Source organism: Shewanella sp. CAL98-MNA-CIBAN-0140 (genome assembly GCF_040309905.1).
Lineage (GTDB): Bacteria > Pseudomonadota > Gammaproteobacteria > Enterobacterales > Shewanellaceae > Shewanella > Shewanella psychromarinicola.
This window is the reverse complement of record NZ_JBEOPI010000004.1, coordinates 57,672-173,014: the sequence shown is the minus strand read 5'-3', so window position 1 is coordinate 173,014 and position 115,343 is coordinate 57,672. Positions and strand designations below refer to the sequence as shown.

Here is a 115,343-nt window from a genome sequence, read left to right as displayed (position 1 = left end):
CTGCGTTCACCTTTATGCAACGCAAAGGCATTCCATCTGAGTTATTGGTTTTCCCAGATGAAAACCATTGGATCTTAAATCAAGATAACTTACAGCTATGGTACAAGAATGTTCTCGGTTGGATGGATCGTTGGACAGCCAAATAGTTCACCCAAGCGTTCAGGATCGTTTTTCTATTGATGAGCTAAGGCTCGCCTTGTGATAAACGTCTCCACCTTGATCCAATAAAGAGTTCGGTTAAAAAAAGAGATGTTGCCATTGGCAACATCTCTTTTTTTGTCTCTCACCTAATCAATTGCATCTTGAGTCATAACCCACGCGATGATGTTCACTTAATTGATGATATTAATGAGCAGATTTAAGCCGGTTTTGATGATTGAGTCGGCAGTGATGTTGACAACGAGATAGATGCCAATATGGATGTTATTTTTGGTAACGATAATGGCAACAATATCGGCGATAATAATGATGATGAGGCCGGCAATGATTTTGGCTTAAATTATTGGGGTCTTTATTGAGATGTATTATCAGCTTGATGTTAGTATTTTTCATCAAAAGAGGCCTTTTAACATTTGGTTTTTATGTGTGTTAAGCACATTTAATGCTATTTATAATTGATTAAAGCGGATTAAGTAATCGCTTTGCGGTAAAATTGCGCGTTATTATGGAATAAAATGACGGTTTGGCCATTGAGGTCGTTAATTAGAAGGACCGGGGTAAAATGAAGGTGCTAATATTCACATTAGTTTTTGTATAGGAAAACACGTCTTTAATGATAAAAAATTTCATTTGGGAAACCTCTGGGTTTCAGCTACATTAGCGCCCTCATAACCGAGCTTTAAATCAGGTAATAACAAGAGGGTGTAGTTAGTGGATTTTATGCTTTATATTAAGTTCTTTTTAGGACTGTTAGCCATCATTAACCCTGTTGGGTTATTGCCTGTATTTGTTAGCTTAACCAGCCATCAAACTGAAGTTGAGCGCCGACATACTAATCGGGTTGCCAACTTTGCAGTGGTAGTGATTTTATTAATCACTATGATAGCGGGTCAGCATATTCTTAGTATGTTCAGTATTTCATTGTCTGCATTTCGTATTGCAGGTGGTAGCTTGATTTGTATTATTGCGATGTCGATGTTGCAAGGTAAGATCAGTGAAGTGAAACGCAACCAAGAAGAAGACCGTGAGTCTTCGGGCATGGAGTCTGTTGCTGTCGTGCCATTAGCCTTGCCACTAATGGCCGGACCCGGTGCCATTAGTGCGGTGATTGTGTTTGCGGCAGAGCACAACAATACGATGAACTTCGTTGGCATGTTTTGCACCATTATTACCTTAGGGATTTTAAGCTGGGGTTTATTTCGCATGGCGCCAGTACTGTTTAAATTACTGGGCAAAACCGGAATTAACGTCATTACCCGTTTAATGGGCCTGCTAATGCTCTCTTTAGGCATTGAAGTCATCGCGGCTGGCGTTAAAGGACTTTTCCCTACCTTAGTGGGGTAGATAAGACATAATTTGCTGAGCATTTGTGCAAACACTTGATAGTGGGGTTTTTTAGCTTGACCCGCTATCAGCATTTGCGTAAAGTACGCCTCGATTAGCAACACAGCGGGTATTGTTGTTCAATACGAATTGAACCCAAACGTGCAAACAAGTGTGTTTATGTTGTAGAGTGCAGGCTATACGCACTCAACACGAAAAAAATTAATAACTGGCTTTTACCTGATCTTTTATGGTGTGGTTAAAAGTCAGTCAAAAATTGGTGAGCTGGCTGAGTGGCTGAAGGCGCACGCCTGGAAAGTGTGTTTAGGTTTATCCCTAACGAGAGTTCGAATCTCTCGCTCACCGCCATATTATGAAAAAAGACGTCTTCGGACGTCTTTTTTCATTTGTGTTTTGAGCTAATATGCAGATATCCATAATGGCGCCTCATTTCATCGTTGTCTGCCATGCCTTTATCTAGCCTATCTTTATATCACTAGGTGTTAGCGCTTGTTAGGCGCAGCCTCTATAATGCTTTATTCTTGTTCTACTACTGAGACCCACTTTCATGCCTTTTTCGACACTTGGATTACGCGACGCGATTGTCAATGCCCTACATGAAGTGGGATACAGTCAACCAACACCTATTCAACAACAAACTATTCCGGTTATTTTAACCGGTAAAAACCTACTTGCCGCTGCGCAAACGGGTACCGGTAAAACCGCAAGTTTTGTGTTGCCAATATTAGAGCGCTTAGCCGACAGTGAAATGCAGCGTAAAAAACGTATTCGGGCGTTAATTTTAACCCCAACCCGTGAACTCGCTGTGCAAATACAAGCCAATATTGTGCAGTACGCTAAGAATTTACCATTAACATCATTTGCCATTTACGGTGGTGTTGATGAAAAGCCGCAAAAACAAGCATTAATAGATGGCGTGGATATTTTGGTGGCAACACCTGGGCGTTTGCTCGACTTATATACACAACGAGCAGTGCACTTTGATGAAGTAGAAGTGTTGGTACTGGATGAAGCCGACAGAATGCTCGACATGGGTTTCATTGAAGACATTAATAAAGTCATTGATAAACTACCTTCTGAACGCCAGAGTTTATTATTTTCCGCTACCTTATCAAACCAAGTCCGTGCACTAGCTAAAACGGCGATTAAGCGTCCGGTAGAAATTTCGGTGATTGCCGATCGTGATTCAGCGCCTAAAATTGAACAATGGCTGACCACCGTTGATAAAGACAAAAAGTCAGCTTTATTGAGCCATTTAATTAACACCGAAGCGTGGAACCAAGCGCTGATATTTATTGAAACTAAGCAAGGTGCGGCTAAATTGGTCAGCCAACTTGAAAAGCGTGATATTAGCGCTGAATGTATTCACGGTGGTCGAAGCCAACCCGTCCGGGAGCAAATTTTAGCCGATTTTAAAACCGGTAAAATTAAATACCTTGTGGCTACCGGCATTGCGGCGCGTGGTATTGATATTGATGATTTATCGCGTGTAGTTAATTATGACTTACCTTATCCAGCAGACGATTATATTCATCGTATTGGTCGTACCGGTCGTGCGGGGGCAGCGGGTGAAGCGATTTCCTTTGTGTCTAATGATGATTTTAAAAACCTGTGCATGATTGAAAGTCGGTTAGGTCATTTAATTGAACGTAAAGAAATAGCCGGCTTTGCACCCTCTAAACCCATTCCTATTTCGGTATTGAATTTTGTGCCAAAGAGTCGTCAACATAAATCGACATCAGATACCGACAGACCCACACTCAGTTTAGGCAAGTCGAAAACGGCTTCATCGGACTTAAGAAAGACTAAAACCGCTAAAGCACCGATAACGCCTAAAGGTAACAAATCCAATCCATGGAATGTGTAAGTTGATCTGGTGATAGGTTAACTCAGTTATTATTTGATTTTTGATTAAAGCGGAATGTATATTCCGCTTTTTTGGGTGCATGCTTGAGACCTTTTTAGTTTGTTGTGGACACTGCCATGTGACGAATTCCGCTTTTTAGTCTGCACTTTTTGGGTAAATGCGCTAGATTATATGTCACAAAAGATGTCAAGTTGATGCAAAAAAGTGATGGACATGATTAACTATTTCACATCGTAATAGGATAAAATTTACCTGCCCATACGCACTTAAAATAATAACAATTTAAGGATAAAAAATGAACAAAGCCTTACTTCCTTTGGTGGTTTCTTTCGCCTTAGCCGGACTGATTGGCTGTACTGATAGCCAAACTCAACAAAGTGCTACACCCAATGCGGTTACTGCTGAGGCGAGCACAACAACCGTTGCGGAAAAGTTAACTTTTAATCAATATTCACAACAGTTTATCGATGAGTTGTGGGTATTATCACCTACATGGGCGCTATACAGAGGTAAGCATGTTAACGACGGCTACTTAGAGATCCCTAATAAAGCTGGCCGCGATAAAACCTTGGCTTTCGTTAAACACCAGCAAACGGCATTGGCTCAATTTGACCCACAATCATTATCAGCTAATGAGTTAATCGATTATAGGTTACTGACCAATTTAATGGAGTCGATGCAGTGGGACATTATTCGATTTAAAGGTTGGCAGTGGGATCCGTCTAATTACAATGTTGCAGGTGGGTTTGCGCAAATCATCAATGAGGATTTTGCGCCGTTAGATGAGCGCCTAATCTCTGTGATTGCCCGTCTTGAAAATGTTCCAGCCTATTATGACGCTGCACGAAACAATATTAACGACCCAACACTTGAACATACCCAATTAGCGATTATGCAAAACCAAGGGGCATTTTCGGTATTGTCAGACGCGTTAGTTCTGCAGGTCGCTGATTCGGGTTTAAGCACAGATCAAAAAGCCTTATTTAGCCAACGTTTTGATGCGGCAATCGTAGCCATTAAACAACATATTGAGTGGTTAACAGCACTTGAAGCTAAATTAGCAGAAAATGGCGCCCGAGATTTCCGCATTGGTGAAACCTTATACGAAGAAAAATTTGCTTTCGACATTCAGTCTGGAATGACAGCGAAACAGTTGTACAACAAAGCCGTGGCTGATAAAAATCATGTTCAACAAGAAATGGCGATAATCACCGATACCATTTGGTCAAAGTACATCGATACCCCTAAACCTGCCGATGAGAGACAAGCCATTCGTCAGTTAATTGATGTGTTATCCAGCAAACATGTTAAGCGTGAAAACTTTGTTGCCGAAGTTCGTAAGCAAATTCCACAACTTATTCAATTTGTGAATGATAAACAACTGGTGACACTCGACCCAAACAAGCCGTTAATTGTCCGTGAAACGCCTGAATATATGCGCGGCTTTGCTGGTGCTTCCATCAGTGCGCCTGGACCTTATGATCAAGGCGGTAATACGTATTACAATGTGTCACCCCTTGATGATATGAGCGATGAGTCTGCAGAAAGCTATTTACGCGAATATAATCATTGGATCCTTCAAGTACTCAATATCCATGAAGCGATCCCAGGACATTACACCCAACTGGTGTTTTCAAATCAGTCTCCTAGTTTAGTGAAAAGCCTATTCGGTAATGGTGCCATGATTGAAGGATGGGCTGTGTATACCGAACGCATGATGCTGGAAGAGGGCTATGGAAACTTTGAACCTGAAATGTGGTTGATGTATTACAAGTGGAATCTACGGGTTATTTGTAACACTATTTTAGATTATAATATTCAAGTCAACGGTATGGGTGAGCAAGAGGTGCTTGACTTGCTTGAGAATGAAGCTTTCCAACAACGTGCCGAAGCTGAAGGGAAATGGCGCCGTGCCACCTTAAGCCAAGTGCAATTGACGAGCTATTACGCGGGTTATCGAGAGATTTATGATTTCCGTGAGCAACGTAAAGCGAAGCAAGGTGAAGATTTTGATTTAAAGCAGTTTCATGAACAGTTTTTAAGTTACGGTAGTGCACCCGTTAAATTCATTAAGCAGTTGATGACAGATAAATAGAGCAATGATGTTTCGCTCATTATGGTGATAAATGTCTTAAGGCCTGAAGATTCAGGCCTTTTTTGTTAATGAAAAGAATTAGAAGGCAGATTAAATCTGGTTTAGAATAAACCGATATGCTAATCTTAATAATAATCGTTATCATTAAGTGGTTAAGCATGCACAATATTCTATTCATAGAACATACCCTTTGCGGTAAAAGTGACCTAGGTCGACAACTGAGTGAACAGGGTTATAGTGTTTACTGGGTTAATAATGCCTTTGATGCATTGATCCAAATGGAGACGCTTCAGCTTGAAGCCATACTAGTCGATTTTTCGGTCCCCAAAATGAATTCCTTTTGGCTGTTAGTTGCAAGACAAACCCAACCCCCCATTATTGCATTAGCAGACAGTAGCAGCGAACTGGAGCGTATTAAAGCGTTTGAGTTAGGCGCTGATGATTACCTTGCTAAACCGATTAACATCCGCGAATTACAACTACGTCTCAATGTGCTCCATCGACGGTCCCACCCGCAGATTAATGAGCCTGTTAATGATTATATTGGCTTTGATGATACGTGCTATACCATTAATTTTGCTGAAAAGTCGTTAGTGTTAACGCAAACGGAATACCGACTGTTCAAATATTTGTTTGAGCGCCAAGGTGATGTCATCAGCAAAGCAGAATTACAGCGAAGGGTGTTGCATAAGGAACTAGGACGATTTGACCGTAATGTAGATATGCATATCAGTAATACACGGCGCAAATTAGGCAAACGGAATTTACCCCGTGAACTGATTAATACTGTTCGCGGTCAAGGGTACTGCCTTAACTTTTAAAGGTTCCCACCAATTGCCGCATTTGATAAGCTAGGGCCTATAAAATCAGGCATTATTAAGCCGATAAAATAAGTGCAAGCACATAAAGGATAACCTAATGCGGATCACAGCAAACTTTGACGGCGGCAACATTGACGTCATTAACCTCGACCAACATGACGATATACAAGTCGCCATTCGTCCCGATTTCGGTGGTGAGTTTTATCAATGGTTTAACTTTCGTTTAGAAGGCGAAGTCGGCCAGACTTATACCGTGAATATTGTTAATGCAGGTAACGCATCTTACCCAAAAGGTTGGGAAGATTATCAAGCAGTTGCTAGCTATGATCGTCAGACTTGGTTCCGATTGCCGACTCAATATGCCGATGGCAAGTTAACCATCCAAGCTGAGCTAGATTGTGAAGCGATTCAAATTGCCTACTTTGCACCTTACAGCTACGAACGTCATTTAGATTTAATCAGTGAAGTCCAATTACATCCTGCAGTCAGTCTTGAGCACCTCGGCTTAACCCTCGATGGCCGCGACATGACCTTGCTTAAAATTGGTGATGCAAACCCAGAAAAAAAGAATATTTGGATTACCGCGCGTCAACACCCAGGTGAAACCATGGCTGAGTGGTTAGTCGAAGGATTGTTAAATCAACTACTCGATAGCGATTGTCCAACCTCGAAAGCTTTATTAGACCAAGCCAATTTCTATATTGTGCCGAATATGAACCCAGATGGGAGTGCTCGCGGTCATTTACGCACCAATGCGGTTGGCACCAACCTAAATCGTGAATGGCAAACACCCAGCTTAGAGAAAAGTCCTGAGGTGTATTATGTGGTCAATAAGATGCACCAAACAGGTGTTGATTTATTTTACGATGTTCACGGTGATGAAGGTCTACCTTTTGTGTTCCTTGCCGGTTGCGAAGGCGTACCAAACTACAATGATAAAATGGCCGCATTACAGCAGCAATTTCTCAGTGCATTGACCATTGCCAGTGCTGATTTCCAAACAGAGTTTGGTTACGATAAAGATGAGCCAGGTAAAGCGAATTTAACTGTGGGTTCTAACTGGGTAGCCAATACGTTCAGTTGTTTATCCAATACGTTAGAGATGCCATTTAAAGACAATGCCAATTTAGCCGATCCTTTTGTGGGCTGGTCTCCTGAGCGCTGCGTATATTTAGGTGAAGCGTCTTTAGTGGCTATGTTAGCAGTGGTTGATCAATTATAATCTCCACAGCAGCGGTTAATATTAGCTGTAAATGATCGAACAGGTAAAGTGAATTATGGCGTTAATTGCATGCCCCAAATGTCAAAAACGTATTTCGAGTAAGGCTAAGCAATGCCAGCATTGCAAAACTGACTTGAGTGGTAATACTGAGTCTTTAACCGTTATCAGTCACATTGAGCGGTCAAACAGCTTAATGACCCACAGTTTTATTTTTTTGACATTATTTATTGCGGGGGTTGTCGTGTGGTTTTGGGGAGGAGAGCCCGCACAAGGGGTAACTTCTTATATCGCGATTGCAAGCTTTGTAGTTGGCTTTTCGGGGTATCTTGTTACCCGGGTCAGAATTGTATTACATAAACGGAAATCAGTATGAATGATATCAATAAAGTCATTGATGAAATGCCTGAAGAAGTCTACCTGCGCATGTTGTCTGCAACCGAGCTAGGTAAGTGGGATGATGGCACGGTATTAACTGAGCAACAGCGTGAGTCGACTTTACAAGTGGTGATGTTATACCAAGCGCGTAAGCTTCAGCAAACTGAACATTTTACTATCGCAGCTGGTGGTAATATTAATGAGTTATCCAAATCAGAGCTGAAAAGACAGTTTAAAGGTGATCCCATTGCCGAGTTTAAAGCCGCTGATTTATAATCCCATGCTGATTAATCGATATTAATCAAATTAAAGCATAAAAAATGCGAGCTAATTAGCCCGCATTTTTATCTTTTGTTTAGCGATTACATCGTTTCGCAATTCACAACGTTAGCTATAAAAACGTTAACTAGTCAATCGTCAGTTCACCAATTAAATTTTGCTGCATACGTTGTTTGATTTGCGCTGAGGTTAATCCAATGGACAACAAATAATGCAGTTTTGCCAATGCCGCTTCAACCGTCATATCGGCACCGCCGATCACCCCTGCTTGCGCTAACGCATTGCCAGTAGCATAGCCGGCCATATTGACTTTGCCTTGGAAACACTGGGTTAAATTCACCAATACAATCCCGCGTTCGTCAGCTTGTTTAAGGGTTTCAAGTAATTTTTTATCTTGTGGTGCATTACCGACACCAAAAGTTAATAAGATCAGTGCTTTTACTGGTTGCTGTAAAATATTATTAAAAATATCAGTTGAGATACCAGGGTAAAGCGTGACCACACCCACGGGTTGAGGGCTGATAGTGACAACCTCTAAAGGAGCGCCCGTTGGCTTAGTGATTTTACCTGCTTTAAGATTAATTTTAATTCCCGCTTCAAGTAGCATCGGGAAGTTAGGTGATGCAAATGCATCAAAGCCATCGGCATGAGCCTTAGTTGAGCGATTACCGCGAAACAACTTGTTATTAAAGAACAAACATACTTCAGCTACAGGGTAATTCGCTGCTATATACAACGAATTGAGCAGATTGGTTTGACCGTCAGATCGTAATTGTGCAAGGGGGATCTGTGAACCCGTTACGATCACCGGTTTTGATAGACCTTGCAACATAAATGATAGCGCAGAAGCGGTATAAGCCATGGTGTCTGTACCATGTAAAATCACAAAACCATCGTACTTGTCATAGTTGGCTTGAATGTCGTTCGCAATCAATTGCCAATCAGGTGGTGCCATGTTGGACGAGTCAATCAAAGGGCTGTATTCATGAATGACAAAGTGGGGCATTTCATCATGATAAAACTCGGGCATTGACTGAACGCAATCAGTCAAGAATCCTGCCACTGGCGCAAATCCATTGGCTGTTTTTTGCATCCCAATAGTACCGCCTGTATAGGCTACGTAAATCGAACGATTTGTCATAAATATAGGACTCTTATTAAACAACTATTGTAGATTATGTAAATTATACGAGTTTATTTACCGATCCCCAATAAAAAAGCCTGCTAAGCAGGCTTTTTTTGAATAATCTTCATATTGCGTTCATATAATTGATTACTAATTGATTGCTAATTGATTAGTAATTACAGTTTTCGCAATACATATAGACATGATTAGGGTCATCAAACATTGATAATGTTTCAAATGCGCCGGCCCAATGTTTAATAAATTGCTCGACGACACTGGTTTGACGGACACTATCAGGCACGTAAGCGGCACTCGCCCCCATAATTTGCTGCATAATTTGCTGTTCAGCGCTAAGCTCTTGCTCGATCACTTTAACGTCGAACTTGTCCATTTTAGCTAAATCAGCCGCTTTAGCTAACGCCAGCTCCATGTCTCCGAGCTCATCAACTAGTCCTAGCGTTAATGCACGTTTTCCCGTCCATACTCGGCCTTGAGCAATGTTGTCTACTTGCTCTAGCGTCATATGACGCTCTTTAGCCACCAGAGAAATAAACTCATGATAACCCCGTTCGATATGACGTTGTATTACGGTAGCCACTTTTGGGCTTAATTCACGAACCGGCGATAATCCAGCCCAATCAGATGTTGCAACACCATCAGAGGTGACACCAATATGATTAAGTGCTTGCTCAAATGTGGCAAACATACCAAAAATACCAATTGAACCTGTAAGGGTTGTCGGTGTTGCGACAATATAGTCGGCACTGGCTGATATCCAATACCCGCCTGATGCAGCAAGGCTACCCATGCTAACCACAACAGGTTTACCTGCCGCTTTTAGCGCTAACACTTCTTGACGGATTTGCTCTGATGCAAATGCACTACCACCAGGGCTATCAACCCTAAGTACCACAGCTTTTACTTTATCGTCAAAGCGTGCTCGCATAAGGAGTTTGGAGGTGCTTTCGCCACCAATTTGTCCAGCAGGTTGTTTACCGTTAAGGATAGTGCCTTTTGCAACAATAATGGCAATGGAATCATTTTTAACAAACTTAGGTGTCGGTGCGGTTAACGAACGGTAATTATTATAACTAATTTGTTTAAAGTTTTTACCTTCCTTATCACTGCCAACCCGTTCTATCATGGCAACACGGAACGCATCAGCAGAAACAAGCTCGTCAACCCATTTCATGTTTACCGCCATTTGGGCACTATCACCTTGCGCTTTATCCAGCTCAGCGAGGTACTCATCTGTGCCTAACACTAATTGATCTGGGCCTATTTGACGGTTGCTGGCAACAATAGTTGAGTAGCTTTGCCAAATATCGTTTAACAATACTTTACTGGCTACTTTATCTGCATCGGACATATCGTCACGAATAAAAGGTTCTACGGCAGATTTAAACGTACCCACTCGAAATACGTGAGTGGTGATTTTCAGTTTTTCCAGTGCAGATTTGTAATATAAGCGGTAACGACTCAAGCCATCTAGCGACACCATACCTTGGTTATTAAGGTAAATTTTATCTGCAAAACTGGCTAAAAAATATTGGTTTTGATCATAACCATTAGCCATGGCAATAACCGATTTATTGGCGGCTTTAAATTGCTTTAATGCGTTACCAATGGCGGTCATTTTACTGATCCCGGCATCTTGAAGATTTCCTAAATCTAATACGATACTGTTGATTCGGGCATCTTCAGTGGCGTTATTAATAGTATAAAGTAGATCCGCTAATAAAATTTCACCTTCTGGATCATTAGCTTGCCCTTGGCTAAATGCCATTTCAATGGGATCTACATAATGTTTTTGATCCACTATGCTCCCAGACAAATTCAACACTAAGGCTGATTGATCTTCGATGATAATGTCATCTTCACTGTTGAGTATCGCGACGGCTATTACGGCCAACAAACCAAAAAATATAACGTTGATGATTAACTTACGGATACCATTTACTGTATTCCATAACAGTAAAAACATCCTTTTTAAAAACGAGGGTTTAGCGGACATTTGCCACTCCTTTATCAGTCTAATGTCATCATCCTAACTGAAAATCAATATAAATGTGAAATTGAATTGTAAAGGTTTTTATCAAACAATCGTTTAAATGATTGAGCAAAATTTACTGTCGGGGTATGCTGGATTAAATCACTTGTTTAAAAAGGATGTTTGAATGTCGTTTCCACACTTATTAGAACCTTTAGATCTCGGCTTTACACAGCTGAAAAACCGCGTGTTGATGGGCTCAATGCACACGGGGTTAGAAGAAGAAAAAGGCGGATTTGAGAAACTGGCAGCGTTTTATAAAGAACGTGCTCAAGGTGGCGTAGGCTTAATTGTCACTGGTGGTATTGCGCCTAATTTACGTGGACGTTTAGCACCACACGCCTGTCAATTAAGCTTTTCTTGGCAAGTGGGTAAACATAAAATTGTTACCGATGCTGTGCATGAGGCTGGCGGGAAAATTTGTATGCAAATATTGCATGCTGGCCGTTATAGCTATCATCCTTTTAGCTTAGCACCGAGCAAAGTAAAATCGCCGATCACGCCGTTTACCCCTTCAGCTATGTCTGCTCGTCAAGTACGTTCTACTGTTAAAGATTATGCAACCAGCGCCGCTTTAGCTAAAAAAGCTGGCTATGATGGCGTTGAAGTGATGGGGTCAGAAGGGTATTTGATCAACCAATTTATCAGTTCTCGCACCAATAAACGCACCGATGAATGGGGCGGAAGTTATGAGAACCGGGTTAAATTCCCAATTGAAATAGTTAACGCTATTCGTCAGAAGGTCGGCAGTGATTTTATTATTGTGTTCCGCTTATCGATGCTCGACTTAGTCGACAATGGCTCAACGTGGGACGAAGTGGTTCAGCTAGCCAAATCGCTTGAACAAGCGGGTGTTAGTATTATTAATACCGGTATTGGTTGGCATGAAGCGCGTGTACCAACGATTTCGACTAATGTGCCCCGTGGTGCATTTTCTTGGGTGACTGAAAAACTCAAAGCTGAAGTAAAGGTACCATTAATTGCCACAAACCGGATTAATACTCCAGAAATAGGCGAGGCGATTATTGCATCTGGTCAAGCTGATATGGTGTCGATGGCGCGTCCATTTTTAGCTGATGCTGACTTTGTCAATAAAGCGGCAGCTAATACGCCAGAATTGATTAACACTTGCATTGGGTGTAACCAGGCGTGTTTGGACCATACTTTTTCGATGAAACGGGCAACCTGCTTAGTGAATCCTCGAGCCTGCTATGAAACCGAAATTAATTTTACCCCCACAGCCAATAAGAAACGAATCGCTGTGATGGGTGCGGGCCCTGCAGGGATGGCTTTCTCTGTCTATGCAGCATCTCGTGGTCATGAAGTGGTACTGTTTGAAGCCAAATCTGAAGTCGGCGGTCAGTTTAACTTAGCGCGTAAAATCCCGGGTAAAGAAGAGTTTAACGAAACCATTCGTTATTTTGTCAATCAAATTAAGCTGCATAATGTTGAGTTACGCTTAAACACCAAATTAGATGCAGCGGTATTAGCGACTGAAAAATTTGATGAAATTGTCATTGCCTCTGGTGTGGTGCCACGAGCTTTGACATTACCGGGTTTCGATAACCCTAAAGTGGTCGATTATCAACAAGTATTAACTGGCCAAGTTGAAATTGGTAAAAAAGTGGCGTTAATTGGTGCTGGCGGCATAGGTTTTGATATAGCGCATTTTTTATGTGAATTAGAATCGAGTACCTTGCAACCTGATAAATGGTTAAAACAATGGGGCATTGATAAAACCTATCAGCATGCTGGCGGATTAACTGAAAAAGCCGATCATGTCCCTGGCCGTGAAGTGTATTTATTGCAACGTAAAACAACTAAAATGGGTAAAGGATTAGGTAAAACAACCGGTTGGATCCATCGCAATGTGTTAAAACAGCATCAAGTTCATATGAAAACAGGCGTCAACTACGAAAAATTCGACGAGCAAGGGCTACACATTACCATCGGCGAACAATCTGAAATTCTGGCTGTCGATAATGTGGTGTTGTGTGCAGGACAAATGTCTAACCTCAGTCTGGTTGATGAAATGAAAGCCAGTGGGTTACCTGTTCATTTAATTGGTGGGGTAGATGTTGCTGCTGAATTAGATGCTAAACGCGCAATACGCCAAGGCGCAGAGCTTGCGATGAGTATTTAAACCAGATTGGATGTGCCGTTAGAATGGCGTAATCCATTTCAGAATACGATAGCATAAACTAAAAAGCCTTCTGTTATTCAGAAGGCTTTTTTAATGTTTACATTGGCAAAGTCTAATGGCGACTAGCCTACTGACAATGACAATGACAATGACAATACTAATCTGAGCAACTGATGAGTGATCTTGTTACATCATTTGACTATCGACATGATTGAAATATTGATCACTATTTTGATAAATCCGCAGTCGCTTAGTCGCATCAATGCTTAAGGTTTTAAGGCCAATACTGCATCAATGTCTGCTGCACTGTGGCGTTCAGGTAACATTTCCCATGGTTCGCCCCATGTTGTGTTAACCATTTTGCCACGTTGCACTGCTGGGCGCGCTAATATCTCACTGGCCCAGCGCATGACATTCTTGTAGCTGGCGACGTCTAAAAACTCGGCGGCGCTGTATAAATTACCCAAGACTAAATTGCCGTACCACGGCCAAATAGCGATATCTGCAATGCTATATTCTTCACCAGCAATAAAGGTGTTTTTTGCCAGTTGCTTATCCAACACATCTAATTGGCGCTTAACTTCCATGGCAAAACGGTTTATAGGGTATTCCTGTTTTTCATCGGCATAAGCGTAAAAGTGACCAAACCCGCCACCGAGGAAAGGGGCCGAGCCTTGCGCCCAGAATAACCAGTTAAATGTTTGGGTTCTTGCTTTGCCATCTTTAGGCAGGAACTGGTCAAATTTCTCTGCTAAATGAACCAGAATTGAAGCAGATTCAAATACGTTAAGGTCTTCATCAGCTGATTTATCTAATAAGGCAGGAATTTTTGAGTTTGGATTTACATCAACAAACCCAGACGAAAACTGATCACTTTCGCCGATATTAATGAGATAAGCATCGTATTCCGCTTCTTTAATACCTAAAGCAAGCAGTTCTTCTAAAAGAATCGTCACTTTTTGTCCGTTTGGTGTGCCAAGGGAATAAAGCTGTAAAGAATGCTTACCTATTGGTAGTACTTTATTCGATCTTGCACCCGATTCTGGGCTATTGATGTTTGCCCACTTGTTACCACCATTGGTATTATTTACCCAAACGTTAGGTGGGGTGTATTCATTACTCATAAAATTTCCTCGTGGCAACCTGTCTAAGGTTACTGATACAAAGTTAAAATGCGCTTAGCACAAGATTGTTAGTGTAGCGTGTCTAGATTGATTGTATTAGCATCAACTCTTATGAGTTATGCTTTTATTTTTTAATGCAGCATCTCAGTTATTTATTGCATCGAGCTGTTCACTTAATTCAATTAAATTGGTTACGGTTAAGTCAGGTTCGATGCCCCAGGGATCAAATACTTTTTTACTGTCGCGTTGGATCCAAGCCGTTTTTAGTCCTGCCGCTTTTGCACCGATAACATCCCATGGATTACTGGACACCATCCAACAATGATGTGGTTCGGATTGTGTGCGAGTCATTAAATAATGGTAAACGGCAGGGTCAGGTTTAAAGGTGTGTATGTCGTCAACGCTGATGACGTCATGTAATTGAGGTAATACACCTGAATTTTGCATTAACGTACGAACCGCGACTTCAGGGCCATTTGAAAATGCGGCCAGGGTATGGCCTTGATTACGCAGTAGTGCGAGTCCAGGAATAACGTCTTCAAAGGCGGTTAGTTGACTAAATTTTGCCAGTAATTCCTGTTGCGCACGGGCAGATAGTGTGACATTGAAAACCGACAAGCAATATTGCAATGCCTGATGGGTACAGACACCGAAATCTTCATATTGCTGCATTAAGCCGCGGCGAAATGCATATTCGACTTTTTTATCGTGCCAGAGTTGACCAAATTCTTGTGCCTTATCGCCAATCAATTCCTGCAGATGTTGACCCATATCCACCGGATCCACTAATGTGCCATAAACATCAAATCCAATCATTTTATGCATATTCAGTGCTCCATTTGTGTGTTGAGTTAAGCGATCAAGCTCAGTGAATTTGATATACTAGTCGATAATATACACATCTCAGGCGGGTTAGCCCGCTCACAATGTGCTGCATTCCCTAAACTATAAACTAACTATATCATTCGTTCAATGGCTATCTTGAACGAACGTTCCAAATAGTTGAATTGTTAATGACCTTTGCTTTACTTTGCTGTACAGGCGTGGAATGAGAAACTTTAATGTTGAGTTAATACATTGTATTATATTGATTAAAAATTATGAAAGGTGATGTAGAATGGAATGTCCTAGTTGTCAGGCTGTATTTGCTCGAAAAGCACTTAAACAAGTACGAAAAGGCAAGCATGGTGTTGAAACACAATGCCCTAAATGTGAACAATGGCTAATGTTTGAACCTAAAATGATGATGACCAAAAATGTTGGCTTAGCCATTTTGTTGATCTTCAGTGTGGCTAACTTCTTTCTCGACAACAGTGACTATCGCTTAGTATGCTCATTTTTAGGTCTTGCGGGTGCCTGTATTGCCTTTTATGGGGTGTTTAAAAGTAAGCTAGTACCAGCGAAAGAGTGATCAATATATTTCACTATGGCCGTTATTATTCGAATGTCATCATTTATCCCATCGCTATCCCGAGTTAAGATTAAATAATGACTGACCTTGGGATAACGTTGGCCTTGATATGGTGTTTCAAACGGGTAATAAAAAGCCTGAGCTTTAGTTAAGTCAGGCTTGGTATTGTTAACGAGCCACCAGCATTATCTGATGAGACTATCGTGAGTAAACGCTTAGGTTAATACTCGTCGCTTTGTGCTTCGTTCAAGCGCTCGCGCCTTTCTTGGGCTTCTTCAAATGCGGCGTTAATTTCTTCTAAAACAGAGTCAACATCGGCTGCGGTTGTATCATCTTCAAACTCACCGGTTAATGGCGTCTCAGGTGTTAATTCACCTTGTTCATACAAAGCCCACATTTCTTTAGCATATTTGGTTATGGCTAATTCTGGAGCAAATTGTGAATAGTAGTCGGTCATATTATTCACATCACGGAATAACATAGCTTTGGCATTATTGTTTGCCGATGCATCAACTGCTTGGGGCAGATCAATGATCACCGGCCCATTCTTGTCGACCAGCACATTGAATTCGGATAAATCCCCATGGACAATGCCTGCACATAACATCCGCACAACATAGCCCATCATGATGCGATGTTGGGTTTGTGCTTGCTCTGCACTCATCTGGGTAATGTCATTTAATCGAGGGGCAACATCACCGTGGACGTTGGTGATCAACTCCATCAATAACACCCCATCAAAGCAACCATAAGGCACTGGTACTCTAATTTTAGCGGCGGCGCATTTGTATAACGCGTCCACTTCGGCATTTTGCCATGCTTTTTCTTGCTCTTCACGGCCGTATTTAGAGCCTTTTTCCATGGCTCGTCCACGACGACTATTTTTAGTTTTTCGACCTTCTTGATATTGTGCTGCTTTTTTAAAACTGCGTTTAGTGGCTTCCTTATACACTTTGGCGCAGCGGATCTCATCGCCACATAGGATCATATAGACGGTAGCTTCTTTGCCACTCATGAGTTGGCTTATCACTTCATCGACGAGACCATCGTCAACCAGTGGTTGTAATCTTATAGGCGTTTTCATAACGACTTTATACCTTAGTTGCGCGCTGGATGATATATCTAAGGGCATAATTTTTACTTGCTGATAGGTCACAGATTAAATGAGGCTTATTTGCACTAAATTTGAGCCTATACACTCTTGTCTAATGGATTAAAATGTTGTAACAAGTCACCTAAATATAGATAATTTTGATTTTTTTACCAAGTGAGACGGATCTGTTGGATATTGATCTATCGTCAATATTGGGTGCTAAATGTGGTATATTCTTTCGCATTCTTTAGCATAGTGGTATCAACGGATAAAGAAGGTTGCTGTAGATTGCATGTCCAGGCTAACGCTAGGTGTGGCGGTCAGCGTTAAATTCAATATCTGATAACCTTGTTCTTCAGTAAGGGTTAAGTTTTTATTCAGTAAGTATTCAGTGGTGGATAGGATAATCTTTGATGAATTGATTGTTATTAAAAATGTGTTTTTTGAAATTATTTTCATCGGCAACAACCCTTTATACTCAACGCTGTGGGCTTAACTGACAGCACAATAATTCAAAAGTTTGCCATAGAAATCATCGTGCGAGCTTAATTCTTCAATATTTTAATAGAGTTTTTATGAAACGGACCTTACTTCTAGCACTATTTGTTTTTTCTAATACCGCCCTTGCAGTTGAACCTTTATTTGACACCCCCCAAGACATGGAACCAACATGGATTGATAACATTTTGTCAGTTTTTGGGGCAGATGGTGAGTTCGATGACACTAAAGTCATTGATATGAGCTATTTACCAACGGCTTATTACACCCCAGAGAAAAAGTTTGGCGTGGGGTTATTAATGGTGGGGTTATATAAAACCGATAATGCGACGAGTGCAGAACAACCCTCATCACTGGTATTGAATTCATTTGCTTCTATAAATCAATCCTATGGCGTTCAAGTTGAAAATATGACTTTTTTAAACCAAGGCAAGCAGCGGTTGTTGCTTGACTTAGAACTGCATAATGAAGCGGCAGTTTATTATGGAGTAGGGATTGAACAAGGCGATCAAGATCTCAATCATCATGAGTTTAATGAACAATTGTATAGCTTTAAGCCTCGCTGGATGACCGAAATTGCCAGCCACTATTTTATTGGCGTGGGTGCTGACTTTATTTACACAAGTGCAGACAGTTTAGAATTAGTCGCAACAGAGGCACCTGTGGATTCAAATACCATTCTGCCCGATAATTTTAGTTCTGGCATTGTCGTCACCAGTATTTATGATTCAAGAGATTACCGTTTAAACGCGACAGAAGGGTGGTTATTTCAGGTTGATGCGGGATTATATCAAAATGATCAATTCGATTCGTTTTCTACTTATAATATTGAATTAGCGAACTATATAGACTTAGGTTCAACACCGGGTTTAGTCGCTTGGCAAGTTCAAGGGCATCTTACCAGTGGTGACGTACCTTGGAACTTATTACCCGATTTGGGTGGCTCTAATGCGATGCGGGGTTACATTAGAGGTCGCTACCGAGATGAGCAAATGATGATGGGGCAAGTTGAATATCGCTTACCAGTGTTCCAACGTTATGGCATGGTATTTTGGGGCGCTGTTGGTAGTGTCGCACCTAAAGTCAGTGAGCTAACCGATATGTTATTAACGGCCTACGGCACTGGATTTCGATTTAGAATTAAAGATAATATTAATTTACGTTTTGATGTCGGGGTGGGTGAAAATGAAACTAACTTCTACTTAAATGTGAATGAAGTTTTTTAAGCTAACACTATTTTTAAGGTAAGAGCAAAAAGTGAAAAGCTTTCTCTGATGATGACATTAATGGCGCAAATAAAACTTATGCTGACAAGATATTGCAATCTCAGCATGTCGACCAAAGCTTGTGTAATGGCCACTAGAATACTGATAATAGTCGGTCTTTCAAGTGGTTTACTGCACAGTAATAGCGTATTGGCGAGTGACGTTGAGCAAAAATGTCAGCGCAGCTTTGATTATTCTATTTATCTCAGTGGATTACATATGGGAGAAATGACTCGGACTGAGCACTGGCAGGGTAAATCTGCCGTTATCACCTCAAAAAGTAAAGCCAGCATTTTAGGTATTGGCACTCAATATCAACAGCGTACCGAGTTATCGTGGTCAACTGATCGCAACGAATGGTTAACCGATAATTTTCATCAACAGGTAACTGGTTTTCGCTCTCGAGACATGCGAGTGACTTTTGACAACCATGGCCTTAAATCTCGTGTTGATATTGATGGGGACATCGATAATTATGCATCAAAGACCATACCATTAAGAGATGTGGACACTTTGGCGATCCAAATACGTGAAAACGTGCTTCGAGGTCGACAGCAATTTGCGCTAATAAGGCAAGCCTCTGATGCGATTGAACCCTATCAGTTCTACGTTAAAGACAAATTAACCGCTACCATAGCGCCCTGGGGAGAAATACAGCTTATACCGGTTGAGCAAACAGGGGCTGAAGAGGTGACTTATTTTTTTGCGCCGAGCATGAATTATCAACTGGTAAAAGCCCATTATCACGGCATGATCCTGCAAGGTATTATTGAGCTGGATAGTTATGACGATTCTTGCGATACAATGACAAACAGTTAATCTTGAACTCGGGATATAAACGGTTATCAAATAGGTTAAATAGGTCAAATATTGTCATATTGGCTTATTTATCCCATCGTTTATCCCATCGTTTATCGCGAGTTGAGATTAGTTAACAAGCGTTAGATTGTCGTTGATGACGGGAGAGTCAATTTGATTAATTCGTTAGGATTGATCCGTTAGCGATTAATGCGTCAGGGATTAAGAGTGGTTCATGGTCGCTATGGATTGATAGTGTGAATTAGGAATTAGGTATTAGGTATTAGTCATTTAACCCATTCAATAATGGTCTTCTTTTCTGCACTATCCCTCTGACGCTAACCGTGTTCCTTTTCCCCTATGATGGATGGCATTTCTGTCACTAAGCATCCAGAAGCGCCTCGTCTATCTTAGACGATTTTAGCTGGTGAATATGGCCCCAATTTTTTATTGAGTCGATATAATCTGTTGCAAATATTTTCATTGGAGTGAATATGGCAAACGTGATTAACAAAGCCATTTTAAGCAGCCGTATGTTGTCGATAAATTGGGTGACCTATCATACTCATCATCAAGTGATGACCCATACCGATCCGGTGCAACAAGGTCGTTATTACAAACTGAACCTCGTAATAGTCCAACCTAAAGTGGGTGGGGTGTTTAGCTGTGCTAAATGCATAGTGAATTTATGGGGGCGGGTGTATTTATTTCGTCCTGATAAGTATGAGCATAACGTCACTAAGATTGAGTCTGGTAAACGGGTGTTGTTAAGCTTTGCCCTGAATATATAACGGGTGTTGAAGGGCTGATAGATTAACGGTCAAGAGCCCGTTTGGGATTAATCTGTAATTGTTGGGTTAATGCTGTTGTGAGTGTATGGCTGTCATTTACCGAAGCGTATTGTCGCTTAGCAACGACTTCGACTCCCTCAGTAGAGAGTTTGAGGTTTAAATCGCCATTAGGCACACAACAGCAGGGTAGGCACTCGTCGGATTTGAGTTCTGCAAGAGGCTCTGATAGGTAGTTTACTTCACCAGATATTACGGTGGTTTTACATGCGCCACAAAATCCGTTACGACATTCTGAAAACACGTTTACTTTTTTCGACTCAAGCGCTTCTAGTAAGCTTGAATGTTGGCCGTCAAATAAAATAATCGGCTGTCCTTTCAAGCTTACAATTGGCGATTTTTTGAAAAGTTTTTTATAGGTCAAAATCTAAAAACTCATCGCTATTTACAGAAGAATCGATTTGGCCAACAAGATAAGATGACACCTCTACTTCCTGTGGGGCCACTTGTACTGCATCACTTTCTAACCAATTTTTCATCCAGGGTAGTGGGTTAGACCGTTCTTCATAAGGCTGAGGCAAATGTACTGATTTCATTCTTTGGTTAGTAATAAATTCAACGTACTGACATAGGATCGGTTCATTTAGGCCAATCATTGATCCGTCTTTAAATAAGTATTTAGCCCACTCTTTTTCTTGTTCTGCTGCTTTGACGAACAAGTCATAAGCTTGTTGCTTACACTCAATAGCAATCTCTGCCATTTCTGGGTCGTCTTTGCCACCTTGCATCAAGGCGATAATATGTTGTGTCCCATTGAGATGTAACGCTTCATCACGGGCAATTAAGCGGATGATTTTGGCATTACCTTCCATAACACGACGTTCAGCAAAGGCAAATGAACAGGCAAAGCTGACATAGAAGCGGATAGCTTCTAAGGCGTTAACCGACATCATGCATAAATACAGTGATTTTTTCAGGATACGTGAATTAACGGTGATTTCTTCGCCGTCGATAACATGAGTACCTTCACCTAACAGGTTATTAATCTGGGTCAGTTTAATCAGATCATCGTAATAAGCGGCAATGTCACCGGCACGTTTCAATATTTCGTCATTTTGCACGATATCGTCAAACACCACGGATGGGTCATTGACAATATTACGAATAATATGAGTGTAAGAGCGTGAGTGAATCGTTTCAGAAAACGACCATGTTTCAATCCACGTCTCTAATTCTGGTAGCGATACCAATGGCAAAAATGCCACATTTGGTGAGCGGCCTTGAATAGAGTCAAGTAAGGTTTGATATTTCAGGTTTGACAGGAAAATGTGCTTTTCGTGTTCAGGTAAATCACCGAAATCAATTTTGTCACGGCTGACATCAACTTCTTCTGGACGCCAGAAAAAACTTAATTGCTTTTCAATCAGTTTTTCAAAGACTTCATATTTTTGTTGATCGTAGCGTGCCACATTAACTGATTGCCCGAAAAACATAGGTTCTTTGGTTGCATCGTTAGGTGTTTGACAAAATGTAGAGTAAGCCATTATTTAGGTGTCCTGAAAACGCATTTTTCACAAAGCGGGGATTATCCCCCGCTAAATAGAGATAAAGTGATGATTAGATTTTACACGCACCGCCGGCGCAGTCATCGTCTTCTTCTTCGACAGCAATAATGTCGTCAAACTGATCCGAAGCACCATCGCGTGTATTATGATAATACAATGTTTTAATGCCCAGTTTGTACACACTTAACAAGTCTTTTAGCAAGGTCTGCATTGGCACACGACCGCCTTCAAAACGGCTTGGGTCATAATTAGTGTTGGCAGAAATAGCTTGGTCAATAAACTTCTGCATTAAACCAACAAGTTGGATGTAACCATCGTTGTTTGGCATATTCCACAGCAGTTCGTACTTGTCTTTAAGCAGCTCAAAGTCTGGAACGACTTGCTTTAACTGGCCATCTTTACTGGCTTTCACGCTGATTAAGCCACGTGGTGGTTCGATACCATTGGTCGCGTTTGAAATTTGCGATGAGGTTTCTGACGGCATTAATGCTGACAAGGTTGAGTTACGTAAACCGTACTGTTTTATGTCGCTACGTAAACCTTCCCAATCCATGTGTAATGGTTCGTCACAAATCTTGTCTAAATCACGTTTATAGGTATCGATGGGTAAAATACCCTTCGAGTAGGTGGTCTCGTGAAATAACGGACAGGCACCTTTTTCTTTAGCTAAGTTCATTGACGCTTTCAGTAAATAGAACTGGATAGCTTCAAAGGTCTTATGGGTCAGGTTGTTTGCTGAACCGTCGGAATACTTTTTACCGTTTTTAGCTAAGTAGTTAGCAAAGTTAATCACACCAATACCAAGCGTACGGCGATTCATCGAGCTCGTTTGAGCCGCTTTTATTGGGTAATCTTGGTAATCAAGTAAGTTATCTAACGCACGTACCGCTAAATCAGCTAACGGCTCAAGTTCAGATAAGTCGGTAATCGCGCCTAAGTTAAGCGCTGACAAGGTACATAAGGCGATTTCACCGTCTGGATCGTCAATGTTAGTTAACGGCTTAGTCGGTAAGGCAATTTCTAAACACAAATTAGATTGCTTAATCGGCGCCACTTTAGAGTCAAATGGGCTGTGGGTATTACAGTGATCGACGTTTTGAATATAGATACGACCTGTAGAGGCTCGTTCCTGCATCATCAATGAAAACAGCTCAACGGCTTTAATCTGTTTTTTACGGATACTGCTGTCTTGTTCGTACTGCAAGTATAAACGTTCAAATTCTACTTGGTCTTCAAAGAAGGCATCATAAAGACCCGGCACATCTGATGGGCTGAACAAGCTAATGTTTTCGCCTTTGATTAAGCGTTGGTACATTAATTTGTTTAACTGTACGCCGTAGTCAAGATGACGTACACGGTTGTCGTCAACACCCCGGTTGTTTTTCAGCACTAATAGCGATTCAACTTCGAGATGCCATAACGGATAGAACAGCGTTGCTGCACCACCGCGTACGCCGCCTTGAGAACAAGACTTCACCGCTGTTTGGAAATACTTATAAAATGGTAAACAACCCGTGTGGAATGCTTCACCGCCGCGTATAGGGCTGCCTAATGCACGAATACGACCGGCATTAATACCAATACCAGCACGTTGGCTGACATATTTAACGATTGACGATGCCGTAGCATTGATTGAATCCAAGCTGTCATCACACTCAATCAATACACATGAGCTGAACTGACGAGTAGGCGTTCGTACACCGGCCATGATTGGCGTTGGCAGAGAAATCTTAAACAAAGACGTCGCGTCATAGAAATCTTTAATGTACTTCAAGCGGATTTCTTTTGGGTAACGCGCAAACAAACATGCGGCCACTAAAATATATAAAAACTGCGCGCTTTCATACATCTCATGGGTCACACGGTTTTGAACCAGGTATTTACCTTCAAGTTGCTTTACCGCGGCATAAGAGAAGTTCATGTCACGCCAGTGATCAATATAGCTATCAAGAATGTCTAATTCTTCACGGCTATAGTCAGCCATGATATGCATATCATATTTACCCATTTCGACTAACTTGGTGACATGGTCATATAATTTAGGCGGCTCAAATTGACCAAAAGCCTTTTTACGTAAATGGAATACGGCTAAACGCGCGGCCAAAAATTGGTAATCTGGGGACTCCGGAGAGATCAAATCAGCTGCGGCTTTTATAATCGTTTCATGAATGGCTTCTGTTGGAATGCCGTCGAAAAACTGCAGGTGAGATCGAAGTTCTACTTCAGATACTGAGACGTTTTTTAATCCATTGGCTGCCCAAGTGATCACGCGATGAATTTTATCTAAATCGATCGATTCACGTTCGCCGCTGCGCTTGGTGACTGTCATATTGCTATTCATTGAAGAGAGGCCTTGGTTCTATATCTAATCATGTGATCTGTTGTTGGATACCATGTAACTTGATTCGATCTGAATCAGTTACAAAACAATTCCATGTTAAACAATCAAGCTGAAAGTACTCACAACATGGTAGTAAAATACCAGTACATTCACTTATCGACTACGTCCTTGTAATGCAGGTGCGTAGTGTTTTGATTGCCAGTCACACACAAGATATGGTGTTATTTAAAATCTTAGATACAAGATAGTGAGGTTTGGGGATTTTTGCAAGCCACAATTTAATTAACTTCTTGTGGATAACTTGAGGATAAACGGTAGGGTTAGTGACAACTAACCCTAGAGCCCAAATTTATAAAGTGTTTTTGATAAATGATATTTTTTAAACCATCAAATAAGAAAGATTTGATCGCTAAAATAAACAGCGATCAAAAAATATTGCTGGTTTATAGGTTGATCTTTGGTTGATTTTGATCGTGTGACCAGAGATGATCAGCATACTAATCATTTATTCAAAAATATTGATTATTTACCCCAAAATGGTGCCAATTAACCGGTGACTCAAATACAACAAAATCGCCTTATTCAGTGAAAAATTGTTTCAGTGATGCACCGTGTTCAAATTGTCTGCCAGCAGGCCATGTGTCAGGTTTGTCAGTAGCGGACAAATATCCCCACAAGGCAACGCCACCCAACATACTCGCATTGTGGGCCGCAACTAAATCTCGTTCGGCATCTCCGAGGTATAAAATACTTTGAGGGGCAATGGCGATTTGTTGTGCGGCTAAAAACATCGGTGCGGTATGAGGTTTTGAATAACGGGTACTATCACCACTGATCATGGTTTTAAGTTTATCGGTTAAGCCCAGCTTTGCAACTAATGGCCGGGCAAATCGAGCCGGCTTATTGGTGACCACACCGTAAGGAATGGCTTGTGAATCTAACAGCGATAAGAGTTCGGGTAAGTCGTCGAACAAGCGGCTGTGATCGCCATTTATCTGGGCATAATAGCGAAGTAGTGCTTGCTGAATAGCAATTTGTACTCGTTCCTCGGCGTGCGGAATAGCCGTTTTAACTAAATATAAACTGCCGTGTGACGCCGCATGGCGCATCGTTTCAAGCGTTTGGACATTAAAACCGGCTTCGTCCAAACTGAGATTTAATGCTTGGACTAAATCAGGGGCTGTGTCGGCTAAAGTACCGTCTAAATCAAATAGTACCCCTTTTATATCTTGCTTATGCAAAGGCTAGCTCCTAACAAGAGTCAATAATAATAGAATCATGTATGCACCTTTATAGCGTTATTGGCAGGAAGTAACGCTACTCTGGTTCACATACATTAAAACGTTGAAAAGAGTCACCAGGATGATTAATCAATTTTTTGGGTGGCTATCATATAATTAACATCAACACTGTTAGTGTACTTAAACACTCCTGACAACGGGTTGTACGTAATCCCTAATGCATCCTTGCACAATAAGTCGGTATTATCGACTAATGCCATTAGTTCAGATGGACGAATAAACTTACTGTGGTCGTGGGTGCCAACCGGGAGCATTTTCAATAAATATTCAGCACCGATAATGGTCTGCAGGTATGACATCATATTGCGGTTAATGGTGGAGATAAACACAAAGCCATTGGGTTTAACCATGTCACAACATGCTTGGATAACCGATTGTGGATCGGGTACATGTTCGAGCATTTCCATGCAAGTCACCACATCGTAATACTCGCGGTGGCTATCGCTGTGTGCTTCGGCAGTTGTTTTAAGATAATTAACTGACACGCCAGACTCTAATGCGTGCAGTTTTGCCACTTCAAGCGGCTCAGTACCCATATCAATACCATCAACGTGGGCACCTAGGCGCGCCATGCTTTCGGATAAAATGCCGCCACCACAACCGACATCTAAGACTTTCTTATCGAAAATGCCGTCAGCGGTTTGGTCAATGTAGTTTAAACGCAGTGGATTAAGTAAGTGTAATGGCTTGAACTCACCATTGAGATCCCACCATGTTTGCGCCATGGCTTCAAATTTTGCGATCTCTAGCGGATCTACATTGGGTGTCGATTGTTCAGCATGTGACATAACTTAACCTAAGTGTTTAATGAAAGTATGGTCGCTATTATAGCGATAACCTTGGTGAATAGTAGTCAACAATGGCTTTCTCCGGTCACGCTTGCTCATAAAACATCCATTTAAGTGCGGTGGATTATCATTTTGTGCGCTTAAGTGCTTAAAGCATCAGCAAGTGGCGTTTTATTCTTGCTAAAATTTAGCCATATATTAGCCAACGAATAAACTAAATTATCTGAAAATGTTAGCTTTTTTGTAATTATTAATAGTGATAGAGCATTTGGCAGGTCTTAGTTCTGGCGACATTAAATATCTGTGTTAGAATGCCAAATCACGTTTTTAAGCTAGATAATAATATCTAAGTTTTATTGTCAGCTCACTTTAGGGGAACGCGCAGTTTATGACTGATCTGGCATCATCTATTTCGCCAATTAACATCGAAGACGAACTTAAGAATTCTTACCTTGATTACGCAATGAGCGTAATTGTAGGTCGTGCATTACCTGACGTCCGTGACGGTTTAAAACCCGTTCACCGTCGGGTATTGTTCGCCATGAGCGAATTAAAAAACGATTGGAACAAACCATATAAAAAATCCGCTCGTGTCGTTGGTGACGTAATTGGTAAGTATCACCCCCATGGTGATACCGCTGTATACGATACAATTGTACGTATGGCGCAACCGTTCTCGCTACGCTACACATTAGTAGACGGACAAGGAAACTTTGGTTCGGTCGATGGTGACTCTGCTGCGGCGATGCGTTATACCGAAATTCGTATGCAAAAGTTGGCGCATTCATTATTAGCGGACCTTGAAAAAGAAACCGTTGATTTTGTGCCTAACTATGACGGCACAGAGATGATCCCTGCGGTATTACCAACACGCGTACCGAACCTATTAATCAATGGTTCATCTGGTATTGCAGTCGGTATGGCCACTAACATTCCACCTCACAACTTAACAGAAGTAGTGAAAGGCTGTTTGGCGTTAATCGACGATCCAAGTTTATCGATTGAACAGTTAATGGAATACATTCCAGGTCCAGATTTTCCAACGGCAGCATCAATTAACGGTCGCAAAGGCATTATTGATGCTTACAACACCGGTCGTGGCCGCGCTATCATGCGCTCTAAAGCTGACATTGAAACGGAAGAGAATGGTCGTGAACGTATTATTGTTCATGAAATTCCATATCAAGTTAACAAAGCCCGTTTGATTGAAAAAATTGCCGAGCTTGTAAAAGATAAGAAATTAGAAGGTATCAGTGGCCTACGCGATGAGTCTGATAAAGACGGTATGCGTATTGTTATTGAAATCAAACGCGGTGAAGTGGGTGAGGTTGTACTAAACAACTTATATTCTCAAACACAAATGCAGTGTTCTTTTGGTATCAACATGGTGGCATTGACGAACGGTCAGCCTAAGCTGTTTAACCTTAAAGAAATGCTTGAGTGTTTTATTCTTCACCGTCGTGAAGTGGTTACGCGCCGTACCGTATTTGAACTGCGTAAAGCCCGCGACCGTGCTCATATTCTTGAAGCACTCGCCATTGCACTGGCTAACATCGATCCGATTATTGCGTTAATTAAAGCCTCTCCTACACCTGCTGAAGCCAAAGCTAAATTAGTGGCACAAGGTTGGGTGTTAGGTAATGTACAAGGCATGCTTGAAAAAGCGGGCGATGATGCTGCGCGTCCAGAATGGTTAGAACCACAGTATGGCATCCGTGATGGTCAGTACTATTTAACCGAGCATCAAGCACAAGCGATTCTTGAATTACGTCTGCACCGTTTAACCGGTCTAGAACATGACAAGATTCTAGCTGAATATGAAGAGCTTTTAGTTCTGATTGCGGGTTTGTTATTCATTCTTCGTACTCCATCGCGTTTGATGGAAGTGATTAAAGAAGAACTAGAAGAAATTCTTGAGCAATACGGTGATGAACGTCGCACGATTATCAACGCTAATGAAATTGATATGAGTCTTGAAGACTTAATCAATGAAGAAGACGTTGTCGTGACCTTATCTCACTTAGGTTATGCAAAATACCAAGTCTTGTCTGACTACCAAGCACAGCGTCGTGGTGGTAAAGGCAAAGCGGCAACTAAAGTAAAAGATGAAGACTTTGTTGAAAAGTTATTGGTGGCAAACACCCATGACACGATTCTCTGCTTCTCTGACTTTGGTAAAATGTATTGGTTAAAAGTGTATCAATTACCATTAGCGAGTCGTACTGCTCGTGGACGTCCTATTGTTAACTTATTACCACTTTCTGACGGTGAGCACATTACGGCAATTCTGCCGGTACGTGAATATGCTGATGATAAATTTATCATCATGGCAACAGCGCATGGCACGGTTAAGAAAACAGCATTAACAGCTTACAGCAACCCACGTTCAAACGGGATTATTGCTGTAAACCTAAAAGACGGTGATCAATTAATTGGCGTCGATATTACTGACGGCAGTAACGACATTATGTTGTTCTCTAATGTAGGTAAAGTGGTTCGCTTTAATGAGAAAGCGCGTGATTCTGAAACCGGTGAAGTGAAGATTGATGCTGAAACGGGCGAAGAAATCATTGCGCTACGCCCAATGGGCCGTACTGCAACCGGTGTTCGTGGTATTAAGCTTGATGCGGGCCAAAAAGTGGTATCGTTAATAGTGCCTAAAGTTGACGGTGCGATTTTAACCATAACTGAAAACGGTTACGGTAAACGTACCGAGTTGGATGAATACCCAGCGAAGAGTCGCGGCACTAAAGGTGTGGTATCGATTAAGGTAAGCGAGCGTAATGGTGAAGTAGTCGGTGCCGTTCAAGTTGGCACTTTTGACGAAATCATGTTGATCAGTAATAAAGGCACCTTAGTGCGAACGCCTGCTGAAGGCGTATCAATTATTGGTCGTAACACTCAAGGTGTGACTATCATCCGTACAGCTGAAGACGAGAAAGTTGTTGGTTTACAGCGTATTGAAGAGATTCAAACTGAAGAGTTGTTAGACGAAGAAGGCAATGTTATTCCAGTAAGCGATGTTATCGATGCTGAAGTGACCGATGCTGAATCAACTGATGATGTTGAATCAACTGATCCAGACGATGCCAAAACCGGAGCAAACGAACAAGAGTAATTTATTACCCTTGTTGTCAATTTCTCCTCGAACGGGCGCCTTAATGGCGCCCGTTTTATATTACGGAATAAATTTCATCAAAATAGGTAAATAAAGGCCTATTCATCACCCCGTAAAATCCTTATTATTACGGTTAACTTGTTATTGTCTATATTGATTATTTGTCAAAGGAGTTGTTTGTGAGCGCAATTTATAATTTCTGTGCTGGACCGGCCATGTTACCTCAAGCTGTGATGCAAAAAGCACAACAGGAATTAATTGATTGGAATGGCCTAGGCGTCTCCGTGATGGAAATCAGTCATCGCAGTAAAGAGTTTATTGCACTGACCGAGCAAGCAGAGGTCACACTACGCAAGTTGATGAACATCCCTAAAAACTATCATGTGTTATTTATGCATGGTGGTGGCCGCGGCCAATTTTCTAACGTAGTGAATAACTTCTTGGGTGATAACGGTCGGGCGCTTTATTTAGTCAGTGGTCAATGGTCGTCGTCAGCGGTGACAGAAGCGCAAAAACTGGTGGGTGAGCAACATATTGACAGCATCAATATTGTTGAACAGATCAATGGTCTTAACCAGGTAACATTACCCGACTTAAGCACAATCAAGAAAGACTATCGTTATGTGCATTATTGCTCAAACGAAACCGTTGATGGCATCGAAATTTTTGAAGAGTTAACGAGCCCTTGGCCCATCGTTGCTGATTTATCATCAACCATCATGTCCCATGAAATTGATGTCAGCAAATACGGACTCATTTATGCTGGCGCGCAAAAGAACATTGGCCCATCTGGCTTGTCGATTGTGATCGTGCGTGACGATATGCTTAAACTTCCAAGCCTACCGCAGTCATCAATAATGGATTATCGCGTGGCGGTTGAATATGGCTCAATGTTTAATACCCCACCAACGTTTGCTTGGTATTTAGCCTCTGAAGTGTTTGCCTGGTTAGCGGCTAATGGTGGTGTGAGTGCGATGGCTCAATTGAACCAACAAAAAGCGGCGTTACTGTATCATTGTATCGACAATAATCCGTTTTATAAAAACGGCGTCGCACTTAATAACCGCTCACGTATGAACGTGACCTTCCAATTAGTGAATGATGCGTTAAACAGTGAGTTTTTAGTTCAAGCAGAGCAGGTAGGATTAATGGCATTAAAAGGTCATCGTAACGTAGGCGGTATGCGTGCCAGTATTTATAACGCCATGCCGCTAGCCGGCGTGCAAGCCCTGGTTGACTTTATGAATAACTTTGCTGTAAAGCACCATCAAGCCTAACTAACCTTAACCTTGGTTCAGCAATAAAAAAGCGAATGCCGACCAGCATTCGCTTTTTTATGTGGAGAATAAATGACGTGTTGATTAGATGTATAGCAACTTCAGTTAAACACTATTGATAAGTAGGCTTGAGTTTGCAGCGCAGTAAAGTATGACCCAGGCCGATGTTGTCGATGTCTTGATCAACATACAGTCCAGCTTCAATGATCATGTTAAGCATATCTTTACTGTGGTACATCCGACTATTTCCATTGGCAATAGCAGTAAAATACAAAGACGTTGCGTTAACACAATAGGCACCAGCTTCATGGGGTTGCCTGTCCCAATATGTCTCTAAAATACAAAGTTCACTATCAGGTTTCATCGCTGCCACAGTGCGCTTAAGAATAATCCTTATTTGTTGTTTAGAAAAACAATCTAAAAATTGACTCATCCAATATAAATCACCCTCTTGGCAAAAAGGCTTTTCGCTATCGAGTAAATCTGTTTCAAAGGGATGAACGCGATCTGCAACCAACTGTGTTTGTGCATTTTTCATTGCCACAACAAGTTGCCCCGGTAAATCCATAATAGTGACGTGGACGTTTTTATTATAATGGGTGCAGGCAAATGCCCATTTACCGGTATTGCCACCCACATCAACAATATGCGCCGGCTGTGACTTAAATATTAATGGTAATAGGCTGTCAAAAGCATGATCTGAATAGTAATGATCAAACTCAAACCAGCTTTTTTTAGTTTGTTCTGGTAGTTGGCTTAAGCCCGGGTAAATAGTGTCCCAATCGCCAAAGTGTTTAAGCCCTATTGCTTTGCCTTGCTTAAGTGAATCTTCAAGCTCAAACAAGCCTTGATAACAAACATCATGGATGAAGTTTAGGTTTTTTGCGGCCATATCATCATGGAGTAAAAAATAGCCAGTTTTATCGAGGCGGTAATGATTATCTTTACACCAAAAAATGCCCATGCTTAATCCCATATCAAGCAAGACATGAATGGCATATTCAGACAACTCGGAATCTTGGGTAAGCTGAACTAGGCTAATACCTTTCTCACCAACCTCATCAACTTTGGTGAGTAAATCAAATTGACTTAAGCAACGTGCGACTTGAAAACTGACCGGTGCAAACGCTATTTTTTGTGCTTCAAACTTAGCATCAAAAGCAGATATTTTTTTGGGAGATTGATAAAAAGACATTAGTGGTGTTAACTCAACGAAGGCGGTGATATTAATTCAATTCTATCAAAGTAATGTGAATAAGGTTTTGAGCTACTTCTAGTTTTTGTTTTGTGACAAGTTCACAACCGTAATAATGATTTATCGAGCCCCCTCAAGGTTAAAGGTTAACATTGAGAGTTCCGCAAAACAGACTTCATCTATGCTAAACGTTTCCACTGGATAGGTTTTTTTTGCATTCACAACATCAAACGTTATAGACCTTTTCTACTGCTGACTCGGTACTTTTATGGGTAAAACCTTCCCTTATGAAAAAAACAGCGGTGGTTAATTCGCTCAAATAAAAGGGAAGGTATGATGGACTTAGCCCACTTAGCTCATTTATCTCACCATTCTCATTTAGCTCAGTAAGCCGAACACAATGGCGGTCATTGACAATAAACCCGTAATGACGACGAAGATGTTGCTCACTCGTCCTCGGTAGGCTTTCAGAGCCGGCACCTTATGTATTGCATACATTGGCATAATATACAAAATAGCAGCAATAACGGGGCCACCAAGCGCCTCGATCATGCCAAGTATACTTGGGTTGATAATCGCCACGGCCCAAGTAGTAATAAACATAAATCCTAAGATAAATTTATCCAATTTGTGACTGTTTTCTGGCTTGCCGCTATTGGGTAATTGCTTAGTAATAATGCCTTTTAAGCCTTCGGTAGCCCCCATATAGTGGCCGAAGAAAGATGAAATAATGGCGATGAAAGCAATCACAGGTGCAACATAGCTGATAAAACCACTTTCATGAACGTTGGCAAGATAAGACAGGATCGGTAGGTTATCGGCTTTTGCTTCTAACAATTGCACCGGTGTTAAGGACAATACACAGGAGAATACGAACAACATCACGAATCCCACTAGCATGATGGTAGTATTGCGTAGTATGACATCGGCCTTGTGGGAGGCATTGGCGCCGTGTTCTTTTTTGAGCGAAACCGAGAACTGGGAGATAGCAGGCGAGTGGTTAAAGGCAAACACAAGCACTGGAATAGTTAACCAGACGGTACCAAGAAAATTAGTGGCCGAAGGCACAACCATAAGAGCATCAAACTTCCAGTCTGGTATTAAATACAATGACATGAAAGCGAGGATCGCGACTAGGGGATAGACTAATATCCGCGTTACAGAGAGCATAAACTTTTCACCTGCGACCATCACAGACATCATGCATAAGATCAGCATGCCCGAAAGTAGCCAGCGCGGAATAGCACTTATTTTATCGATAATTTGCACCCCAGCATCTGTTAATGCTGGCGCACCGTTCTGCAACATTCTTGGGACTTCGGTAAACACGCCTAATTGATTAATAATGAAACTGTCGACGGTATTAGTGATCCCAACGCCGTAGATTAACACAATGGGATAAATGGCTAAAAAATACAGTAAGGTAATGGCTTTACCCGCCCCAATACCAAAATGTTCTTCTACTACCTGAGTGATGTCACTGTCAGCAATGGCGGATGAACATAGAAAACGGGATAGACCACGGTGAGCAAGATAGGTCATAGGGCCAATCATTAGCACCATTAAGACCAATGGCCAAAAGCCACCCATTCCCGCATTGATAGGTAAAAATAAAATTCCGGCACCGACGGCCGTGCCAAACAAGCTCAACATCCAGGTTGTATCCTGACGTGACCAGCGTGTATCTGAAACAACGACAGACTCGGGGATCTCTTGTGCACTTATGGCTTCATTTTGCATAGCTGATTCACCTTGACAACATGTTAAATTCTGCGTCAGGGTACATATTCCTATGGGATATTAGGTATTTACACAGGCATAATATAATAATGTTTAAATATTGGGAGCTATATCCCGATGAGGGAACATTAAATACGACAAGCAGCTTCAATTCATCTACAACCATCACCTACAGATTTAACCGTGCCGTCACCTAAGCACTGCATCGAAAAATATTCATAGTGATTATGATCGGCATTTGGAAGTCATTCATCTCAACTCGGGATAATAAACGTTTATCAAAAAGCCCTTTATTTGGCGATTGAAGTTATCTTGATTTACTATAGGCCAGCGATTGACGCCGCTATGAATACGAGAATACGCCTTGTGAGCAACATAATTGGCAAGCTTGATATTGATGATTTGAAAAGCTATTGATACCTATCAGTTAATCCTATCTCTTATGCCAAGTTGAGATTAACTAATGGATGATGAGTTAACTATAACGAAAGGTTTGTAAACGCTGCCTACGCTGCCTACATTCGATAACATAAATTGCCTATGTTTGGATTTATTTGTCATCAGCTGAACGGGTTAACATCTAGGTCAGTAAGCGATCCTTGGCAAGTCTATTTGAGTAAACTGAGCAACAAAAAGGTCGCAATAAGCGACCTTTTTATTGATTTTTTCTACTTATACTAACGCTTATCAAAATGGGTTTTTGTTATAATACTGCCGCAATAGATTTAGCTAAATAATCAACATTGGTTTGGCTAATACCGGCAATACTGATCCGGCTTGAGCCGACCATGTACACACTGTATTGCTGTTTAAGTATGGCCACTTGTTCAGGGTTAACCCCTAAGAATGAAAACATGCCTTTTTGACGGGCGATAAAACTAAAGTCGCGGTCAACACCATTGGCGGCTAATTGTTCAACCAACATAGTTCGGTTGCCGTTAATACGGTCGCGCATCACTTTGAGCTCAGCTAACCATTGCTGTTTAAGCGCTGGCGAGCCTAAGATGGTTTCAACAATCGCCGCGCCATGGGCAGGGGGCATTGAGTAAATACAGCGAATAACATATAACATTACCGACAGTGCTACGTTAGCCGTTGTACTGTCTTTAGCGACAATGGAACAGGCGCCAATACGCTCACGGTACAAACCAAAGTTTTTTGAGCAAGAGCTGCATAAAATCATGCTTTCTACTGCCGCAGCCATTTGGCGCACGCCGTAGGCATCTTCATCTACGCCGTCACCAAAGCCCTGGTAAGCCATGTCAATTAATGGCGTAAAACCTTGCTTAACCGTAACCTTAACCACTTCATCCCATTGATCGGTGCTTAAATCCATGCCGCTTGGGTTATGACAACATGCATGAAATAACACCACGTCATCTTTATCTATGGTGTTTAACTTCGCTAGCATTTGATCAAATTTAAGTGTTTTGTTGTCGTAGTCATAGTATGGATAGGTTTTAACTGTAATGCCTGCGGCTTCAAATAAACCCGTGTGGTTGGCCCATGTTGGGTCGCTTACCCATAACACTGCGTTAGGATTACAACGCTTAATAAAGTCAGCTGCCACGCGCAGGGCACCAGTTCCGCCTGGCGTTGATACCGTGCGAACGCGATCGGCCAGTAATACACTGTGGCTGGCACCAAAGGCTAATTCGCCCATGAGTTGATTAAATGGTGCTGAGCCTGTTGGTCCTATGTACACTTTTGTTGTTTCGGTGTCTAAACGGATTTTTTCGGCAACTTTTACGCAATCTAAAATAGGTGTGTGGCCAACAGGGTCTTTATAAACACCCACACCTAAATCGACTTTATTGGGATGCTTGTCTGCGCGATATTGTGTCAATAGGCCTAAAATCGGATCGGCTGGCATCGCGGTTAATGAATTAAACATGGATTGACCTTCTTATTTTAAAGTTACACGCATTAGAGCGAAACAAGATACAGGAACTTGGCTTTAGCATAACGTGAATTATACCAATAAAGAACTGCTAAATCAGCCTTATTAGGTCTTACATTGCTAAGCCCTAATTAATCTGGGCAACTAAATCAGACCGTCATTAATGGTCTGAACTGTGCAGATTTGTCGAGAAAAACCTAACTAAAGTTAAAAAATTTCAACTTGAGCATAAAAGTCACCTAAAACATAAAATAACGGTTGAATCCTTGGCGACAATCAGTAACGTAAGCACTATGAAACATTATGAAGTCGATTACTGAGGTTGTTGAGCTGTCGAAGCACCTTTACTCCAATAGATGTTGCAGCGTTTGAGGCCATTTTCTATAAGGCGGAGTTTATGACGTGTTGTTCTAGAGGTGTAACGCTAACGCAGTAAAAAGAAGCCACTGACACAGCCCAAGTTCGGCTAAACGGGCTTGCTTATTTGTAAGCGAGAAGTTTGTAAGCGAGAAGTTTGTTGCAAGGTATTAGCGTAGAATGACTAAGCATCACACCTTACGCCGCATTCTTATATACGCGCTAACCCGTTTATCCCGAACGAATTGGACTGCCAAAGATTAAATTGATCCTACCAAACTGTATCGAAACATTGCCTTTTACATCAGCCTAAGTTCACGAGGTGATGTAAGGCTTATTTTATCCGGTGAAGCCTTTTACTCATCTGTCGGTCTGTAGACGTTCAATGAGTGCAACACAAAGAAGAGTATTAATGAAACAACTGCGTCTTGACCATATTACCCGCATGAATGGCGAAATTAACATTCCTGGCTCAAAAAGTATTTCAAATCGTGCCTTGCTATTAGCCACGTTGGCCAAAGGCACGACTACGCTAACGAACTTACTCGATTCTGATGATATCCGTTATATGTTGGCGTCGTTAAAACAACTTGGGGTAAATTATCGTCTATCGAATAACAATACCGTTTGTGAGCTCGAGGGAATGGGATCGCCACTGAATAGTGAACAAGCTCAAAGCCTGTTTCTTGGTAATGCAGGCACTGCCATGCGTCCGTTGTGTGCGGCATTAACCTTAGGTCATGGCGAATTTACCTTAACCGGTGAGCCTCGAATGGAAGAACGTCCTATTGGTGATTTAGTTGATGCGTTACGTCAACTTGGCGCCGATGTGACTTATCTTAAAAACGATGGTTTTCCGCCATTAACCATCAAGGCTAAAGGATTAAACGGCGGTGATGTTGAGATTGCGGGTAACTTATCAAGTCAATTCTTAACTGCGCTACTGATGGTGGCACCACTGACCAAAGACAGTGTGAACATTACTATTAAAGGTGAGCTTGTTTCTAAGCCTTATATTGATATTACTATTTCGTTGATGGCCAAGTTTGGTGTCAAGGTGATTAATCATGATTACGCCCGTTTTGAAATTCCATCAGGACAACAATACGTGTCGCCTGGCAAAGTCTTAGTTGAAGGCGATGCCTCATCGGCGTCTTACTTTTTAGCTGCTGGCGCGATCCAAGGTGGTGAAGTTAAAGTAACTGGCGTTGGCCGTTTAAGTATTCAGGGTGATGTTAAGTTTGCCGATGTATTAGCTGAAATGGGCGCAGACATAGAGTGGGGCGATGATTACATTATTGTCCGTCAATCGACCTTAACGGGTATCGACATGGACATGAACCACATTCCTGATGCGGCGATGACCATTGCAACCGCAGCCTTGTTTGCTAAAGGCGTTACCTCTATTCGCAACATTTATAACTGGCGCATTAAAGAAACTGATCGTTTAGCCGCCATGGCAACTGAGTTACGTAAAGTGGGTGCAACGGTTGATGAAGGTCATGATTATATTACCATTACGCCGCCAGCTGTATTAAATACCGCTGCGATTGATACCTATAACGATCATCGTATGGCGATGTGTTTTTCAATATTGGCCTTTGCCGATTGTGGTATCACCATTAACGATCCAGACTGCACATCAAAAACATTCCCGGATTATTTTGCACAATTTGCACAACTGGCAAAATAACACCACATCGACAGATTAAAACACGGCCTTTAACACCATTAAAGGTCGATCTTGGTTTTAATAACCGAAAATTCATCAGTAATTAACATTTATTTGTTATACAATTCGCGCGCTTATTTTGATGAACCCTCGTATGTTTTCAGGGAAGATAGATTATTTTCGGAGCAAATTATGTCAGAACGATCTCCAGTGATCACAGTTGATGGCCCTAGCGGTGCAGGGAAAGGGACAATATGTCAATTATTGGCACAGCATTTAGGATGGCATTTATTAGACAGTGGTGCGATTTATCGTGTTTTAGCCTTAGCCGCTATTCATCATGATGTTGAGCTAGAAAACGAAGAAGCACTGACCTTATTGGCTGCACACCTTGATGTCCAATTTTTAACGGGCAGCCAGACTGATGCCATTAAAGTGGTCCTCGAAGGCGAAGACGTTACCACGACCATTCGCTCACCAGAATGCTCAAATGCTGCCTCTAAAGTGGCGGCATTACCGCGTGTACGTGAGGCATTATTACGTCGCCAACGGGCATTTTGTGCCGCTCCAGGCTTAGTTGCCGACGGACGCGACATGGGTACCGTGGTCTTTTCTAAAGCACCAGTAAAAATATTTTTAACTGCGTCTGCTGAAGAACGGGCGCAAAGACGCTATAATCAGTTGCAGGACAAAGGCTTCGATGTTAAAATCGACCGCCTTTTAGCTGAAATTATCGAGCGAGACGACCGTGATACCAATCGCGCCGCTGCGCCTTTAGTCCCAGCTAATGATGCACTTGTTATTGATACAAGCGGCATAGGCATAGAAGATGTATTGAAGCAAGTGCTTGAATACGTTAGACAAAAAATTACTGTCACGTAACCGAATCCTCGTTTATTGTGCAGTAGGTGTTTGTGTTAAGGATGACACGAATAATATTACTAGACTCCACATCTAGGATGGATGGTGGTTTTATATAATGAAGTAACCTAAAACATGACTGAATCTTTTGCTGATCTATTTGAACAATCCCTTGAAACTTTAGAGTTCCGTCCAGGTTCTATCGTTCGTGGTACAGTTGTTGCCATTGAAAACGGTATGGTACTTGTTGACGCCGGCCTTAAGTCTGAAAGTCCAATCAATGCTGACGAATTCAAAAACGCACAAGGCGTTTTAGAAATTCAAGTTGGTGATGAAGTTGACGTAGCCCTTGACTCTGTTGAAGATGGCTTTGGTGAGACTCAATTGTCTCGCGAAAAAGCTAAGCGTCATGAAGCTTGGATCGTTCTAGAAAAAGCGTACGAAGATGCTGAAACTGTAATCGGTATCATCAATGGTAAAGTTAAAGGTGGTTTCACTGTTGAATTAAACGGTATCCGTGCCTTCTTACCAGGTTCTCTAGTTGACGTGCGCCCAGTTCGCGACACCGCTCACTTAGAGTACAAAGAATTAGAATTCAAAGTTATCAAGCTTGATCAGAAGCGCAACAACGTTGTTGTTTCTCGTCGTGCAGTTATCGAATCTGAAAGCAGTGCTGAACGTGATACTCTTCTTGAGAATCTACAAGAAGGTCAAGCTGTTAAAGGTATCGTTAAAAACCTTACTGACTACGGTGCATTCGTAGACTTGGGTGGTGTTGACGGTCTTTTACATATCACAGATATGGCTTGGAAACGTGTTAAGCACCCATCTGAAATCGTTAATGTTGGTGACGAAATCAACGTTAAAGTACTTAAATATGACCGTGAGCGTACTCGCGTATCATTAGGTCTTAAGCAACTTGGCGAAGATCCATGGTTAGAAATCAGCAAGCGCTACCCAGAAAGCACACGTCTTACTGGTCGCGTAACTAACTTAACTGACTACGGTTGCTTCGTAGAAATCGAAGAAGGCGTTGAAGGTTTAGTTCACGTTTCTGAAATGGATTGGACTAACAAGAACATTCACCCATCTAAAGTTGTTAACTTAGGTGATGAAGTTGAAGTGTTAGTACTAGACATTGACGAAGAGCGTCGTCGTATTTCTCTAGGCCTGAAACAGTGTAAAGTTAACCCATGGGATGACTTCGCAACTCGTTACAACAAAGGCGACAAAGTATCTGGTAAGATCAAGTCAATCACTGACTTCGGTATCTTTATCGGTCTTGACGGTGGAATCGATGGTCTTGTTCACTTATCTGATATTTCTTGGAACGGTACTGGCGAAGATGCAGTATCTGAATACAAGAAAGGCGACGAAATCCATGCAGTGGTTCTTTCAGTAGACCCAGAGCGTGAGCGCATCAGCTTAGGTGTTAAGCAAACTGAAGATGATCCATTCAACGCATACTTAGCTGACAAGAAGAAAGGCACCGTAGTTCACGGTACTGTTTCTGCTGTTGACGCAAAAGGTGTTACAGTTGAATTGGCTGAAACAGTTGAAGGTTATATCCGTGTAGCTGACATCTCTTCAGAACGCATCGAAGATGCATCTACTGTATACTCAGTAGGTAATGCAATCGAAGCTAAGTTCATGGGTGTAGATCGTAAGAACCGTTCTATCAGCTTATCTATCAAAGCGAAAGATGAAGCTGAACAGAAAGAAGCGATTGCTACTTTGAACAAGCAAGATGAAGTTGTAATGAGCAGCGCAATGGCTGAAGCTTTCAAAGCGGCTCGTAAGTAATCGAAAATCGTCTGTTGTATGGGGAATTCCTCCCCATTAGGCGACTGTGTTTGGCTTGATAATATGGGATAGCTAAGATGACAAAATCTGAACTTATCGAAAAACTCGCCACTAGGCAGTCGCAACTGTCGGCGAAGGAAGTGGAAAGTGCAATCAAAGAAATGTTGGAGCAAATGGCAACAACATTAGAAACCGGTGATCGTATAGAAATCCGCGGATTTGGTAGTTTTTCACTTCACTATCGTGCACCACGTATGGGTCGTAATCCAAAAACAGGCACCTCTGTTGATTTGGAAGGCAAGTATGTACCGCACTTTAAGCCGGGTAAAGAACTGCGCGAACGTGTCGATGTTGTTAATACTTGATTAATGACTGAATAAAAAGCCTCCTTTTGGAGGCTTTTTTATATCTAATGACAGTCAATGCTGGTCAGCCCAGTAAATTTCTTGGATAATCATTATATTGATACACCTTCATGGAGAATAGCGTGAGATCATTTATTGTTGTTGTACTCGTTGGATTGTTGTTTGTTTTAGCTTTATTATTTGGTGCTAAAAATGAACAAGTCGTCACTTTAAGTTACTTTATTGCTGAAGGGCAATATCGTTTGCCTATAGTACTTGCCGTGGTCTTTTTCTGCGGGTTTATTCTCAGCTGGATATTTGCAAGCTACCACATCATTAAGCTAAAACTTGCGTTGCGTAAAAGTAACAAAGCCCTTAAAAAGTTTACCGCTGTAGAGGCAACCAGTGTTGCTTTAACGCCTAAGGATCAAGTCGTCTAGTATGCTAGAAATCTTGTTCTTGTTATTGCCTATCGCTGCCGGTTACGGATGGTACATGGGACGACGCAGTATTCGTCATAGCGATAGCCAGCAGAGTAAAAAATTAAGCCGAGATTATTTTACTGGGTTTAACTTTTTACTGTCTAACGAGTCTGATAAAGCGGTTGATTTATTTATCAGCATGCTTGATGTTGACGATGAAACCATCGACACCCATTTATCGTTAGGTTCGTTATTTCGTAAACGGGGTGAAGTAGACCGTTCAATACGTATCCATCAGAACTTGATTGCCAGGCCCAGCTTGACCAACGAGCAACGTGACATCGCGATGATGGAGTTAGGTAAAGATTATATGGCCGCTGGGTTTTATGACCGCGCCGAAGAAATCTTTAGCAACTTAGTCAGTCAAGATGACCACAGTGAAGAATCAGAAACACAACTTCTGTTAATCTACCAAGTGACTAAAGAGTGGCAAAAGGCCATCGATATCACTAAGCGTCTACCTCGAAAACGCCAACAAGTGCTTAAACACACCACGGCACATTTTTATTGTCAATTAGCTGATGAAGCCAATAACGACGCTGACAAAATCAAAAAATTGCACCAAGCGATTAAACAAGACGCTCAATGCGGTCGGGCTTGGTTAACCTTAGCTAAAATTTATCTTGATGCTGGTCAGTTTGAGTTATGCAAGCAGGCGATCCAACAGCTGAAATTGGCCGATATTGATTTATTTGCTGATGCCGTTTCAATTGCAAAGCAAGTGTATCGAGACACCCAAGATCCAGAAGGTTTTAACGAACTGCTTGCAGAGGCCATTGCCGACGGCGCAGGTGCCAGTGTGGTTATCGCACTTGCCGAGCACAAAATAAGCCTTAATCAACATCAAAGTGCTGAAACCATGATGCTCGATAACTTATATCATCATCCGACCATGAAAGGGTTTCAGCATTTAATGCAATTGCACATTAAACAAGCTGAAGATGGCCAAGCGAAACAAAGTTTATCTATGCTCGAACAGCTTGTTGAACAACAAATTAAATTCCGTCCTAGTTACCGCTGTATTGCCTGCGGTTTCCCCTCTCACGGTTTATATTGGCATTGTCCATCATGTAAACAGTGGGGCAGCATCAAACGGATCAAAGGGCTCGACGGTGAATAATTTTATCATTACCATTTAGATACCCTATAATAAAGGCATTAAAATAAGCTATGGCCGCTGGAGTTCCAATGACGAAGAAATCAATTGTAGTCGCCCTCGATTATCATAATAAAAATGACGCATTGACCTTTATTGATAAACTTGACCCAGATATGTGTCGTCTAAAAATCGGCAAAGAGATGTTTACGTTATTCGGGCCAGATCTGGTTAACGATATCCATAATCGTAACTTCGATTTATTCCTAGATTTGAAATTCCATGATATTCCCAATACGGTGGCAAAAGCCGTTACCGCCGCCGCTGATCTAGGCGTGTGGATGACTAACGTGCACGCCAGCGGAGGGCTTGCCATGATGCAGGCCGCTAAACAAGCTTTGGTGCCATTTGGTCAAGATGCACCATTGTTGATAGCCGTTACCGTATTAACATCAATGTCAGATGAAGACTTAGTCTTACTTGGCATCAATGTCCCTGTATTTGAACATGTATTGCGCTTAGCAAAACTGACTCATCAAGCTGAGTTAGATGGGGTTGTGTGCTCCGCTCAAGAAGCTAAATTGCTTAAATCATCATTTGGACAAGACTTTACCTTAGTGACACCGGGTATTCGTCCCGCAGGCAGTGATACTGGTGATCAACAGCGTGTCATGACGCCACAACAAGCTATTACAGCGGGGTCAGATTATTTGGTGATTGGTCGACCAATTACTCAAGCTGTGGATCCATTAGCAGCGCTTAAGGCTATTTATCAATCACTGCATGTTTGAGCCGTTCTTGTTGTAAAAGCATCATTGAAAAAGTTATATTTTCTGTCTATGTCGTCAGCAAAATAGACTTATCTACATCAACAAAAACACACAGAAATAAGGGATGACTATGTCTGATAACACAAGGTTTGATAACACAAGGTTTGATTACACAGGTAAAAATGTGGTGGTGGTGGGTGGCACCTCTGGCATTAATCTGCAAGTTGCCATTCAATTTGCAAAAGCCGGCGCGAATGTTGCCGTTGCGAGTCGCAGTCTTGATAAAGTAAACGCTGCGGTTGCGTTACTCAATCAAGCTAATCCCAGAGCGAATCATTTAGGCGTGAGTTTTGATGTACGTGACAACGATGCGTTAACCATTGGCTTTGATAAAATCGCCGCTACATATGGGCACATTGATGTACTGGTAAGTGGCGCGGCGGGTAATTTCCCAGCCAGTGCAGCAAAGTTATCTAATAATGGTTTTAAATCAGTTATTGATATTGATTTAATTGGCAGTTTTCAAGTATTAAAACAAGCCTATCCACTGTTATCACGTCCCAACGGCAGCATTATTCAAATTTCAGCCCCGCAAGCGTATATCGCGATGCCGTTGCAAGTGCATGTTTGCGCCGCCAAAGCCGGAGTCGATATGCTAACCCGCACATTAGCGCTAGAGTGGGGAGTTGAAGGGATCAGGATTAATTCTATTGTACCTGGCCCCATTGAAGATACCGAAGGCTTTAACCGTTTAGCGCCCAGTGATGAATTACAACAACGGGTCGCTAATAGTGTGCCGTTAAAACGCAATGGCAAAGGCCAAGATATTGCCAATGCGGCCTTATTCCTGGCATCTGACATGGCATCATACATCACAGGTGTCGTGTTGCCTGTTGATGGTGGTTGGTCACTAGGTGGCGCCAGCACTGCTATGACTGAGTTAGGTGACATGGCCGCAAAGCAAGGTTTATAAAACTCAACAAAATTAAAGGTAAATAACATGGCCAATGCATTACAAGATCAATTGCTTAAAGCAGGTCTTGCCAGTAAACAAAAAGTTCGTGACGTAAAAACTCAAAAAAAGCGTAATAAAAAATCAAAGATAGATGATGGTAGCGATGCATTAAAGCAACAAATCGCCGAGCAAAAAAATGCTCAAAACCTCAAAGACAAAGCCTTAAATGAGCAGCGTTTTGCTGAGGCATCTGAAAAAGGTCAAGTACGAGGATTGATCACTGAGTTTTCTAAATTCGCTATTACTGTGGGCAAAGATGCCGAGATTAAGTTTAACTTCACCTTAGAAAACAAGATCTATTCCGTTTATATTACCGATAAAATTCAAGCTGATTTACTTAACGGCACCTTGGGCATTGTCCGTCATGAAGAAAAAAGCTACATAGTGCCGCATAAACTGGCAGAACGAGTCAAGTTACTGGTACCACAATGGTGTGGCTATTTATGGGATAAAGCCGCTAAAGATTCAGTAGAGCAGGTGAGTGATGCCGACGATCCTTATGCTAACTACGCCATCCCTGATGATTTAATGTGGTAAGCATTATCCCCAAGACTCCTTAACATGCTCGTTTCAGAGCTCCCATAGGGTAACTTAACAAGGCAGTGATTAAAGAGAATGGTTACTGCCTTTTTATTATCACTATTGCTAAATCCCAAGTCCAAGAACTTAGGTTATACAGCTTAGGCTATAGAACTTAGGCTATAGAACTTGGGTGATAGAAGTGAAGCATCCTCGAAAGACGAAATCCGCCTAAAACCTAGCAGATCGCAGGTTGCTCTAGCTACCGAAAGTGGCCTATTCCTAGAATCTTGAACACTGTCACTTCTCGACATGCTGGTTCCTGTATATCGAGGTTGTTAGGTATAGACTGACAGGGTGTTTATTGCTGCCGACTTTCACTTTAATAATATTAAAATAGTTGTAGCAAAGGCTAGGCAAGTAAACGATGTCTCATTTATAGATTACCCTTTTTTTATCTTCCCTATTGGCATTTCTGCCTATATTAATTTTTACTGCCATTGGCTTTGCACCAATACTCATTCAGCTACACTCATAAGCTGATAATGACAGTCCATACTGAATGGCACTTCGGAGTTGAATTCGGGAGGGTTAACCACTTGATACCAAGAAAGACTTCAATCTGTTCCTAGTGACCATTGATGATGGTTTCTTGCTTAGCTTCAGCCCTAGGGACCACTCATATCTTATAGGTTTTGGTTCATTGTTTGACGTATTTTGGCGCCATTCGCCTAGGTCCATTGCTTATTATCCGTTTTACTATCACAGCAAACATCGGATAATACAGCGTTTTTTTGCAAAGAATACGCATTCCACAACGAATATCGTCATAGCAGGATCCTGTTTGTTACACCGAGCCAGCGCCATGATGGCCTTGACGTTGAAATACTAAGCAAACCAAAAGTGTTGTATCAGAAAAAAGAAAAGAGCATGGTGAACGATGAACAAAAAAAGAGTGGAACTGGCAGGCAATTGGTGAACTTGAGTTAAATCCAGAGCGGCACAAAGAAGCTACTTAACAATATAGCCAACAACTGTCTTAAAAAACACCGCTAGTTCGGATCATTTTTGTTTTTTCTAAAGTGGCTATTATTTCATCTTTTAACCCTTCTTTGAATTCTACCATTTTCGTTAACCGAAGATCTCTTTAATATTCAATTTGGTCAATGGGTTACGTATCAAATGAATATGATGTCTTATCATCTTCTATAATTATCGTTCGTTTGTAGAAATCAAGGTGAATTCTTAACTCAAATATTACATTTGAGTTTTTTCGCTTACATCACAAACTACGATCGCCTCCTGTGTCAGAATAGGGTACTTATTTTTCAAAAAATCATAGAATTATAGAATAATATGAGATGAAAAATATGACGATTTAATAATGGATAGAGAATTTTAAAATTACATAATATTATTTAGGAGGGGGAACAAAATGACAATACTATATTACGATTGCTTTTCAGGAATAAGCGGCGACATGAATCTAGGAGCAATGGTAGATGTAGGAGTCGATTTTGAATATCTAACTGAAATGCTAAATAAATTATCAGTCAAAAATGAATTTTATTTACATAGATCCAGAAAACAAAAAATGGGAATAGAAGGAACAAAGATTGATGTGATTTTAAATAAAGAAAATCATGAACATACCAATCATTCACATGAAGCTAAACATACCCATCATCATTCACATGAAGCTAAACATACCCATCATCATTCACATGAAGCTGAACATACTCATCATCATTCACATGAAGCTGAACATACTCATAATAATAATAACGCCGATGATCACCATCATAAACACCAACATAGAAATCTAGAAAGTATCAAGAAAATAATTAATGATGCTCCATATAATAAAAATATAAAGACGTTAAGTATCAATATGTTTATGGAGGTGGCTAAAGCAGAGGCCAAAGTTCATGGTAAAACAATTGAGGAGATTCATTTTCACGAAGTTGGAGCCGTCGACTCAATAGTTGATATTATAGGTGCCGCAATATGTTTTGATTATTTGAATGTTGATAAAATTATTTCATCCTCTGTAGAACTAGGTGGCGGTTTTGTAAAGTGTGCTCATGGGGTTATACCTGTACCGGCACCTGCAACTGTAGAGATTTTAAAAAATACTCCTGTAACATTGGGGAAAGTTAATTTTGAAACAACGACGCCTACAGGAGCTGCAATATTAAAAGCTAATGTAAATGAATTCACAAGCAAATTGAATTTTAATATTATAAAAACAGGATACGGATTAGGGACAAAAGATTTTGATATTCCAAATATGCTCAGAGTCTATATTGCAACGGAAATTGAAGAAGAAATTGGTAAATCAAGTACTGTCAAAGAAGAAAATAACGATTTTGATATAGAAGAACAAATCATTATCGAAGTTAATATAGATGATATGAATCCTGAGCTGTATGAAGCTATTGAAGAAAAGTTATTTGATAACGGTGCCCTAGATGTATATAAAACAAATATATTAATGAAAAAAAACAGACCTGCTATAAAACTTACCGTGTTAACTACAGTCGAACTTCTAAACAAAATTGAAAATATTTTATTTATGGAAACAACTACTCTAGGAATTAGAGAGTATCCTGTAAAAAAGAAGATGTTAAAAAGAACTTTCGAAAAAATCCAAACTAAATTTGGAGAGGTGGATATTAAAAAAGGTCTTTTGAATGGCAAGGTTGTTAAAATAAAGCCTGAATATGAAACTTGTAAAAAATTAGCAAAAATAAATAACGTTTCTATTTTGGATATATATTCAGAGGTGTCAACGTTAATTAAGTAAGAGACGATTATGAATAAAGGTAGAATATATCAAGACGTGTCAGATTCAATTTGTATGGAGAAGGTTATGAGTGAAAAATATATAGAATTAGTTAGTTATTTAAAAGGGTTGAAAAGAGTATTAGTAGCATTTTCAGGTGGTGTAGACAGTACTTTTTTGCTAAAAGCAGCTAAAGATGCGTTAGGCGATAATGCAGCCGCCGTCACAGTAAATTCACCATATATCCCAAGCTGGGAAATAGAAGAAGCAAAAGAATTTACAGAAAAAATGGGAATAAAACATGACTTTATTAAAGTTGGGATTATAGATGAAATAAAAAATAATCCTAGCGATAGATGTTATCTATGTAAAAAAGCTTTATTTTCTATGATTAAAGAAAAAGCTATAAATGAAGGTTTTGATTATGTAATCGATGGAACTAATCTTGATGATATAAAAGATTACCGCCCTGGAATTAAAGCCTTAAATGAATTGAAAATTGTAAGTCCTCTACTGGAATGTAAAATCACAAAATCTGATGTTAGGGAAATGTCAAAGGATCTCAACCTTTTGACTTGGAATAAGCCGGCCGGTGCATGTTTATTGACAAGAATTCCTTTCGATACGAGGCTAGAAATTGATGATATTAATAGGATAGAGAAAGCTGAAAAGTATTTAAGAGATAAAGGTATTGCTGCTGTAAGAGTCCGTTCTCATGGAGATCTGGCAAGAATTGAAATAGACCCAACAATAAGAGATCAATTATTTAATACAGATTTTCTAGATGAGATATCAAGAAAGTTAAAAGAATATGGGTTTAAGTACGTAACTATAGATGCAGCAGGTTATAAAATGGGAAGTTTAAATAGCTAAGGGGTATTTTAAAATGACTGAAGTTGAAATTAAAAAAATATTAAACGCAATTAAAGATAGTGATTTAAGTGTTGATGATGCTTTTGATAATCTAAAAGAACTTCCATTCAAAGATCTAGGTTTTGCTATGATCGATAATCATAGAGAGATCAGAGTAGGTTGTCCTGAGGTGATCTACGGTGGTGGTAAGACTACTGAGCAAATAAGAGAAATTATTAAATTTATGCTTACCAAAAAAAATAATATCTTAGCAACGAGAGTAGGCGATGAAGTATATGAAGCTGTAAAAGATCTCGATCCTAGATTAATGTATAACAAATTAGGACGAACTATTACCCTCGAATTAAATGCCATTAAAAAGACAGAAGATTATATTGCTATTATATCAGCAGGAACATCCGACATTCCTGTGGTTGAAGAAGCAAAAGAAACAGCTCTTATTCTTGGAAATAAAGTAAAAATTATAAATGATGTTGGTGTAGCCGGAATACATAGGCTTTTTTCAAAATTAGATGTGATTAGGAAGGCAAAAGTTATTATAGTTGTTGCAGGCATGGAAGGAGCTCTTGCTAGTGTTATAGGTGGACTGGTAGAGAAACCAATCATTGCTGTTCCGACAAGTGTAGGATATGGAGCCTCACTAAATGGAATCGCTGCACTACTATCAATGCTCAACAGTTGTGCTAGTGGCGTCAGTGTTGTGAATATAGATAATGGATTTGGTGCTGCATATAATGCAAGTATCATCAATAAATTGTAATGTAATGTTAAAATATGTGACGGTGTACTTAACAATACTTACTGCTATAGTTTACAATTCGTTAGTTTAAAAATATTACTTTTTATTTATTAGGAGGATTTACTTATGTTTCAGAAAATAAAAATGCCTTATGCTAAGAAAACTGTAGAGATTTCAATAGAAAAAAAATATCTTCAAGCAGTATTAATACCACAAACTGACGAATTTGATCCAAAAATGACTCAAGAAGAAATTGTTCTAAAATCTTTAGAGAATCCGATTGGCACAAAAAAATTATCAGAATTAGCCGTCGGAAAGAATAAAATTGTATTTGTTACCAGCGATCACACAAGACCACTTCCTAGTAGAGTAACTGTTCCATTGATATTAAAAGAGATAAGGAAAGGTAATCCAGATGCTGAGATAACTATTCTTATTGCTACAGGATTTCATCGACCTACTACTAGAGAAGAATTGATTTATAAAATGGGAGAAGAAGTAGTTGATAATGAAATAATTTGTAATCACATATCAACTAACGATGAAGATCAAGTATTTATGGGTACTCTGCCTTCTGGAGGTGACCTTTATTTAAATAAATTAGCTATGGAAGCTGATTTATTAATAGCTGAAGGATTTATCGAAGCCCATTTCTTCGCAGGATTTTCAGGTGGAAGAAAAAGTATATTACCAGGCATAGCTTCAGCTAAAACAATAATGTATAACCACAACTCAGAATTTATAAGCAATCCTAAATCTAGAACTGGGAACCTTGAAGATAATCCTATCCATAAAGATATGATATACGCAGCTAAACAATCTAAATGTGCATTTATCCTAAACACTGTAATCAATGGTGAAAAAGATATAATTGGATGTTTTACCGGAGATATAAGTGAAGCACATCTCGTAGGGTGTAAATTTGTTGATGATTTAGCTGCTGTAAAGAAAAATATTGCAGACATTGGCGTAACAACAAATGGCGGCTATCCTCTAGATCAAAATATATATCAAACTGTCAAAGGGCTAACTGCTGCTGAAGCCACTACAAGAGAAGGTGGAGTATTAATCGCACTCTCATCTTGTGTTGATGGACATGGAGGAGAAGGATTCTATAATAGTGTCGCATCAGCAAAAAATGCTAATGAAATTTTGGAAAAAGTAGCTAACATCAAAAAAGAAGATACTCTTCCTGACCAATGGGAATTTCAAATTTTAGCAAGATTATTATCTAAATATACAGTTATAATTGTAACTGATGAATGTGACCCTAAAATAATAACAGATATGCATATGGAGCATGCCTTTACTTTTGATGAAGCATTAGAAAAAGCGAGATCAATTGTTGGTAAAGAAGCAACAATTACAGTGGTTCCAGATGGCGTGGCTACAATTGTAAAATAAATAGCACTGCTTTATATTTTATATAAACCTCAACATTAATGTTGAGGTTTTTTTATGAGAAAAACAATAAAAAATATATCTACTATCGCAACAGGTTTAATTTTTTCCAAACCCAAAGCATTAAGAGGTAGGTAGATGATATCACCAACTAACCGCTTATTTTTATTCCAGGATATCAATTTTCTTTTTGAATATAATGATTTAAAAGATTAAAAGATGCGGATGTCGTGCCTTGTATGACTGAGTACATAGGGTAACAGGCATTCCTAGCGGAACAGGTCGTCAAGGATTTAACCAGAAAATCTGCAGACGCAGCACGGGAACCATCATGATTAACTGCAAGATAGCATTCCACTTACCCTGAAGCTGCGTCCGACGTCACGTCAACTACACCTTGTCTTGTCATCAGCGACCAGAATTCAACTAACGACGGCAGGCCTAGGTTGGATTATTTATTGTGGTCCCACATTACATTGGATTCCCCCTTGACTGCAGCCCTGAGCAATTCGAGTAAAGGCATGGCCCGATGCGACAGACTGACGGTCGGTGCGCCGTTATCGTCTTCCTCGTCTTTCATAGATGCTTTTGGCTCTGGCAACTGCTCGAGCGCAGCCTCCAGACTCACCAGCGCTGTCTGAACATCTTCTGCATAAAGAGCACTGGGAACCGTACCGCTATGCCCCATCATTTTAAGCAGCCGAATCGCCACGTCACCAAACATCTTTATGTCCCCGTAGGCAGGACTGGAAAAAGTTACTAGCATAATGGCTTCCTCTCTATTGAGTCGTTCATTTATTGGGATAGCTTCAGCCCTCCAATACTACAATTGGATTACATCGTCTTTGCGCACCTATTATCCTCTCAAGTTTGACTGTCTTTAATGGACTTGCGACTTAGACAGGTTTTAATAGGTTGCTCTTACCGTTTATGCTGCATCATTGTTGTAAATAGGTAAAGCTATTCATTTCTTTGGTGTCACGAGTTAACTTGGTAAATTCAATTTTTAAATTGAGGTGTTGTACCCAAAGCTGATACAAGGTTGTGATTAAGCATGGAGGAATTAAACAAATTAAGATAGAGGAATAATAAGGAAATATAATGAAAAACAGATCGGTACCGCTGTGATCGCCAGCGCTATTTGCATGCCAAGCATGGCCACGCTAGAGGTCGATGTATACATGGGTATCGATTAACACACCACGACACTAGCCAATACTAATTCAATCACAACAAGTGCGGATGGGCCGAATATCGAGCCACGATATAGAGGTTTACACAACATTGTTCATTACTACTATCAAGACGGTAGCCGCGCGGGCACCTGCGTGAGCCGTTTTCTTGCCACCATGCGGCACTTATGTCGTTGCCACTGAACATCAAGATCGAGTACTTGTGTTCGCGCACCGCGCCGTTGTTTCAAGTCTTTTAGTTTTATGCCTACGCTAAAGATCCTGTCTATGAAGCAAGGCGCAGTTCAACGGACGCTTACACATATTTCGGTGGTGAACGTTCATCAACATGACCGTTAGGTGTTATTCGGTAGGATCATAATTAATCTTGTTCTAATTCGGGATGTACTTGCTTTGCCGTTAACGCAATCACTTGTTGGCAATATGCTAAGTGATGACGAATCGTATCGAGGTATTGTGATGCTTGATAGTCAATTAAATACCAATTACTGGCTTGAGTTTCTGGGTCTTGGTTATAAAACAACGACTCGGCCATGATTAAGTCGCTTTGGTTGGCGTAAGTTAACCATTGCACGCTGGGTAAATTACTCAGTGCGGCTAACAATGCATATTGCACATCAAGATTGTCTGGTTGCTCAGTGGTCACTTGCAGGGCTAAACGCTGGGCGACGACAAACTTCGGATCGGTGTTATCGGGCGTTAATACTTGATTTTGACGGCGGCGGACTGCATCACTTAATAACACTTCAAATGGGTTAATTTCAACGGGCTCTGTCGTATTATCGTAAGTAAATGCAGTCGTTGCATCATCTACAAACAATTCTGGCCACTGAATATTATTGCTGGTGAGTTGCAAACCTAAAGCAATACGACGCTCACCTAACCAATTATGCACCATACAAGGTAAATACTCAGAAGAAGGCATTTCTGCGGGTCTTGCTAATGAAGGTAATAAAGACATACGTTGTACATTGACCTGTTTTGCTATCAGCGCCATTAATAAAATAGTCACCAATCCAGAAGAAGGCCAACACTTAAGTTGCGGGTCGAGTGTTTCACTCACTTCGGTTAACAATGACACTAATTGATTGTTATCTGGGCTGTTACTGACAACGAAGGCTTGACGTGAGCCTAGATAAGGGCCGTTACAAATATTAATCACCTTATCGGCCTCATGTTGAGTCCCGTTAAAAATGAAAGTATGTCCAATTTGGGCTGGCTGCCAATCACCCATTGAATTGCCTATGACAGTGACCTGCTGATAGTGCTCAGATAAAGCTGATGATGGGCCGTGTTCTTCATTAGGTGTATGCATAAAAGTGCGGTTCACTATTGTTAAATATCAGGGCTGTTTATCTCTCGTGATCGATGCGGTGAGTAAGGTCAACAGATCTTAATCAAATAAGGTGCTAATTCTGTGAGCTAAGTGGTAATTGTAACTCATTGGAACCTTATTGGGTTGAGAAACATAAACTATCGGCATTAAGGTTTGGCACGAGTCGACATGGGTCAAATTATGGTTAGATAATTGCTAAAAAGCTTTTCCTTTTGTGACACTTTAGTATAAATTAAAACAACTGTTTTAATTATTCGTTTAAGAGACTCTTATGAACCCATACCAAGCCCCGTTAAAGGACATGCAATTTTTATTGGAACAGGTATTTGATGCACAAGCTACGTGGGAACAGCTTCCTGCTATGGCAGATGCTGTCGACATGGATACCGCACTCGCCATTCTAGATGAAGCCAATAAGATCAGCCGTGATCTGCTTCACCCTTTAAATCGCAGCGGTGATGAGCAAGGAGTGGTTCATAAAGGCAACGACATTATTACCCCTGATGGTTTTAAGGAAGTGTACCAGCAGTTTTCTGAAGGCGGTTGGGTCGGTCTATGTGGTGAGCCTGACTTTGGTGGCATGGGTATGCCCAAAATGCTCGGTGTATTAGTTGATGAAATGGGCTATAGCGCCTGTAACTCATTTACTTTGTACAGTTCACTTACTGCAGGTGCTGCATTGTGTATTAATGCTCATGCAAATGATGAGTTAAAACAAACTTATTTACCCCATTTATATACTGGCCAATGGGCTGGTGCAATGGACATGACCGAGTCTCACGCAGGTTCAGATTTACGCGGTATCCGCACCAAAGCAGAACCTCTTGATGATGGCAGCTATTCGATTACCGGCAATAAGATTTTTATTACCGGAGGCGATCAAGATTTAACAGAAAACGTGATCCATTTAGTTTTAGCCAAACTGCCTAATTCAAAAGGTATTTCATTATTTTTAGTGCCTAAAATCAGCGTTAATAGTGACGGTAGTTTAGGTGAAGCAAATGGGGTGACGGTTGGGTCTATCGAACATAAGATGGGTCTTAAAGCGTCTGCTACTTGTGTGATGAACTACGAGAACGCCAAAGGCTTCTTAGTGGGTGAGCCCAATCGCGGTTTAGTGTGTATGTTTACTATGATGAACTACGAGCGTTTAGCGATTGGTTTACAAGGTTTAGGTAACTCGCAAGCGGCTTATCAAATGGCCAGCGATTATGCCAAAGATAGGTTACAAGGCATTGCAGCTGAAGGTTCCGCAACCGGTGCAACGTCAGATGCGATTATCGTCCATGGCGACGTGCGTCGTATGTTACTCACTATTCGTGCGCTGACAGAAGCGGGCCGTGCGTTATCGGTTTATACCGGTAAGCAGTTAGATTTAGCCAAATATGCTAGCGGCGATGTGCAAGCTAAAGCAGCAAAATATGTTGGCTTACTCACTCCGGTATCAAAAGCATTTTTAACAGATCGCGGACTAGATGCCACCATAATGGGCCAGCAAGTATTTGGTGGTCATGGCTATATTCGCGAAACGGGTATCGAGCAGTTTGTACGTGATACCCGCATTGCGCAGATTTATGAAGGCACTAACGGTATTCAAGCGATTGATTTCTTAGGGCGTAAAGTTACCGGTGATAACGTGGCAACCTTGACGCAATTTGCGGCTGAGGTGAATGCCAGTCTTGCAGGCTTAACTCACCCAAGTGTTGAGCATAAAGCCATGGTAAACCAAGTGTTTGATGAGTTACTGACCACAGCTAACTACATTAACGCTAACAAAAAATCACAACCAGCATTAGTTAATGCTTGTGCCGTAGACTTCTTAGATGCCTTTGGTTACGCGGTATACGGTTATTTTTGGTTATTGATGGCTGATAGAGCTTCAAACCATGAAGACCCGTCTTTTGCTGCTCAGAAGCAGTTTGTGGCTGATTTCTATATGGATAAGTTGTTATCAAAAGCTCAATATCATTTATCACAAGTTAATCAGGGTGATAAATCGATTATGGCCATGCCAGCAGAAATGTTCTAACGGTTTTATTTGGATTGTTCAGCTACAAAAAAAGCCTTCATTTGAAGGCTTTTTTTATCAGTGGCGTTATCTCATGGTTCATCATTGTTACAAGCTATGTTGACGCAATCCATCCTGACGCCAACTATGTCAACGTCGGATTGTGTAAATGATGTCGATAAAAATGATGGCTGTGCCGCAATAACTGCTTAGTCATAACGACCTAGCATGACCATCCCGTCATGATTATTAATCTAACCCGAGACTGATTATTCTCTCAAGTTGTGGTTACTTAGTTCGTTTCCAATAAACAAATGCCACGATAGCCACTAACATAATTGCTGGGCTGAGCTGAGCGAAATGATGAAACAAGCCCATGCCACCATGTCCCTCATGTGCCATCGCAATAGTTGGCATAGTGGCAAGGATAAAGGCAATTGATAAATATTTCATGGTGTAGTCCTTCTTTTTTTAAAGTTACTCGGGTTATTAGGTTAGGGTATTTTAATATTACTATTAGCTAAAAACTTACGTGTCCATAACGAGTTGCATTAACATCATGTCCTCACCGTCAATCACTTTGGTGTGATTTGACTGGCAAACGGGGCAAATAATAGTTCGTTCATCGACTTGCGATTGCTGTTGGCATTGATTGCACTGCAAAACTAATGCTTGGATATTGATGATTAATTTTGCCTGGTGACAAATACTGTCTAATTTAAACGTTTCAAACGCTTGAGACAGTAGGGCTGGCTCAACGCCACTTAACACACCAATTTTCAGTTCAACTTGCTCAATCCGTGTGGCTTTATGTTCCAAAGCCAGTGCTTCGCATTGTTCCATTAGTGACATCACAATCGAGTATTCGTGCATTAACAGATCCTTGGCAGTAATTCACCTTGCGGTAAATCTAAATAGCGACTGCTACCCCAAGGCGTCTGCAACACCACTTTGCCAGGATGACTCTCAGTCACTTGGCCGATAATAGCGGCGTGTTCGCAGTGGCCATATCGCTGCATAACTTCAATTGCGCCTTGGGCTATATCCATTGGCAGCGCCATAATAAAGGTGCCCTCATTGGCTAAGTCAAAAGGTTCAAAGCCAAATAACTCACATAAGCCTTTCACTTCGTCACAAATAGGAATGCTGGCTTCCTCGACGTTAATGCCAATCTGCGACGCTTTAGCCCACTCATTTAACACTGCAGATAATCCACCTCGTGTGGCATCACGCATTGCATGCATTTTGATATTGGCAATCAACAGTTGTTCAACAATGGGCCATAAGGTATCGCAGTCACTGCATAAGTCAGACTCAAGCGTTAAGCCATCACGGGCCATTAAAATTGCCGCGCCGTGGCGGCCAATATCCCGAGAAACAATAATGGCGTCGCCCACTTGCAAATTACGTGCTGAAATATCGGGATTTAAAATACGGCCTACGCCAGAGGTGTTAATAAATAGTCCGTCGGCACAGCCTTTAGGCACCACTTTAGTGTCGCCACAGACAATTCGTGCGCCAGACTTATGTAATTCAGCGGCCATGCTATTGACTATGGTGTTGAGGTCATCCAGCGGAAAGCCTTCTTCAATGATAAAACTACAACTTAAGTATTCTGGTTGCGCCGCCATCATGGCTAAATCGTTTACGGTGCCAGCAATCGCTAATTTGCCGATATCGCCACCGGCAAAAAATAACGGTGACACGGTAAACGAGTCGGTAGTAAAAGCAATTTGACCACACATGTTCAATTTGGCCGCGTCTTCTTGCGAGGTCAAAATAGGATTATCAAAGGCTTTAAAAAACAGATCGTGAATGAGTTGATCCATTTCTTTACCGCCACCACCGTGGCTTAGTTGAATTGTTTTTTTAGTTGGCATGACTCACTTCTCCATAGCGGTAATAGGCATTACACGCGCCTTCCGAGCTCACCATACAGCTGCCAAGCGGTGTTTGCGGTGAACAGCCTCTACCAAACACTTTGCAGTCTTTAGGGTTAGCCAATCCACGTAAAATATCGCCACACATACAGGCTTTATGGTCATCGATTTCGGTTGTGGGTAAAATTTTGACATAAATGCGCTCGGCATCGCGATGATGATATTCAGGGCGCAGTGTCAGTGCCGAATTAGCAATAGGACCTAGTCCGCGCCAACGAAAGCTATCACGAACCATAAAATATTTGTCGACGAGTTGTTGAGCGGCTAGGTTGCCCTCATAACTCACGGAGCGACTATATTGATTATCAAGTTCAGCTTTGCCGGCGACTTTTTGGGTCACAATTCGTAAAATAGACTCCATAACATCCACGGGCTCAAACCCTGATACCACCACAGGTGTTTGATATTGATCAACCGTAGATTGATAGATTTTGGCTCCGCTAATCACGCTCACATGCGCCGGACCAATAAACGCGTTCACTTTACTGCGACTATCAGACATCACTGCATCAATGGCAGGTGGCACTAGCACATGGTTAATATGAAATAACAGATTATCAATTTTCAACGCTTCAGCTTGTGCCAATAAGGCGGCGGTCATTGGTGCAGAGGTTTCAAAACCAATGGCAAAGAAAATGACCGTTTTGTCAGGGTTATCTCGGGCAATCGTTAAGGTATCCAATGGATCGTATATTGGCCTAATATCGCAGCCTTTAGCGCGAAACTGCGCCAAGCTGCCCATTGAACCCGGTACTCTGATCATGTCGCCTAAGGTCACTAAAATGGTATCGGCTTGAGAGGCAAGGGTGGCCGCATGGTCAATTCGCTCTTTGGGCATAACGCAAACAGGACAACCAGGACCATGAATAAATTTGATGTTGTCTGGTAATAGTTGTAATAAACCGTACTTCATAATGGTATGGGTATGACCACCACAGACTTCCATAATGTTAATTTGATCGTCGGTTTTGTCGGCTTCTTGAGCAATCAATTGCGCTAAATGACGAATAGTCTGTGGATCACGAAACCCTTGGTAAAAGTCATTAAGCGTAATCATTATTCTGACTCCAATTGCATTTCAGTAATAATTTGTCGATACAACTCCAGGCTTTCCTGGGCATCATTGTGGTCAATTTTATTCATCACAAAGCCAATGTGGATTAATACAAAGTCGCCTAGTTCTAGTGGGTCGCTTATTAAATGGCAACTCACTCGACGTTTAACGCCAAGAGTATCAACTGTCACTGTTGCATCGTCATGAATTTCAACTACTTTTGATGGTACGGATAAACACATAACTAATATTCCTTATGTTCATCAAACCATGTGGCCAAGGTGTTCATTGAGTCAGAATCTTTCACTGACACAACTAATAACTCAACATTAGGGTTTAATTTACTTAACTGTGCTTTGGCCTCATCAATACTAAAATCAAAGTAAGGTAGCAGGTCAGACTTAGTGATAACGACTAAATCTGCTCGGCGGAACATTACCGGATACTTCTCAATTTTGTCATCACCTTCCGGCACTGATAACAAAACAATATTTTTATGAGTGCCGACATCGTAACTGGCTGGGCACACAAGATTACCCACATTTTCAACGAAACAAATATCAACATCATCTAAATTGATGTGATGCAGTGCGCCGTGAACCATAAAAGCATCAAGATGACAGGCTGATCCGGTTTGAATTTGATAGGCGTTAATGCCTTTGGCAATTAAGCGGTCGGCGTCGCGTGAGGTTTCAAGATCGCCTTCAATTACGGCATAGCGTGCATCAAGGTATTCATGTAAACATTCTAAAAGACTGGTTTTACCGCTGCCTGGGCTACTCATTAAATTAAAGGCGCTGACCTGATGAGCCGCAAAGTGATCACGATTGTGCTGCGCTTCTATATCATTTTTATCCAATATTTTATGGATAACAGCTAAGGTCTTTTTATCATTAAGCTGAGGATTACTATGAATAGTATGCTCATGATCATGAGTAATTGAACAGCCGCAGTCTTTACACATAATATATTCCTTAACCTTATTTGTTATGATTATTAACTAGTGTCGGTGAAGTGGTTAAAGGATTCTTTGATACACATCAGCTTTTGCAACAAAGACAGAGAACAACACGGTTGTTGAGTAAATAATGTGAGCGGCGCCGCAATTTATTGTTAGTGAACACTCGTAATGTATTCTTCAAGGTGCTTAAGCAGCCGATATGCCTAAGCCATATGATGAATGGCATACCACAATTGACCTAAAGCAATCCCGCCGTCATTAATAGGTATATGACCACTGGCTAAAAATTGCCGTTCACCGCGTCGACAATCATCAATGCACTGGGAGAGTAATGTTTTGTTTTGAAATACACCGCCACAAAACACCTGCGGTAACTGCGGATATTGTTGACCGATGTGATCAAGTTGCTGGCTGATAGCATCAATAAAATGCCAGCATACTTGCTGTTTAATGTAGGGTGTCTGTGAGTGGTTTATCACCAGGTTCACCAATTGAGTAATAAAGTCACTGCTGTGCCATTGAATGGGCTCAGGATCATTGTGGCTGACGGTGTTGAGCCTTATTGATAAAGGCTGCCGTTTTGGATGATTGCTATAGTCATTGGCTGCCGTTTCAATCATCATGCCTGCTTGGCCTTCATACTGCGAACTGCCAATAAAGTCTAATGCGACAGCAAGGGCATCAAATAAGCGCCCAACTGAGCGGCATTCAATGCAATGGCTGTTGTTATGCCATAACTTGTATAAATTAGTGACGGTTTTCTTGCCCACATTTTGTATTGCGGCAATGGGAAGCTCTAGCACCTGTTGCAGTGTCATTTGTTCAAATAATAATGCCAGCAGGATCCTAACAGGCTGCTTAATGGCTTGTTCACCGCCAATGAGCTTAAATGAACTAAAGTGCGCCACCGTGGTAAAACCGTTAACATCAGCCAGCATCACTTCGCTGCCCCATAAAACGCCGTCATCTCCCAAGCCTGTGCCATCAAAACTGAATCCTAATACTTGATCCGTACGCTGGTGCATTGCCATAACCGACAACACGTGGGCGAAATGATGTTGTATGCCAATACAGTGCGATTGCGGCAAATTATGCTCAGATTGGTAGTTTACAGCCCATTGGGTTGGCGCATATTGTGGATGATTATCATGCACAATATGGCTAGGGTTGAAGTCATACAAACGCTTAAAAGTGGCTAAGCTTTGAGTGAAATAGTGCTGAGCTTCAAGACTGAATAAATCACCAATGTGTGGCGACACAATCAAATTATCGGCAAAACCAAAGGCAACGGTGTTTTTTTGTTGTGCACCGACTGCCAATACACTGTTTTGACTGTCTGATAGCATGGGGGAGTGAAGATTAATGGTTAGCGGCGCATAGCCGCGGGCCAATCGAATAACTTGAACTTGCTCGTCAATCACTTGCACCACGCTGTCATCACAGGCATTAATAATGGGTCGGTTATGGTCGAGGATCCCATTGATCACATGGCCTAAATGCTGCTCTATCTCAGCGATATTACCGATAATGGGTTCACCACTGCGATTAGCACTGGTTGCCACAATGGGTTTGTTCAAGCGTTGCATTAATAAATGGTGTAATGGTGTGTAGGGCAAAAACACCCCAAGTCGATCAATACCAGGCGCGAGCAATGGACTCAATTCGATATCACTATGCTGACGTTTTTGCATCAAGGTAATCGGTTTCTCTGGGCTGGTTAATACCAACCATTCTGCTTCAGTGCCACTGACACATAATTGTGCTTGGGCTAAGTTTCTCACCATAATGGCCAATGGTTTGGCCGGACGTTGCTTACGTTGGCGTAGCGCCATAACGGCATCATTATTCGTGGCATCGCACACCAAATGGAAGCCGCCTAAGCCTTTAATGGCCACAATTCCGCCACGGTTTATCATCTCAACGGCCTGTTCTAAAGGCATTAACATAGATGAATCATAAAGAAATTCGGCGCTAGCATTGATGACGCTAAATGATAATTGTGGGCCACAATGTGGACAACTAACCGGTTGGGCATGATAGCGTCGATTGAGCGGGTCGGTATAAGCATCGCGGCAATTATCGCACATGACAAAGTCAGCCATGGCGGTGTTGCATCTGTCATAAGGCAGGGCATTGATAATAGTATAGCGCGGACCGCAATTGGTACAATTAGTAAACGGGTACTGATAGTGGCGATTATGAGGGTCGTTAATGTCATCGAGACAATCTTGGCAAATACTCTTGTCTGCCGAGATGGCCACTTTTGCATGCTCACCTGCAGAAATATGACTATCGATAATACTAAAACGGTGAAATATGCTTAATTGAGGTTGATGAGTCAGTTCAATAGCATCAATCCGCGCTAATGGCGGTGGCGAATGAGTTAAGGTTTCAATAAACTGCTCAATGATCTCACTGCGTCCCTGCAGCAAAATCGTCACCCCAAGATGATTATTCAGTACGCTACCGACTAAATTTAATTGGTGTGCGAGACGGAACACAAAGGGCCTGAATCCGACCCCTTGTACAATACCTTTAACAATAATGGTAACTTGTTGTGCTGGTTTCATAACAACCCTATCTCATACAAGGATAAGCAACAGCTGATATACTTAAGATAGCTCTTATCCACGACGTTGTTTGAGATATAACCCACCTATTGCGATATTGACACCATCAAAATCCAATAATGGATTGACCACCAGCGGAAAGTTTTTACCAATCCGTAATTGCACTCGATCAGTTAACACTGGGTTGGCAAATTCACTGCCTGCAATAATCAACTGTTTTATGCCAATATTTTGATCTAAATGTTCTATCCAATGGCTTAAGTAGTCAGCGAACGAGTCATGAAATGCAAAGGCTAACTTGGCTAAGTTAGTTTCCCCAGCTAACTTGAAGCTCATTAATGTGCCAAGGGTTTTACACCAATTAAGGCTGCGATGTGCAGCACCTTTGGTGAGTGGGAAATCAATTCGTGGTGCATTGTTGCCATGATGCGACATCGCCAACGCGATAAATTTATCTGCAAGTTCTGTTACCGTGACTCGCTGAGCTGTTTCTACCGGATAGGCGCCAATGATTAGGGTGGCCACCGCCATTAATTGTGACAGTGCCCCATCGTCTGCCTGAATGTGCAGATCCAATAATTGGTTATACTCGGCTGGAAATAACTGTTTAAATTTATCCAACAGACTTTTTTGCGGTGACTCAGACAAAGACTGACAGATCTCATAGCCCGATAACGGTAGCTCAGGCATTTCAAAAAATAAATCGGCCTCACTTTGGCTGTCTAGAGTGACAATTTGGCAAGCGTTTCGTTGGCTTAAATACAATACCGCAGCATGTTTTACAAATTGTGGTTTATTATTTTTTTTAGTGGAATGACATCGTAATAGCGCCGCATTTAACGCACACAAGCTAGTGGATATAGGTGCACTCTCCTCACTTGAATTCTTTGCAGTTGCACTGACTAACCTTGATGATGCCGGCTCGATGGGACTAACTTGCCATGCTATTGATGTTTTGGTGGTGTTAGCCGTAAACGTATGTTGGTCATCTTGGTAATGATTTTTATCGTGTAAGCAGGTCACGTTAGTGGGTAAAGGTATCGCGCCATTGCCTAGGGTGGTAATGGGTAACCAATGTTGATTAATACTCGCCAAACGCAATGGTTTATCGACAAGGGCATCTTGGCTGGTATGTGGATCAATATCGGTAGTGACATGCACCCAATTGATGCCTTTTTGGCGTAACACTTCCGTTAATATCACTAACAAACGATTTTCGGCAAATTGAATTTCATACAGCGGCGCCAATAAACTGGGATGATCGCTACTTGGTCGTACTCTAAGTAATGGTTTTTCGATACTAGATAAGGCCAATACTTGGCTGTCATTAACGATAAAATGGCTATTGAGCGAATTAGGATTACAGATCAATATTCGTGGCCGATGGTATTGAGCCGCTTGGTTTGCTGGCAATACAGCCTGTGATGATGCTGTGCCTTGAACGTCTGCATTTGGTTGAATTGCAGGCGTTAATATTTTTGCTGGTGGCGTTAACCACAAGGTTAGCCCAAGAATAGGCAAAGGGAGAGATTTATCCGCGAGTAAGCGGTTTGTCATTGTGGTAATGTCAGTCTGAGTTAATGATTTTTCATCACGGCTCAGCTTTTCATGACCCATACAGTGAGAACACTGCAGATTAATATCACCAAAAGAAGACTGTTGATTATCGCCAAATTTAGGTTGGCAATGCTGGCAAAAATACAGCGGCAACCCTGAATAGTTCGATTTAATATCAAACGGCTTATGCAGCCCACTGTGCTGTTCAATGCGTTGAATATGGGTGTCGAGTAGCCAAACGGATAATAAAAAATCATTGGCGATATCATCGGCAAACGCTTCTAATTCGGCTTGTGTGGCAAAGGCTTCAATAAAGTAACGTATATGATCCGTTTTAGGATCGAATACTTTACCAATGCTTATATTAAGCTCACTGCGATCGAGATATTGATTACACAAGTGCTCATACAAGGGCACAGGGCGTTGACATACAAAATCAAATCGAATGTTATGCATCGACATAGCAACCTCGCTTATAGGCATCAGGAATAACTTGATCAATGGTAATATCATTCACAATCTGCAGGCTAAACCCTAAGCTGGTCAAATGAGCTAACAGAGCGCGTTCCATCACCGGAATGGCGGCATGTAAATCTGGAGTGAGTCCCAAAATCATTGGTTCTATGACGGTTGGGGTCACGCCTAATACAAACGTTTGCGGCCTATCACCGACAATGTCCATCATGTTGAGTGTTTGCAGCATTTCCACTTCATGAGCACTGCCTTGCCAATCGATTTCTGCAGGGGCGTGATCAAAATCGAAAAAGTACACTTCACCCGGGGCAACACCGACACTATTGACCGTATCGACCACAATTAACTGGTCGTACTGGCTTATCATCGGAATAAGACCTTGGGCTAAGGTGCCACCATCAACAATATCAACATTGTCTGTTGGGTGGCTTAATTGGTATTTATCTTTGATATAATTGACAAAATGTACGCCGACTCCTTCATCGGCGTACAATACATTGCCTATACCTAACAGCAATATTTTTTTCACAATGATTAACTCACCTTATTTATGATCTTTGTGATAATCATAGCCAGAAACAATTGAATCGACTGAATTATGTTTAAAGCGAATACCTGCCCACACCGCCATATACACATGGATCACTACAAAAATAATGAAGGCCCACGTTAAATAATGATGATAAATCCGCAGTGGCGCTAAACCACCACAAAGAGCCGTTATCCATGCCGATACATCGCCAAGCATTCCGCCTACACCTAAGTGGTACACATTAGCGTAAAGCACTAAGCCTGTGATGCAAATAATCAACGCAACAAACGAAATGGCTACATAGGTCATAAACTGTAATGGCCCGTAAACCCCAGCTTTGTCTAATTTACCCATCCAAAGATAAGATTTTAATTGCGCAATCCAGCTTTTTATACTCAACACATCTTTAAACGAACGTCTTTCGATGTTATTTCGACTAAAGAAAAACAAGTAAAAACGCACAAAGGTAATGCTGGTCAGCAAAAATCCGAAAATGATATGAGCAAACCGGATCCAACCTTGCACCAATACATCTGAGCTAGCAGGCGCCACTAAAAATGGCCACGAGATATAAAACCCAGTGATCACTAATACCAAAATCGACAGCGCACGCAGCCAGTGAAATATTCGAATCGCTGGAGTAAATATCAACTGCCTATTATGGGTTGCAATATGTTCCATACTTTTATCCCTCCTACTCTATTACCTCTGATTAAAACCCATTTGGATCAATTTTAAATTGACCTAAAGTGTGTTTCTTGTAATCCATCACGTGTACTGAACACGCCATACAAGGATCAAAGGAATGAATAATGCGAATGACTTCTAATGGCTTGGTTGGATCTTCAAGTTTCAAACCAATCAACGAGGCTTCATAGGGACCCATTTTACCGTTAGCATCCACAGGGCCTGCATTCCAGGTAGTGGGAACCACAGCTTGGTAGTTTTCAACTTTGCCATCTTTAATGCGGATCCAATGACTTAACGTACCGCGAGGTGCTTCAATCATCGAATAACCTTCATAAACGCGATCTGAATCAATCTCAGGTTTAACGTAAGTTGATTCATCCGACTGCATATTAATCAGTAAGGCATCAAAGGTTTGTAAACTGGCTTGACCGACTAACACGGTTTGTAACATGCGTGCAGCAGTACGACCTAAGGTGGTAAATAGCGCTTCAAGCGGCAAACCAGTGCGAGCTAATAAACCATCTACCGCATTGACCACAGGTTGATTACCGCGCGCATAGTTAACTAATAAGCACGCTAATGGACCCACTTCAATCGGTTCGTCTTGATAACGCGGTGATTTAACCCAGGTGTATTTACCATCACCATCAATAGTCGGCAACTTGCCATACACAGTGTCGCGTTCAATAAAGCCAGTGTAATCAGGAATGGTGGTTCCTTCATACGGATGTTGAGGGCCATCAGCTTTATACCAAGCGTGGGTAACATCTTCTTTAATTAAGCTTGGGTCAATGTCCAATACATTGGCTAAATCGCCGTTTAAAATGACGCCCTGGTTAAATAAATATTCACCATCGGAGGTAATAAAATCTTCACCACTCATGAAGCTGTTAACATTCACGCCACCAAGCACGCTCGGTTCAGTGCCAAACGCTTCCGCCGCCATCACAATATCAGCTTGATAAGCTCGCTCAATAAAGTCTTGAACGATAGCGTGTTTTTGTTTCCACTCTTGTAAACGCGCTGGGCTTAACATGTCACGTACTGAGGTCACGCCGCCCACAACAATAGACTGTGGATGTGGTGATTTACCGCCAAAAATAGCCAACATTTCAGCAGCCACACGTTGTACTTCAAGTGCTTTTAAGTAATGGGATAGTGCAATCAAGTTTTGTTCAGGGCTAAAACGATAAGTACCATTGCCCCAATATGCATTGGCAAAGGGCCCCAGTTTTCCGGTTTCAACTAAGCCTTTAACCCGTGCTTGTACGGCTTTGAGTTCACCTTCACCGGCAGCAATCGGCGCATCAGAATATTTCATCGCCACTTGAGCGGCTAGTGCTGGGTCAGCACTCAATGCCGATACCACATCCACCCAATCCAAGCCGTGTAAATGGTAAAAATGCACGATATGGTCATGCATGTATAGCGATGACTGCATAATGCTGCGCAGGTATTTAGCATTAAGAGGGATCTTAACTCCGAGGGCATTTTCTACCGCTTCAGTACCGCAACGATAGTGCGAATAGGTACATACGCCACAAATACGCTGCACAATTAAGCCCACATCCATTGGAGTACGGCCTTTTAAAATAACCTCAATACCACGCCATAAGGTCGACGAAGACCAAGCTTTAGTAATGACATTATTATCATCAACTTCAACTTCGACACGTAAATGGCCTTCGATGCGGGTGATAGGGTCAATAACGACACGTTTACTCATGATTACTCCTCCAAAGGCTTAACAAAGACGCTAGCAACTGCATGAGCGCCAATACCGACAACGGTCGCGCCTAAAATGACCGCACCAATGGTGTCAGCTGTGGCATCAACGCCATGTAAAAGTTGGCGTCCGAGTGGTTTTTCAAAATCAGCCATATCATCCCAGAAATTCGGTTCAGAACACCCCATACAGCCATGGCCAGCTAACACAGGCCAACTAGTGTGATGGTTAAATCGTTCAGTAGGGCAGTTGTTATAGGTATAAGGGCCTTTACAGCCTACTTTGTATAAACAGTAGCCGTCTTTTGCGCCTTGGTCGCCAAATTCTTCCACAAACTCGCCCGCATCAAAGCGGCCACGACGTTCACAGTTATCATGTACACGAGCGCCATAAGCCCATTTAGGACGATTAAACATGTCCAGAGCCGGTAACTTACCGAACATAATGTAATACATTAATGTACCGACAATGTTCTTTTCACTCGGAGGACAACCGCCTAAGTTAATCACCGGCTTATCGACGACTTCGTAAACACCTTTTGCACCAGTGGGATTAGGCGCAGCGGCTTGTATACCACCAAAGGCTGCGCAAGTACCTACTGAGATAATGGCCGCGGCGTTTTCAGCCGCTTCTTTAACAATGTGCAAGCCAGTGTGGCCTTTACAACCTACGGTTAAAAAAGTGCCGTTATTGGCAGTGGGGACTGCACCTTCAACCGCCAGTAAATAGCGACCTTTATAGGTTTCCAGTGCGTGTTCTAAGTTTTCTTCTGCTTGCCAACCGGCGGCTGCCATTAACGTTTCGTGATATTCGAGCGAGATATGATCGAAAATCAAGGTGTCTAGGTTGGGCGAGTCGCTACGAATTAACGACTCGGAGCAGCCTGTACATTCTGCCAAATGTAACCAAATTAGCGGCACTCTGTCGGCTAATTCAGCTGCTTCGGCAACCAAGGTACTAAAGGGTAGGGGCAAGGCAAACATTGCGGTGACCGAGGCGGTCCATTTAATGAAGTCTCTACGAGTTATCCCGCTATTGGTCATTTTTTGTTCTAATGACACGGGCTGACGTTGGGCAAATTGGCGCAAATAATCAAGGCGTTCTTGGCCTTGTTTATAAAGGGCTGCATGTGTGTCCATGTTGATACCTTATGCTTAAGTTAGCTCAATAGCTAAAAAATAGTTGCAATCTATCGGTATCAATATTAAAACGCGGTTAAAAAACGGCTTTGATGTAAATCAACTTGGGGATATTTACTCACTATAAGTAGGGTCTTAAAGTCAGATTTTTGATGTTGATCATGTTATTTAAGAGAATTCGTGACAAATAGTCTCGGATTTTCATTATATAGAGCCTGTCATCGGGTACTTCTGCGGGTGATAGTGTCGAAACTTGATTGTGTAGATACCATCAAGGTTGGCCAAAAAACGATCTTGCTGCTACGGGGGAACACAACAAATGGGGAAACACCACAAGCGGGGGAATTAGAAACAATGAGAGTAAAGATAGAGAGTGCAAATAGACATTCAACGACTCAGACATCACTTAAGCATTTATCCAAAGGAGGCATTTGGATGAACAGGCTAAGGATGAGTTAACGGCTAAGCCTCTGTAATAGAAGTGTTAATTGTGAGGGTGCTAACTTTTAGAATATTTGATGTAAATAAACAGTGACAACAGAATAACCCCGCCACCAATGAGCTTTTGCATTTCAACCACTTCATCAAGCACGCTGATCGATAATATTAATGTCCAAATGGGTTCTAAAATCATGATCAGCGAAGCGGTTTCAATTTTAACGCTAAACTGGCCGACAGTTTGGAGCAAATAACGCACACTGGTTGCGATAACCGTTGATACCGCAAACCAAAATAGTACATGACCATTAATCTCAAAACGTTCAGGTGAAACCGCAGCCATAAACACACTGCCTACAATACCAACCATGAATAATTGTACGCAGATGGATGTTAACGGTTTTATATTGGTCAAGACCCGCTTATTCAACACAAAATGCAATGACAGCAGTGCCGATGATAATAAGAAAAACCACTGGCTATTATCAACTTGCCAGCCAGTTGTGATGGTCAATAACATAATGCCTATACAAGTAATAGGCAGCGATATCCAAAACATGCGGTTAGGTTTTACTTTGAATAATAGCCAAGAAATAAACGGGGCAATAATCATCGCCAAACTCATGATAAAAGCTCCCTCAGAGAGGGTATTAGAAATGGTAATGGCGTGAACCCAAACTTCAATCGAAGCGGCTAGCACTATGCCAACGCCACCAAGCGCTGCAATTTGCTTAGGCCTGAGTGCAAAAATCTGCTGATAACAAAATGGCCATAAAATCAGACTCGCCATTAAGAAGCGGGCAGCAATAAACATCTCTCCAGGCATCTCTAAAATAACAAGTTTGGAGGCTATCCAACCCACAGCAGCAAGCATTGTGGCCAGTAATAAGAATATTTTCCCGCGCAATGCTTCTGTTTTCATTAAACGGTTAGTTCCAGCTGAGGGATGGGAAAAGGGGCAAGGCTCTTGGTCAGTCGCAATGATACGAGAAAACCAAAAGAGATGTCGTGAGTGATAGACTGCAAATAGGCACGAAGCGATACCAACCTAAGGTTAGAATCGCTCACCTGTTAACCTTAACTTGAGCTGAGGTTATATTAGCTTGGGCTGTATTTGGGGTAATCAGTATACCCGCGTTCACCACCACCAAATAATGTCTCTGGGTTGTGAGACGCTAATGGATAGTTATGCTTAATACGGTTTACCAGATCTGGATTGGAGACAAATGGTCGGCCAAAACCAATCATATCTGCTACACCAGCATCAATGGCCTGAGATCCATTTTCGCCGTTGTAACGTCCCGCATAAATAAGCACACCTTTATAAACGTCGCGAACCGTATCTTTAAATACTGTTGGCGTCTCTGGGGCATCATCCCAATCTACTTCAGCCACATGGATATAGACTACATTGAGGCTATTAAGTAATACAGCCGCGGCAATGTAGGTGTCTATCGGTGTTGCATCAACAGTACCATTTAGCGATGTGAATGGCGCAAGACGAACACCAACACGATCAGCGCCAATGGCCTGCGTCATTGCGGCAACCACTTCGCCAAGAAAACGCAAACGGTTTTCAATACTGCCGCCATATTCATCGGTACGATTATTCGCTTCAGAATCGATAAACTGGTTAATCAAGTAACCGTTAGCGGCGTGCAGTTCTATGCCATCAAAACCGGCTTCAATCGCATTTAACGCTGCTTGACGATACTCGCCAATCACATGCTCAATGTCAGCTTTGCTCATTTCTCGTGGTATGACAACATCAACAAAACCGGGTTCGTTACCGTTATCAACAAACACTTTTACATTTTCTGCCTTTAGTGCGGAAGACGAAATAGGTTGTTGACCACCGATATTATCAGGGTGAGACACTCGACCAACATGCCAAAGCTGGGCGAAGATAATGCCATTTTGTGCATGAACCGCTTCAGTGACCTTCTGCCATCCGGCAATTTGTTCTGCAGAATAAATACCTGGCGTCCATGCGTAGCCTTGGCCCATTACTGATATTTGGGTGCCTTCTGTAACAATAAGACCTGCTGATGCTCGTTGAGCATAATATTCAGCCATCATCTCATTGGGGACATTACCCGGTTGGGTTGAGCGCGAGCGCGTCATTGGCGGCATAACAATACGATTGTTTAAAGAGAGTTTACCGAGCTGTATTGGTTGAAATAGTGCATTGTTCATTCTGTATTCCTCTTTACTTGCTAATTTGGATAAGTTCAATTTGGTATCCATCAGGATCGACGATAAAGGCGATGTGGGTTGAGCCACCTTTTACCGGTCCTGGTTCACGGGTTACTTTGCCACCGCGTGCTTTAATGTCATTACAGGCACTATAAATATCCTCTACACCCAGCGCAATATGACCAAAAGCATTACCATGGTCATACTCATTGGTATCCCAGTTATAGGTTAATTCAATTGTGGTGCTGTCTGCTTGAGTGCCATAACCCACAAAAACTAAGGTGTAGCGGTAGTCTTTGTTTTCGGTTCTTTCTAGCACTTTCATACCCAGCACATTGATATAAAACTCAATTGATTTTTCTAGGTCAATGACCCTTAACATAGTGTGTAAAAATTTCATAAATCTCTCTTTAGACCGTCTATTTTGACCGTCACGTTAAAACGCATCACTGAACTCGAAAGGAACAGTATACGTTGTGCGTATTGATGATGAGTTATTGCCGATGGGAACAATATACGCTAAAACAATGAGAACATTAAATTATGATAGTTTATCATTTTAATAAAATTTTGTTATTAATTGGCTTCGAACAATGAAATATCAAATGCTTTGCTACAAAAATTTCAAAAATAGTTTTGCCTCAAAAATGATATAAAAACAGAAAACCAACAATGTGATCACCCTCATAGTACAAGTGCAAACTGCCTTTAACATCACTAATAACCTCAAAAAAACGCTCATTTTTGCGCATTTCCCCACGATAATACACAGTCCCATTAATTAGTTTTTATTAATTAAAACAAGATAGTAGCTTGTTTTTTATTTCTGCAAAAGAGTATTGCGCCAGTTGCGTTGAAGCATCAATGAAGCCGTGATGAAATATTTTGGTCAAATAAACATTGGGAAGCATTATGAAAACCAGATTAACCATTGCTGCGATATTACTTGCAGCTATTTCGATGCCCGTCTTATCGGAGACGGTAAAACAAGAAGTACCGCAAGCCATTCTACCTATGCACGAAACATCCAAGCCGATTACGTTTGATCACTTGCGTCACGCACAAGTGGAATGTACTCAATGCCATCACCAAAACGAACAACGCGCAATGAGCTTTACCTCCTACAAATGTGCAAGCTGTCACTCTACCGCGAAGAAAGACAAGTCTGAAGATAACGCTTACTTCAACATCATTCATGGTCGTAAAGCACTGCCAGGTGATCTTGGAACTCGCTGTATGTCTTGTCATATCAAAGAGCAAAAGACCAGAAGTAAAGACAAGCCTAGCTTAACTGGATGCACAAATTCCGGCTGCCATAAATAATAATTTGAATTGAGGTAATTATGAGTATCGACCGTCGTACATTAATAAAATTTATGGGCATTGCTGCTGCAAGCGCATCAACCACAGTCGCATTTGGTAGTAATGCAAGCAGTGCAGCTCCCGTGTCTACACGCAAACTATTTGAAGAAGTTAAACTAGGCACATTAACCCTAAAAAACAGACTTATCCGTTCTGCTACGTCTCAGTATCGCGCCACTGTCGATGGTGATCCTACTGAAGATTTGATGCGCGTCCATCGCGAACTCGCTCAAGGTGGAGTTAGTCTTATCATCACCGGTCTGACTTACATAATGAAGGACGATCAATATGGCCAAGCGGGTACGGGCTTATATGAAGACTCTCAGATCGATTTATATCAAAAAGTGGTCAAAAATGCCCACGATCATGGCGCTAAAATAGCCGTACAGTTAGCAATGGTTGGCCCACAGAGTGACTATCGTATTGACCACCGCGTAGTCTATGGCGCATCTAAAGTGCCACACCCTATTTATGGCACAGTGCCAAATAAAGTCATGACTAAAGATGACATTAAATTTGCCATTCAATCATTTATCGATGCCGCTCTCAGAGCTAAAAAAGCGGGTTTCGATGCCATTGAATTGCATTTCGCTCACAATTATCTAGTGAGTCAATTCTTATTCCCTTACTACAACGATCGAACCGATGAATACGGCGGCCCAATAGAAAACCGTGCTCGGTTTGCGTTTGAAATTTTAGAAGCCGTTCGTGGCGCTGTCGGTGCTGACTACCCAATTATTGCCAAGGTTCATGGCCGTGATTACTTGGGCAGTCAAGCGGGTGGTAATACTCAAGATGAAAACCTATTTGTCATTAAAGGCTTAGTTAAGCGTGGTATTACGGCATTGGATATCAGTGGCGGTAATAAAGTGCGCGGAATGGGGGAGTTTCATCCTGAGCTTCAGGACGAGAAAGACCAATCCTATTTTGCCGATGATGCTAAATACATCAGCGAACATGTTGATGTTCCAATGATGGTGACTGGGGGCAATCGCTCACCACATCTAATGGAAAAAATTCTCGCAGAAGTTAGCAATATTGAAGCATTTGGTTTTGGTCGAACCATGTTATCTGAACCAAATTTAGCCAACAACTGGAAACAAGATCCAAACCACAAGCCACGCTGTTTGTCGTGTAACTGGTGTATCGCCAACTATGGCACTCAAAAATCGCAATGTGTTCTCAATGTATCGCGCGCCTATATCCCTGCCGGGCATTAACTATTTAACCAATTTATTGAGTTGGTTTACCTAATTGACCGCATAAAAACTAATAACTCAGTGCGGTCATCAACATTATTGATGGAAATATTAACGATGAACAAAACAAAAATATTTACCCTACTTGCTACCGCAACAATGTTAAGCAGTCCAGCCATAGCCGCAGATAATTATGATATTGGCGGCATGGTACGCGCAAATTATGCCTATGTGGACTATGACGATGCATCTCAAGATAAACTCGGTGATATGAAATTTGAGGTTGCGGCAATTTCGTTTAACGGCGAAAAAGACGATTTTGGTGTCTCTATGGAATATCGCTTGAGAGCTGATTTTGATGCCATTAAACATGGTTTTGCTTACTACAAGCCTAATGACAACACCACGATTAGAGCGGGTATCGCCAAGGTTCCATTTGGTAATATAGGATATATTTCTAATAGTTATTGGTTAAGTTTACAGTATTACGTAGGCTTTGAGGATGACTACGACGCAGGTTTTTCTGTTCAGTACGATGGCGATGGTTACCGCACCGATGTGGCTTTCTTCAAAGGTGCTGAAAACTCTGCATCATTAACCAATCGGTTCGCAGCCGATCTTTACACTGGTAATATTAATGGCACCGAGTACACCGCAGAGGAGTCAAATCAAGTTAACTTGCGTCAATCCTTCTTTGTTGACACTTTTGGTATAAAATCTACTATTGGTGCATCGGTTGAGTATGGGCAAATGTACGACAATGCTACCGGTAATAATGACAATCGTTATGCATATGCCGTCCATTATGACGGTACAATGGATGCGTGGAATGTGCAGGCTCAGTACCTGAAATACCAATTTGATACCGCCACATCGGATCAAAATGCCGTGGCAATGAGCGTATGCGGTGGTGCTTATGAGATTGCATCAGAAGCCTCTGCAGTCACCGTCAATGTATCCAGAAAGCTTACCTCTGCTTGGGGTGATTTAAAAATCTACAACGACTTTAACGTATTGATGCCTGAGCAAGACGAATTCGATAATAGCTATCAGAACGTTACCGGTATCAGTGTTGCAAACGGGCCACTCTTTGCCTGGTTCGATTTTATTGTGGGCAAGAACATGCTTTGGTCTTCACGTAGTAATCATGTTGGCTTGCAAGATGCCTTTGGCGATTGGGACAAAAAAGTAAACATCAATCTTGGCTACTACTTCTAAGATAACAGACATAGGCCAGTCCATGCGATTGGCCTAATTACTTGATAGGGTAGACATACTCGATAGGTTACACCGATGACAAAAGAAAAGATGTTGAATGAGTACGTAACCTTAGACGAGCTGCGGATTTTATTAGCTGTCTATAATTCAGGTTCTATAAGTTGTGCCTCTGTTGATATTGGTGTCATGCCGTCAACAATCAGCCGCAGCCTGTCGAGATTAGAAACTAAGCTCGGTACATCATTAATAATGCGTAACACCAGAAAGATTGAATTTACTGCGGATGGACTGAAGTTACTCGCCCATGCCAAAGAGATCACCGCATCAGTGAACAACATTGAGGATGAATTTAGATCTAATGGTGCGACGCCATCGGGTACCTTACGGATTAATGGTGCATCACCGGTATTAGTTCACCTCATCAGCCCCATTCTAAAGAAGTATTTAACCCAATATCCACAGGTCAATATTGAGTTACAAAACAACGAAGAGATAATTGATATTATTGAGAAGAAAGTAGATATTGCGCTGCGCGTCGCGCCACTGACTGAAAATAGCTATCAAGTTACTCACATAGGCTCGAGTAAACGACGTTTATTGGCCAGCTCAGAGTATCTTCGTCAGTATGGCTTTCCTAACTCAATAGAAGATTTAAACAATCACATATTACTCGGTCTTGAAGGCCCCTCGATCCTTAACACATGGCCGATTGAAGATGGTAAAAGTCAGAACCTTCGGGTTTCTCCCCGTGTTGTAGCTTCTAGTGGTGAAGTGTTAAGAAAAATGACCCTGTCTGGCACAGGTATAGCGTGTATCACTGACTTTATGACCAAAGCAGATCGTAATAGCGGCAAGTTAATTGAGGTATTAAAAGATCAAACAATTGATGAAAAAAGAGAAATCAGTGCGGTGTGCTATCGCGGAACGAGCTCCTCTATCAAGGTGTTATCCTTTATTGAATTTTTGAAAAAGGAGTTACCCAGCCTGCTATAAGCTTTAATATTGATTTGCTGTCAAAGCATTACCAATACAGCGCGTTACCAGTCAACATTAAGGGTTTGTTGAATTAAGCCGCTATGCGGCAGGGAAAGATAAACAACATCTTAATTGTGTTAATGTCAATATAATGAACTGTCGATTTAATTAATGTTACCAATCTATGCTGGTTAACATACAGACATCATAACAATATCAAGGATAAACAAGTTAAAACAATATCTTCTCTATTTAAACCTTTAATGCATGTCGCGGGCAAACATCAATGCGCATTATCTAATGTTTAGGTGTATATCGGTCAATTTGTTAGTTATTTGCGTAACACAAACATCATCAGCACCATATTTGCGCACTAACAGACGCCCAAATTTCGACCCAAGGTATAAACGAATTACCAACATAAAGATTAGTGATTTGTTGTACGGATTGACGGGTTGATTAGAACGGCAGTTGCTCACCGCTAACATCATAAAACTGACCGGTATTGTGAATAGATAAATTGTTAATCACTTTGATAATCCTAAGCGCGGAATCATTAACCTTTACCTGTGCAGAGCTGCCGCCCATTTCAGTTTGCACCCAGCCAGGATGAACAGAGACCACCGCGACATTATCATCAACAAGTTCAGTCGATAAATTGATGGCTAGCATATTGGCTGCGGCTTTAGACATTCGGTAACCATACCAATCGACACCTTGTGGTTGTGATAGCGATCCCTTAGAAGACGAGATAATCGCTATTTTGCACAAACGTGTTTTATTCAATAGAGTTAGTAAACAATGGGTTAAAAATAATGGCCCGAGCGCATTCACTTTAAAACACATTTCAGCGTCAGCATAATCGATAGCATGGATACTGTGATTATCTCGATCTAAAAAGCCCGCATTATTAACAATTAAATCGAGACTAATATTTTGCTGACGGAGCTTATTCGCTAAGCGATTGATTGTTTCAGGACTCGTGATATCCATCGATTCAATGAATAATTTGTCAGTAAACTGAGCCTTTAAAGACATAAGATCAGTCTTTGTCGCGTCATCTCTACAGGTCGCTATGACGCTGCAACCGTTGACAAGATATTGCTCTGTTAACGCTAGACCAATGCCTCTATTCGCACCGGTGATTAATACCACTTCACTATTCATTAAAAACCTCTAAATCGATTGTTTTATCTAATTATTCTGATAACTTCTTCTGATAAATATAGATGCAAAATATAGATGTAAAACATTGATAAATATTATCTTGTCGTTGTGCCATTGTGGATGTAAATCGAAATGTTTATTCTGTGCTGCGATAGGAAGAGTAATACCAACAATGCGGCAGTATTACGATCAACCACAATGGCTGAGTGATCATTGTCATGCTCTGCTTGTTCCTCGTATACTTGCTCTGAATTCATAAGCTGGTGGCTGTAAATGAGCGTTCAACATACTCGCGCGAACTACCTTGCTCAAATGACCAGCTGCGAAGTAACTATTTGGACGTTGCAGCAATGCTTAATGTATTGAGAGCAGCCGATATTTTGTTAATAACCTTATCGCAGCCGGCAATATTATGACGCAGTTTAATGTACTTCGGGTTGTTATACGACAGCCAAACCTTGTTATCAGCATCCTCGCTAATCAATACCTTTTGTGGCAAGTCAATTGCGACAAGCTGGTTACACTGCATCAATTGGGTGCCGATGTTAGGATTTCCGAAAATTATCACTTCAGTTGGCTTCAGTGCTAAGTTCACTGCGGCGGCATTTTTTTGATGATCAATTCGGGAAAAAACCGTAAACCCTTTATCTTTTATGATTGTCTCAAACCTATCTGCCGTTTCTTTGGCCGAGTAATGGCTTGCAACAGTGATAAGGCTCTCTAACGCGTAAGCATGAGTCGAAGCGAATAAGACGGCAACGGCTAAGCAAATATTTCTAATCATAAAGTCACCTATTAGGTATGTTTGATGAATAGTGGCACTTCGGCATAAAACGCGGGCACAAGCAGCGTTATAAAAATAGTGATAAATTCTTAGCTAAGCATTTGTTCTACGCGAGCGCTAATATGAATTAAGTTATGAATTAAGTTTCAGGGCACTTTATCAGCGCGTCCCTAATTTAACTGCAGTACCCAAAGTCATTATTTTGGACGAACCATCCATAACGTCCCGGCTAGGAATGGTTTCAGTCGCGGTATAAATCATAAATCCGCCATGAAAAATTAAATTTAAACCATCGTACTGCGAACAGGCTTAAATAGGAATTCAATTAGTGATACTTAAGTGATCCCCCCAATACTGCTGTTTACTCCTTAGGCGCATATCGTAATGAAGAGACGTAATGAAGAGACGTAATAAAGAATCGTAATGTATACGATCCATCAAGTGCTGGTGGACGTAATATGCACCAATAAATTAACCTACTAATTATATATTGGTTTTTATTTGAACAGTTGCACGGAACAATGCGTAAATATGCAGTTAAATGAATGGAAGATAAAAATCCTTGCAGGGTAAGCCTTTTGTTTTTGCATAAATAAGAATATTTATTCGATTATTATGTGAGGCTAATCCGCGAGTATAGTGCCGTTATTTGGACTGCTCTTTAGACCGCTTTTCGGCATGTTTACGCTATAGACATGGTATGCACATGTTGTAAACTCAGCATGCTTTTTTTGTTTTACTTCGAGGTATGTTTGGCTTCACATCATTCTTTGCTTAATCATCAACGTCATTTTGAACGTATAGGGCCTGACTATCGTAATGGCGATTCGGTCAGTTTTCTCGACATCAAGCATACCTTTGGTTTGCAGCATATCCGTGTCGGTAAATGGGTTAATCGAGAAGAGTCTGCGCTTGCGGCAAATCTAATATTTGATTCGCTAGCCGACTTAGCCAATATTCTAGGCGTGCCGCCTGAGCTCATTGGCTTACGTGGTAGTTTGCGCTTTGCCTTTGGGCATGGCGGCCAAAAGGGGGTTCAGGCACATTATTCACCAGCATATCGTGAGCTAGCCTTAGCTAAAAATGCCGGAGCAGGGGCGTTAGCCCATGAGTTTTGGCATGCATTCGATCACTATATCGCTGACAAAATGTTTATTGATGACAGTCTGTTGAGCCCAGATGCCTACATGAGCGGTGCTAACCGATATGCTTGTGCCACCGACCATTGGCTTGCCGACAAATCGTTAATTGCTCATCCACTTAACCAGCAATTATCCAAATTATTCGAAATCACCTTTTTGAATGCCAGCAGCCAAGAGCCACACGGTTCTTTACTCGATGCTGCTTTACCAGGTGTAACCTCATCACATGCTTCCTTACCACATGAGTACGTGCGGCGCTCAATTGCATTAGATAAACTGCAACGCAGCCAATATTTTGCTAAACCTACTGAAATGATGGCTCGCGCCTTTGAAGCCAGTATTGAAATGTATTCACAAGCCAATGCCGATATAACTAACCCTTACTTAGTCAACAGCACTATCAACTCCCCCTTAGCCAAACACGGCGCTTATCCAGACGCACAACATTGCGCTGAGATTTACCAAGCCCTATTGGCATATTTTGAACCTTTGGGAATCGCGTTTGATAAGCAGAACGGGTAAAGCAGCCCAGAGTAGAATGCACAGTCTTGAACGAGATAAATGACCTTGAACGAGATAAATAGCCTTGATATGAATGTACAGTCTCGAATGAGATAAATGATCTTGTACGAGATAAATGGCCTTGAACGAGATAATCGCCCTTGAGCAGAATAAGCAGTCTTGAATCCAATAGCCTTGAGCTAGATAAGCACTAAACTAAATGTTCACTGTCATGAGATCGTGCAACTACATGTTAAGTTTAGATAATAAAAAAGGCCCAGCTTAATAGCTAGGCCTTGGCGTTTTAGATTGGTAAAGGTATTGAAGCTTATTGCTAACGACCCATAATGAATAGCTTATATCTACCTTGAACAATACCGTTAATGGCTTGCTTATAACCCATTACTCAAAACCAATTACTCAACACAAATTATTCAAAACTCATTGCTCAAAATAATTGTTTATAAAGAATGGCCCTTTAGTAATGGTTTACTGTTTTTTATAAACCACGCCGTCTTTCATCACAAAGGTGACGTTTTCCATTAGGCTGATGTTATCCAGCGGATTGCCGTCTACGGCGATAATGTCGGCCAAGAAACCCGCTTTGATCTGGCCTAAATTATCTTGTTTTAGCAGTGCGGCACTATTTACCGTCGCGGCCTGCAGGGCTTGAGACGGTGTCATACCAAAGGTCACCATGCGTGAAAACTGTTTACCATTGTCTCCATGGGGATAAATAGCCGCATCTGAACCAAACACCATCTTGGCGCCGGCCTTAACGGCTTTTCTAAAGCTGTCACGCTGGGCTTGTGACACTTGCTTTTCTTTATTGATATTGGCTTCTGGTACGCCATTCGCCGCGCCGAAGGCTAGGGTGTATTCAGTGTTGTAAATATCGCAAGACAAATAAGTGCCCGCTTTCAATGCCATTTTAATGGCTTCATCATCCATAAAACTACAATGTTCAATGCTGTCGATACCCGCGCGTATCGCATCTTTAATGCCGCTAGTACCATGGGCGTGGGCGGCGATAACAAGGCCTCGCAGATGGGCTTCATCCACGGCAGATTTGAGCTCTTCATAAGTCATCTGCTGGGCGCCAACTTGGGTGCCTTTAGAAAATACCCCGCCAGTGGCACAGACTTTAATCGCATTGGCACCGTATTTAATGTTTTCACGTACTTTAGTGCGCACTTCCCAAGGGCCGTCGGCAACACCCTGGGCTTGGGCGTGGGCTTCTGGTGCGGGGAAGTTGTCGTCACAATGACCACCAGTGATCCCTATTGCATTACCCACGGCCCATATGCGTGGTCCTGGGATATCACCTTCGTTAATTCCATCGCGAGTAGCAATGACGGAATAACCCGATGCGCCTAAGTCTCGCACTGTAGTAAAGCCTGCAAGTAAGGTTTTCTGGGCATTTTTAACCGCTTTAACGGTTTGTCTTGGCACTGAATAATTCATCGACTCTAAAAAGTTATCTTCAGCATCGCCAGATAAATGCACGTGCATATCCATCACCCCAGGCACCAGCGTTTTACCCTTGAGATCGACCAAGTTGTAATCGGCTTTATTGGTGATGTTTGCAGCGGTGGTAACCTTAATTATTTGATTGTCTGATACGATAATCGCAGCATCATTAACACTTTTACCTTTAGCAACGTCGATATAAGCATCGGCTAAAATCAGCGTGTCTTGGGCAAAAGCAGGGCAAAGAACCGAGGCTCCTAAGCTTAGGCTAAGGGCGATCTTAATCGCATTAATTTTATTATTTTTTAAAGGCGAGGCCATTTGTAAAAATCCTTGGTTGTTATTGTTAGGAGCCGACATTGTTTATTTTGCATCGTACTAGGAATAGCACTAGGAATAGCACTAGGTATAGCCAGCCCTTTCTCTGCTTAAACGTCTGTTTGCACATAGCTTAAAAAGCATACGAGCGATAAAGACTCGATTTTACAAAGCATATTAACAACTTGTTAACGTTACACGTAATAATTTGTGTATCAATTTGTATTAGCAGAAAGTAATAAAGGGCAGTTTAATGGGTGTAACGCGTTCTAATAACAATAAATCACCATCTCTAATTCGATTCTTACCGCCATTCATAGAGTTGCCACTGCAAAGAACCGCACGACTATGTGCGTCGCTCCATCTCACTCGATAAACATAAACGCTGCCATTACTTTGGCAAACCTACCTAAATGATGGCACGCGTATTTTGGTTGAAGCCTGCATTGAAATGTATTCGCAGGATTATGCCAGTATCTCCAATCCATACTTAGTCAAAAGCACCATTGACTCGGCACTTGTTAAACATGACGCTTATTCTGGCGCGCAGCGCTGCCATGAAATATATCAAGCGATGATGGAATATTTTGAACCTTTAGGTATATAGTTTTATAAGCAAAGCGGATGATGGTTTTTCAATATAATAAACACCAAAATTATGCTGGTAGATTGGTATGTTTTATTAAATTTTTCATAATCCTAGAGTTCAACATGTGATAATATTTAAACAAATAATTTACCGATAAATACTCTTATGATCTACTTTGATACCGCAGCCTCATATCCTCTATTGCCTGAAGTTAAAATTTCTCTGATGAATGCGTTTGAGACATTTTATGCAAATTCAGCATCCAGTCATTTGATGGGGTCTATTGTCCAGAAGGAAATTGATCAAGTAAGAGAAAAACTAGCGGATTCAATCGGTGCTTACCCAAGTGAAATTGTGTTTACCAGTGGCGCAACAGAATCAAATAACATCGCTTTTAAAAGCTTACTGTTAAGTGGTGACATCCCTGCAGGCAAAAACCATATAATCACCTCCACAATTGAGCACAAGTGTGTATTAGCGATATGTGATTATTTTAAATCGATTGGTTTTGAAGTCACTTATATTAAACCTAATGTGGATGGCATTATTTGTCCAAATGATGTCAAGGATGCTATTAACGAAAAAACGGCTCTAGTGTCAATCATGCACGTTAATAATGAATTAGGAACAATTAATCCGATTGGTGAAATTGGTAAATTGTGTTCTGAAAACAAAGTTATATTCCACTCAGATGCAGCGCAGAGTTATGGCAAAACAGAGATCGATGTCGATGATCTTAATATAGATGTCATGTCATTTTCCGCTCACAAAGTCGGTGGTCCAAAAGGCATTGGTGCGATCTACATACGAGATTTACGCCATAGAAAGCTTTTGCCGGTTATTCATGGCGCTGGTCAAGAGCAAGGCTTAAGAGGAGGAACAATTGCTGCGCCGTTGATTATCGGTTATGGCACCGCTATTGATTTTTTCCCGAAATATTACCAATTGTTTTCTGAAATGTGCACAAAAGAGTACTTAATTGAAGGGCTCACTAATGAAGGGATTGGCTTTAAAATAAATGGTCGAACTAAAATCTTACCTCATTGTTTATCCTTAACATTATTGAATACCAACGTAGCGTTAATGATCCGCGATAATGATCAAAAACTTAGCCTAGCACAAGGCTCAGCTTGTTCTTCAAAAGAAATCGAAGCTTCACATGTATTAACATCTTTAGGTTTAACGCGTGAACAAGCTGAAGATACTATTAGACTTAGTTTTCCACTTGATGTGACGTTTGAACAAATAGATACATTTATTAAAGCTGTAAAAAAAGCGACTAGATAGTCGCTTTTTATTTATTTGTAGCAGGTGACACAAGCTCCACCACCTTCGGCTTCATCGTATATGTCGTCTAGTTCCCCAAAATCACATACACCACCAAAATCACCTAACAAAGCATTGCTACGTTTCTTTTTATTAAAACGAGCAACTTTTTTCTCATGGTTTTCAATGATGCGTTTTTGTACTTCTGGATCTTCTAAAGTTTCAAGAGGTTGACCTTGGCCCATCCAATAAAAGCGCTCACCGGTAGTACTATTACTATCATCACCTTTCTCAAAAGCTTTCGCTTCTTCAAATAAAGTAGGGTGCTTTTCCATCAGCTTTACCCATTCAATTTTTCGCTGATAGAAGCAAAAAGTACAACCCGAACGTGAACGCCACTTGTAATATTCAGGAAGATCTAACCCATTACGTTGAAGGATATTTTCAATATCACTTCTAACAATGCCATGTTTTCTGAAAGGGAATACAGACTCAATAGGTTTCTCTATGGTCATGTATCCCGTTCTTTCAGGCTCGTCAGCTCGAATTCCGACGTAGTTTTTAATCTTATAACCGTCTTTAATAAAACTATCTAACCATTGCTCAAATGGTTTTAGTTTCATTTGCACGGTACACCAGCGATCACGTTGTGAGGGCAGGTAGTTACCGTGCTCTTTTAGCAAGTGTGCAAAGTCTTTTTCGCCACGACCTTCAATATTGTTTAATGATCGTGCATTTAAACGGTGAATATAACCCAGTTTTTCTTCAAGTTTATCAATAAACTCGTTGGTTTCTGGTAGCTCGTAGCCGGTATCAGTAAAGAAGTATTCAACTTCTAATTCGGGATACGTTTCTTTGACAAATAATGCTAAGGCGCTACTGTCTTTGCCGCCAGACAACCCTAGAACATGTTTAACTTTTTCAGTCATTAACAACCTCTGTTACGCTTTCACTTTGTTCCATCAAATTTGTTAGCATGTTAGTTAAAGCGGCCAATTGTTTCTCTTTAGATAAATCAGAGAAAGACGACTTTATTTTTTCTACAACTTGCAAAACGTCGCTATCCATTTCTAAATCGTACTGTATAAATCCACCAAATTCTTGATGCTTACCTTCACTATTGGTAGTGATGAATGCCAGAGGTTTTGAACTACCTTTGGTTTGTAAATTACCAAATGACTCAATACGTCTGAATTGAACACATAAATTTTGCAGTTCATCTAAGCCGTTACGAAGATGTTTGTCGGTCCAATTTCGTTCAGGAGCACCCGTTGCAAGATTAATAACAAATTCAAATTTACTCGGATTATTAATGCACTGACCTATTCGTTTAGCGAGCTCTTTGACATTAGGTCGCTTGGCTATGCCCTCAACAAATTTACAACGTGTTTTGAGATTGTTATTAAATTCTTCACCTAACGTCTCAATGATTATTTGTTTGAATCCATTATATAAAATATCATTTTGAGCGCTTAAATCTTCAATTGCAGTTCTCAGTTTATAACCCAATTGATCTTCTAAAGCAGGGTCGTTTTTGTCAAAACCAAACACAGCAGGCAAATCTTCTAAGATAAGTTTAAAAGGATCGCTAGCGCCAATGACTTTGTTTCTAAAGTCTCTTGCTTCTTTAGTTAATCCATTTTGTTGGCTACCACTAAAGCTCTCTCCACTAGTTTTTTTAACCCAAGATGGTAGCTTATGGACTATTCCAACAATGTGTTTTGCTATATTCAAAATAGCACTGTCAGTCTTAGTATTTCCAATTGTAGCTTGAGCTAAATTATCTAACAAATGACTCTGAATATCTGATATTTCAAAATATCGTACCGCAGCTTCATGTGGGTGCTTATAGATTTTATTAACCAATTCCTCATCTAATTCAGGAATAAAAATAAACTGATTAGTAGAATCCCAATCATAAAAAGCGATTTGTCCTTCAAGTGACTTTAACAGCGCTAATCCATAGATGCGACAAAGCCCAGTTGTTAAGCCAAAAGGTGGCAACATCCAACGTTCATATAATTGTGCGATGGATACATGTGCTGTGGTTGAATTCTTTTTTATAAAAGCAAAACCATCTTGCCAAAGTGCATACATCTTTGGATTAGCATCTATGGTTTCTTTACTCCATGTTTTGGGAAATAAATAACCCTCAGGAGTATAATTATGCCAACCCTTGCTCTTTAAACACGATAGATATAAGCCTTTCTCTGGAGGGAAGCTATTTTCATCGAAGCCTAAATCTTTTTGGTCCCCATTTACAAACATTGCATTCATCAATTTACGAATTGCACTGTTTGCACTACCAGAAGGTTTAGAGCGGTTAACTAACTCATTAATTACAATTGGTGCTTTGTGATAGATTTCTTCTGCAATTACAGACGCCAATGAAGTCAGAGGAGATGAGGGGGGTAATGGATTATTCCAATGCGTCCACTGTGCATTTTTGTAGATATGTTGCAGTTCTTTTTCTACATTTTGTTGTGCAAAGATGATGCGGTTTTCTAACTCGTTCTTGGCGATCAAGTCATGTGTAATTTTCTGCTCATCTTTAAGGATTTGCTTAAGTGCGATCAGCTCAATGGCCGCTGTTTGTAGAATACTAAAATCGTCATACTCACCGATAACGCAATGACCTAATTTTTCTGGATTTGATGCAATTTCTTTAAACATTTGCGTCACAGCGGGTGATACCGATAAAACAAACGTAAGGAAAGCCTCGCCTGTTTTCGGTTCAGTATTGAGCTGTTCAAGTAAAGATTTTTCGACTTTATTGATGAGCTTAGTTGTTGCCCATCTCATCGTGCCAGTTTTGTGATAGTGTGCCGTCGCTAATATATTTTGCGGCAAATCACAAACCGTTGTCCAATCAACACCTTGACTAACTGCTTCGACACGCTCACTTATCAATGTGTTGATATCGATATCACTACCTTGGAAAACAAATAAAGCATCATGTTTCTGTCGGTAAATAATGACAGTCCATGTTTGTAAATCATCTAATGCAGCAACAATTTCACTATTTTTAAACCCACGAGACACAAAATAGTGTTTTATGAAATCTTTCTTTGCATGAAGCTGATGATGAAATCCAAAAATAGTTAATAGTGCAATAACTTTCGTTATTGAAACATGAAGATCACTACCTTTTTGCTCCGCACGATATATAGCATCACAACCTTCCAACCATGCTTTACTATCATGCGATGTCACAATTAAGTGATGCAAATTATGGTGAAGGTAATCCCAATACATTTCTGGCCTGTATAAAACTAGGTCATCTTGAGGTTGTGTATAGTTATCTTCTAGAAACTCACGAAAACCATACTTCTCATGTGATGCGAGAAAACCGAATAAGCTACGCTCATTTTGTGAAAAACGGCGTCTTGAAACAGGACCTAGAAGTAAACTAACAATAGGATCAAGTGGTAGAGTATTGGTTAATGCATCAACATTTCGATGTTGACTAGCGAAAGCACTACTGACAGCATTGACTAACTTTGCATACTTGTTTTCTATTTTTGATGAAATTTCAGCTGAGCGAGTTATGGAGTCACCAACGAGGATTAATGATTCGTCAATTGATGGATTAAAACTTAGATCTCGATAGCGTCCCTGAACTTTGCTCCATTCTTGCTGCGTTTTTGCATCTTTATTTTTAGCGTAATCAGAAAACGCTTGATGTAAGAAACCTATCATCAACACAGGACGACTAGCTTGTTGTACTACGTCAGCTAATGCTTGAAATAAATGCAAATCTTTATTAGCGCGTGATTGATAATCTAAAGCCTTACCCATTTCATCTAGTAAGATTAATACGCCATCACCATTGCTTTGCGTTGAAGAAAGAACCTGTTTAATTTCAGAAAGACATTCATCATCATTTAAGTCTGTAATTTTATTCACATCGTGAGTTATACCAAGTGCAATATACAAACTTAGTAAAATACTGTTTGCTGGCGATTCTAAACCACAAACATGCTTAACTGTTTTCCAACCAATGTTGATTGCAAATCGTTTCTGAAATTCGGACGAGAGGATCGGCGATGATTGTAACTTTTCGGTAGCGTAATCGCGTAACTTAGTATCAGTAGACAATAAACATGATAAAAACAACGCGACTGTAGATTTACCTGAACCATAAGGCCCTGTAATGGTATATACCCTTTGTGCATTAGCATCGTATTCGCGACTGACGGTATCAAGCACATTAACGGCGGTACCATGAAGAATAAAATCGTCAATAAAGGACCGTAAATCTTCGCTATCACCATCAATACGGGTAGAGCTTTTATAACGTTGGTTGATAGTTATGAGTGATTCAGTCATTTTTAGTGCCATAATATTGATTCAAATAGTGAGTGCTATTGGTCTTTGCATATTCAGAAACGTTGACTTGCCTTAATCCTAATGAATCGACCCATGAAATATTGTTGTCAGTAAAGCCCTGAACTTCATCGAGTTTTTGACCTAATCCTGATTCAGACAACCGGAATATCCGACCGGGTGAGCAGGGTTTACTCAATAATGAGTCGAAATCAACAGTGCTGACTTTAGAATCTACAGTTTCAGTTTTAAAAAACTCAAGCAGGGCATAAGTAAATATTTCGATCGGCAGTTCAGGACGTTCAGCGAGGTTACTAATGTAAAAACCGCCACCGTTATCTTGTATCAAATTTAATTCAGACAAAGGTGAAATAAAATGGTCTTCATCTATGTTGATACTTTTTTTCGATGGAGTAGCTTTGAGCTTTTTACTATAGGTATTCAAAAAGCAGTCAATATCTTTCTTTATAGTAGAAATATTACCCAGCTCACTATCAACGAGTTTTTTTGCATCTTCAAAACAATCAGCGATGAGCTTTGTTTTTTCAAAATGTTGCACATTTGCGAAATTAAAAAAGTAACGGTAAGCCGTCAAATGTTCAACATTAAAATTTAACCAGAAATGAACTAACCAAATTGAGCCAGGCAGTTCTAGGTAAGGGTCTCTTCCATCCTCTAAGCTTTCACCACCAAAAAGATATTCGCCATTTTGTGACACAGAATGAGTAAATGAATTATTTGATCGTTCAGAATGAATCACGTTAGAAGCTTCAGCCCAATACTGAATAGCTTTAACCATATTTTTACCAACACCAAGTTCGACTATCGATTGACGAATGCTGTCTTCATCAGAACTTGAGAATTTACCATTTGAATTCAAATGATTAACTGCCTTGAATAGCCATCCATAGCGCAGAGGGAAAGTGTCATGACCTGTAAACTTAGCTTTCATCGCTTATTAGTGCCTCTGGAGAAATTGTCCAGAGGCGATACTAGCCTGATTTTCAAAATAACGAAAGAACTTTATCCTAAAGACTGTTCATTTGTACAGTGCATTTTTTAAAATATTTTTTTTTATTGTAGTAAACTAGTCAATACGGTAAATTCATGAATACAATGAACAATTATGTTGTTTTTTTGTTATAAGGGATCTTGTTTTAATCGACAAGGAATTGATTTAGCAGCTAGCTGCCGAAGAATAAAGGATTGTAATGCTAAGTAAGATTTTATCAAACTTTTCAGAAGACGAACTGTTAAGTTTTTTGCCTAAAGAGTCGATTCGATTTGCGCTTGATTTAGATGAGATAGACAACCAGATAAATGAAAATGCAAATTACAATAAAAAAAGTCTTGCTACAGTAGTTGCAAATGTAAAGCAAATCGATTTTGTTTTTGATGATAAGCTGCGTAAAAAATTGATTGAGAGGTTATCCCCCAATTTATTACTAGATTTATTCCCAGATTTTAATGTCACACCTACTCAAATAACACCTAAATACTATGATGCAGCGATTAGCTGGGCTGAACAAAACCAATTTGAATTCGCCCAAAAAATTGGCTTGTCTGACGTTTATCAGAGTCGACTTCAACAAAATGTAGATTTCACAAATATTTCTCGAATAGAACCCAATTATCCTCTATATCCCTATCAACAAGACATATCAAATCAAGTGCTTAATGAGTTTGATAACAATCATAAACGCGTTCTTCTTCATTTGCCTACGGGTTCAGGAAAAACAAGAACGGCAATGAATATTGCTGCTGAACACTTACGGCAATCTAATAAACATGTTGTTTTATGGTTAGCTGATAGAGAAGAGCTTTGTTCACAAGCTTATGCTGAATTTTCAACGGCATGGCAATCTCTTGGGAATAGAGCTACGACGTTATATGGATTTTATTCCAATTCCGATGAAAGTTTAGGAGGTATTGATTCAGGCTTTGTTGTGGCTGGACTGCACAAGTTTTTAAGTTTACGAAAAAACGACTCTCGACAGTTAAAACTATTATACAAAGAATTATGTAAAAAGGTGACCTTGGTAATTTTTGATGAAGCACATAAGGCCATAGCCCCAAAGTTTCAAGAAGTGGTAGATGATTTTATTGGTGATGAAAACTTCCATGCAAACTTATTAGGATTAACAGCTACACCAGGACGTAGTTATTCTGCCGATGGCCTATCGGAGGAAGACGAACGTTTATCAAATTTTTTTAATAATAATAAAGTTTCAATGAGAATTTCAGGATATTTGTCACCTATTGATTATTTAGTCGATAAAGGTTATTTAGCCAAAGCCAATTTTAAATCACTAAATTATGATTCATCAGCTATCTCTGCTTATGAATTAAGAGATGCTGGCGGTATTGAAACCATGAAAACACTAGCAAATAACATGAGTCGTAATAGACAAATTATTCAAACCATAATTGACGAATGTAATAATGGTGCACAAATAATAGTCTTTGCATGCACCGTGGAGCATGGCATCAATCTTGCGTCAGCTCTTGCCTACAAAGGCGTGAAGGCTGCTTCAATAGACAGTAAAAATGACACAACAGAAAGTCGACGAGCAAAAATTCAACAATATAAAAGTGGTGCTATTCAGGTGCTTGTTAACTTTAATGTATTAACTGCTGGTTTTGATGCACCAAAGACAAACGTTACTATTATAGCTAAGCCTATGAACTCTCTTGTTCAATATCTTCAAATGGCGGGACGTGCCATGAGGGGGTATAAAAGTGGTGGCAATAAAGAGTGCAACATTTATACAGTCATGGACAATATCCCAGAATTCCAAAGCGTAAGTATTGCGTTTAGCTATTGGAACGATATGTGGGTAGATAAGGAAGAACAAGATGAGTAATAGATTTTTAAGTGCAGAAACCGTGATTGAGTCTTTACGGGACAACGGATACAACAATACAGCTTATGCACTTGCCGAATTAATCGATAATAGTTTGCAGGCGACGGCTACAAGAGTTGAAGTAGGATTTATTGAAACTCAGCATAGTGAACGTAAGAACTATAGTGTCACAGAAATCTCGCTATGGGATAATGGTGTTGGCATGGATATTGACACCCTTCGAATTGCAATGCAATTCGGTGGTGGAAGTCATAGAAAAGATAGTGCTGGTATGGGAAAATTTGGTATGGGTCTACCGAATTCTTCTATCTCTCAGTGCAAACGAGTTGAGGTATGGAGTTGGCAAGGTGGTGGCAATCCACATTATACCTATCTTGATGTTGACGAGATGAAAAGTGGTTCACTTGAAACCATTCCAGAACCAAAAGAATTAGCAATCCCAATTCAATATGAAAAAGCTTTTTTTAGTAAAAGACCTGATTCTGGTACATTAATTATTTGGTCTAAACTTGATCGATTAAGCTGGAAAACAGGTAAATCAATTTATCGCCATTGTGAGCACCTTGTTGGCCGTATGTATCGTAATTTCATAAGTGATGAAAATATTAAGATTGAAAGCATTACATATAGAAAAGCAGGTATTGATAGATTGGATGTATGGGATCGTGATACTTTTAAAGCAAATGATCCTATGTACCTCAAGAAAAATACTTCACTATCTGAATTGCCTGGCCATTATAAAAATGAAGCTTTTTTTGAACAAATGGACCAGGAGATTATCTCCGTTGAGTATTTAGATGATAATGGAGATCCTAAACGTGATGACGTTACGATTACAACATCTATGGTAAAAAGAAATATCTCCAATTACATTTTGAAAGAGACTGTAGGTAAACTTGGTGGGACTGTTTGGGGGAAACATTGTAGTAAAAATGTCGGTGTTTCAATTGTAAGAGCTAATAGAGAACTTGTTATTCGAGACTCATTTTTAACGTCAGCATTGCGCGAAAGCAAAGGTAGATTTATTGGCATAGAAGTGTCTTTTCCTCCTAATTTAGATTCTGTTTTTGGTGTAACTAACAACAAACAAGATGCTGTAAGACTAATTCCTTATGAAATGAAAACAATTTCTAGTCAAGCGGGATTTGATTCTGAACAAGAATACTTGCGTGATCTAGAAGAGAATTCAGATTCACTTTTACAGGTACTAAAAGTTGTTACAGTAATAAAAAAACAAGTGTCCGCTCTAACCAAAGCACTTGAATCAATTAATGTAGAAGGCAAAGCAACGAAGGGCGATGATCCAAAAACGGTATCAGAAGGTGCAGCGTCGAAGGCTACTCAAGGCTCTGCAGTACGCGAAAGAACCGGACATAAAACAAATGAAAATTCAGAAATTGAATTGAATAAAGAAGATGTTGTAGAGCACTTGAAAACAACTGGTGGTATGACTCAAGAAGAAGCAGAGGAAAAAGCCGAAAGATTAATTCTGACAGGAAACCGATTTCTTATTGAAGATGTCGCACGTGATTCAGAAGCTTTTTTTGATGTATCAACAAGTAAAGGTTTAACTCTCGTATTACTTAATACAAATCATGTTTTTTATAAAAAATTAGTTACTAAATTAGGTCCTGATGAGCTTGAGGTATTGCAAACAACAATCGCAGGTTTCGCCCGTGTTATGAATGAAACTACTGATGAGAAACGTCATAATTATTTGAACTCGATTAGGCGTGAATGGGGTTTAGTTATTAGTGAGTTTTTAGAAGAACCATCAGATGAAAATACGGATGATTTCTAATGTCTAATTTGATCTCAAATAGTGATCTTACAATGCAGTTAGAGCGTCTTCTACCTAATTGCAAAGAGCTCACAATTATTTCAGCATTTATGACTCAACCAGCTACAAGCTGGTTGAGCCGTTTGACTTATCATAACAAACCGAAAGTCGAACTAATTGGCCGCTTTACTCCTAATGATTTTGCTCAAGGTGCAAGTGACATAAATGCACTACGCGAATGTATTAATAATGGTTTTAGTGTAAAAGCTTTATCCAATTTACATGCGAAAATTTATCAAATTGATCAAGAGATAATATTCAATGGTAGTGCAAATTTAACAGGGAAAGGTTTAGCTATTGTTAATAATAGTAATCTAGAATCTTGTAGCCGTGTTGAGGCTAGTGAAGCATCAAAAATATTTATTACTAAAATAGCTGAATCTGCAATTCCATTAACTTTGGTTACACTAGATAGAATGGATGCTTTTTTAAAGGAATTAAATTCGAACACAGATCAGCAATTACCAGTACTCTGGCCAGAAGAAATTTTATCTAATTCTTCTGAGTTATTTGTATCAGATTTTCCGTTAGGCCAACCAGGTAAAATGGTTAACGAATACATGCTAAATCCATCACTTTCTTTCGCTCAAATCGAAAATATAAAAGATAACTATGCTGATGCGGAAAAAATATTCAAACAAAGCAAAGCTTATCAGTGGATAAAAAAACAAATCAAAAACAACAAAAGTGATCGAGATTTAGGGTTTGGACAAATATCAAGCCTCCTTCATGATGTGCTAGCTGATGATCCAGGGCCATACAGACAAGAAGTAAAAAACTTACAAATTAACCTTTATTTATATTTAAAGCTTTATGCAACTGATGAGGTTGAAGTATATGTACCAGGTAATAGAAGCGAAGTAATTAAATTTAAGAATGAACTATAGAGAATCCGCAATGGTAACAGTAGAAGAGTTGTTGGAAAGGTCCGGTGAGTCAGGGTTGAGTGAAATTGTAAGTAATTCACTTCTTGAGATTAATTTCTAAATGTTAATACCTAAAATATTCGGAACTGCTCAAGCTATAACATGCTTATGTAATAATTGATAAGCATACAAATGGAGATGTAATGCTTATTTATATCGATGATAAGCAAAAATAGGAAGACATTATGCTTAAAGCTATACTTAGTCAATTTAAACTTAGTGCGTTGAAAAAACTCGCAGGTCAAGAATCTTTAACATTTTTTGAACAAACACTTAATATCACTCCTGATTTCTATGAGGAAAATAGTCAACATGATTTACTTGCCGAAGCAATAACAAACGCTAATCCTGCAGCATTATTTACAGATAAAGAAAAACGTGATTTTTTCATAGATAGGATATCGATAAAGTATATAATTGAAATATTTGATAAAATTAACGGTGAGATTTTAACACGCGAAGATATTGATGCAGAACATTATGCAGGTTTAAAAGAATATGCGGATCGATTTTATGCTCATTTTTTAGAAGTGATAGGTTTATTTAGTCACGATGACCAGACATCTAATTATAAAGACCAATATCGTGGTCAAATATCTATTAAACCACAGTATGGTTTATATCCCTACCAGGTGGAAATATCAGAAAAAACATTTAAATCTATAGAGTTAGGCGAAAATAATCGTGCGGTAATTCACTTACCTACAGGTGCAGGTAAAACAAGAACAGCTATGCATATTGTTTGTAGGCACTTAATGACCAAACCTGATGCATTGGTACTTTGGTTAGCTAATTCAGATATTTTGTGTGAACAAGCAGCTGAAGAGTTTGAAAAAGCTTGGACTTATCTAGGGAATAGAGAGATTTTACGTGGCTTATTCTATAAAAATAATACATTTTCTCTAAATTGTTTACACAGGGGCTTCATAGTCGGTGGTGTACAAAAGTTACATTCTTATTATAAAAATGAAACATGTAATTCAGTATCTTTGTTCGATAAGCGAATAACGTTTGTTATTTTTGATGAGGCACATCGTGCTCTAGCATCCACGTATAAAGAGTTAGTTGATAGATTTTTGCTAAATTCACCTAATGCAAAGCTTATTGGCTTAACAGCAACACCCGGACGAGTCTATAAAGATGATAAGCCTGAGTTAGATCCACAAAATCAAGCGCTTGCTGAAATGTTCGGTAATAATAAGATCACTATGGATGTTGCCCCTGCACAACCCATGGAATATCTAATTAATAAAAACTATCTAGCTGACCCTGAGTTTATTGAGTTAACTTATGACGACATAGATTTATATGACTCTTTAAATACAGAACCAATAACTGATCGCGAAATTTTTTCTAAATTAAGTAATTCAAAGAATCGTAACTCAAAGATTTTAAAAACAGTTTCAAAAGAAGTAAAGAAAAATAAAGCTAAAGTTATTTTATTCGCATGTGATATTGAACATGCGAGAAATTTAGCATTTGCATTATGTTGTCTTGGAGTCAAGGCCGCATCAGTCGATAGTAAGTACACTTCTCAAGAAGAAAAAGAGCAAATTATAAACTCTTATAAATTTGGAGATTTAAATGTACTAGTTAATGTTGAAATGTTAACAACAGGTTTTGATGCCCCGCAAACGAATGTAGCAGTGATAGCGAGACCAACGGAATCATTAGTTTTATATTTACAAATGATTGGTCGAGCAATACGCGGTAATACTGATCAAACGCCCAAGAAAGCAAAAATTTATACAGTTATTGATGAGATATCAGACTTTAACAATGTTAACTTAGCTTTTAAACATTGGAATGAGATGTGGACAGAACTTGAAACGAAAAAAAATAATAAGGATATTTAAATGTCATTAGTTAATCCTAAACAGTACATTATTTCAGCACGTTCTAACGGTTATAAAGATACGGCTTACGCAATAGCTGAACTTGTTGATAACTCAATACAGGCTGGTGCTAATAAAGCTGAAGTATTACTTTTTGAAGGTTCTAACCGAAATGTTCAAGAGATAGCTATAATCGATAATGGTTCCGGAATGAGTCGAGAGTTATTAGCTTCAGCTCTGGGTTTTGGTGAGTCTGGTCGTGATAAAGATATCGATGGCAATGTACTTAATGAAGATGCGTCGGGAATGGGTAAGTTTGGTATGGGATTACCCAATGCTTCAGTCTCACAATGTAAAAGGGTTGAAGTATGGAGTTGGCAAGTTAATGCTGAAGTAAATTATAGTTACTTAGATGTCCAAGAGATTATAGATGGTACTTATAGAGATTTGCCAGAACCCCAAGAAAAAAAGATTTCAATGAAGCTTTTAGATGCTGCTTTTGATGGGATATTACCGGAATCAGGCACTATTGTTCTCTGGTCAAATTTAGATAAGTTAAAGTGGAAACGATCAGTAACTTTATTTGAAAAATCCGAGTTTCAAATAGGTAGAATGTATCGACGATTTATTTCCGACGGTAAATGTACAGTGCAATTTAAAGTTTGTGATTTAAATGGCAACAAAAAAAATAATGCATTATTTTCCAACAATAATAGTTTTATAAGGCAGTCTAATGATGGTTTCATAAGAGCAAATGATCCTCTGTATCTTACAGCTGAAACTTCATTGCATGAACTCCCAGGTTTACATCCTGATGAGTCTCCAACTTTGTTTGAGGAGTCTGAAAATTTCACAATAGAGATTGAATACAATAATAAAATTCATACTGTAAGTATTCGTTCATCTATTGCTAGACAAGAGTTAATTGAAAAGATTTTGTCTGAAGATTCACGTTCTGCTGGTCATAGTAAGTGGGGTAAACATTGTGAAGCAAATCTTGGTTTGTCTGTTATGCGCTCAGGTAGAGAGTTAGAGTTAATAACTAATCAATTTTTCGATAAAAGAAAAGGTGCAGAAAAAGAAAGGTGGATAGGTTTAGAAATTGATATACCACCATCTTTAGATGAAGTTTTTGGTGTGACAAATAATAAACAGCATGCTCATAATTTAAAAGATTATTCAAATAATGATTTTTATGATGGTAGTGGAAAAAAGCTAGAAAATATCCCTGAAATATTAGATTATTTAAAAAGTACAGGTGAAGATGATACTGCAATTTTAGTCAGCATATCAAAAAAGATTATAACGGCAATAGATAATCTACGAAAGAAGCTAAATGGATTGAATGTAACAAAGAAGAACTCGAAACTAATTGAAACTACTGACGATGATAAAGTGGGTATAGTTGTTAATGCTGGCTTTGCTAAGAGGGATGAAGTCAACACTGGTCGTACTATGTCTCAAGATGCTAATTATGAAGAATATGAAAAAGCATTAGTAGATAAGTATGGTTATAATATTGAAGAAGCTAAATACGAAAAAGATAAACTGCAAGCATTAAAATCAAGAATCAGTGTTAAATATTCACAAACATCGGATCACTCATTTTTTGAAGTTGAAAATTTGCAAGGGATTACGGTCTTAGTTATTAATACAGAACACCAAGTATATAAAGATTTTATTTCTAATATGGAAGACAAAGACAAATTATTATTTAAAGTTATGCTTGGAGCATGGGCGCGTCTGGAAGATGAAACTTTAGTCGACACAAGGAAACGACAGTTAGAGAAAGCTAGAGCTGATTGGAGTGCGATTATTGAAGATATGTTTGATGAGTTATAATAATTATGTTTCAACTTAATCATATAATTAATGTTCTATGTAATAAGGGGCTATCAGCTTGTCCCTTATTTTATTTTGATAACTTTAAGTTTACAAATAAAATTTATTTATTAATACAAAAAGGAATAGATGTTAATATTTCTTTTGAGCAGATTTATTTGTCACTAAAAGGAACGCCTTTTGATTCATGTAGATATTTTAAAATAAAAAAAATTACTATTTGGTTTAAAAATGCACACTTAACTTGCATCAGAATTGATGATGATGGCATGTCAATGATCAATGAGCCTCTGCCTGATTATTTAACAAATGGTTTTTCCCATAACCTAAATCTTGTCGATTTTGATGAGAGATTTATGGCTTTTGAACTATCTTGTGAACCTGTAATAGGTATGGATTTAATAGATGGGTTATTAGATGAGCTAAAAGTTTTAGAAAATGGTTTTAAAATTATTAATAATCATGATGATAATTTTAAATTAATATTTTTTAATTCACCAAATGAACAACTTGGTAAAATAAAGCGTGATAGGAATATTGTTGAAACTCTAATAAAAAATAAGTTGGAACAAACAAATGGTCGATTAAAAGGAATAAGGTCAGATTATTTAAAGGAGGGTGTTAATTTATTATTAACTCCTATGTTATACGGTTTTGAAGAGATCACATCATTAGAAAAACATATTAAAGATAGTGTTTTGGCATCTCCTGCTGTGAACAGTGGATGCCATCGTCAAGGTAGAGATAAAGTATTAAATAATTCTTTTAATAAAATGACAAGTATAGATAAGTTTAAAATGCCAAGTGAACTCCAAAAGGCTTTGCAACTATTGCAGTCTTTTTATGATAGAGTTTTGGTTGTAAATGATATTGTTGATCTTAGTTATTTCACTTTGTTAAATTTGAAAATGTTTAATCAGGAAGACATAGAACGTTTACTTGATTTTAAGCGTAAACTTGATAGTGCATTAAAAGTAGTAGAGAAAAAAAACTGGTGCATTAAATAGTTGTAATAATTTTACACCTACAATTTCAAAAGTTATTAATGATTCGTCAGTTAATGTGAAAAAAAATGAGCCAGCAACAATTGTTCAAAAACAAGATAATAATATCAATAGTGGTAATGCAGCACTAAACTCTAGTTCTACAACTATTGAAGCTATCTTTAGCAAAAACCAATTTGAGATACAGGTAAAAAATATTAATACTTTTGATGCTTTTGACTTTGAATTATTTAATGATAAATTAATAATCACAATAAATAGATCACATGTTTTTTATCAGCATTTATATAAAAACTCATCAACAGAAGTCAAGGTAGCATTTAACATGATGATTGGCTCAATTTGTCATTTATCACATATCAACATATCGGATAAAGTTAGGCAACAAGATAAGCTTTTCTTTTCTAGATGGAGTGAGTACTTAGAAGATTTACTTCTTGGAGGGAATTAAAATTGCTTTTTACAAATGAATCTTTTCAAGACAATTAGGACTTGATTTTACTAATGCAAAGGTCACTATAAAAATTGTTTCTGCATATGTCACATTAAATGCTTGCGAACTATTAGTTGAGAGTAGTAAAGCTAAACAGGTAAAAAAGTTCTAGTTGGTAGGTTTACACCTTCTGACTTTATTTCTGGGTCTAGTAACATCAATACTTTAAGATTATTGCTAGAGCATGAAGTAAAGGTTAAAGCACTTAGTAATCTCCATGCAAAATTTTACCAAATAGATACTGATGTTATTTATTCAGGAAGTGCAAAATTTACCCATAATGGTTTGTCACTCATTAGACAAGGTAATTTAGAGGCGATATTTCAAATACCTTTTGATACTCATACAGATGCTTTTATTCAAAAGATAATTGTAGGTGCAACAGATATTTCTGTTGAAGTATTAAACAAAATGGATTATTTTATTAGAAGCTTTGACCTTTTGAAAAATCAAGATATTCCTATGGTTTGGGCAAACGAAATAATGCTTGGGACAAAGTAAGTCCTTTTATCCAGCAACACCGGCTTTATCCACTTCTATATAATCAAAAAAGTCGACATTAAGATGCCACATCTTAACCTTAATGCGTTCTCGTAAGGTGGGTAGTGGGCTTGTGTCGAAATTATCGTATCCCATAAAGCTGACTTTACCTGAGGTGATATGGATTTTAACCAAATCGAATTCATCGAGTTCGCCATACTATTCACATTTGCGCCCACATAGAAACGCTGTAATGCTACAGGTAGTCGATTTGCAATTTAATTTCTACCGTTTTTTTGTTAAGTAGTATGGTAATAATAATTTTTTTGCTAAAATTTAGTTTTTACTATTAATAAAAAAATAGAATTATACCTTCAATTAAAAGGAATTATTATGTCATCTGCTCAATTATACAAGCTCAGTAAGACACCAAGTGGAAAGGCATTATGGACATATATGGCTGCTGTACTTAAAGCAACTAAGATGGATAAGGGACAAGTATATCCACTGAAAAAATTTCTAGGTAATTTTAAAACACACCTAGACAACAATCGAGTTAAACTTGTTGAGGGTGGCTATCAGTTAACTCCTAAAGGTATTGATTACTTTCAAGACCGTTACAATGTAGCTAGCCGACAACACATTAATGAATCTGAAGTAGAGATAATGCTAAAAGGTATTCTAACGGGTGTAGGCAATGATGAATGGGTTGCACTCGGATAATCTACAGTCTTATTAACTGTGATTTAAGCCAAATTATTTTAAATCTAAAATAATTTGGCTTTCGACGCGCTTCCTTACATCTGATTTATTATATTTTACAATGCTTTATTTATAATATTGCTCTTTATCCATCAACACCGGCCGTTTATTTACTTCAACATAATCAAAAAAGTCGACATCGAGCTGCCACATCTTAACCTTAATGCGTTCGCGTAAGGTGGGTAATGGGCTGGTGTCGAAGTTGTCGTATCCCATAAAGCTGACTTTACCTGATGTGATGTGGATTTTAACCAAATCTATCTCATCTAGTTCGCCATACAGTTGTACTGCAGCGCCAACATAAACACGCAGTAGTGCAGGTAGGTAACTTAAGTATTTTTTATGGAATTCTAGTGAGTGGCCGCTATTGAGTTTACTTGCGGGCAGTTTGTTGTCGTGTGCGTCGTTACAAGCTTGTTCAATAAGTTGGGTGTCTGCGATGGCAAATAATAATACTTTGGCTTCGCTGATGGCTACTTTGTAAGTATCAAAAAAGATTTTGATGTCGCGTTTTTGCTCGTCGGGTAATCGACTGTAACCTTTGTGTTGTTCGAACTGACTCAATGCAAAGTATACCAGTAAGTCTTCACGCCTTAAGGCTATGGCTTGTTCAAATTCGAGTTCGGCGGATCCGCCTTGCACTTGTATAAGTAATTTAAAGGCTCTTTTAGCATTACCGAAATGCATTTTAATGTTGGCAGATTCGGCAAACTCGTCATCTACTGGTATGCGGCCAAGCTCTAAACATCTGTCCCAAAAAGCGGTTAACAATGTTTGGTGTTGAGTGAACAATAACCGAGCTTGTTCTTCGCTTGTTGGTGTCGGTGTGGTTATTTGGTGCCATTGGTGATGGCGTTGATGCCGCTTAGCTAAAAAGCGTTGTTCTTCAATTTTGTCACGGAAAATATAATAAATGCCCGGCGCAACAGCGATAGCATTTTCGTCTAACGTGCGTTCGATATAACCTTTGAGCTCGGCCTGAGCATAATATTTTTGAAACGTATTACGTGAGGTAATGACACCGTCTTTATAGGGGGTAAATTGACTGATAAAGCTGTCGTTTGCCAGCATGGCTGACACTACCAACAACTTTCTAGACAGATGCCAAGCGCCTCGTATTGCTTCGGTTCTTTCTATTGCGTCTTCGATGACGTTAATGACAAAGCCAATGTTAACAATGTCGGACTCAACTTTGTCTGAGTCTGGGCAAAAATTAGGGTCCCAGCCTAATGCTTCTAAACCGTGGGCTTGTAGCTCTCTTAAATCATCACCTCGGCCACATCCATAATCAAATACACTGTAATCACCATTTAAGTAACTTTGTTTTGCAAGATGCTTCATGGGTGAGCTTAGATCATGCCGCACCAATGCGGTTTTATGTCGGTCGATATTACTGTCGTCATTGTTTTCAGTTGTAAAACTAGAACTTCTAAAAAGCCGTCCATCAACGAGTTCGTAACCGTGCTGTTGGATTATTTTTTCCCATGACTGTTTAAAGCCTATCATGCGACTTTTGGTATACAAGCCTGCATTTTCGCCTTCTTGTGTTATGGCGACAAATTCTTGATAACAAGGATGAGAGCTTGGCAACATGGTTTCTTTACGATGCAGAATGGGTGGATTGTCGCTGGACAAGTATTGAGTGATGCGATGTTCAAGCTTACTTAAATCAACGGTAACGCTTTGCGTGAGTGCAGGGTAGGCTTCGGTAAAAAAAGTAGGGTATGACAAGAGTGATAATTTAAATTCATTTTTACTGAGCTTGATCACTTGCCATTCGTCTACAGAAATTTTTAATGCATTACTGACGGCAATAATAAAACCACTGAGTTGTTTATCTATTTCAGCGAATCCGTCTTGGTGTAAATAATGCGCGTCGGGTAATTTTTTACCTAACGGCATTGTTGTCACAAGCTTTTTAAATAAAACTGCATCCATAATGTATTTCCGTTTCGTTTAGGTGATAAATCTCAACGACATTTACTTTTGTTCAATTAAGTACCAAAAACGGTTGCCTTGTTTTTTGTACTTAATTTTTCCTGCTTGGCGCATATGCATTAAATGACAAGAGGATATTTTTAGCTGTCGCATGGTGTCTTTACTGTTTAACCATTGCGACGTCTGGTCTGTTTCTGTTTGAGGTTTATCCATGATGCCTCGTTTTGCTGTTAATAATCGACTTGCTGAATTACCTTTATAGCCACTTCTCCACGTCCTTTTTTAGACGGTACTCGATGTCCGGTGTCGGCGTTGGTTTTCATTGTTTGAATAAACTGGTTCATTTTTGGCCCAATGCTGATGTGCAAAGATCGGTCTTTGCCATAGTAATATAGGCGATCAAACTTAATATTTTCACAAATCCACATTGCGACTTGCTGCATATCGACTTGTTTGCCGTCATTGTTCTCGTTATGGCTGTCGAGCAGGGTGAAGTCGCATGCTGCGCCTAAACGGTCGCAGATAATTTTTTTATTTTGATTGAGTTCATGGGAGCAATGTTGATCAAGCTTTGGCGCAATATGAGGATTGCGATTTTTAGCAATTTTTCTCACCAGCTCTGGCGAACAAAAACCATAAGTGAGCGCTATTGGCCCGAATTGATCGACGATGGGGTCAAGTATTTGGGTGGCTAATAAACTGAGGGCGCGCCAAGTGTCGGGTTGCAATGGCAGATTTTCAATTTGATGTTCGATAGCCGTTGAACCGCAGTTTATTAACGCTGCGTAGGTAAAATAGCGGCTCGCTTTGCCATTGATATTATAGGTAAACAATCATCATCCATTATCTGTGTTCAATTGGGGTAACAATACCGTGTATTGATTACGCTGACTAGATTGAACTGCTAATCACGATGATAAATCTATGAAATTGTGATTGAGAATGAACATAATCAACAGTGTTCGGCTGCCATCGGTAAATGCTATAAGTCTGAAAAACGCTGAATAAAGGCTCGTAACGGATTTATCGATGTGATCAGTAAAAGAATGAGGTGTCCAAACTCACTTTTGAACATAAAAGGCTTAGCGCTAAAGCGTTAGAGGACAACCTATTGGGTTGATGATAGTTGTTGCTAGTTGTTAATAGTGGGTGTTGATAATTGATCCGGTCGCGATTGGGTTTTTAGTTCAATTGTTATGGAGATTTCAGATTATTTCACCTTAACGCAAGATGATAAACCGTTATTTGTTACGAGCTCTAAGGTGTATCGATTTACATGTGCTGCCCGCGGAGGATACGATTGTGATAATCATTTCTGTTATCAAAAATAAACTTTTTCAACATTATTCAATAAGTGATAAAAACTAAATAGCACGCATAATGTAAGCATCGCGATCATGCAATGTGATCAAACTCAATAAGACACCACAAGCAAAGTGATATAGTAACACACTGAGTTTGTTGGTAATTATTCAATACGATGTTCAGTAAAAATGAATCGATAATTTTCAATGTATTGATGTTAAGCGAATATATGTTAAAGGATTTACGATTAGGCATAGCAATAAGCTTAAGTTTCTTATTGTTTTTGCCCTCCTAAATGCGGTTGCTGCAAATCAAACCAGAGCCTCTGCTAGTGAAATAGCACTTTTGTCAGAGCAGCTAAAAGAATTGGTTGATCAATTTACGATTTAACTATGTTTTATTGATAATGAAGCGCGCCTCTGTGATGCGCTTTTTTATCTTTCTTAACCGTTCTTAGTCTGATTGCCTGCAAGTCAATTAGATTAGAGGAAATTGATATTTTTGACCTTATCACACCGATATCATATTGGATATTGACCACCTTATGGTTGGTTATTGTCGGCATTTGTCTGCTAAAACATAGACAATTAACAACCCTTGATGGAGCTGTTGGCGGAACGGTCGCCGTTCTCCTTATTATCCTTGGCATTGATGCCGTCAGGGCCATCATTGAAAGTGTCTATTTGGGGTTGTATTTTACCTCACTGTACGGGCTGATCCCAAAAGCTATCAACGAGCTGTTGTCGCAACCCTCTTGGCTCATTATTCCCCAATTAATCAATGTTGCTGCTGGCTTGCTGGTCATCTGGCTTCTCCTCAAGCGTTGGTTACCAAGCGAGCTGGGTGAACGCGAAGAAACCTTGCGCGCTCTTGAGAAAGCGAAAACAGCATCCGTTAATAACGAAAGGTTGTTTACCTCAATTTCTAATTGTGTAACCGACGGCTTTATTTTTGCGGACCCAGACCGCCGAATTATATCGATAAATCAGGGAATGGAACTCTTGTTAGGGTATCGCTCTGATGAGCTTGTTGGGAATACCACATCGATTATTTATGCCAGCAATGAAGAATATGAGCGACAAGGTCGAATGTATTTTAATCTCGCCGCTGGAGAGAAACTCAAACCTTATGAAGCCAACTACCGCCACAAGGACGGCGGGATCGTTGTTGGCGAAACTAGTCGAATTATGATTAAAGATGTTGATGGCCAAATTCAGGGCTATATGGGCTTCATTCGGGATGTCACCGACCGCAACAAGACCGCGATGAAATTACAGGCGAGTGAGGCGATACTGTCCCACCATGTTCAAAATACTCCGCTCGGGTACATTTCATGGGATCAACACTCAAAATGTATTGAGTTGAATAAATCAGCCGAAGCCATATTCGGCTACTCTGCCGATGAAGCTAGGGGGCGTTCGCTATTAGATTTATTGGTGCCTGAAAAAAATAGAAACGATATCAAAAATGTCTGTAAGTCATTGTCAGAAAACAATGATTATTCAATAAACATCAATGAAAACATGACAAAAAATGGTCGGAGCATTATCTGTGAATGGCACAATACACCAATTGTCGGTGACCGCGGTGACGTTATTGGGGTGATGTCATTAATCCAAGATGTTACCGAAAATAAGCGCACCCAAATAGCTTTGGAAGAGACCGAGAAGAAATTTAGGGAGCAAAGCCAACGTTATGCTGAAGTGATTTGGGGCGCCAACATCGGTACCTGGGAATGGAATGTACTAACGGGTAACATTATATTGAACGAACGTTGGGCCGAGATGTTGGGCTACTGCCTTAAAGAGCTTGAACCCATTAGCATCGAAACCTGGAAAAAACTACTACATCCCGATGATGCAAATGATACAAATCAATTGCTAACGCGTTGTTTCAGGAGTGAGACTGAATCTTTAGAATGTGAGTTTCGGATGCAGCACAAAAACGGTAGCTGGGTTTGGATCCTCGATCATGGACGGGTAGTTGAGTGGACAACCGACGGCAAGCCCATGCGAATGTCCGGCACACATCAAGACATCACTAAGAGTAAGCAATCAGAAGACGTACGCAAACTTGCTGCCAGCGTATTTACCTACGCCAAAGAAGGGATCACCATCACCGATACCAACGGTGTCATCATAAACGTTAATGATGCTTTTAGTGCTATCACCGGCTACTCACGTGGTGATGTGATAGGACTAAATCCGCGAATGCTTAAATCGGGACTTCATTTACCAGAGTTCTATAAAGAGATGTGGGCCACGTTGCAACAAAAAGGCTATTGGACGGGGGAGGTCTGGAACAAGCGTAAGAATGGTGAGGTTTATCCACAAATACTTACCATAAGCTCGGTACTCGATGATATTGGCGTGGTGCAAAACTACGTTGCCCTATTCACCGATATTACTGCGATTAAAGAGCATCAGGGACAATTAGAACGTATTGCTCACTATGATATGTTAACAAGCTTACCTAATCGTACATTATTGGCAGACCGTCTAACCCAATCCATGAAGCACAGCCAACGTCAACAGTCATTATTAGTGGTCGCCTTTGTTGATTTGGATAGATTCAAAAAAATTAATGATATCTACGGTCATATCGTTGGTGATGAATTATTAATTGTGGTCTCATCTCGCATGAAGGAAGCCCTACGTAATGAAGATACGCTGGCTCGCATAGGCGGGGATGAGTTTGTCGCTGTGATAGAAAATATACAAACAATGGCGGATTGTGAGCCTATCTTAGAACGACTATTGCTGGCTGCATCGGATCCTGTGGTGGTGGGGGGCGTTAGGTTGGAAGTATCTGCCAGTATTGGTGTCTCAATTTATCCACAAGATGGCGTCGATGCAGATCAACTTATACGCCATGCCGATCAAGCCATGTATGTTGCAAAGCAACAGGGTAAGAACCGCTATCGCTTGTTTGATTCTGCACATGATACCGCAATGGTAAATCAGCATGAAGCGTTGGAACGCATACGTAAGGCCTTGGACGGGAGTGAGTTTTTACTTTATTACCAACCTAAGGTCAATATGAAAACAGGGGAAATGATTGGCGTTGAAGCGTTAATTCGTTGGCAATGCCCCGAGCGTGGTTTAATCGGCCCTAATGAGTTTTTGCCTGTCATTGAGGAGCATGTTCTCAGTATTGCGCTAGGCGAATGGGTCATTGGTACCGCACTGAGCCAAATTAAGGCGTGGCAAACGCTGGGCTTGGGTATCCCTGTCAGTGTCAACATTAGCGCAATTCAATTACAGAGTGATGATTTTGCCACTCGTTTGGCTGAGTTATTGGCCGCATTCCCCGAGGTTGATCCTAGCGCTTTAGAATTAGAAGTCCTTGAAACGAGTGCGATAGGTGATTTGTTGCAGGTTTCTGAGACCATGCTCGCCTGTATTAAGCTGGGGGTTAATTTTGCATTAGATGATTTTGGTACGGGTTACTCTTCATTGAGTCACCTCAGGCGTTTGCCCGCGAGTTTGATTAAGATAGACCAGACCTTTGTGCGAGATATGTTGATTGACTCCGACGACTTGTCGATTGTAGAGAGCGTGGTGGTATTGGCCAAGACATTTAAGCGTGACGTTATTGCCGAGGGAGTAGAAACCATCGCCCATGGTGTTGCGCTATTGCAATTAGGCTGTGAATTGGCGCAGGGGTATGGGATTGCGAGGCCGATGATGGCTAAAGATATTCCTCTGTGGGCGGCAAACTGGCAGCCAGATGTTGCGTGGCGACAGTTTTGCCAGCCTAAATTAGTCTCCGCAAATTAGTCTCCGCAAATTAGTGTGGATCAGTGCGAATTATGAGATAACAATCAGGACATTTTGGACTTGATACCGTGCAGAAACAGCACTGTATCAGGTAAAACCACGAGTAAATGCCCCTATACTGTCTTCGCTTCTCGGCGTAGATTGACATATTGTTGCCTGGGGCACTGACCACAACTTCCGATGACCAAAAAACACGATTAAACAGACAGTAGACAAGATAAAAAACTAAAGGGGGTTTACTCGTTTAGGGACGTGCGACGAGAACTAGCAATAACATAAACGTGTTTGAGTTAATGCTCGTAAAGTGACGGTTTGTATTAGGGAACGTATGCCAATGTGATATGTACTTACACTTTCAGTAATAGTTGAAGAAATATCGTTATTGTGCCAATTTAGGAAAACGAGTTACTTTTAGAATGTCAGATTAAGGGCGGAGAAGAAATTTTCCCTGCCCCCACTTGTTCTGACCCCACTTGTTCTTAGGGTCGTCAAGGGCAAACATCTAATGCCCACACAATAATGGACTTTGGCGGTGACAACGAATCGAACAGGTATAACGGGTCACTACACCTTAAATTTTTCAATTTCTGCCTGCATGGTTTCAGCTAACTTAGCTAATTCATGACTTGCTGCACTGCTTTGTTCAGCCCCAGAAGCGGTTTGATTGGAAATATCACTAATACTGCTAATATTGCGGTTTATCTCCTCTGTAACCGAGCTTTGCTCTTCCGCTGCGGTGGCTATTTGGGCATTCATGGCATTAATTTGGTCAACACTTTCAGTTATTTCTGTTAACGCCTCACCCACTTTTTGTGCTTCTATTGCTGCTTGTTGCGCATTTTCAGCCCCTTGCTCTAACCGATGAGTTGCATCTCGGCTACCTTGTTGCAAGTTTTGAATCGTTTTTTGTATCTCTTGTGTGGATTGTTGGGTGCGGCTGGCTAAGGTTCTAACTTCGTCAGCTACCACCGCGAACCCGCGACCTTGTTCCCCCGCACGAGCGGCTTCAATTGCCGCATTTAATGCTAATAAATTAGTCTGTTCAGAGATACTCTGGATCACATCAACAACACTTCCAATATCTTCTGCATGTAGCGCCAATGATTTCATCGCTGAAACAGATTCCTGCATTTCAATCGATAAGCTTTCAATCATGGCGATACTCTCTTTCACCACCTGTTGTCCTTTAGATGCCGCATTATTTGTATGTTCAGAGGCTTGAGAAGCCGAACTTGCACTCTGTGCAACCTCACGCACGGTTGCGGTAAATTGATGAATAGCGGTAGCAATACACTGAGTTTGTTGTTGCTGTTCGAGAATATTCTGCTTGGTTTGCATCGCAACGGCCGAGTTTTCTTCTGCTGAGCAAGCTAACAATGACGTTGATTGATGAGTTGATTTGACGATATTTTGAAAACTGCCAACAATCTGATTCACGTAATCAGCAATATGTGTGAATTCATCACTTCCAGTTAAGTGAATGCGTTGGGTAAGATCACCTGTGGATATTTTATTCGCGGTACTTTCTAAATTCAGCGACGCTAAATTAATGCGTCTAATAATCTTTAGTGATAGAAAGGAGAGAATAAGCATATTTAATATCACTATTATGATTACTTTAAACCGGAACGAACTAATCTTTTCTTTTGCCTGATCAAAATTAGCTTTACCCTCTGCAATTTGTATATCTAGAAAACCTTGCGCCTCTTGAGTTACTAATTTGAAAGCAGGGTTAATATTCTTTAATAGAATTATATTGGCTTGCCTGTAATTGCCGACTTCGAGTTCCGCTAATGCTCGATCAAAGCCCTTATCGGTGACGATATCAAGTTGACGAACCAATCTATTTATTTGTGTTTTTTCATCAGCAAGTAAATCGGATGCTAGAATTTCATTATCAACAATATTATGCAGTAATTTTAATGATTTTTTGATGGCCGTGATGTGTTTGTCTATAGGGTGATCATGCAATTTAGCAAACTCTGATGTAGGACTATGCTGCAAGGATAATAACAAAGCACTTCTTGCATTGCCCAACTCGTCTAACACTTTTCCTGCACGGATAGTATGTTGCATTCCCTGTGAATATAAATCTTCAATAGATAGAGTGGCTTGTTGCATACCGGAAATACCTTGGTATGCTAAAAATAATAACGCGCTTAATGTGATTACAAGACTTAATTTTAAGCGAGCACTAACTGATTGTAACTTGTCTAAAAACTGGGACGATTTATCTTGGCTTGATGGGGTGTTAATTAATGATGACATATTATATCCTTTATCTTGTCAGTGCGCAGGGTGCTTATAATAGAAAAAAGAAAGAATAGTAATCATTATTACCGTTAAAGTCTGAGAGGCATTTAACATTTTGCATACATTAAATAATATAATAATATTCCTTGTTTTGATTTGAGTTAATTCTTCAACTTTATATCTGTCATTTATCATAGTGTAATGGCAAAGTTAATTTGGTTAATAATCTATTAATCAAGCAGTTAAAAATTCATTTATTTCCGTTAGATATCGTTATGTGGCTGACAGTGGCTGACAATAATCTCGGTAATAATGGCTAAATCACAACCATATAGATCCACTAAAAATAGTATTATTCGCCCACTGCTACAGCTGATTTTCGTTTAGACAGCACCTAGAACTTTTCTGGCGTCGGATGGGTAAGATTATTTATGTCTCGGTGCCGTGTAATGCAATTATTTAATAATTATGGCTCAGAAGTACAATCGGTTGAAGCTCTCTTTAACAGAGAATAGCCTAATGTTTTGTCTGTTCAGTATGCTGTTCTGGATATTTTTGCTGATTAACATTAACACATCGCTATTAATGTCATCGCTACCACCACCAGTCATCAGTCACGACTAATACCATATTTGGATATTCAAATTTATCGCTAACGACTTAATTTAAGTCTTAATTTAAGTCTTCATTTAATTAATCAGTTTGAATCGTTTATCTCAGTATTATCGCTTAAACGTCAAATTAGCGTTTTCTACGGAATAATTATAATGATTAAACTTGATCTAGATCAAGTGTGCGATCGGGAATAACTGGTAGAAATGAACCTGAGTTTACAAAAAATCACTGTTGGAGATGTACTATGATTGGAATTCAAATCACACAAGCAGAACAAGCTAACCTAGTTAATTCTTTATGGCTATTAGATGAGGATAAGCAAGAAGCACGCTGTGTTGCTGCGCTCGATAAAGAGCGGCAGGACAAGACTTTTAGCATCGCCTCTCTTGGTAGCATCGAGTACCGCGAAGTGCCCGTGCAGAGAGAACCTGAACGTCAGGGCGGTCAGCATTTGAACGTGAACGTAATGAACCGTGAAATGTTGCTAGACGCAATCGAAAACCCTGAGAAGTACCCACAGTTAACTGTGCGTGTATCTGGCTATGCCGTGCGATTTAACGCACTGACTTCTGAGCAGCAACAAGATATTATTACACGAACTTTTACTGCGACCATGTAGTTTCAGTGACGGTAATCTTGACCATTAAAAAAATCGCTGCTGCGATTTTTTTCGTTTGGTGCTTAGCTATACATTCCGATTAACATCTTGTCACAACGATGGTCATTGTAGGCACAGCAGACGAGTTCTCACACTCATGTCGCCAAAGTCTATAAAAGGGGAGAATGTTAACGGCTATTACTTTACGCATGACCATCAATGATGCTATTTTTTGCCATTAATGTTGCTGGATTTCCTGCTACACGGGCATAAGAGGGAACATCTTTTGTGACAACAGAACCCGCGCCCACTATCGCTCCTTCATTAATCGTCACCCCGGGTAATATAATTACACCGCCACCAATCCATACCTTATCTTTTATCGTTACCGGTTTAGCAATTTCATCTCCGGCAATACGTTTATCAGCATCAAGTGAGTGCGCGGCTGTGTAGACTTGTACTCGTGGACCAATCATTACATTATCACCTATAGTGACTTGAGCATTATCTAAGATAATCGCACCAGTATTAATGTAACTTTGTTGCCCTAAAGATAAATGGCATCCATAACTCATTTCAAGGGGAGGGGCTATGTGACTTGTTGTCGATACTGATGCGCCCAATTTTTTTAGTAATTCAGCTCTTTTTTGTGCATCGATTTCATTGTTAAATTCATGAAGTGTAAGGAATGCTAACGCTCTTAAATCTGTTAATTTTTGGTCAAGACAATTATATGTTTGACCCTCTCTCATATTTTGTAATTCTGACATTGAGTAAATTGGCCTCTAATTTATAAGCAAAACGCCCATCGTCTTTAATGTTCACTGTCCCCATAAATTGACATAGCCCCATACCAAAGCGCAATCATCTCGCTAAATGATGCACCTAAACGTTGACATTAAATGTCCCTGTAGTGTGACTTGTAACGTAAGTTACACAGCGAACAAACCTTGGGGTATAACATGTTACTCCAATACGTTTGCTAAACGTTAACAGCGCTTTCCCTTGCATCACGATAAATGTTATCACCAGGGATCTTAAGCATTTTGGTTTCACCAAAATAAAAAGGGTCACAATAATGTGACCCTTTTTAGTGTGTCCAGATTATGTTAATCCGTTTCAAAGTGGCTGCCGAGTTGTACTTTATCTATTTCAGATATTCAGCCTGAACCCGTGTTAAAATGGGACATGTGCCAAGTTCTAGGGGCGGCGGATTTATTCACAGTCGCGATTTTTGAAGGCCATTATTAAATGCCATTAGTTAACGCATCAAAGGTCATCCTTGCTTTGCCATTCATATTAATTGAGCTATGGCCATGCATATGTTTTTCTAAGGTATCAATTGAACTAAATATTGGGTTTGATATTTCAAATTGTTCAACGTCATATTCAATGCAGTTCAGAGCAACATGTTTTGTCAGCCGCCCTTTTAACGCTGAGATATCGAGCTGCTCTGCTGATAACACGATAAATTCATCACCATGAACCCTAAATAGCGGCGATGCTGGCAACATGTGTGTCAAGTCTGTAGCTAATTCAACTAACAAATGGTTACCATTTGCCCAACCGGCTTCCTGGTTGAACATAGAGAAATGTCGAAGATAAATGATGGTTGCATGTTGAATTTGTTCTGGTTTGATTTTCACATTTTGCTCACTGCTAGGGGACAGCAATATATTGAGAAATTCGCGATTAAACAGTCCAGTTAGTTGATCATTATAAAAGTAAGCCAGTCTTTGTTGCTCGGTAATATTCTGCTGGGCTTGTTGGGTTGTATATTCCAGTTGAACAGTGCGTAAAGCGCTAACCGCCACTTTGGCGTAGTGCGGATTAAATTGACGGCCTGCAAGTAGTGATATTTCATTAAGGCTTTCTTCAACAGTCTTGCGACCTTTATAGATGCGGTCAGTGGTCATTGCATCAAAGGCGTCGGCAATACATATAATTTGTGCAAGCTTTGGTATCTCTTCACCACTCAAGCCATCAGGGTAGCCTGAGCCGTCATATTTCTCATGGTGAGAGCGAACGATATTGGCAATATCAGTAAAGGTATTGATTTTATACAGTAGTTGGTACCCAGACGTGGCGTGTTGCTGAATAATCTCAAATTCAATTTTATTGAGTTTCCCCGGTTTGAGTAAAATGGAATCTGGCGTGGCAATTTTACCTATATCGTGCACCATTGCTGCTCTATGAAGCTGATCAATTTCCGAATCAGTTAGTCTTAATGCTTTGGCGATACAAACGGCATAATCGGCCACTCTGCGAGTGTGCCCCGCGGTGTAACTGTCTCGTCCTTCAATCATTTCTACCAATGAATATAAATATTGTTCAAAATCATTTTGTTTATCAAACCAATATTTTTTAGCTAGATTCTTATAATGGATCATCGCCGCGCAGCCGATGCCCCATAGTATTAATAAAAATAGACTTGTATAGGTCAACTGGTGAAGCATTTGATCGTAAAAAGGCTGGACGGGAATTGAAATTGAAATACCACCACGAACATCGCCAACGCTATACCCTTGGTGAGCATGACACTTTAAGCATGCTTGGGTCACGAGCATGGGTTCTAAAACGCGCATATAAGTGATGTTATCAATTTTGGCCAGTTCGCCGAAGTCATTCAATGATTTTTGCATTCCCGTTAAGGCTTTTGTTTCCCAGGGATCTGCTGCATTATTTGGATTGAGTGGATTGATACTGGTGATATGGCCTCTAATACCGTACTCATTAGCATAATCTTCAGCCACTTGGGTAAGAATATAAGCAGGGTTCATTAAGGTGAGTTGTTGACCATCATCAGTGATGACATCTCGATTGGCAATATGAGATAAGTAAATATTAGGGGTTGTGCGCTCGCTGACAGGGACATAAACGCCGCCATGTGAAGCTACCCACTTTCTAATTGCAACATCTTTTCTAATGCTTGCCTTAGCTTCGTTAAAAGCTAATTGCTCTGCAGATACTCTGGTTTGCCAATATAACGTTGTGATAAAACCAAGGATCAATAAGGTCCAGCCTACCAATGCTAAGTTCATCGTACGCTCGACGAATTTTGAATTCTTATTCAAAAATTTGTCTCCAGTCGTTTTTTGAATAAGAATTTATATTCGATGTTAAAACGTTAAGTAATAACGAGGGGCAAATTGTTCTCACTGAAATCACCTATTTTAGTCAAGCTAATTTTTTATCAAATACTGAAATATTATGTCATATATTAATTTTTTTTCGGTAATAAATTATCAAGATTGTTAACGCCATCTCACTAATTTTACTAATTTAGTCGTCAACGGTATTGTTATGTTTAAAACACTCACTCAAAGCTGTGTTGTTATTGTTATCGAATTAACATTGCATAAACAGGCATAAAAAATATAGATATATAGAGAGATAGAGATCCCCCTTTTGGAGAAATAAAATTTGCTATCTCAACACGCCAAAGATAATATGCATAAAAAATGCATCTTACCATTAGCATAAGCTAAAAATTAATCTGAGCCGTTTAAATGATCCCAACTTCAGCCATTAATTATCGGCATTTGCCACCGCAGCACCAGCAGTTGGCGACATGGTCCAAAGTGCTTATTGCCCAGCACGTTCAATTGAAAAGCGAAATTAACTACCTTACTGCTCTATTGTCTCAACCCACATTTTGCATCTTTCAATTCGATGCTAAGTTACGTCGACTCATTAAAGGGCTCAAAACCCATTTGCAATTAGAACATGAGTTTTTTACCCCCGTGTTATCGCAATTACATATCACCTCGAATCAAAAATATCGCCTGACAGAGGGCTATGAGGCACTGTTTGATACCTGTGAATCAACTGCGAAACTGGTTTACTCGTTGAAGTTCACCCTCAAAAACAGCGCAATTAGTACAAGTCATATCAAAGAAATAGAATGTATGTTCAGTGATATACGTGCTCGTCTTGCCGATGAAGATATCGCCTATTCTATGATTGATACTTTGGAAGAACTGCATGCTTGAGTTTGTATACCACGATGAACCCGCCCGGCTTGAATGGTTCGTGCAGGACTTAGTCACTGCCGCGCAACATACTTTGTATGGTCAAGAGTTACTTTGTCGGGCCACGCTTGTCGATTCCCAAATCCCCATCGCGATGGAGCCGTTGATGGACTATCTCAATCACCATCAAGATTTGCTTTTGGAGATGACCAATCAGCAGCTCGACGATTTGTTTATTAGTGGGCGGTTGACGCATCTGATTGACAATAGCATCTGGATCAATATCGCCGGAAAATTGATAGCTTGCGCCAGTTTGTTTGACCGTCTGTGGCGACAAACGCTAAGCAAATTAACCGCTATGCAAAAACAATGTTTGGTATTAGAGATCTGTGAAGACACTATCAGCAGTGATGATCCGAGCGTTGCAAGGATTTCATTTTTACAAAACCAAGGTTTTAGGGTGGCGATGGATGATTTTGGTTCCGGTCACTCAAATCTTATCCAGTTGAGTCGGTCAAATTTCGACATTATTAAGCTGGATTTGAAGCTTATTCAGAATGTTCCGACAGACTTATGGGCCGCCAGTTTGTATCGCGAAGTGATAAGCCTTTGTTCGTCAAAAGGCAGTCTTATCGTGGCAGAAGGGATTGAAACTCAGGCGCAGTCTGACTTCGTCCGCTGGGCTGGCGTCGATATTATCCAAGGTTTTTTATATTCAAAACCCCGACCTATCAAAGTAAAGCTCGCGAAAAACGGGTAATTTCAACAAGTATAAAGAGGAAAACAAATGCGCTCATTATTTTTAAGAATGCGATTGATCCATTGGGCGGGGGCGATGGCATTGTTTATCAACGCTCTATTTTTTACCGATGGGATTGGTTCTCAAGTGGTTCAATATTTGGTTATGACTTTTCTGGTTATCCATGATATTGATGAGAAGTATTGGGGCGTTGACGCCCTGAAGAACGTAACGATTTATATGAAAACCTTTGAGAAAAAAGATCTCTCAGTGCCTTGCGAAGTCGATAGTCGCTACAACAGTGAAATAGGCAATGTGCTCGATGTGGTGAATACCTTCCGAGTCAACGTGAATGATGCGCTGGTTGATATTCAGCAGCAAGCCAATACCTCAGATGATATTGCCGAACTACTAAAGCAAAAAGCCCAAAATATTTCGTCAAGAATTCAAGATCAAGATAACCGAGTGGATTACCTAACAGACCGAGTCGATATTTTAGATAGCACATCGGTTTCATTGCGGGATAAAGCTGAAGCAACTCGCCAACAAGTCGAGCGCACCCAAGCTGGATTGATCTCGTCTAATGAACATATGGGTACAATGGCCCAAGGATTGCACTCATATATCGAAAATAATGACAAATTACACAACAAATTTAACTCACTTTCAGAGCAAACAAAGTCTATCGAAAATGTAGTGATGGTGATCAAAAATCTTGCAGATCAAACCAACTTACTCGCCCTTAATGCTGCTATTGAAGCGGCGAGAGCAGGCGAGCATGGTCGCGGTTTTGCCGTGGTTGCCGATGAGGTTCGCAACCTTGCGTTTTCTACCCAGAAGAGCCTTGATGAAATTAACCGCATTATCGCGGGGATCTCTGATGCTGTCATTGATGCTGGTGATCAGATGAAATCACAGTCGAGTGCGATTACCCGCTTAGCGCAATATACCACAACCAGTCAGGTCGAATTACAGCAAGCCTGTTCTAATATCGATGAGATCTTAGGGCTTATTGGTCAGGATAAAACTGAAAATAACATTGATATTCAATATATTAATCGGTTGGTCGCTGACGTAGCTGGCGAGATTGACGTGCTTAAAAAACTGTCTAGTTCTAACGCCCATGATTGTAATGATCTTGAGCAGCAAGGACACCGTTTAAGTGAAGTGACGGCTCAAATTGTTGAACAACTCGGTGCGTTTAAAACGCGCGCAGCAGGGGCGTAGAATTTGCTCAAATGGATGTCTTGTTGATTTGAGGACGTGAAAATGAGAATGACTAGTTTTACCGACTATAGCTTACGTACGCTGATGTATTTGGCGAGCCTTCCAGAGGGGCAATTAAGTAGCGTTAAGGAGGTTTCTCAGTTATATGGTATTTCCCAAAATAACATGACCAAAGTGGTCCACAAACTTGCTCAACATGGTTATATCCAAACGCTTAGGGGCAAAGGGGGTGGCATTCGGCTAGCAATGTCGCCCGATACCATCAGGATCGGCACCATAGTAACGCTATTTGAAAAAACGATGGATGGTGTAGATTGCTTAAGTTCAGGATGCGTCCTGCA

94 protein-coding genes, 1 tRNA gene and 1 pseudogene (2 of these 96 cut by a window edge) are annotated in these 115,343 nt (G+C 40.3%); 53 read left to right on the top strand and 43 right to left on the bottom strand.

Annotated elements, in window-relative coordinates; genetic code table 11:
* The 9 genes from AAEY93_RS03805 to AAEY93_RS03765 all read left to right on the top strand — a co-directional run.
* On the top strand, positions 1-146 hold the 3' portion of the coding sequence (locus tag AAEY93_RS03805; protein ID WP_351075062.1) for a dipeptidyl-peptidase 5. 1,906 nt of this gene lie to the left of the window's left edge; only the last 146 of its 2,052 coding nucleotides appear in the window; the start codon falls outside the window, past its left edge; its stop codon occupies positions 144-146.
* A gap of 733 nt (positions 147-879) precedes the next feature.
* On the top strand, positions 880-1,503 hold the full coding sequence (locus AAEY93_RS03800) for a YchE family NAAT transporter (protein WP_283107320.1): 624 nt from the start codon (positions 880-882) through the stop codon (positions 1,501-1,503).
* Between the two features lie 258 nt (positions 1,504-1,761).
* Positions 1,762-1,851: transfer RNA gene (locus tag AAEY93_RS03795), tRNA-Ser, on the top strand.
* A gap of 199 nt (positions 1,852-2,050) precedes the next feature.
* Positions 2,051-3,370 carry a DEAD/DEAH box helicase gene (locus AAEY93_RS03790; RefSeq protein WP_124013075.1) on the top strand — a complete coding sequence of 440 codons (1,320 nt, stop codon included), beginning with the start codon at positions 2,051-2,053 and terminating at the stop codon, positions 3,368-3,370.
* 295 nt (positions 3,371-3,665) lie between these two features.
* Positions 3,666-5,465, top strand: a complete 1,800-nt coding sequence (locus AAEY93_RS03785; RefSeq protein WP_124013076.1) for a DUF885 domain-containing protein — start codon at positions 3,666-3,668, stop codon at positions 5,463-5,465.
* A 158-nt stretch (positions 5,466-5,623) separates the two neighbouring features.
* Positions 5,624-6,286, top strand: coding sequence for a response regulator transcription factor (locus tag AAEY93_RS03780; RefSeq protein ID WP_124013077.1), 663 nt, complete (start codon positions 5,624-5,626; stop codon positions 6,284-6,286).
* A 97-nt stretch (positions 6,287-6,383) separates the two neighbouring features.
* Positions 6,384-7,508: a M14 family metallopeptidase gene (locus AAEY93_RS03775; protein WP_101031172.1), complete on the top strand. Its 1,125-nt coding sequence runs from the start codon at positions 6,384-6,386 to the stop codon at positions 7,506-7,508.
* 55 nt (positions 7,509-7,563) lie between these two features.
* Entirely contained in the window at positions 7,564-7,881 is a 318-nt protein-coding gene (locus AAEY93_RS03770; protein ID WP_124013078.1) for a zinc ribbon domain-containing protein, read from the top strand.
* Positions 7,878-8,159 (top strand): YeaC family protein, encoded by a 282-nt coding sequence (locus tag AAEY93_RS03765; protein WP_101031176.1) that lies wholly within the window; start codon positions 7,878-7,880, stop codon positions 8,157-8,159. Before AAEY93_RS03770 ends, AAEY93_RS03765 begins: the two co-directional genes overlap by 4 nt.
* Positions 8,160-8,289: 130 nt before the next feature.
* On the opposite strand, the gene ansA is transcribed toward AAEY93_RS03765, so the two are convergent.
* Both ansA and sppA read right to left on the bottom strand, forming a co-directional pair.
* The gene (ansA, locus tag AAEY93_RS03760) at positions 8,290-9,303 is read right to left on the bottom strand and encodes an asparaginase (RefSeq protein ID WP_101031178.1); all 1,014 of its coding nucleotides are present in this window, start codon (positions 9,301-9,303) and stop codon (positions 8,290-8,292) included.
* Positions 9,304-9,457: 154 nt separating this feature from the next.
* Positions 9,458-11,302: a signal peptide peptidase SppA gene (gene sppA, locus AAEY93_RS03755; RefSeq protein WP_124013079.1), complete on the bottom strand. Its 1,845-nt coding sequence runs from the start codon at positions 11,300-11,302 to the stop codon at positions 9,458-9,460.
* 163 nt (positions 11,303-11,465) lie between these two features.
* On the opposite strand from sppA, the gene AAEY93_RS03750 reads away from it, so the two are divergent.
* Positions 11,466-13,481, top strand: coding sequence for an oxidoreductase (locus AAEY93_RS03750; RefSeq protein ID WP_101031181.1), 2,016 nt, complete (start codon positions 11,466-11,468; stop codon positions 13,479-13,481).
* A gap of 266 nt (positions 13,482-13,747) precedes the next feature.
* Here AAEY93_RS03750 and yghU read toward each other — a convergent pair whose 3' ends face one another.
* Both yghU and AAEY93_RS03740 read right to left on the bottom strand, forming a co-directional pair.
* Entirely contained in the window at positions 13,748-14,605 is an 858-nt protein-coding gene (gene yghU / locus AAEY93_RS03745; protein ID WP_124013080.1) for a glutathione-dependent disulfide-bond oxidoreductase, read from the bottom strand.
* A 144-nt stretch (positions 14,606-14,749) separates the two neighbouring features.
* Entirely contained in the window at positions 14,750-15,430 is a 681-nt protein-coding gene (locus AAEY93_RS03740) for a haloacid dehalogenase type II (protein WP_233768511.1), read from the bottom strand.
* 292 nt (positions 15,431-15,722) lie between these two features.
* On the opposite strand from AAEY93_RS03740, the gene AAEY93_RS03735 reads away from it, so the two are divergent.
* Entirely contained in the window at positions 15,723-16,016 is a 294-nt protein-coding gene (locus AAEY93_RS03735; RefSeq protein ID WP_101031187.1) for a hypothetical protein, read from the top strand.
* Between the two features lie 220 nt (positions 16,017-16,236).
* On the opposite strand, the gene AAEY93_RS03730 is transcribed toward AAEY93_RS03735, so the two are convergent.
* The gene (locus tag AAEY93_RS03730; protein WP_124013082.1) at positions 16,237-17,100 is read right to left on the bottom strand and encodes a PA4780 family RIO1-like protein kinase; all 864 of its coding nucleotides are present in this window, start codon (positions 17,098-17,100) and stop codon (positions 16,237-16,239) included.
* A gap of 584 nt (positions 17,101-17,684) precedes the next feature.
* Between AAEY93_RS03730 and AAEY93_RS03725 the strand changes: the two genes are divergently transcribed.
* The 3 genes from AAEY93_RS03725 to AAEY93_RS03715 all read left to right on the top strand — a co-directional run bounded on the left by AAEY93_RS03725 (position 17,685) and on the right by AAEY93_RS03715 (position 20,461).
* Complete coding sequence (locus AAEY93_RS03725) at positions 17,685-18,833, top strand: BamA/TamA family outer membrane protein (RefSeq protein ID WP_124013083.1); 1,149 nt, start codon at positions 17,685-17,687, stop codon at positions 18,831-18,833.
* Between the two features lie 126 nt (positions 18,834-18,959).
* Positions 18,960-19,691: a hypothetical protein gene (locus AAEY93_RS03720; RefSeq protein WP_232772029.1), complete on the top strand. Its 732-nt coding sequence runs from the start codon at positions 18,960-18,962 to the stop codon at positions 19,689-19,691.
* A gap of 473 nt (positions 19,692-20,164) precedes the next feature.
* Positions 20,165-20,461 (top strand): hypothetical protein, encoded by a 297-nt coding sequence (locus AAEY93_RS03715; protein ID WP_101031192.1) that lies wholly within the window; start codon positions 20,165-20,167, stop codon positions 20,459-20,461.
* A 22-nt stretch (positions 20,462-20,483) separates the two neighbouring features.
* On the opposite strand, the gene yfaE is transcribed toward AAEY93_RS03715, so the two are convergent.
* The 5 genes from yfaE to ubiG all read right to left on the bottom strand — a co-directional run bounded on the left by yfaE (position 20,484) and on the right by ubiG (position 26,453).
* On the bottom strand, positions 20,484-20,882 hold the full coding sequence (yfaE, locus tag AAEY93_RS03710; RefSeq protein ID WP_101031194.1) for a class I ribonucleotide reductase maintenance protein YfaE: 399 nt from the start codon (positions 20,880-20,882) through the stop codon (positions 20,484-20,486).
* The gene (gene nrdB / locus AAEY93_RS03705) at positions 20,872-22,002 is read right to left on the bottom strand and encodes a class Ia ribonucleoside-diphosphate reductase subunit beta (protein WP_101031196.1); all 1,131 of its coding nucleotides are present in this window, start codon (positions 22,000-22,002) and stop codon (positions 20,872-20,874) included. Before nrdB ends, yfaE begins: the two co-directional genes overlap by 11 nt.
* Before the next feature lie 73 nt (positions 22,003-22,075).
* Entirely contained in the window at positions 22,076-24,364 is a 2,289-nt protein-coding gene (nrdA, locus tag AAEY93_RS03700) for a class 1a ribonucleoside-diphosphate reductase subunit alpha (RefSeq protein ID WP_101031198.1), read from the bottom strand.
* A 578-nt stretch (positions 24,365-24,942) separates the two neighbouring features.
* Positions 24,943-25,605, bottom strand: a complete 663-nt coding sequence (locus AAEY93_RS03695; RefSeq protein WP_101031200.1) for an HAD family hydrolase — start codon at positions 25,603-25,605, stop codon at positions 24,943-24,945.
* A gap of 125 nt (positions 25,606-25,730) precedes the next feature.
* Positions 25,731-26,453, bottom strand: coding sequence for a bifunctional 2-polyprenyl-6-hydroxyphenol methylase/3-demethylubiquinol 3-O-methyltransferase UbiG (ubiG, locus tag AAEY93_RS03690; RefSeq protein ID WP_101031202.1), 723 nt, complete (start codon positions 26,451-26,453; stop codon positions 25,731-25,733).
* 388 nt (positions 26,454-26,841) lie between these two features.
* On the opposite strand from ubiG, the gene gyrA reads away from it, so the two are divergent.
* Both gyrA and serC read left to right on the top strand, forming a co-directional pair.
* Entirely contained in the window at positions 26,842-29,571 is a 2,730-nt protein-coding gene (gene gyrA / locus AAEY93_RS03685; protein ID WP_101031204.1) for a DNA gyrase subunit A, read from the top strand.
* A gap of 179 nt (positions 29,572-29,750) precedes the next feature.
* The gene (gene serC / locus AAEY93_RS03680; protein ID WP_101031206.1) at positions 29,751-30,848 is read left to right on the top strand and encodes a 3-phosphoserine/phosphohydroxythreonine transaminase; all 1,098 of its coding nucleotides are present in this window, start codon (positions 29,751-29,753) and stop codon (positions 30,846-30,848) included.
* Positions 30,849-30,960: 112 nt separating this feature from the next.
* On the opposite strand, the gene AAEY93_RS03675 is transcribed toward serC, so the two are convergent.
* The 3 genes from AAEY93_RS03675 to AAEY93_RS03665 form a co-directional block, all read right to left on the bottom strand.
* A complete protein-coding gene (locus tag AAEY93_RS03675; RefSeq protein ID WP_351075049.1) occupies positions 30,961-32,043 on the bottom strand; it encodes a methyltransferase in 1,083 nt (360 codons plus the stop codon).
* 378 nt (positions 32,044-32,421) lie between these two features.
* Positions 32,422-33,783: an aromatic amino acid transport family protein gene (locus tag AAEY93_RS03670; protein ID WP_351075047.1), complete on the bottom strand. Its 1,362-nt coding sequence runs from the start codon at positions 33,781-33,783 to the stop codon at positions 32,422-32,424.
* Positions 33,784-34,486: 703 nt separating this feature from the next.
* Positions 34,487-35,677, bottom strand: a complete 1,191-nt coding sequence (locus AAEY93_RS03665) for an amino acid aminotransferase (RefSeq protein WP_124013090.1) — start codon at positions 35,675-35,677, stop codon at positions 34,487-34,489.
* Positions 35,678-36,452: 775 nt separating this feature from the next.
* On the opposite strand from AAEY93_RS03665, the gene aroA reads away from it, so the two are divergent.
* The 14 genes and pseudogenes from aroA to larA all read left to right on the top strand — a co-directional run bounded on the left by aroA (position 36,453) and on the right by larA (position 50,403).
* Positions 36,453-37,733 carry a 3-phosphoshikimate 1-carboxyvinyltransferase gene (aroA, locus tag AAEY93_RS03660; RefSeq protein ID WP_101031214.1) on the top strand — a complete coding sequence of 427 codons (1,281 nt, stop codon included), beginning with the start codon at positions 36,453-36,455 and terminating at the stop codon, positions 37,731-37,733.
* 171 nt (positions 37,734-37,904) lie between these two features.
* On the top strand, positions 37,905-38,594 hold the full coding sequence (gene cmk / locus AAEY93_RS03655; RefSeq protein WP_101031216.1) for a (d)CMP kinase: 690 nt from the start codon (positions 37,905-37,907) through the stop codon (positions 38,592-38,594).
* Positions 38,595-38,708: 114 nt separating this feature from the next.
* A complete protein-coding gene (gene rpsA, locus AAEY93_RS03650; RefSeq protein WP_101031218.1) occupies positions 38,709-40,376 on the top strand; it encodes a 30S ribosomal protein S1 in 1,668 nt (555 codons plus the stop codon).
* A 77-nt stretch (positions 40,377-40,453) separates the two neighbouring features.
* On the top strand, positions 40,454-40,741 hold the full coding sequence (gene ihfB / locus AAEY93_RS03645; RefSeq protein ID WP_101031220.1) for an integration host factor subunit beta: 288 nt from the start codon (positions 40,454-40,456) through the stop codon (positions 40,739-40,741).
* A 122-nt stretch (positions 40,742-40,863) separates the two neighbouring features.
* A complete protein-coding gene (locus AAEY93_RS03640) occupies positions 40,864-41,160 on the top strand; it encodes a lipopolysaccharide assembly protein LapA domain-containing protein (RefSeq protein ID WP_124013092.1) in 297 nt (98 codons plus the stop codon).
* A 1-nt stretch (position 41,161) separates the two neighbouring features.
* Positions 41,162-42,322: a lipopolysaccharide assembly protein LapB gene (lapB, locus tag AAEY93_RS03635; RefSeq protein WP_124013093.1), complete on the top strand. Its 1,161-nt coding sequence runs from the start codon at positions 41,162-41,164 to the stop codon at positions 42,320-42,322.
* A gap of 68 nt (positions 42,323-42,390) precedes the next feature.
* Positions 42,391-43,089, top strand: a complete 699-nt coding sequence (gene pyrF / locus AAEY93_RS03630; protein WP_124013094.1) for an orotidine-5'-phosphate decarboxylase — start codon at positions 42,391-42,393, stop codon at positions 43,087-43,089.
* 109 nt (positions 43,090-43,198) lie between these two features.
* Positions 43,199-44,041, top strand: coding sequence for an SDR family oxidoreductase (locus AAEY93_RS03625; RefSeq protein ID WP_124013095.1), 843 nt, complete (start codon positions 43,199-43,201; stop codon positions 44,039-44,041).
* Between the two features lie 27 nt (positions 44,042-44,068).
* On the top strand, positions 44,069-44,620 hold the full coding sequence (locus AAEY93_RS03620) for a DUF2058 domain-containing protein (protein WP_101031230.1): 552 nt from the start codon (positions 44,069-44,071) through the stop codon (positions 44,618-44,620).
* Between the two features lie 786 nt (positions 44,621-45,406).
* Positions 45,407-45,621 (top strand): annotated as a pseudogene (locus tag AAEY93_RS03615) (IS3 family transposase); the annotation flags it as partial.
* A gap of 416 nt (positions 45,622-46,037) precedes the next feature.
* Positions 46,038-47,408: a nickel pincer cofactor biosynthesis protein LarC gene (gene larC, locus AAEY93_RS03610; protein ID WP_124013096.1), complete on the top strand. Its 1,371-nt coding sequence runs from the start codon at positions 46,038-46,040 to the stop codon at positions 47,406-47,408.
* Between the two features lie 66 nt (positions 47,409-47,474).
* The gene (gene larE, locus AAEY93_RS03605) at positions 47,475-48,260 is read left to right on the top strand and encodes an ATP-dependent sacrificial sulfur transferase LarE (RefSeq protein ID WP_124013160.1); all 786 of its coding nucleotides are present in this window, start codon (positions 47,475-47,477) and stop codon (positions 48,258-48,260) included.
* Between the two features lie 13 nt (positions 48,261-48,273).
* On the top strand, positions 48,274-49,020 hold the full coding sequence (gene larB, locus AAEY93_RS03600) for a nickel pincer cofactor biosynthesis protein LarB (protein ID WP_351075040.1): 747 nt from the start codon (positions 48,274-48,276) through the stop codon (positions 49,018-49,020).
* A 105-nt stretch (positions 49,021-49,125) separates the two neighbouring features.
* Positions 49,126-50,403, top strand: a complete 1,278-nt coding sequence (larA, locus tag AAEY93_RS03595; protein WP_101031232.1) for a nickel-dependent lactate racemase — start codon at positions 49,126-49,128, stop codon at positions 50,401-50,403.
* A 448-nt stretch (positions 50,404-50,851) separates the two neighbouring features.
* On the opposite strand, the gene AAEY93_RS03590 is transcribed toward larA, so the two are convergent.
* Positions 50,852-51,166 (bottom strand): DUF1840 domain-containing protein, encoded by a 315-nt coding sequence (locus tag AAEY93_RS03590; protein WP_351075038.1) that lies wholly within the window; start codon positions 51,164-51,166, stop codon positions 50,852-50,854.
* Positions 51,167-51,954: 788 nt separating this feature from the next.
* Entirely contained in the window at positions 51,955-52,908 is a 954-nt protein-coding gene (locus AAEY93_RS03585) for a hypothetical protein (protein ID WP_351075036.1), read from the bottom strand.
* A 292-nt stretch (positions 52,909-53,200) separates the two neighbouring features.
* On the opposite strand from AAEY93_RS03585, the gene AAEY93_RS03580 reads away from it, so the two are divergent.
* Complete coding sequence (locus AAEY93_RS03580) at positions 53,201-54,958, top strand: acyl-CoA dehydrogenase C-terminal domain-containing protein (RefSeq protein WP_351075034.1); 1,758 nt, start codon at positions 53,201-53,203, stop codon at positions 54,956-54,958.
* A 267-nt stretch (positions 54,959-55,225) separates the two neighbouring features.
* Here the strand turns inward: AAEY93_RS03580 and AAEY93_RS03575 are convergent, their stop codons facing one another.
* The 15 genes from AAEY93_RS03575 to gloA all read right to left on the bottom strand — a co-directional run bounded on the left by AAEY93_RS03575 (position 55,226) and on the right by gloA (position 70,614).
* A complete protein-coding gene (locus AAEY93_RS03575) occupies positions 55,226-55,390 on the bottom strand; it encodes a hypothetical protein (RefSeq protein WP_164839476.1) in 165 nt (54 codons plus the stop codon).
* A 75-nt stretch (positions 55,391-55,465) separates the two neighbouring features.
* Positions 55,466-55,810, bottom strand: a complete 345-nt coding sequence (locus AAEY93_RS03570) for a hydrogenase maturation nickel metallochaperone HypA/HybF (protein ID WP_101031240.1) — start codon at positions 55,808-55,810, stop codon at positions 55,466-55,468.
* Complete coding sequence (gene hypE / locus AAEY93_RS03565; RefSeq protein WP_351075031.1) at positions 55,810-56,817, bottom strand: hydrogenase expression/formation protein HypE; 1,008 nt, start codon at positions 56,815-56,817, stop codon at positions 55,810-55,812. The genes AAEY93_RS03570 and hypE overlap by 1 nt, the downstream gene beginning before the upstream one ends.
* On the bottom strand, positions 56,807-57,934 hold the full coding sequence (gene hypD / locus AAEY93_RS03560; protein ID WP_101031244.1) for a hydrogenase formation protein HypD: 1,128 nt from the start codon (positions 57,932-57,934) through the stop codon (positions 56,807-56,809). The genes hypE and hypD overlap by 11 nt, the downstream gene beginning before the upstream one ends.
* Positions 57,934-58,173 (bottom strand): HypC/HybG/HupF family hydrogenase formation chaperone, encoded by a 240-nt coding sequence (locus tag AAEY93_RS03555; RefSeq protein WP_101031246.1) that lies wholly within the window; start codon positions 58,171-58,173, stop codon positions 57,934-57,936. Before AAEY93_RS03555 ends, hypD begins: the two co-directional genes overlap by 1 nt.
* A gap of 2 nt (positions 58,174-58,175) precedes the next feature.
* Positions 58,176-58,895: a hydrogenase nickel incorporation protein HypB gene (gene hypB / locus AAEY93_RS03550; RefSeq protein ID WP_101031248.1), complete on the bottom strand. Its 720-nt coding sequence runs from the start codon at positions 58,893-58,895 to the stop codon at positions 58,176-58,178.
* A gap of 200 nt (positions 58,896-59,095) precedes the next feature.
* Positions 59,096-61,462 (bottom strand): carbamoyltransferase HypF, encoded by a 2,367-nt coding sequence (hypF, locus tag AAEY93_RS03545; RefSeq protein ID WP_351075028.1) that lies wholly within the window; start codon positions 61,460-61,462, stop codon positions 59,096-59,098.
* Between the two features lie 54 nt (positions 61,463-61,516).
* Positions 61,517-63,481: a NiFe hydrogenase gene (locus tag AAEY93_RS03540; protein WP_351075026.1), complete on the bottom strand. Its 1,965-nt coding sequence runs from the start codon at positions 63,479-63,481 to the stop codon at positions 61,517-61,519.
* Positions 63,468-64,022, bottom strand: a complete 555-nt coding sequence (locus tag AAEY93_RS03535) for a HyaD/HybD family hydrogenase maturation endopeptidase (RefSeq protein WP_124013105.1) — start codon at positions 64,020-64,022, stop codon at positions 63,468-63,470. Before AAEY93_RS03535 ends, AAEY93_RS03540 begins: the two co-directional genes overlap by 14 nt.
* Before the next feature lie 15 nt (positions 64,023-64,037).
* Positions 64,038-64,706, bottom strand: a complete 669-nt coding sequence (gene cybH, locus AAEY93_RS03530) for a Ni/Fe-hydrogenase, b-type cytochrome subunit (RefSeq protein WP_101031256.1) — start codon at positions 64,704-64,706, stop codon at positions 64,038-64,040.
* Between the two features lie 31 nt (positions 64,707-64,737).
* Positions 64,738-66,441: a nickel-dependent hydrogenase large subunit gene (gene hyaB, locus AAEY93_RS03525; RefSeq protein ID WP_101031258.1), complete on the bottom strand. Its 1,704-nt coding sequence runs from the start codon at positions 66,439-66,441 to the stop codon at positions 64,738-64,740.
* A gap of 2 nt (positions 66,442-66,443) precedes the next feature.
* Positions 66,444-67,580, bottom strand: a complete 1,137-nt coding sequence (gene hyaA, locus AAEY93_RS03520; protein ID WP_351075023.1) for a nickel-dependent hydrogenase small subunit — start codon at positions 67,578-67,580, stop codon at positions 66,444-66,446.
* A 499-nt stretch (positions 67,581-68,079) separates the two neighbouring features.
* Positions 68,080-68,940, bottom strand: coding sequence for a DMT family transporter (locus tag AAEY93_RS03515; protein ID WP_351075021.1), 861 nt, complete (start codon positions 68,938-68,940; stop codon positions 68,080-68,082).
* Between the two features lie 176 nt (positions 68,941-69,116).
* Positions 69,117-70,214 carry an alkene reductase gene (locus AAEY93_RS03510; RefSeq protein ID WP_351075019.1) on the bottom strand — a complete coding sequence of 366 codons (1,098 nt, stop codon included), beginning with the start codon at positions 70,212-70,214 and terminating at the stop codon, positions 69,117-69,119.
* Between the two features lie 13 nt (positions 70,215-70,227).
* On the bottom strand, positions 70,228-70,614 hold the full coding sequence (gloA, locus tag AAEY93_RS03505; RefSeq protein WP_101031265.1) for a lactoylglutathione lyase: 387 nt from the start codon (positions 70,612-70,614) through the stop codon (positions 70,228-70,230).
* Positions 70,615-71,126: 512 nt separating this feature from the next.
* Here gloA and AAEY93_RS03500 point away from each other — a divergent pair.
* From AAEY93_RS03500 to AAEY93_RS03485, 4 genes are all read left to right on the top strand, one after another.
* On the top strand, positions 71,127-71,537 hold the full coding sequence (locus AAEY93_RS03500) for a cytochrome c3 family protein (protein WP_101031267.1): 411 nt from the start codon (positions 71,127-71,129) through the stop codon (positions 71,535-71,537).
* A gap of 20 nt (positions 71,538-71,557) precedes the next feature.
* Positions 71,558-72,796 (top strand): NADH:flavin oxidoreductase, encoded by a 1,239-nt coding sequence (locus AAEY93_RS03495; protein WP_351075016.1) that lies wholly within the window; start codon positions 71,558-71,560, stop codon positions 72,794-72,796.
* Positions 72,797-72,892: 96 nt separating this feature from the next.
* Complete coding sequence (locus tag AAEY93_RS03490) at positions 72,893-73,993, top strand: putative porin (protein ID WP_351075014.1); 1,101 nt, start codon at positions 72,893-72,895, stop codon at positions 73,991-73,993.
* A gap of 75 nt (positions 73,994-74,068) precedes the next feature.
* Positions 74,069-74,986 carry a LysR family transcriptional regulator gene (locus AAEY93_RS03485; protein ID WP_351075012.1) on the top strand — a complete coding sequence of 306 codons (918 nt, stop codon included), beginning with the start codon at positions 74,069-74,071 and terminating at the stop codon, positions 74,984-74,986.
* Between the two features lie 441 nt (positions 74,987-75,427).
* On the opposite strand, the gene AAEY93_RS03480 is transcribed toward AAEY93_RS03485, so the two are convergent.
* Both AAEY93_RS03480 and AAEY93_RS03475 read right to left on the bottom strand, forming a co-directional pair.
* The gene (locus tag AAEY93_RS03480; protein ID WP_351075010.1) at positions 75,428-76,135 is read right to left on the bottom strand and encodes an SDR family oxidoreductase; all 708 of its coding nucleotides are present in this window, start codon (positions 76,133-76,135) and stop codon (positions 75,428-75,430) included.
* Between the two features lie 331 nt (positions 76,136-76,466).
* Positions 76,467-76,919 (bottom strand): DUF302 domain-containing protein, encoded by a 453-nt coding sequence (locus tag AAEY93_RS03475; RefSeq protein WP_351075008.1) that lies wholly within the window; start codon positions 76,917-76,919, stop codon positions 76,467-76,469.
* A gap of 752 nt (positions 76,920-77,671) precedes the next feature.
* On the opposite strand from AAEY93_RS03475, the gene AAEY93_RS03470 reads away from it, so the two are divergent.
* Positions 77,672-78,583, top strand: coding sequence for an LPD1 domain-containing protein (locus AAEY93_RS03470; RefSeq protein ID WP_502959547.1), 912 nt, complete (start codon positions 77,672-77,674; stop codon positions 78,581-78,583).
* A 468-nt stretch (positions 78,584-79,051) separates the two neighbouring features.
* Here AAEY93_RS03470 and AAEY93_RS03465 read toward each other — a convergent pair whose 3' ends face one another.
* On the bottom strand, positions 79,052-80,353 hold the full coding sequence (locus tag AAEY93_RS03465) for a Xaa-Pro dipeptidase (RefSeq protein WP_351075004.1): 1,302 nt from the start codon (positions 80,351-80,353) through the stop codon (positions 79,052-79,054).
* Between the two features lie 448 nt (positions 80,354-80,801).
* On the opposite strand from AAEY93_RS03465, the gene AAEY93_RS03460 reads away from it, so the two are divergent.
* Positions 80,802-80,957: an LPD1 domain-containing protein gene (locus AAEY93_RS03460; RefSeq protein WP_351075067.1), complete on the top strand. Its 156-nt coding sequence runs from the start codon at positions 80,802-80,804 to the stop codon at positions 80,955-80,957.
* A 147-nt stretch (positions 80,958-81,104) separates the two neighbouring features.
* The gene (locus AAEY93_RS03455) at positions 81,105-82,226 is read left to right on the top strand and encodes a cysteine desulfurase family protein (RefSeq protein WP_351075002.1); all 1,122 of its coding nucleotides are present in this window, start codon (positions 81,105-81,107) and stop codon (positions 82,224-82,226) included.
* Between the two features lie 11 nt (positions 82,227-82,237).
* Here AAEY93_RS03455 and AAEY93_RS03450 read toward each other — a convergent pair whose 3' ends face one another.
* From AAEY93_RS03450 to AAEY93_RS03440, 3 genes are read right to left on the bottom strand one after another with little or no spacing between them, the layout of a single operon-like run.
* Positions 82,238-83,134, bottom strand: coding sequence for a phosphoadenosine phosphosulfate reductase family protein (locus AAEY93_RS03450; protein WP_351075000.1), 897 nt, complete (start codon positions 83,132-83,134; stop codon positions 82,238-82,240).
* Positions 83,127-86,534 carry a DEAD/DEAH box helicase family protein gene (locus AAEY93_RS03445; protein WP_351074998.1) on the bottom strand — a complete coding sequence of 1,136 codons (3,408 nt, stop codon included), beginning with the start codon at positions 86,532-86,534 and terminating at the stop codon, positions 83,127-83,129. The genes AAEY93_RS03450 and AAEY93_RS03445 overlap by 8 nt, the downstream gene beginning before the upstream one ends.
* Complete coding sequence (locus AAEY93_RS03440) at positions 86,527-87,483, bottom strand: DUF4007 family protein (RefSeq protein ID WP_351074996.1); 957 nt, start codon at positions 87,481-87,483, stop codon at positions 86,527-86,529. The genes AAEY93_RS03445 and AAEY93_RS03440 overlap by 8 nt, the downstream gene beginning before the upstream one ends.
* A 259-nt stretch (positions 87,484-87,742) precedes the next feature.
* Between AAEY93_RS03440 and AAEY93_RS03435 the strand changes: the two genes are divergently transcribed.
* The 8 genes from AAEY93_RS03435 to AAEY93_RS03400 all read left to right on the top strand — a co-directional run bounded on the left by AAEY93_RS03435 (position 87,743) and on the right by AAEY93_RS03400 (position 97,836).
* Entirely contained in the window at positions 87,743-89,395 is a 1,653-nt protein-coding gene (locus AAEY93_RS03435; RefSeq protein WP_351074994.1) for a DEAD/DEAH box helicase, read from the top strand.
* Positions 89,388-91,196, top strand: a complete 1,809-nt coding sequence (locus AAEY93_RS03430; protein WP_351074992.1) for an ATP-binding protein — start codon at positions 89,388-89,390, stop codon at positions 91,194-91,196. The genes AAEY93_RS03435 and AAEY93_RS03430 overlap by 8 nt, the downstream gene beginning before the upstream one ends.
* The gene (locus AAEY93_RS03425) at positions 91,196-92,122 is read left to right on the top strand and encodes a phospholipase D family protein (RefSeq protein ID WP_351074990.1); all 927 of its coding nucleotides are present in this window, start codon (positions 91,196-91,198) and stop codon (positions 92,120-92,122) included. Before AAEY93_RS03430 ends, AAEY93_RS03425 begins: the two co-directional genes overlap by 1 nt.
* A gap of 224 nt (positions 92,123-92,346) precedes the next feature.
* Positions 92,347-94,017 carry a DEAD/DEAH box helicase gene (locus AAEY93_RS03420; protein ID WP_351074988.1) on the top strand — a complete coding sequence of 557 codons (1,671 nt, stop codon included), beginning with the start codon at positions 92,347-92,349 and terminating at the stop codon, positions 94,015-94,017.
* Positions 94,018-95,838 (top strand): ATP-binding protein, encoded by a 1,821-nt coding sequence (locus AAEY93_RS03415; RefSeq protein ID WP_351074986.1) that lies wholly within the window; start codon positions 94,018-94,020, stop codon positions 95,836-95,838.
* 5 nt (positions 95,839-95,843) lie between these two features.
* On the top strand, positions 95,844-96,845 hold the full coding sequence (locus tag AAEY93_RS03410; protein WP_351074984.1) for a hypothetical protein: 1,002 nt from the start codon (positions 95,844-95,846) through the stop codon (positions 96,843-96,845).
* 55 nt (positions 96,846-96,900) lie between these two features.
* Positions 96,901-97,293 (top strand): hypothetical protein, encoded by a 393-nt coding sequence (locus AAEY93_RS03405; RefSeq protein ID WP_351074982.1) that lies wholly within the window; start codon positions 96,901-96,903, stop codon positions 97,291-97,293.
* A 216-nt stretch (positions 97,294-97,509) separates the two neighbouring features.
* Positions 97,510-97,836, top strand: a complete 327-nt coding sequence (locus AAEY93_RS03400; RefSeq protein WP_351074980.1) for a hypothetical protein — start codon at positions 97,510-97,512, stop codon at positions 97,834-97,836.
* A gap of 6 nt (positions 97,837-97,842) precedes the next feature.
* Here AAEY93_RS03400 and AAEY93_RS03395 read toward each other — a convergent pair whose 3' ends face one another.
* Positions 97,843-98,010: a hypothetical protein gene (locus AAEY93_RS03395; RefSeq protein WP_351074978.1), complete on the bottom strand. Its 168-nt coding sequence runs from the start codon at positions 98,008-98,010 to the stop codon at positions 97,843-97,845.
* Positions 98,011-98,208: 198 nt separating this feature from the next.
* On the opposite strand from AAEY93_RS03395, the gene AAEY93_RS03390 reads away from it, so the two are divergent.
* The gene (locus AAEY93_RS03390) at positions 98,209-98,538 is read left to right on the top strand and encodes a hypothetical protein (RefSeq protein WP_351074976.1); all 330 of its coding nucleotides are present in this window, start codon (positions 98,209-98,211) and stop codon (positions 98,536-98,538) included.
* A gap of 105 nt (positions 98,539-98,643) precedes the next feature.
* Here the strand turns inward: AAEY93_RS03390 and AAEY93_RS03385 are convergent, their stop codons facing one another.
* The 3 genes from AAEY93_RS03385 to AAEY93_RS03375 are packed head-to-tail and all read right to left on the bottom strand — an operon-like array spanning position 98,644 to position 101,348.
* On the bottom strand, positions 98,644-100,515 hold the full coding sequence (locus AAEY93_RS03385; protein WP_351074974.1) for a DNA phosphorothioation-associated putative methyltransferase: 1,872 nt from the start codon (positions 100,513-100,515) through the stop codon (positions 98,644-98,646).
* A 42-nt stretch (positions 100,516-100,557) separates the two neighbouring features.
* The gene (locus tag AAEY93_RS03380; RefSeq protein ID WP_351074972.1) at positions 100,558-100,728 is read right to left on the bottom strand and encodes a hypothetical protein; all 171 of its coding nucleotides are present in this window, start codon (positions 100,726-100,728) and stop codon (positions 100,558-100,560) included.
* 17 nt (positions 100,729-100,745) lie between these two features.
* Positions 100,746-101,348, bottom strand: coding sequence for a hypothetical protein (locus AAEY93_RS03375; RefSeq protein WP_351074970.1), 603 nt, complete (start codon positions 101,346-101,348; stop codon positions 100,746-100,748).
* 1,005 nt (positions 101,349-102,353) lie between these two features.
* Between AAEY93_RS03375 and AAEY93_RS03370 the strand changes: the two genes are divergently transcribed.
* Positions 102,354-105,599, top strand: coding sequence for a PAS domain S-box protein (locus AAEY93_RS03370; RefSeq protein ID WP_351074968.1), 3,246 nt, complete (start codon positions 102,354-102,356; stop codon positions 105,597-105,599).
* 564 nt (positions 105,600-106,163) lie between these two features.
* On the opposite strand, the gene AAEY93_RS03365 is transcribed toward AAEY93_RS03370, so the two are convergent.
* Entirely contained in the window at positions 106,164-107,867 is a 1,704-nt protein-coding gene (locus tag AAEY93_RS03365; RefSeq protein WP_351074966.1) for a methyl-accepting chemotaxis protein, read from the bottom strand.
* Positions 107,868-108,711: 844 nt separating this feature from the next.
* Here AAEY93_RS03365 and grcA point away from each other — a divergent pair.
* Positions 108,712-109,086 carry an autonomous glycyl radical cofactor GrcA gene (gene grcA / locus AAEY93_RS03360; RefSeq protein WP_101031291.1) on the top strand — a complete coding sequence of 125 codons (375 nt, stop codon included), beginning with the start codon at positions 108,712-108,714 and terminating at the stop codon, positions 109,084-109,086.
* A 182-nt stretch (positions 109,087-109,268) separates the two neighbouring features.
* Here grcA and AAEY93_RS03355 read toward each other — a convergent pair whose 3' ends face one another.
* Positions 109,269-109,835: a sugar O-acetyltransferase gene (locus AAEY93_RS03355; RefSeq protein WP_351074963.1), complete on the bottom strand. Its 567-nt coding sequence runs from the start codon at positions 109,833-109,835 to the stop codon at positions 109,269-109,271.
* A gap of 477 nt (positions 109,836-110,312) precedes the next feature.
* Positions 110,313-112,139, bottom strand: coding sequence for an HD domain-containing phosphohydrolase (locus AAEY93_RS03350; RefSeq protein ID WP_157822173.1), 1,827 nt, complete (start codon positions 112,137-112,139; stop codon positions 110,313-110,315).
* A gap of 435 nt (positions 112,140-112,574) precedes the next feature.
* Between AAEY93_RS03350 and AAEY93_RS03345 the strand changes: the two genes are divergently transcribed.
* The 4 genes in view from AAEY93_RS03345 to AAEY93_RS03330 are tightly spaced (at most 42 nt apart) and all read left to right on the top strand, a layout consistent with a single transcriptional unit that may run on beyond the window.
* On the top strand, positions 112,575-113,057 hold the full coding sequence (locus tag AAEY93_RS03345; protein WP_351074961.1) for a hypothetical protein: 483 nt from the start codon (positions 112,575-112,577) through the stop codon (positions 113,055-113,057).
* Complete coding sequence (locus AAEY93_RS03340; protein WP_351074959.1) at positions 113,050-113,796, top strand: EAL domain-containing protein; 747 nt, start codon at positions 113,050-113,052, stop codon at positions 113,794-113,796. Before AAEY93_RS03345 ends, AAEY93_RS03340 begins: the two co-directional genes overlap by 8 nt.
* 27 nt (positions 113,797-113,823) lie before the next feature.
* Positions 113,824-115,002: a methyl-accepting chemotaxis protein gene (locus tag AAEY93_RS03335; RefSeq protein WP_351074957.1), complete on the top strand. Its 1,179-nt coding sequence runs from the start codon at positions 113,824-113,826 to the stop codon at positions 115,000-115,002.
* 42 nt (positions 115,003-115,044) lie between these two features.
* Positions 115,045-115,343 carry the 5' portion of an Rrf2 family transcriptional regulator gene (locus AAEY93_RS03330; protein ID WP_351074955.1) on the top strand. 145 nt of this gene lie beyond the right edge of the window, so the window shows 299 of its 444 coding nt (coding positions 1-299); its start codon is at positions 115,045-115,047; its stop codon lies off the right edge, out of view.

Excerpts from the sequence above, each read along its gene's own strand:
- AAEY93_RS03575 (WP_164839476.1), bottom strand. The coding sequence starts at position 55,390 with ATGAAATATTTATCAATTGCCTTTATCCTTGCCACTATGCCAACTATT.
- AAEY93_RS03390 (WP_351074976.1), top strand. The coding sequence starts at position 98,209 with ATGTCATCTGCTCAATTATACAAGCTCAGTAAGACACCAAGTGGAAAG.
- AAEY93_RS03580 (WP_351075034.1), top strand. The coding sequence starts at position 53,201 with ATGAACCCATACCAAGCCCCGTTAAAGGACATGCAATTTTTATTGGAA.
- AAEY93_RS03415 (WP_351074986.1), top strand. The coding sequence starts at position 94,018 with ATGTCATTAGTTAATCCTAAACAGTACATTATTTCAGCACGTTCTAAC.
- hypD (WP_101031244.1), bottom strand. The coding sequence starts at position 57,934 with ATGATTACGCTTAATGACTTTTACCAAGGGTTTCGTGATCCACAGACT.
- AAEY93_RS03335 (WP_351074957.1), top strand. The coding sequence starts at position 113,824 with ATGCGCTCATTATTTTTAAGAATGCGATTGATCCATTGGGCGGGGGCG.
- hyaA (WP_351075023.1), bottom strand. The coding sequence starts at position 67,580 with ATGGACACACATGCAGCCCTTTATAAACAAGGCCAAGAACGCCTTGAT.
- AAEY93_RS03785 (WP_124013076.1), top strand. The coding sequence starts at position 3,666 with ATGAACAAAGCCTTACTTCCTTTGGTGGTTTCTTTCGCCTTAGCCGGA.
- nrdA (WP_101031198.1), bottom strand. The coding sequence starts at position 24,364 with ATGAATAGCAATATGACAGTCACCAAGCGCAGCGGCGAACGTGAATCG.
- AAEY93_RS03715 (WP_101031192.1), top strand. The coding sequence starts at position 20,165 with ATGGCAAACGTGATTAACAAAGCCATTTTAAGCAGCCGTATGTTGTCG.
- AAEY93_RS03445 (WP_351074998.1), bottom strand. The coding sequence starts at position 86,534 with ATGACTGAATCACTCATAACTATCAACCAACGTTATAAAAGCTCTACC.
- AAEY93_RS03435 (WP_351074994.1), top strand. The coding sequence starts at position 87,743 with ATGCTAAGTAAGATTTTATCAAACTTTTCAGAAGACGAACTGTTAAGT.
- ihfB (WP_101031220.1), top strand. The coding sequence starts at position 40,454 with ATGACAAAATCTGAACTTATCGAAAAACTCGCCACTAGGCAGTCGCAA.
- AAEY93_RS03490 (WP_351075014.1), top strand. The coding sequence starts at position 72,893 with ATGAACAAAACAAAAATATTTACCCTACTTGCTACCGCAACAATGTTA.
- sppA (WP_124013079.1), bottom strand. The coding sequence starts at position 11,302 with ATGTCCGCTAAACCCTCGTTTTTAAAAAGGATGTTTTTACTGTTATGG.
- AAEY93_RS03585 (WP_351075036.1), bottom strand. The coding sequence starts at position 52,908 with ATGCATACACCTAATGAAGAACACGGCCCATCATCAGCTTTATCTGAG.
- AAEY93_RS03750 (WP_101031181.1), top strand. The coding sequence starts at position 11,466 with ATGTCGTTTCCACACTTATTAGAACCTTTAGATCTCGGCTTTACACAG.
- hypE (WP_351075031.1), bottom strand. The coding sequence starts at position 56,817 with ATGCCAACTAAAAAAACAATTCAACTAAGCCACGGTGGTGGCGGTAAA.
- AAEY93_RS03540 (WP_351075026.1), bottom strand. The coding sequence starts at position 63,481 with ATGTCGATGCATAACATTCGATTTGATTTTGTATGTCAACGCCCTGTG.
- AAEY93_RS03790 (WP_124013075.1), top strand. The coding sequence starts at position 2,051 with ATGCCTTTTTCGACACTTGGATTACGCGACGCGATTGTCAATGCCCTA.
- AAEY93_RS03465 (WP_351075004.1), bottom strand. The coding sequence starts at position 80,353 with ATGGCCTCGCCTTTAAAAAATAATAAAATTAATGCGATTAAGATCGCC.
- hyaB (WP_101031258.1), bottom strand. The coding sequence starts at position 66,441 with ATGAGTAAACGTGTCGTTATTGACCCTATCACCCGCATCGAAGGCCAT.
- AAEY93_RS03410 (WP_351074984.1), top strand. The coding sequence starts at position 95,844 with ATGTTTCAACTTAATCATATAATTAATGTTCTATGTAATAAGGGGCTA.
- larE (WP_124013160.1), top strand. The coding sequence starts at position 47,475 with ATGAGTGAAAAATATATAGAATTAGTTAGTTATTTAAAAGGGTTGAAA.
- AAEY93_RS03665 (WP_124013090.1), bottom strand. The coding sequence starts at position 35,677 with ATGTTTAATTCATTAACCGCGATGCCAGCCGATCCGATTTTAGGCCTA.
- AAEY93_RS03555 (WP_101031246.1), bottom strand. The coding sequence starts at position 58,173 with ATGTGTTTATCCGTACCATCAAAAGTAGTTGAAATTCATGACGATGCA.
- AAEY93_RS03430 (WP_351074992.1), top strand. The coding sequence starts at position 89,388 with ATGAGTAATAGATTTTTAAGTGCAGAAACCGTGATTGAGTCTTTACGG.
- AAEY93_RS03720 (WP_232772029.1), top strand. The coding sequence starts at position 18,960 with ATGGCCACTAGAATACTGATAATAGTCGGTCTTTCAAGTGGTTTACTG.
- AAEY93_RS03460 (WP_351075067.1), top strand. The coding sequence starts at position 80,802 with ATGTATTCGCAGGATTATGCCAGTATCTCCAATCCATACTTAGTCAAA.
- AAEY93_RS03625 (WP_124013095.1), top strand. The coding sequence starts at position 43,199 with ATGTCTGATAACACAAGGTTTGATAACACAAGGTTTGATTACACAGGT.
- yghU (WP_124013080.1), bottom strand. The coding sequence starts at position 14,605 with ATGAGTAATGAATACACCCCACCTAACGTTTGGGTAAATAATACCAAT.
- AAEY93_RS03355 (WP_351074963.1), bottom strand. The coding sequence starts at position 109,835 with ATGTCAGAATTACAAAATATGAGAGAGGGTCAAACATATAATTGTCTT.
- AAEY93_RS03475 (WP_351075008.1), bottom strand. The coding sequence starts at position 76,919 with ATGATTAGAAATATTTGCTTAGCCGTTGCCGTCTTATTCGCTTCGACT.
- hypF (WP_351075028.1), bottom strand. The coding sequence starts at position 61,462 with ATGAAACCAGCACAACAAGTTACCATTATTGTTAAAGGTATTGTACAA.
- larB (WP_351075040.1), top strand. The coding sequence starts at position 48,274 with ATGACTGAAGTTGAAATTAAAAAAATATTAAACGCAATTAAAGATAGT.
- AAEY93_RS03495 (WP_351075016.1), top strand. The coding sequence starts at position 71,558 with ATGAGTATCGACCGTCGTACATTAATAAAATTTATGGGCATTGCTGCT.
- AAEY93_RS03765 (WP_101031176.1), top strand. The coding sequence starts at position 7,878 with ATGAATGATATCAATAAAGTCATTGATGAAATGCCTGAAGAAGTCTAC.
- AAEY93_RS03450 (WP_351075000.1), bottom strand. The coding sequence starts at position 83,134 with ATGACTGAAAAAGTTAAACATGTTCTAGGGTTGTCTGGCGGCAAAGAC.
- grcA (WP_101031291.1), top strand. The coding sequence starts at position 108,712 with ATGATTGGAATTCAAATCACACAAGCAGAACAAGCTAACCTAGTTAAT.
- AAEY93_RS03730 (WP_124013082.1), bottom strand. The coding sequence starts at position 17,100 with ATGAAAACGCCTATAAGATTACAACCACTGGTTGACGATGGTCTCGTC.
- AAEY93_RS03485 (WP_351075012.1), top strand. The coding sequence starts at position 74,069 with ATGACAAAAGAAAAGATGTTGAATGAGTACGTAACCTTAGACGAGCTG.
- AAEY93_RS03775 (WP_101031172.1), top strand. The coding sequence starts at position 6,384 with ATGCGGATCACAGCAAACTTTGACGGCGGCAACATTGACGTCATTAAC.
- hypB (WP_101031248.1), bottom strand. The coding sequence starts at position 58,895 with ATGTGTAAAGACTGCGGCTGTTCAATTACTCATGATCATGAGCATACT.
- cybH (WP_101031256.1), bottom strand. The coding sequence starts at position 64,706 with ATGGAACATATTGCAACCCATAATAGGCAGTTGATATTTACTCCAGCG.
- AAEY93_RS03735 (WP_101031187.1), top strand. The coding sequence starts at position 15,723 with ATGGAATGTCCTAGTTGTCAGGCTGTATTTGCTCGAAAAGCACTTAAA.
- AAEY93_RS03740 (WP_233768511.1), bottom strand. The coding sequence starts at position 15,430 with ATGCATAAAATGATTGGATTTGATGTTTATGGCACATTAGTGGATCCG.
- cmk (WP_101031216.1), top strand. The coding sequence starts at position 37,905 with ATGTCAGAACGATCTCCAGTGATCACAGTTGATGGCCCTAGCGGTGCA.
- AAEY93_RS03770 (WP_124013078.1), top strand. The coding sequence starts at position 7,564 with ATGGCGTTAATTGCATGCCCCAAATGTCAAAAACGTATTTCGAGTAAG.
- AAEY93_RS03440 (WP_351074996.1), bottom strand. The coding sequence starts at position 87,483 with ATGAAAGCTAAGTTTACAGGTCATGACACTTTCCCTCTGCGCTATGGA.
- AAEY93_RS03515 (WP_351075021.1), bottom strand. The coding sequence starts at position 68,940 with ATGAAAACAGAAGCATTGCGCGGGAAAATATTCTTATTACTGGCCACA.
- rpsA (WP_101031218.1), top strand. The coding sequence starts at position 38,709 with ATGACTGAATCTTTTGCTGATCTATTTGAACAATCCCTTGAAACTTTA.
- ansA (WP_101031178.1), bottom strand. The coding sequence starts at position 9,303 with ATGACAAATCGTTCGATTTACGTAGCCTATACAGGCGGTACTATTGGG.
- AAEY93_RS03590 (WP_351075038.1), bottom strand. The coding sequence starts at position 51,166 with ATGCTAGTAACTTTTTCCAGTCCTGCCTACGGGGACATAAAGATGTTT.
- AAEY93_RS03725 (WP_124013083.1), top strand. The coding sequence starts at position 17,685 with ATGAAACGGACCTTACTTCTAGCACTATTTGTTTTTTCTAATACCGCC.
- AAEY93_RS03500 (WP_101031267.1), top strand. The coding sequence starts at position 71,127 with ATGAAAACCAGATTAACCATTGCTGCGATATTACTTGCAGCTATTTCG.
- AAEY93_RS03340 (WP_351074959.1), top strand. The coding sequence starts at position 113,050 with ATGCTTGAGTTTGTATACCACGATGAACCCGCCCGGCTTGAATGGTTC.
- AAEY93_RS03385 (WP_351074974.1), bottom strand. The coding sequence starts at position 100,515 with ATGGATGCAGTTTTATTTAAAAAGCTTGTGACAACAATGCCGTTAGGT.
- gyrA (WP_101031204.1), top strand. The coding sequence starts at position 26,842 with ATGACTGATCTGGCATCATCTATTTCGCCAATTAACATCGAAGACGAA.
- AAEY93_RS03780 (WP_124013077.1), top strand. The coding sequence starts at position 5,624 with ATGCACAATATTCTATTCATAGAACATACCCTTTGCGGTAAAAGTGAC.
- AAEY93_RS03480 (WP_351075010.1), bottom strand. The coding sequence starts at position 76,135 with ATGAATAGTGAAGTGGTATTAATCACCGGTGCGAATAGAGGCATTGGT.
- AAEY93_RS03380 (WP_351074972.1), bottom strand. The coding sequence starts at position 100,728 with ATGGATAAACCTCAAACAGAAACAGACCAGACGTCGCAATGGTTAAAC.
- AAEY93_RS03620 (WP_101031230.1), top strand. The coding sequence starts at position 44,069 with ATGGCCAATGCATTACAAGATCAATTGCTTAAAGCAGGTCTTGCCAGT.
- gloA (WP_101031265.1), bottom strand. The coding sequence starts at position 70,614 with ATGAAATTTTTACACACTATGTTAAGGGTCATTGACCTAGAAAAATCA.
- AAEY93_RS03670 (WP_351075047.1), bottom strand. The coding sequence starts at position 33,783 with ATGCAAAATGAAGCCATAAGTGCACAAGAGATCCCCGAGTCTGTCGTT.
- AAEY93_RS03365 (WP_351074966.1), bottom strand. The coding sequence starts at position 107,867 with ATGTCATCATTAATTAACACCCCATCAAGCCAAGATAAATCGTCCCAG.
- AAEY93_RS03345 (WP_351074961.1), top strand. The coding sequence starts at position 112,575 with ATGATCCCAACTTCAGCCATTAATTATCGGCATTTGCCACCGCAGCAC.
- ubiG (WP_101031202.1), bottom strand. The coding sequence starts at position 26,453 with ATGTCACATGCTGAACAATCGACACCCAATGTAGATCCGCTAGAGATC.
- nrdB (WP_101031196.1), bottom strand. The coding sequence starts at position 22,002 with ATGGCTTACTCTACATTTTGTCAAACACCTAACGATGCAACCAAAGAA.
- pyrF (WP_124013094.1), top strand. The coding sequence starts at position 42,391 with ATGACGAAGAAATCAATTGTAGTCGCCCTCGATTATCATAATAAAAAT.
- AAEY93_RS03800 (WP_283107320.1), top strand. The coding sequence starts at position 880 with ATGCTTTATATTAAGTTCTTTTTAGGACTGTTAGCCATCATTAACCCT.
- AAEY93_RS03510 (WP_351075019.1), bottom strand. The coding sequence starts at position 70,214 with ATGAACAATGCACTATTTCAACCAATACAGCTCGGTAAACTCTCTTTA.
- larC (WP_124013096.1), top strand. The coding sequence starts at position 46,038 with ATGACAATACTATATTACGATTGCTTTTCAGGAATAAGCGGCGACATG.
- AAEY93_RS03425 (WP_351074990.1), top strand. The coding sequence starts at position 91,196 with ATGTCTAATTTGATCTCAAATAGTGATCTTACAATGCAGTTAGAGCGT.
- AAEY93_RS03455 (WP_351075002.1), top strand. The coding sequence starts at position 81,105 with ATGATCTACTTTGATACCGCAGCCTCATATCCTCTATTGCCTGAAGTT.
- AAEY93_RS03420 (WP_351074988.1), top strand. The coding sequence starts at position 92,347 with ATGCTTAAAGCTATACTTAGTCAATTTAAACTTAGTGCGTTGAAAAAA.
- aroA (WP_101031214.1), top strand. The coding sequence starts at position 36,453 with ATGAAACAACTGCGTCTTGACCATATTACCCGCATGAATGGCGAAATT.
- lapB (WP_124013093.1), top strand. The coding sequence starts at position 41,162 with ATGCTAGAAATCTTGTTCTTGTTATTGCCTATCGCTGCCGGTTACGGA.
- larA (WP_101031232.1), top strand. The coding sequence starts at position 49,126 with ATGTTTCAGAAAATAAAAATGCCTTATGCTAAGAAAACTGTAGAGATT.
- AAEY93_RS03675 (WP_351075049.1), bottom strand. The coding sequence starts at position 32,043 with ATGTCTTTTTATCAATCTCCCAAAAAAATATCTGCTTTTGATGCTAAG.
- AAEY93_RS03570 (WP_101031240.1), bottom strand. The coding sequence starts at position 55,810 with ATGCACGAATACTCGATTGTGATGTCACTAATGGAACAATGCGAAGCA.